This is a genomic window from Mesorhizobium sp. WSM4842 (assembly GCF_055901575.1).
Genome location: NZ_CM148372.1, coordinates 2,796,780 through 2,910,573, shown reverse-complemented (window position 1 = coordinate 2,910,573; position 113,794 = coordinate 2,796,780). Strand labels below are relative to the sequence as shown.

General features: G+C 61.1%; 101 protein-coding genes, 2 tRNA genes and 8 pseudogenes. 52 read left to right on the top strand and 59 right to left on the bottom strand.

Going from position 1 to position 113,794, the window contains the following annotated elements; genetic code table 11:
• Positions 1-325: 325 nt before the first annotated feature.
• The gene (locus AC0NIE_RS14120) at positions 326-1,189 is read left to right on the top strand and encodes a LuxR C-terminal-related transcriptional regulator (RefSeq protein ID WP_473489130.1); all 864 of its coding nucleotides are present in this window, start codon (positions 326-328) and stop codon (positions 1,187-1,189) included.
• A gap of 294 nt (positions 1,190-1,483) precedes the next feature.
• Here AC0NIE_RS14120 and AC0NIE_RS14115 read toward each other — a convergent pair.
• The 3 genes and pseudogenes from AC0NIE_RS14115 to AC0NIE_RS14105 form a co-directional block, all read right to left on the bottom strand.
• Positions 1,484-1,873: pseudogene (locus tag AC0NIE_RS14115) on the bottom strand (transposase); the annotation flags it as partial.
• Positions 1,872-2,182 (bottom strand): annotated as a pseudogene (locus AC0NIE_RS14110) (DegT/DnrJ/EryC1/StrS family aminotransferase); the annotation flags it as partial. The pseudogenes AC0NIE_RS14115 and AC0NIE_RS14110, both read right to left, overlap by 2 nt.
• Before the next feature lie 264 nt (positions 2,183-2,446).
• Positions 2,447-2,683, bottom strand: coding sequence for a hypothetical protein (locus tag AC0NIE_RS14105; protein WP_473489131.1), 237 nt, complete (start codon positions 2,681-2,683; stop codon positions 2,447-2,449).
• Here AC0NIE_RS14105 and AC0NIE_RS14100 point away from each other — a divergent pair.
• The 3 genes from AC0NIE_RS14100 (at position 2,664) to AC0NIE_RS14090 (ending at position 7,184) form a co-directional block, all read left to right on the top strand.
• Positions 2,664-3,650: a right-handed parallel beta-helix repeat-containing protein gene (locus AC0NIE_RS14100; protein ID WP_473489132.1), complete on the top strand. Its 987-nt coding sequence runs from the start codon at positions 2,664-2,666 to the stop codon at positions 3,648-3,650. The genes AC0NIE_RS14105 and AC0NIE_RS14100 overlap by 20 nt on opposite strands.
• Before the next feature lie 218 nt (positions 3,651-3,868).
• A complete protein-coding gene (locus AC0NIE_RS14095; protein ID WP_473489133.1) occupies positions 3,869-5,662 on the top strand; it encodes a type I secretion system permease/ATPase in 1,794 nt (597 codons plus the stop codon).
• A 160-nt stretch (positions 5,663-5,822) separates the two neighbouring features.
• On the top strand, positions 5,823-7,184 hold the full coding sequence (locus AC0NIE_RS14090; protein WP_473489134.1) for an HlyD family type I secretion periplasmic adaptor subunit: 1,362 nt from the start codon (positions 5,823-5,825) through the stop codon (positions 7,182-7,184).
• A gap of 181 nt (positions 7,185-7,365) precedes the next feature.
• Here the strand turns inward: AC0NIE_RS14090 and AC0NIE_RS14085 are convergent, their stop codons facing one another.
• From AC0NIE_RS14085 to AC0NIE_RS14060, 6 genes are all read right to left on the bottom strand, one after another.
• Entirely contained in the window at positions 7,366-7,596 is a 231-nt protein-coding gene (locus AC0NIE_RS14085) for a hypothetical protein (protein ID WP_473489135.1), read from the bottom strand.
• A gap of 113 nt (positions 7,597-7,709) precedes the next feature.
• Entirely contained in the window at positions 7,710-8,711 is a 1,002-nt protein-coding gene (locus AC0NIE_RS14080) for a nucleotidyltransferase family protein (RefSeq protein ID WP_473489136.1), read from the bottom strand.
• Positions 8,708-9,883, bottom strand: coding sequence for a PqqD family peptide modification chaperone (locus AC0NIE_RS14075; protein WP_473489137.1), 1,176 nt, complete (start codon positions 9,881-9,883; stop codon positions 8,708-8,710). Before AC0NIE_RS14075 ends, AC0NIE_RS14080 begins: the two co-directional genes overlap by 4 nt.
• Before the next feature lie 181 nt (positions 9,884-10,064).
• The gene (locus AC0NIE_RS14070) at positions 10,065-11,510 is read right to left on the bottom strand and encodes an exopolysaccharide biosynthesis polyprenyl glycosylphosphotransferase (protein WP_473489168.1); all 1,446 of its coding nucleotides are present in this window, start codon (positions 11,508-11,510) and stop codon (positions 10,065-10,067) included.
• Between the two features lie 443 nt (positions 11,511-11,953).
• Entirely contained in the window at positions 11,954-13,114 is a 1,161-nt protein-coding gene (locus tag AC0NIE_RS14065; protein ID WP_473489138.1) for a glycosyltransferase, read from the bottom strand.
• Positions 13,115-13,148: 34 nt separating this feature from the next.
• Positions 13,149-14,804: a GMC family oxidoreductase gene (locus AC0NIE_RS14060; RefSeq protein ID WP_473489139.1), complete on the bottom strand. Its 1,656-nt coding sequence runs from the start codon at positions 14,802-14,804 to the stop codon at positions 13,149-13,151.
• Positions 14,805-14,999: 195 nt separating this feature from the next.
• Here AC0NIE_RS14060 and AC0NIE_RS14055 point away from each other — a divergent pair, with 195 nt between their 5' ends.
• Positions 15,000-16,214, top strand: coding sequence for a hypothetical protein (locus tag AC0NIE_RS14055; RefSeq protein WP_473489140.1), 1,215 nt, complete (start codon positions 15,000-15,002; stop codon positions 16,212-16,214).
• 37 nt (positions 16,215-16,251) lie between these two features.
• On the opposite strand, the gene AC0NIE_RS14050 is transcribed toward AC0NIE_RS14055, so the two are convergent.
• The 9 genes and pseudogenes from AC0NIE_RS14050 to AC0NIE_RS14010 form a co-directional block, all read right to left on the bottom strand.
• Complete coding sequence (locus AC0NIE_RS14050; protein WP_473489142.1) at positions 16,252-16,656, bottom strand: recombinase family protein; 405 nt, start codon at positions 16,654-16,656, stop codon at positions 16,252-16,254.
• Entirely contained in the window at positions 16,653-17,846 is a 1,194-nt protein-coding gene (locus AC0NIE_RS14045; RefSeq protein WP_473489143.1) for a glycosyltransferase family 4 protein, read from the bottom strand. The genes AC0NIE_RS14050 and AC0NIE_RS14045 overlap by 4 nt, the downstream gene beginning before the upstream one ends.
• A 296-nt stretch (positions 17,847-18,142) precedes the next feature.
• Complete coding sequence (locus AC0NIE_RS14040) at positions 18,143-19,441, bottom strand: glycosyltransferase family 4 protein (RefSeq protein WP_473489144.1); 1,299 nt, start codon at positions 19,439-19,441, stop codon at positions 18,143-18,145.
• Positions 19,347-20,645, bottom strand: coding sequence for a polysaccharide biosynthesis/export family protein (locus AC0NIE_RS14035; RefSeq protein ID WP_473613743.1), 1,299 nt, complete (start codon positions 20,643-20,645; stop codon positions 19,347-19,349). The genes AC0NIE_RS14040 and AC0NIE_RS14035 overlap by 95 nt, the downstream gene beginning before the upstream one ends.
• A gap of 305 nt (positions 20,646-20,950) precedes the next feature.
• Positions 20,951-22,261: an O-antigen ligase family protein gene (locus AC0NIE_RS14030; RefSeq protein WP_473489146.1), complete on the bottom strand. Its 1,311-nt coding sequence runs from the start codon at positions 22,259-22,261 to the stop codon at positions 20,951-20,953.
• Complete coding sequence (locus tag AC0NIE_RS14025; RefSeq protein ID WP_473489147.1) at positions 22,258-23,982, bottom strand: Wzz/FepE/Etk N-terminal domain-containing protein; 1,725 nt, start codon at positions 23,980-23,982, stop codon at positions 22,258-22,260. The genes AC0NIE_RS14030 and AC0NIE_RS14025 overlap by 4 nt, the downstream gene beginning before the upstream one ends.
• A 10-nt stretch (positions 23,983-23,992) precedes the next feature.
• Complete coding sequence (locus AC0NIE_RS14020) at positions 23,993-25,312, bottom strand: oligosaccharide flippase family protein (RefSeq protein ID WP_473489148.1); 1,320 nt, start codon at positions 25,310-25,312, stop codon at positions 23,993-23,995.
• Between the two features lie 159 nt (positions 25,313-25,471).
• Positions 25,472-26,278: a WecB/TagA/CpsF family glycosyltransferase gene (locus AC0NIE_RS14015; RefSeq protein WP_473489149.1), complete on the bottom strand. Its 807-nt coding sequence runs from the start codon at positions 26,276-26,278 to the stop codon at positions 25,472-25,474.
• A gap of 170 nt (positions 26,279-26,448) precedes the next feature.
• Positions 26,449-26,571: pseudogene (locus tag AC0NIE_RS14010) on the bottom strand (bifunctional Delta(1)-pyrroline-2-carboxylate/Delta(1)-piperideine-2-carboxylate reductase); the annotation flags it as partial.
• A 178-nt stretch (positions 26,572-26,749) separates the two neighbouring features.
• Between AC0NIE_RS14010 and AC0NIE_RS14005 the strand changes: the two are divergent.
• The 16 genes and pseudogenes from AC0NIE_RS14005 (at position 26,750) to AC0NIE_RS13930 (ending at position 39,848) form a co-directional block, all read left to right on the top strand.
• On the top strand, positions 26,750-27,367 hold the full coding sequence (locus tag AC0NIE_RS14005) for an SIS domain-containing protein (RefSeq protein WP_473489150.1): 618 nt from the start codon (positions 26,750-26,752) through the stop codon (positions 27,365-27,367).
• Positions 27,364-28,632, top strand: a complete 1,269-nt coding sequence (locus AC0NIE_RS14000; protein ID WP_473489151.1) for an HAD-IIIA family hydrolase — start codon at positions 27,364-27,366, stop codon at positions 28,630-28,632. Before AC0NIE_RS14005 ends, AC0NIE_RS14000 begins: the two co-directional genes overlap by 4 nt.
• Positions 28,625-29,680 (top strand): NAD-dependent epimerase/dehydratase family protein, encoded by a 1,056-nt coding sequence (locus tag AC0NIE_RS13995; protein WP_473489152.1) that lies wholly within the window; start codon positions 28,625-28,627, stop codon positions 29,678-29,680. Before AC0NIE_RS14000 ends, AC0NIE_RS13995 begins: the two co-directional genes overlap by 8 nt.
• Positions 29,681-29,713: 33 nt before the next feature.
• Positions 29,714-30,796: a GHMP family kinase ATP-binding protein gene (locus tag AC0NIE_RS13990; protein WP_123147937.1), complete on the top strand. Its 1,083-nt coding sequence runs from the start codon at positions 29,714-29,716 to the stop codon at positions 30,794-30,796.
• Between the two features lie 103 nt (positions 30,797-30,899).
• Positions 30,900-31,433, top strand: a complete 534-nt coding sequence (gene rfbC, locus AC0NIE_RS13985; RefSeq protein WP_473489154.1) for a dTDP-4-dehydrorhamnose 3,5-epimerase — start codon at positions 30,900-30,902, stop codon at positions 31,431-31,433.
• Between the two features lie 46 nt (positions 31,434-31,479).
• Positions 31,480-32,817, top strand: a complete 1,338-nt coding sequence (locus tag AC0NIE_RS13980) for an NAD(P)H-dependent oxidoreductase (RefSeq protein ID WP_473489155.1) — start codon at positions 31,480-31,482, stop codon at positions 32,815-32,817.
• A gap of 41 nt (positions 32,818-32,858) precedes the next feature.
• Positions 32,859-33,647, top strand: coding sequence for a phosphatase PAP2 family protein (locus AC0NIE_RS13975; RefSeq protein ID WP_133254760.1), 789 nt, complete (start codon positions 32,859-32,861; stop codon positions 33,645-33,647).
• Positions 33,648-34,414: 767 nt separating this feature from the next.
• Positions 34,415-34,987 (top strand): FkbM family methyltransferase, encoded by a 573-nt coding sequence (locus AC0NIE_RS13970; protein WP_473489156.1) that lies wholly within the window; start codon positions 34,415-34,417, stop codon positions 34,985-34,987.
• A gap of 463 nt (positions 34,988-35,450) precedes the next feature.
• Positions 35,451-36,521, top strand: a complete 1,071-nt coding sequence (gmd, locus tag AC0NIE_RS13965; RefSeq protein WP_473489157.1) for a GDP-mannose 4,6-dehydratase — start codon at positions 35,451-35,453, stop codon at positions 36,519-36,521.
• Between the two features lie 15 nt (positions 36,522-36,536).
• Positions 36,537-36,791 (top strand): annotated as a pseudogene (locus tag AC0NIE_RS13960) (NAD-dependent epimerase/dehydratase family protein); the annotation flags it as partial.
• 398 nt (positions 36,792-37,189) lie between these two features.
• Positions 37,190-37,265, top strand: a tRNA-Arg gene (locus AC0NIE_RS13955).
• A 99-nt stretch (positions 37,266-37,364) separates the two neighbouring features.
• Positions 37,365-37,460, top strand: a tRNA-Glu gene (locus AC0NIE_RS13950).
• Positions 37,461-37,747: 287 nt separating this feature from the next.
• Positions 37,748-38,440: a hypothetical protein gene (locus AC0NIE_RS13945; protein WP_473489158.1), complete on the top strand. Its 693-nt coding sequence runs from the start codon at positions 37,748-37,750 to the stop codon at positions 38,438-38,440.
• A gap of 52 nt (positions 38,441-38,492) precedes the next feature.
• Positions 38,493-39,047, top strand: coding sequence for a hypothetical protein (locus AC0NIE_RS13940; RefSeq protein WP_473489159.1), 555 nt, complete (start codon positions 38,493-38,495; stop codon positions 39,045-39,047).
• The gene (locus tag AC0NIE_RS13935) at positions 39,044-39,394 is read left to right on the top strand and encodes an STAS-like domain-containing protein (protein ID WP_473489160.1); all 351 of its coding nucleotides are present in this window, start codon (positions 39,044-39,046) and stop codon (positions 39,392-39,394) included. Before AC0NIE_RS13940 ends, AC0NIE_RS13935 begins: the two co-directional genes overlap by 4 nt.
• Positions 39,378-39,848, top strand: coding sequence for a hypothetical protein (locus tag AC0NIE_RS13930; RefSeq protein ID WP_473489161.1), 471 nt, complete (start codon positions 39,378-39,380; stop codon positions 39,846-39,848). The genes AC0NIE_RS13935 and AC0NIE_RS13930 overlap by 17 nt, the downstream gene beginning before the upstream one ends.
• Before the next feature lie 316 nt (positions 39,849-40,164).
• Here the strand turns inward: AC0NIE_RS13930 and AC0NIE_RS13925 are convergent, their stop codons facing one another.
• The 6 genes from AC0NIE_RS13925 to AC0NIE_RS13900 all read right to left on the bottom strand — a co-directional run bounded on the left by AC0NIE_RS13925 (position 40,165) and on the right by AC0NIE_RS13900 (position 46,200).
• Complete coding sequence (locus AC0NIE_RS13925; RefSeq protein ID WP_473489162.1) at positions 40,165-41,298, bottom strand: OmpA family protein; 1,134 nt, start codon at positions 41,296-41,298, stop codon at positions 40,165-40,167.
• Positions 41,295-42,635 carry a hypothetical protein gene (locus AC0NIE_RS13920; RefSeq protein ID WP_473489163.1) on the bottom strand — a complete coding sequence of 447 codons (1,341 nt, stop codon included), beginning with the start codon at positions 42,633-42,635 and terminating at the stop codon, positions 41,295-41,297. Before AC0NIE_RS13920 ends, AC0NIE_RS13925 begins: the two co-directional genes overlap by 4 nt.
• Positions 42,632-43,468: a hypothetical protein gene (locus AC0NIE_RS13915; RefSeq protein WP_473489164.1), complete on the bottom strand. Its 837-nt coding sequence runs from the start codon at positions 43,466-43,468 to the stop codon at positions 42,632-42,634. The genes AC0NIE_RS13920 and AC0NIE_RS13915 overlap by 4 nt, the downstream gene beginning before the upstream one ends.
• The gene (locus tag AC0NIE_RS13910) at positions 43,461-44,900 is read right to left on the bottom strand and encodes a hypothetical protein (RefSeq protein ID WP_473489165.1); all 1,440 of its coding nucleotides are present in this window, start codon (positions 44,898-44,900) and stop codon (positions 43,461-43,463) included. Before AC0NIE_RS13910 ends, AC0NIE_RS13915 begins: the two co-directional genes overlap by 8 nt.
• A gap of 64 nt (positions 44,901-44,964) precedes the next feature.
• Positions 44,965-45,720 carry a thermonuclease family protein gene (locus AC0NIE_RS13905; protein ID WP_473489166.1) on the bottom strand — a complete coding sequence of 252 codons (756 nt, stop codon included), beginning with the start codon at positions 45,718-45,720 and terminating at the stop codon, positions 44,965-44,967.
• A 237-nt stretch (positions 45,721-45,957) separates the two neighbouring features.
• Positions 45,958-46,200 (bottom strand): hypothetical protein, encoded by a 243-nt coding sequence (locus AC0NIE_RS13900; protein ID WP_473489167.1) that lies wholly within the window; start codon positions 46,198-46,200, stop codon positions 45,958-45,960.
• Here AC0NIE_RS13900 and AC0NIE_RS13895 point away from each other — a divergent pair.
• A complete protein-coding gene (locus tag AC0NIE_RS13895) occupies positions 46,199-46,582 on the top strand; it encodes a hypothetical protein (protein WP_474047062.1) in 384 nt (127 codons plus the stop codon). The two genes, AC0NIE_RS13900 and AC0NIE_RS13895, sit on opposite strands and share 2 nt — an antisense overlap.
• Positions 46,583-46,666: 84 nt before the next feature.
• On the opposite strand, the gene AC0NIE_RS13890 is transcribed toward AC0NIE_RS13895, so the two are convergent.
• On the bottom strand, positions 46,667-47,080 hold the full coding sequence (locus AC0NIE_RS13890; protein WP_474047060.1) for a hypothetical protein: 414 nt from the start codon (positions 47,078-47,080) through the stop codon (positions 46,667-46,669).
• A gap of 869 nt (positions 47,081-47,949) precedes the next feature.
• On the opposite strand from AC0NIE_RS13890, the gene AC0NIE_RS13885 reads away from it, so the two are divergent.
• The 4 genes from AC0NIE_RS13885 (at position 47,950) to AC0NIE_RS13870 (ending at position 50,218) form a co-directional block, all read left to right on the top strand.
• Positions 47,950-48,114 (top strand): hypothetical protein, encoded by a 165-nt coding sequence (locus AC0NIE_RS13885; protein WP_167378858.1) that lies wholly within the window; start codon positions 47,950-47,952, stop codon positions 48,112-48,114.
• Positions 48,111-48,437 (top strand): DUF3102 domain-containing protein, encoded by a 327-nt coding sequence (locus AC0NIE_RS13880; RefSeq protein ID WP_473487099.1) that lies wholly within the window; start codon positions 48,111-48,113, stop codon positions 48,435-48,437. The genes AC0NIE_RS13885 and AC0NIE_RS13880 overlap by 4 nt, the downstream gene beginning before the upstream one ends.
• A gap of 72 nt (positions 48,438-48,509) precedes the next feature.
• Positions 48,510-49,892 (top strand): IS1380 family transposase, encoded by a 1,383-nt coding sequence (locus AC0NIE_RS13875; protein ID WP_473487100.1) that lies wholly within the window; start codon positions 48,510-48,512, stop codon positions 49,890-49,892.
• A gap of 194 nt (positions 49,893-50,086) precedes the next feature.
• A complete protein-coding gene (locus AC0NIE_RS13870) occupies positions 50,087-50,218 on the top strand; it encodes a hypothetical protein (protein WP_473487101.1) in 132 nt (43 codons plus the stop codon).
• Between the two features lie 683 nt (positions 50,219-50,901).
• Here the strand turns inward: AC0NIE_RS13870 and AC0NIE_RS13865 are convergent.
• Both AC0NIE_RS13865 and AC0NIE_RS13860 read right to left on the bottom strand, forming a co-directional pair.
• A complete protein-coding gene (locus AC0NIE_RS13865) occupies positions 50,902-51,741 on the bottom strand; it encodes an ATP-dependent DNA ligase (RefSeq protein WP_473487102.1) in 840 nt (279 codons plus the stop codon).
• A 478-nt stretch (positions 51,742-52,219) separates the two neighbouring features.
• On the bottom strand, positions 52,220-52,492 hold the full coding sequence (locus tag AC0NIE_RS13860; protein ID WP_473487103.1) for a hypothetical protein: 273 nt from the start codon (positions 52,490-52,492) through the stop codon (positions 52,220-52,222).
• 136 nt (positions 52,493-52,628) lie between these two features.
• Between AC0NIE_RS13860 and AC0NIE_RS13855 the strand changes: the two genes are divergently transcribed.
• From AC0NIE_RS13855 to AC0NIE_RS13840, 4 genes and pseudogenes are all read left to right on the top strand, one after another.
• Positions 52,629-53,573, top strand: coding sequence for a thermonuclease family protein (locus tag AC0NIE_RS13855; protein WP_473487104.1), 945 nt, complete (start codon positions 52,629-52,631; stop codon positions 53,571-53,573).
• Complete coding sequence (locus AC0NIE_RS13850; protein ID WP_473624648.1) at positions 53,573-53,899, top strand: excalibur calcium-binding domain-containing protein; 327 nt, start codon at positions 53,573-53,575, stop codon at positions 53,897-53,899. The genes AC0NIE_RS13855 and AC0NIE_RS13850 overlap by 1 nt, the downstream gene beginning before the upstream one ends.
• A 921-nt stretch (positions 53,900-54,820) precedes the next feature.
• Positions 54,821-56,274: pseudogene (ligD, locus tag AC0NIE_RS13845) on the top strand (non-homologous end-joining DNA ligase); the annotation flags it as partial.
• 100 nt (positions 56,275-56,374) lie between these two features.
• Positions 56,375-56,746, top strand: a complete 372-nt coding sequence (locus tag AC0NIE_RS13840; RefSeq protein WP_473487106.1) for a hypothetical protein — start codon at positions 56,375-56,377, stop codon at positions 56,744-56,746.
• A 53-nt stretch (positions 56,747-56,799) separates the two neighbouring features.
• Here AC0NIE_RS13840 and AC0NIE_RS13835 read toward each other — a convergent pair whose 3' ends face one another.
• Both AC0NIE_RS13835 and AC0NIE_RS13830 read right to left on the bottom strand, forming a co-directional pair.
• A complete protein-coding gene (locus tag AC0NIE_RS13835; protein WP_474047056.1) occupies positions 56,800-57,162 on the bottom strand; it encodes a sunset domain-containing protein in 363 nt (120 codons plus the stop codon).
• A gap of 497 nt (positions 57,163-57,659) precedes the next feature.
• A complete protein-coding gene (locus AC0NIE_RS13830; protein ID WP_254017894.1) occupies positions 57,660-57,956 on the bottom strand; it encodes a hypothetical protein in 297 nt (98 codons plus the stop codon).
• A gap of 173 nt (positions 57,957-58,129) precedes the next feature.
• On the opposite strand from AC0NIE_RS13830, the gene AC0NIE_RS13825 reads away from it, so the two are divergent.
• The gene (locus AC0NIE_RS13825; RefSeq protein WP_473487108.1) at positions 58,130-58,357 is read left to right on the top strand and encodes a helix-turn-helix domain-containing protein; all 228 of its coding nucleotides are present in this window, start codon (positions 58,130-58,132) and stop codon (positions 58,355-58,357) included.
• Positions 58,358-58,550, top strand: a pseudogene (locus AC0NIE_RS13820) (MucR family transcriptional regulator); the annotation flags it as partial.
• A gap of 78 nt (positions 58,551-58,628) precedes the next feature.
• On the opposite strand, the gene AC0NIE_RS13815 reads toward AC0NIE_RS13820, so the two are convergent.
• Together AC0NIE_RS13815 and AC0NIE_RS13810 are read right to left on the bottom strand one after the other, a co-directional pair.
• The gene (locus AC0NIE_RS13815; RefSeq protein ID WP_473487109.1) at positions 58,629-61,994 is read right to left on the bottom strand and encodes a hypothetical protein; all 3,366 of its coding nucleotides are present in this window, start codon (positions 61,992-61,994) and stop codon (positions 58,629-58,631) included.
• Positions 61,995-62,182: 188 nt separating this feature from the next.
• Positions 62,183-62,596 (bottom strand): hypothetical protein, encoded by a 414-nt coding sequence (locus AC0NIE_RS13810; RefSeq protein WP_473487110.1) that lies wholly within the window; start codon positions 62,594-62,596, stop codon positions 62,183-62,185.
• Between the two features lie 869 nt (positions 62,597-63,465).
• On the opposite strand from AC0NIE_RS13810, the gene tnpA (AC0NIE_RS13805) reads away from it, so the two are divergent.
• The 4 genes and pseudogenes from tnpA (AC0NIE_RS13805) to tnpC form a co-directional block, all read left to right on the top strand.
• Entirely contained in the window at positions 63,466-63,843 is a 378-nt protein-coding gene (gene tnpA / locus AC0NIE_RS13805) for an IS66 family insertion sequence element accessory protein TnpA (RefSeq protein WP_474047055.1), read from the top strand.
• An 88-nt stretch (positions 63,844-63,931) separates the two neighbouring features.
• On the top strand, positions 63,932-64,318 hold the full coding sequence (gene tnpA / locus AC0NIE_RS13800) for an IS66-like element accessory protein TnpA (protein ID WP_473487112.1): 387 nt from the start codon (positions 63,932-63,934) through the stop codon (positions 64,316-64,318).
• The gene (gene tnpB / locus AC0NIE_RS13795) at positions 64,315-64,671 is read left to right on the top strand and encodes an IS66 family insertion sequence element accessory protein TnpB (RefSeq protein WP_473487113.1); all 357 of its coding nucleotides are present in this window, start codon (positions 64,315-64,317) and stop codon (positions 64,669-64,671) included. Before tnpA (AC0NIE_RS13800) ends, tnpB begins: the two co-directional genes overlap by 4 nt.
• 70 nt (positions 64,672-64,741) lie before the next feature.
• Positions 64,742-65,753, top strand: a pseudogene (gene tnpC, locus AC0NIE_RS13790) (IS66 family transposase); the annotation flags it as partial.
• On the opposite strand, the gene AC0NIE_RS13785 reads toward tnpC, so the two are convergent.
• Together AC0NIE_RS13785 and AC0NIE_RS13780 are read right to left on the bottom strand one after the other, a co-directional pair.
• Positions 65,752-66,183 carry a hypothetical protein gene (locus AC0NIE_RS13785; protein WP_473487116.1) on the bottom strand — a complete coding sequence of 144 codons (432 nt, stop codon included), beginning with the start codon at positions 66,181-66,183 and terminating at the stop codon, positions 65,752-65,754. The pseudogene tnpC and the gene AC0NIE_RS13785 overlap by 2 nt on opposite strands.
• Entirely contained in the window at positions 66,180-66,326 is a 147-nt protein-coding gene (locus tag AC0NIE_RS13780) for a hypothetical protein (protein ID WP_473487117.1), read from the bottom strand. Before AC0NIE_RS13780 ends, AC0NIE_RS13785 begins: the two co-directional genes overlap by 4 nt.
• Positions 66,327-67,205: 879 nt before the next feature.
• Here AC0NIE_RS13780 and AC0NIE_RS13775 point away from each other — a divergent pair.
• Positions 67,206-67,574, top strand: a complete 369-nt coding sequence (locus AC0NIE_RS13775; RefSeq protein ID WP_474047054.1) for a helix-turn-helix transcriptional regulator — start codon at positions 67,206-67,208, stop codon at positions 67,572-67,574.
• Here the strand turns inward: AC0NIE_RS13775 and AC0NIE_RS13770 are convergent.
• The 6 genes from AC0NIE_RS13770 to katG all read right to left on the bottom strand — a co-directional run bounded on the left by AC0NIE_RS13770 (position 67,555) and on the right by katG (position 75,830).
• Positions 67,555-68,808 (bottom strand): tyrosine-type recombinase/integrase, encoded by a 1,254-nt coding sequence (locus AC0NIE_RS13770; RefSeq protein WP_473487118.1) that lies wholly within the window; start codon positions 68,806-68,808, stop codon positions 67,555-67,557. The two genes, AC0NIE_RS13775 and AC0NIE_RS13770, sit on opposite strands and share 20 nt — an antisense overlap.
• 317 nt (positions 68,809-69,125) lie before the next feature.
• Positions 69,126-70,688 (bottom strand): glutamine-hydrolyzing GMP synthase, encoded by a 1,563-nt coding sequence (gene guaA / locus AC0NIE_RS13765; RefSeq protein ID WP_473487119.1) that lies wholly within the window; start codon positions 70,686-70,688, stop codon positions 69,126-69,128.
• Positions 70,689-70,744: 56 nt separating this feature from the next.
• A complete protein-coding gene (locus AC0NIE_RS13760) occupies positions 70,745-71,407 on the bottom strand; it encodes a 5'-methylthioadenosine/S-adenosylhomocysteine nucleosidase (protein WP_473487197.1) in 663 nt (220 codons plus the stop codon).
• A 4-nt stretch (positions 71,408-71,411) separates the two neighbouring features.
• On the bottom strand, positions 71,412-71,870 hold the full coding sequence (locus tag AC0NIE_RS13755; RefSeq protein WP_128175186.1) for a PaaI family thioesterase: 459 nt from the start codon (positions 71,868-71,870) through the stop codon (positions 71,412-71,414).
• Positions 71,871-71,966: 96 nt separating this feature from the next.
• Positions 71,967-73,256: an RsmB/NOP family class I SAM-dependent RNA methyltransferase gene (locus tag AC0NIE_RS13750; RefSeq protein ID WP_473487120.1), complete on the bottom strand. Its 1,290-nt coding sequence runs from the start codon at positions 73,254-73,256 to the stop codon at positions 71,967-71,969.
• 378 nt (positions 73,257-73,634) lie between these two features.
• Entirely contained in the window at positions 73,635-75,830 is a 2,196-nt protein-coding gene (gene katG, locus AC0NIE_RS13745) for a catalase/peroxidase HPI (RefSeq protein ID WP_473487121.1), read from the bottom strand.
• 161 nt (positions 75,831-75,991) lie between these two features.
• Between katG and AC0NIE_RS13740 the strand changes: the two genes are divergently transcribed.
• The 3 genes and pseudogenes from AC0NIE_RS13740 to AC0NIE_RS13730 all read left to right on the top strand — a co-directional run.
• Complete coding sequence (locus AC0NIE_RS13740) at positions 75,992-76,900, top strand: hydrogen peroxide-inducible genes activator (protein WP_473487122.1); 909 nt, start codon at positions 75,992-75,994, stop codon at positions 76,898-76,900.
• 358 nt (positions 76,901-77,258) lie between these two features.
• Complete coding sequence (locus AC0NIE_RS13735; protein ID WP_473487123.1) at positions 77,259-77,783, top strand: hypothetical protein; 525 nt, start codon at positions 77,259-77,261, stop codon at positions 77,781-77,783.
• A gap of 10 nt (positions 77,784-77,793) precedes the next feature.
• Positions 77,794-77,922: pseudogene (locus AC0NIE_RS13730) on the top strand (hydrogen peroxide-inducible genes activator); the annotation flags it as partial.
• A gap of 229 nt (positions 77,923-78,151) precedes the next feature.
• On the opposite strand, the gene AC0NIE_RS13725 reads toward AC0NIE_RS13730, so the two are convergent.
• From AC0NIE_RS13725 to AC0NIE_RS13705, 5 genes are all read right to left on the bottom strand, one after another.
• Positions 78,152-79,903 carry a TRAP transporter large permease gene (locus tag AC0NIE_RS13725; protein ID WP_473487124.1) on the bottom strand — a complete coding sequence of 584 codons (1,752 nt, stop codon included), beginning with the start codon at positions 79,901-79,903 and terminating at the stop codon, positions 78,152-78,154.
• Complete coding sequence (locus tag AC0NIE_RS13720) at positions 79,900-80,568, bottom strand: TRAP transporter small permease subunit (protein WP_473487125.1); 669 nt, start codon at positions 80,566-80,568, stop codon at positions 79,900-79,902. Before AC0NIE_RS13720 ends, AC0NIE_RS13725 begins: the two co-directional genes overlap by 4 nt.
• A 75-nt stretch (positions 80,569-80,643) precedes the next feature.
• Complete coding sequence (locus AC0NIE_RS13715) at positions 80,644-81,783, bottom strand: TRAP transporter substrate-binding protein (protein WP_123146743.1); 1,140 nt, start codon at positions 81,781-81,783, stop codon at positions 80,644-80,646.
• 333 nt (positions 81,784-82,116) lie between these two features.
• Positions 82,117-82,590, bottom strand: coding sequence for a VOC family protein (locus tag AC0NIE_RS13710; RefSeq protein WP_473487126.1), 474 nt, complete (start codon positions 82,588-82,590; stop codon positions 82,117-82,119).
• 352 nt (positions 82,591-82,942) lie between these two features.
• Positions 82,943-83,164, bottom strand: a complete 222-nt coding sequence (locus AC0NIE_RS13705) for a cysteine rich repeat-containing protein (RefSeq protein WP_473487127.1) — start codon at positions 83,162-83,164, stop codon at positions 82,943-82,945.
• Between the two features lie 79 nt (positions 83,165-83,243).
• On the opposite strand from AC0NIE_RS13705, the gene AC0NIE_RS13700 reads away from it, so the two are divergent.
• Positions 83,244-84,410, top strand: coding sequence for an efflux RND transporter periplasmic adaptor subunit (locus tag AC0NIE_RS13700; protein ID WP_473487128.1), 1,167 nt, complete (start codon positions 83,244-83,246; stop codon positions 84,408-84,410).
• Positions 84,407-87,556 (top strand): efflux RND transporter permease subunit, encoded by a 3,150-nt coding sequence (locus tag AC0NIE_RS13695; protein WP_473487129.1) that lies wholly within the window; start codon positions 84,407-84,409, stop codon positions 87,554-87,556. Before AC0NIE_RS13700 ends, AC0NIE_RS13695 begins: the two co-directional genes overlap by 4 nt.
• Positions 87,557-87,851: 295 nt before the next feature.
• Here AC0NIE_RS13695 and AC0NIE_RS13690 read toward each other — a convergent pair whose 3' ends face one another.
• From AC0NIE_RS13690 to hisS, 5 genes are all read right to left on the bottom strand, one after another.
• Entirely contained in the window at positions 87,852-88,271 is a 420-nt protein-coding gene (locus AC0NIE_RS13690; RefSeq protein WP_473487130.1) for a VOC family protein, read from the bottom strand.
• Positions 88,272-88,391: 120 nt separating this feature from the next.
• Positions 88,392-90,164: an AMP-binding protein gene (locus AC0NIE_RS13685; protein ID WP_473487131.1), complete on the bottom strand. Its 1,773-nt coding sequence runs from the start codon at positions 90,162-90,164 to the stop codon at positions 88,392-88,394.
• A gap of 198 nt (positions 90,165-90,362) precedes the next feature.
• Positions 90,363-91,064 (bottom strand): ATP phosphoribosyltransferase, encoded by a 702-nt coding sequence (hisG, locus tag AC0NIE_RS13680; protein WP_473487132.1) that lies wholly within the window; start codon positions 91,062-91,064, stop codon positions 90,363-90,365.
• Positions 91,061-92,182 carry an ATP phosphoribosyltransferase regulatory subunit gene (locus tag AC0NIE_RS13675; protein ID WP_473487133.1) on the bottom strand — a complete coding sequence of 374 codons (1,122 nt, stop codon included), beginning with the start codon at positions 92,180-92,182 and terminating at the stop codon, positions 91,061-91,063. Before AC0NIE_RS13675 ends, hisG begins: the two co-directional genes overlap by 4 nt.
• A gap of 210 nt (positions 92,183-92,392) precedes the next feature.
• A complete protein-coding gene (hisS, locus tag AC0NIE_RS13670) occupies positions 92,393-93,922 on the bottom strand; it encodes a histidine--tRNA ligase (protein ID WP_473487134.1) in 1,530 nt (509 codons plus the stop codon).
• 362 nt (positions 93,923-94,284) lie between these two features.
• Here hisS and AC0NIE_RS13665 point away from each other — a divergent pair, with 362 nt between their 5' ends.
• Positions 94,285-94,536, top strand: coding sequence for a hypothetical protein (locus AC0NIE_RS13665; protein ID WP_473487135.1), 252 nt, complete (start codon positions 94,285-94,287; stop codon positions 94,534-94,536).
• A 52-nt stretch (positions 94,537-94,588) separates the two neighbouring features.
• Here the strand turns inward: AC0NIE_RS13665 and AC0NIE_RS13660 are convergent, their stop codons facing one another.
• Positions 94,589-95,224 carry a DNA-3-methyladenine glycosylase I gene (locus tag AC0NIE_RS13660; RefSeq protein ID WP_473487136.1) on the bottom strand — a complete coding sequence of 212 codons (636 nt, stop codon included), beginning with the start codon at positions 95,222-95,224 and terminating at the stop codon, positions 94,589-94,591.
• 211 nt (positions 95,225-95,435) lie between these two features.
• On the opposite strand from AC0NIE_RS13660, the gene AC0NIE_RS13655 reads away from it, so the two are divergent.
• Positions 95,436-96,182: a L,D-transpeptidase gene (locus AC0NIE_RS13655; RefSeq protein ID WP_473487137.1), complete on the top strand. Its 747-nt coding sequence runs from the start codon at positions 95,436-95,438 to the stop codon at positions 96,180-96,182.
• 272 nt (positions 96,183-96,454) lie between these two features.
• Positions 96,455-97,375: a bifunctional 5,10-methylenetetrahydrofolate dehydrogenase/5,10-methenyltetrahydrofolate cyclohydrolase gene (locus tag AC0NIE_RS13650; protein ID WP_473487138.1), complete on the top strand. Its 921-nt coding sequence runs from the start codon at positions 96,455-96,457 to the stop codon at positions 97,373-97,375.
• Between the two features lie 9 nt (positions 97,376-97,384).
• On the opposite strand, the gene AC0NIE_RS13645 is transcribed toward AC0NIE_RS13650, so the two are convergent.
• The 6 genes from AC0NIE_RS13645 to AC0NIE_RS13620 all read right to left on the bottom strand — a co-directional run bounded on the left by AC0NIE_RS13645 (position 97,385) and on the right by AC0NIE_RS13620 (position 104,929).
• On the bottom strand, positions 97,385-98,164 hold the full coding sequence (locus tag AC0NIE_RS13645; RefSeq protein ID WP_473487139.1) for a hypothetical protein: 780 nt from the start codon (positions 98,162-98,164) through the stop codon (positions 97,385-97,387).
• A gap of 256 nt (positions 98,165-98,420) precedes the next feature.
• Positions 98,421-99,722, bottom strand: coding sequence for a glycolate oxidase subunit GlcF (gene glcF, locus AC0NIE_RS13640; protein WP_473487140.1), 1,302 nt, complete (start codon positions 99,720-99,722; stop codon positions 98,421-98,423).
• Between the two features lie 68 nt (positions 99,723-99,790).
• Positions 99,791-100,207: a DUF4870 family protein gene (locus tag AC0NIE_RS13635; protein WP_473487141.1), complete on the bottom strand. Its 417-nt coding sequence runs from the start codon at positions 100,205-100,207 to the stop codon at positions 99,791-99,793.
• On the bottom strand, positions 100,204-101,460 hold the full coding sequence (locus AC0NIE_RS13630) for an FAD-binding protein (protein WP_473487142.1): 1,257 nt from the start codon (positions 101,458-101,460) through the stop codon (positions 100,204-100,206). The genes AC0NIE_RS13635 and AC0NIE_RS13630 overlap by 4 nt, the downstream gene beginning before the upstream one ends.
• A 239-nt stretch (positions 101,461-101,699) precedes the next feature.
• Positions 101,700-103,196, bottom strand: coding sequence for an FAD-linked oxidase C-terminal domain-containing protein (locus AC0NIE_RS13625; protein ID WP_473487143.1), 1,497 nt, complete (start codon positions 103,194-103,196; stop codon positions 101,700-101,702).
• Between the two features lie 410 nt (positions 103,197-103,606).
• Positions 103,607-104,929, bottom strand: coding sequence for a DUF3422 family protein (locus tag AC0NIE_RS13620; RefSeq protein WP_473487144.1), 1,323 nt, complete (start codon positions 104,927-104,929; stop codon positions 103,607-103,609).
• Between the two features lie 197 nt (positions 104,930-105,126).
• Here AC0NIE_RS13620 and AC0NIE_RS13615 point away from each other — a divergent pair, with 197 nt between their 5' ends.
• Genes AC0NIE_RS13615 through AC0NIE_RS13605 form a run of 3 tightly spaced genes read left to right on the top strand, consistent with a single transcriptional unit; the run spans position 105,127 to position 107,925 of the window.
• On the top strand, positions 105,127-105,930 hold the full coding sequence (locus AC0NIE_RS13615; protein WP_473487145.1) for a FadR/GntR family transcriptional regulator: 804 nt from the start codon (positions 105,127-105,129) through the stop codon (positions 105,928-105,930).
• A gap of 49 nt (positions 105,931-105,979) precedes the next feature.
• Positions 105,980-107,116 (top strand): alpha-hydroxy acid oxidase, encoded by a 1,137-nt coding sequence (locus tag AC0NIE_RS13610; protein WP_473487146.1) that lies wholly within the window; start codon positions 105,980-105,982, stop codon positions 107,114-107,116.
• A 35-nt stretch (positions 107,117-107,151) separates the two neighbouring features.
• Complete coding sequence (locus AC0NIE_RS13605; RefSeq protein WP_473487198.1) at positions 107,152-107,925, top strand: metallophosphoesterase; 774 nt, start codon at positions 107,152-107,154, stop codon at positions 107,923-107,925.
• A gap of 26 nt (positions 107,926-107,951) precedes the next feature.
• Here the strand turns inward: AC0NIE_RS13605 and AC0NIE_RS13600 are convergent, their stop codons facing one another.
• Together AC0NIE_RS13600 and AC0NIE_RS13595 are read right to left on the bottom strand one after the other, a co-directional pair.
• On the bottom strand, positions 107,952-108,083 hold the full coding sequence (locus AC0NIE_RS13600) for a hypothetical protein (RefSeq protein ID WP_258124092.1): 132 nt from the start codon (positions 108,081-108,083) through the stop codon (positions 107,952-107,954).
• A 284-nt stretch (positions 108,084-108,367) separates the two neighbouring features.
• Entirely contained in the window at positions 108,368-109,066 is a 699-nt protein-coding gene (locus tag AC0NIE_RS13595) for a type 1 glutamine amidotransferase (RefSeq protein WP_473487199.1), read from the bottom strand.
• 87 nt (positions 109,067-109,153) lie between these two features.
• On the opposite strand from AC0NIE_RS13595, the gene AC0NIE_RS13590 reads away from it, so the two are divergent.
• From AC0NIE_RS13590 to AC0NIE_RS13575, 4 genes are all read left to right on the top strand, one after another.
• Entirely contained in the window at positions 109,154-109,816 is a 663-nt protein-coding gene (locus tag AC0NIE_RS13590; protein WP_473487147.1) for a hypothetical protein, read from the top strand.
• Positions 109,817-109,847: 31 nt separating this feature from the next.
• A complete protein-coding gene (locus AC0NIE_RS13585) occupies positions 109,848-110,582 on the top strand; it encodes a 16S rRNA (uracil(1498)-N(3))-methyltransferase (protein WP_123146723.1) in 735 nt (244 codons plus the stop codon).
• Between the two features lie 203 nt (positions 110,583-110,785).
• Positions 110,786-112,159, top strand: a complete 1,374-nt coding sequence (locus AC0NIE_RS13580; RefSeq protein ID WP_473487148.1) for a glutamate--cysteine ligase — start codon at positions 110,786-110,788, stop codon at positions 112,157-112,159.
• Positions 112,160-112,323: 164 nt separating this feature from the next.
• Entirely contained in the window at positions 112,324-113,184 is an 861-nt protein-coding gene (locus tag AC0NIE_RS13575; protein ID WP_473487149.1) for a DUF937 domain-containing protein, read from the top strand.
• A gap of 166 nt (positions 113,185-113,350) precedes the next feature.
• On the opposite strand, the gene AC0NIE_RS13570 is transcribed toward AC0NIE_RS13575, so the two are convergent.
• Positions 113,351-113,641 carry a DUF1127 domain-containing protein gene (locus AC0NIE_RS13570; protein WP_095491361.1) on the bottom strand — a complete coding sequence of 97 codons (291 nt, stop codon included), beginning with the start codon at positions 113,639-113,641 and terminating at the stop codon, positions 113,351-113,353.
• Between the last annotated feature and the right edge of the window lie 153 nt (positions 113,642-113,794).

Below are 113,794 nucleotides of genomic sequence, written 5' to 3'. Positions count from 1 at the left end.
CTAGCAGGGATGGCAAATCGCGGGCTGGCGGCGGCTCGCTAGCTCAGGATCGTCGTTCGACTACCAGCGGTTTGAGATCGCTAAGCCGTGCCATCCCTGCGTCTTCAGGCAGATTGCCGCGCCCTGGGGTTCTAGCTTGACGTCGGTTTGCGGCGAAATTTACCGAAAAAGCAACCTATGTTAGAGACTGCTTATAAATAGACGTTACACTGCCCACCCTGTTCTCGCCAAGGAGGGAGTGAGGAAACCGAGGGCATCGAGTGCGGTTGGCGCGTGGAGTGCTCTACTCGACGCGTGTACCTCAATCGCGCCGGAGCGAGAGGCAATGATGACAAGACAATCGTTTGTAACAGTACTTGTCGGGCCGAGCGAGTTACTCCGAGAAGGCCTTAGTCGAATCCTGGATGCGGCAAAGTTTCGTGTCCTTTTCTCTGTGGCTTGTGTTCACGATCTTCTGCAGAAGCCGCTAGCCCAGCACCGGTCCATCTTGCTCATCATAGATGTCGGCGGTACTGATGCGGATGCTGAATTCGCACAAATTGCAGAATTCAAAGCGATTTATCCGACCAGCCATGCCGTCGCGCTAGCCGATCACTGTCGATCGACCGATATAGTTTCAGCTTTTCGTGCGGGGGCAGACGGGTATTTAACAAAAGTCGCTGCTTACGACACCTTCATCAAAGCTCTCGAATTGGTTATGCTAGGGCAGACGGTGTTGCCTGCCGAAACTTCAACGGCTATTCAAGAAATAAGGCATGATCTGAAACCTGACGCGGCAGCTGATGAGTTAACAAAGGTGGTTATTAACGTGGAGCATGAGGATCAAGAACCGTCAATTTTGTCAAATCGGGAAAACTGTATTCTACGCCGCTTAATCGAAGGGGAGTCTAACAAAGCCATCGCGCGCGAGATCAACATTGCCGAAGCTACGGTGAAGGTACACGTCAAGGCCATCCTCCGAAAGATCCGGGTCCGCAACCGTACACAGGCTGCAGTTTGGGCGATGAACCATGGCATGCTTACTCCCGCATCTGGCAATGCCCCGTCGGGGAGCGAAAAGATGGCAACTCAGCCGTTTCACAATATATCATCATTCGGGCTGGTGGATTCGCTCTTGCCAAAGCTTCGCCCTGATATGACGCTCCGCTATCAAGAACCATACGCTCAAATCATCCCCCGGCGATGGTAGCGAGCGGTGGAGACGGCATCGCAGGGGCGCATGAGGTGGACCCCGCCAGTGTTACTACCATTTTGAAGTTCAGGGCTTTATCAAAGTGGGCGAAGCAAAAATTACTTCTGGATTTTCGTTCAGCGAAGTGCGGATCGGAACGGTCGAGGGCGGAGAATCGGGGTTCTGGTGTGGAAATGCGACCAACTGGTGGCGGTCCTCACCCAGATCGACGAGGAAGCCTACTCGACGAAAGGCAAATGGTTTCTCGAGACGGGCTTCGGGCTGCTAAGCGGGCAGCACAACGAGCGGTGATCATGACCGATGCGCCCATTCGCGGAGTCCGATGGACATGATCTTCCACGGCTGGTCGACGAGCTTGTTCCTTGCGGCGCAGCAATGGATGACGATGTCGTCGTAGTCCTTGAAGATACGGTTGGAGAGCCAGTTGTCGCGCATGAACTGCCAGACGTTTTCGACTGGGTTCAGTTCCGGTGAGCGCGGCGGCAGGAACATCAGGGTGATGTTGTCCGGCACCTTCGGTTTCGGAGTCACATGCCATCCGGCCTGATCGAGGATGAGCACCGCATGCGCGCCGTCGTCGACGCTCCGGCTGATCTCGGCGAGGTGCTCCCGCATCGCCTCGGTATCGCAATAGGGCAGGACAAGGCCCGCGCCCTTTCCCTTCCGGGGGCAGATGGCCCCGCTGGTCGAACCAGTGGGGGAATTTCACACAATAGCTTTGCCAGTTGCTGCGAGTCCAGCAAGGCTCGGCAGGCGTTTCCAGTTCGGCGATGTCGCGAAGGCGCTCACCATATTGCGCCGCAAGCTGCCTCCGCCGCGTGAAGAGTGCGAGAAGCCGTTGCAGTTGCTCACGCCGATGGCAGCCTGCAGGTCAGTCAGGCGGTAATTGTAGCCGAGTTCAGGATAGCTCTCGTAGATCACCTGTTTCGAGCCATGCCGGACTGTGTCGGTAACGCTCATGCTGTGTTGGCCGACTAGCATGCATGACCTTGTCTCCTACTGCTCGGGGTAGGGTCACGCGTGATCCGAGTACTAGGCGACGTTTGCAATCCGACGTAGGCGCAGGCTTGAATGCAGTGCCGATCGCCCGGGAGAGTCTCAGTATAGCCCTATCCACGCCGTATTCTGGTCATGAAGGTTAGCATTATACCCCCAGATGAAATTTCTGGTTGTATAAGCGGAGTTTCATTAAGACGATAAATTATCGTTTATTGTCGATGGGTGTCCTTCGAGATACTTATAGTGATTAATATTTTAACTGGAGAAACACATGAAGTCGATGAATTCCGACAAGGGAATACTGAGGAAACACTCGGAAGGGTTGAACAACTCACGCGCGTCGACGGAGACAGCCGCGTCGAGCCCGACCTCGACCGTGACGACCGAGGCTCCCACTTCCACCGATTCCGCGTCGACGGCATCCACGGCTTCCACGTCGACGGAGACAGCCGCGTCGAGCCCGACCTCGACCGTGACGACCGAGGCTCCCACTTCCACCGCTTCCGCGTCGACGCCATCCACGCAGCCGGCGCAGGGTCTTACCCACACCACCACACCGATCCAATCGGAGTACGATGGCCAGGTGATTGAAAATCTTGACATCTACGTCACCAACGGGGACGCGGTCACGATTACGCACGACAATGTCATCCTGCGCAATTGTCGTATTCATCACGTCGAAGGCGACGGGGTGACGGTTTCGGGCGCAACCGGCGTCACGATCGAGAACACCGAGGTCATCAACGCCGACCCGCCGGCGGGAATCGACGCCGAGACGAGCCCGAACATCAACAACATCAACGCAGAAAACGCCGCGAACCTGACCGTTCAAAACACCACGGTGCGGGAAGGCTCGACCGGCATCTATCTCCTGAACTCGCCCGGCGCGGATCTTTCGAACGTCGATGGCTACAACTTCCATGGGCCCATGCCGCGCGGTCAGTTCGTCCAGTTCAACAACTCGGGCAATAGTTCGCTGACCGACTTCTATGCCGTCAACGAAGCCGGCAGTTCGCATCCTGAGGACATCGTCTCGGTCTATGGCAGCCCGAATACGACGATCTCTAACGGGGTGATCGACGGTAACAACTCCGTGACCGGCGTCGGCGTCATGTTCGAGAACGCATCAACCGGCGGCAGGGTGCAGAACGTTGACGCCATCCATCAGGGCAATGGCGCGTTCTCGTCCTACGCGAGCGATGTCACCTTCGATGACACGAGGTCGTTCGACGGTATCAACGAGGACCAGGGCCGCGGGCTGTCCTCGTCGAATGGACTGATCTGGAATGTCAGCTCCGGCGGGGTCAGTGTCCTGAACTCGAGCTACACCAACCCTGGCAATCCCAACAACATCATTTGGGACAAGTCAAAGGCGGTCGTAGCCGACGTGCACGAGGATGCCGCCGCCACCCCAATGGCACACATCGATAACCAGTTCGCCTGGGACTACGCAGTCTGAACGGGCGGCGCAACCGGCTGCTGCAGCCGGTTGCGCCCCACTTCAGCACGGTGAGATGGGGCAGCGCTCGCGCTCGGACCAACTCGGCGGGTGGTTCCGTCGGGGGATTTTTGCATGAGACCTCGCCCTGCCCTGCCGCCTTCCTCCCTCGTGAACAGAGACCTGAAGATGGCCAGGGTTAAAGCGCCCGCGACCGCTTCACTGGATTCGGATAATAGATGACAAATTCCTCCGTGCACGTGCCCTCGCCGCTCGCGGGAGCCTTGCGCGAGATCCGTCCGGGCCTCTTCGCGGCCGGCGGGCTCTCGCTCTTCATCAATCTTCTCATGTTCGTGTCTCCGCTCTACACGATGCAAATTTATGATCGCGTCCTAACGAGCCGTAATGCCGTCACGCTCGTCATTATTTCGGTGATCGTGGGCGTGTTGCTGATGACCTATGTTGCCCTCGAACATTATCGGGCTCGTATCCTCCAGCAGGCTGGCGTGCGGTTCGACCGGCTCTTGTCCGGTCCCGCCTTCGAGGCGGCGCTTTCCTCGGCGCTGCGTGTCCGCGGATCGAATCATGCACAGACCCTGCGCGATCTCGACCTCATGCGCGACATTCTTTCGGGCGGCGTCATCATGGCGCTGATGGACGCGCCCTGGGCTCCGATCTACATCGTGATCTGCTTCCTACTTCACCCGTTGATCGGCCTTGTGGCCCTCGTCGGCGCGGTGGCGATAGTGACGATCGCACTCGTAAATGAGCGAGCGACGAAGGGCTTGCTCTTGCGAGCCTCGCTCACGAACACTCGCGCGATCGACAGGCTCGGCTCCTCGCTGCGCAATGCAGAGGCAATTCGGGGGCTCGGGATGGGGCCTGCTATCCGGTCATGGTGCACCGGAATCCGCGAGGAAGCGCTAGGTTACTCCGTCAGCGCGGGCGAGCGCGGCGGCACCCTTCTTGCTTTGTCCAAGTTTCTGCGCATGGCCATTCAAACGGCCATGATGGGCGTCGGTGCGTACCTAGCTATTAACAAGGAAATCTCCGGGGGCGTCCTGTTTGCGGCGTCGCTTATCATGGGTCGGGCGCTTGCCCCGATTGAGATCATGGTGGCGCAATGGAAAAGTATCGTGTCCGCGCGCAGCGCCCACGCGCGCCTGGAACGCATATTCGAGGAGAACCCGCCCATTGCCGGACGCGTGCGTCTGCCTGACGTCAGGGGTACGGTTTCCGTCGAGAACCTTTTCGTCCTCGCCCCCGGTACGAACACGCCGGTCGTCATGGGCGCGACGTTCACGCTGAAGGCGGGAGAGGTCGTCGCCCTCGTCGGGTCATCGGGCTCGGGCAAATCCTCGCTCGCGCGTGCGCTTGTGGGTGCGTGGCCGCCGGCGCAAGGATGCGTGCGACTCGATGGCAACGATTTGCGCCATTACGATCCGGACCAACTCGGCACCGCGCTCGGCTACCTGCCCCAGGATATCGAGCTGTTTCCCGGTTGCGTGCGCGACAACATTGCACGCTTCCGAGCGGACGCGGCCGATGCGCAGGTGACCGAGGCGGCAACACACGCCTCTGCGCACGAGATGATCCAGCGCCTCCCCAACGGGTATATGACCGACCTCGGGGAGGATGGAGTCGGACTGTCGGGTGGGCAGCGGCAGCGGGTCGGTCTCGCGCGCGCCCTGTTTGGCAAGCCGAGCTTCGTCGTGCTCGATGAGCCTGATGCCAATTTGGACAGCGATGGCAATCGCGCACTGATCCGCTCCATCGAAGGGTTGCGGAGAGACGGAAAGACCGTTGTGATCGTGACCCACAGGCCGAACCTCCTGTCGGCGGTGGATCGAATGATCATCATGCAGGAAGGACGAATAGCGCAGATGGGCAGTCGTGACCAGTTGCTGCCGTCGCTCGTCGGCCCGAACGTAGCGCCGGCACCGCGGCGGCCCGTCTGGGATGGAGGGCGCGCCGGACCGCCGGCGTCAGATCCAGCGCACTCTCTCCTCCGCCGGACACGCGTCGATGCATAACGAGTCGAGACCAACGATGATGATGCCTGACACCTCGAAAAGGACTGCAGTCATAGCACGCGTTCGCGGGCTCCCGACGCGGACGGCCCGCTCGACCCCTGCCTCCGCTTGTACAAGCGCGGTGGGGCCGACACTTTCCGCGCTCTTGCGTGCAGGACGGGTGACTCGAGCCAGCTTCCCGCAGATTTTCGCGCCGTTAGATTTTGCCGGCCCAGACCACAAGCCGGCACACGCAAACCTCTCCGGCGACTGGCGCAAGCCCGCGCGGATGGGCTTTGGCATCGTCGTGCTGACCTTCGGCATCCTCGGCGGGTGGGCCTCTCTGGCCAGCCTCGACAGCGCGGTGGTCGCTTCGGGTACAGTTGTGGTCGAAACCGACCGCAAGGCGGTTCAGCACCTTGCGGGCGGTATCGTGCGTGACATTCTCGTCTCGCCCAACGCACATGTGACCGAGGGTCAGGTGCTCGTGCGCCTTGATCTCACCGAGGCGCAGGCGCAGGGCGAAATCGCGAGGTCCGCCGTCTTCTCGCTGCTTGCCGAGAAGGCACGGCTGCAGGCGGAACTGGACGGAGCCGAAATGGTCACTTTCCCGCGCGAACTCACGCTAGGGAGCGCCCCCCTGGCCCAGCGCGCGATGGAAGACCAGTTGCGACTGTTTAACAAGCGCCGCTTGGCCCGTACGAACGAGGTTCCCATTTTGCAGGAGCGCATCGCCCAGTCCGAACGGAAGATCGAGGCCGTACAATCCCAAAGCGAGGCTGTCCGTTTGCAGATCGAGAGTATCACAGAAGAGCACGACATGCTGGCGCCCTTAGCCCATAAAGGCATCATTCTGGGCACGCGGCTGACCGCGCTCAAACGGCAGCAGGCCGATCTCCAAGGTCAGCTTGGTGCCTTCCTTGCCGGAATAGCGGGCGAGCGCCACACTATCGGCGAGGCGCGACTCCAGATCGAGCAAGTCGGGCGCGAGGCCATCGAAGAGGTCTCGGCACAGTTTGCCGAGACCAGTGCCAAGCTCGCCGACGCCGGCGAAAAGCTGCACGTTGCAGATGACGTGCTCAACCGCACCGAAATACGCGCACCGCGGTCCGGGCGCGTTGTCGGCTTTAAGGTACACACGATAGGAGCCGTGGTTCGCCCCGGCGAAACCTTGATGGAGATCGTCCCTGATGACGACACTCTGATCGTCTCCGCGAAGATGTCGCCGGTCGACATCAACAATGTTGCCGAGGGCCTTCCTGCCGAGATCCGACTGCCTTCGTTCAAGGCTCGCTCGACGCCGGTCGCGATCGGCGAGGTGCAGACCGTTGCCGCGGACGCGCTCCATGACGAAGTGACGCGTGAGCCCTACTACGAGTTGAAAGTTTCCGTGCAGGTCTCTCAGTTCCCCGAACAGGTCCGCGAGAAACTTAGGCCCGGCATGCCGGCGGAGGTGATCGTTGCTACCGGCGAGCGGACCGTGCTGTCCTACTTGACGCAACCTCTAACGGACGCGTTCCGTCTCGGCATGCGCGAAAACTGAGCCCCCTTCCTTAGACAGGATCAGGGTAGACCGCAGAGGCGCGGCAATATGGCAGGATCGATGACTGCTGGGGCAAAGATCGGGCGAAGCGCGCTTCCGTTTCCACGGCCGCCTCCAACCGACTTAGGCGTTCCGGACTACACGTCATCTATGATCGGCCAGAACGACCAACGAAACCATTCTAAGGCTTGCGGCCAGAGTGGACGCGTTTCTTGCTGCCCCATCCATGTCCGGGACGTGCGCCATGCGATGCGGCAATAGCTTGCGAGTTCAAGCTCGTGCCAAGCAACAGAGCAATGGATGGAGGTGTTACAACAGCAAAACGCCCGGCATTCTTTAGAAATTCACGACGTGCCTGTTCTTCCGGGACAAGTTTATCTGTCTTTACTTTGGAATATTTCCCGCTCTTCATCAAATGTACTCCAGGCTTAGAATAACAACTCTAACCTCTAACCATATAAACTATCATATGCGACTCGTGAAGACAACGCGCCATCAAGATACAATTCAGGAAATTAAGTATTACTACACTTTTGACCCGAGATCGCCGTCAAGGAGGATGCTAGTGGCGCGGCGTCCAAAGTCGAGCGGACTCCGTCGGCCCAAGCCATCGCCATGTAGGAGTCGCCACATACCCCACAGCGAATTGCCGACCAGGCGCAATGGAACGCCGAGGACGGGATGGTACAAGGGGAAGACACGCCGCCAGTGTTGAAAGCGAACCAATGGGCGCCGCACATATTGCGCCGGTGCTCTGACGCCAAAGAAGTGACTCAATGCCAGGAGCTGAGTATCGAACGCGTTCCGCGCGCTCTGGTCGGGCAAGGATGTTCGGAGCACCGCCCAATCCAGCTTATGCTGTTCCGCCAGCCGCGCCAGATCATAAAGGTGGCGAAAGTCGGTCCTTCCGCGCCAGTAGTCCGCCTCCTTGATGAGATCATGCATGATCCAGTGGAGGGCCCGCGACTGTGGGGCGGGGATTTTCGCCCTAAGGCCGTGGCGGCGGGCAAGCCTCGGGGACTCGCGGTCAATCTCCCGGTACGGCCGGAGCTCCAGGAGACCGACGTCTTGCGGGCGCGCCATGCCACCATCGACCGTCACTTCGGCAAAGCCAAGCTTGGCAAGGCAAGCCCGGGCAGCCCCTTCTTTGGCCGTTTCCACAGCCAAGTCGAGATCGCTCATGATCCTGTCGGGAACCCTGCCGCTCGACGAAAGGAACAAGGGAACGGCCCCTTTGAGCAGGACCGGAACGACGCCCCCCTGATTGAGGGCAGCAACGGCTTCATTCAGCTGCCTGCGCAAGCGCAAATTGCGTTCCCGGTTGCAGCGGTAAATGAACTGAAGATACTGGCCCACGTCTTCGGGGAGCCGGTCAAGCTGGCCCGTGTGCGCAAGAGTGGCGAACAAGACGGGCGTAAGCAGAGTGTGGTTGGCGAGTGCAATTACCGCCTGCCAGTCGGCCGTTACCACCAGGCGGCCGCTAAGTCCCGCGATCAGGGCCTCGAGCGCATCCCTGGTGGGCTTCATCGGCACGCCGCCTTCAGCAGTTCCAACGCGTCATCCAATTTGGCATAGGTCAGGCAAAAGCCCTGTGCCGATCGGATGACTTGGCAAAGAACGTCGAACGCGGTGCTGCTTAGCTCTTTATTCCGCGCAAAGGCGCCGTTCAGCAAGCCACCCAGGATGTCGGTCGGGTCAATCACCCGCAGGGAAGGTTTGGCATCCTGCGTCCGACAGAGCAAGGCCACCCAGCCCACGGGCCGGGGAACGGGAGGGACATGATCCTTAGGCACAAGAAAGCGCACGCGCCTGCGATCGGGGCGCCGGTAAACCGGAGACCTGCCGAGTTCGGGGAAATATTGTCCGAGAATGGACCATGATCCCGATTTGACTGCAGGCGCAAAAGCAAGGCCGATACCCTGTCCGGCCGAGTCGAGAAGTGTCACATCGTCTGCCGCGAAGCCAAACCCCGCGTGGACCAGCGCCAAGGTCAGCGTCGTCTTGCCCGAGCCGGGGTTACCACAAAGGAGGAGCGTGCGGCCGTTCTTGAAAAGCGCCGCCGCATGGAGGGCGAGTTCATATTCACTGTGCCCAAGCACTTCGGCCAGCAGTTGCCCTTTGACCATAATGGGTATCTCGTCTCGACCACAGGAATCAGTCCAGTGGCCATCCCGGAACAGGTGGATCCGCTCCCTACGCTCAACCAGATGGAATAGAACGTCGACGGCCCTGTTTCGAACTTCGAGATGCTGAAATACGGTTGCGGCCGGAAAGGCGACGGCCGCCGGATACAGTATGCGCACACACACGCCTGGAACAGCAACGACCTGGCAGATATATTGATGAGCTGCGGTTGGGCACGGCGGTGGAGCAGGCTGGATTAGGCCGAGCCGTTCCCAGTCTTGAAGGGCAGCCTCGACATAGCCATAGGCCTCTTGCCTATCAATGCCACGGGCTGCCATCTCGCCCAAGATAGCCTCGACCTGCACGCCTTCTTCAAGCGAGCGCCAGATATCAGCCGCAGTGTCATTGAGCGCAAAAACTACCCCCTGCGTTGAACTGAGCAGGATATTTTGCCCTTTGATGCATGCAAGCCGCCCTTGGGGAACTAACCTCGCCGTAGCATACTCGACAAGGGGAGGCCCCGCAGTTCGGTCAGTGGTTCGGGTTTGTTGCGGACTCACAGAAGCCGTCATCATGGTGTCGAGCCTCACCCAAAGTCGTATTCAACTGATAGCGTCGAAGAAGAGGTTCGCTCTTTCCGAGTGAGGTGTCGCTTGGCAGTTAATTGATGGGGTCGTCTGCCAGCCGCCACTCCTTGCAAATCAACCACTTGCCACACAAAATCGCCTCCAGCGGCCTCGAATCGGCAAAGTTGGGCTAGAAGGCGTTTCGCCCCGTCCAGATGCGGGGGATGGTCAGAAGCAGGATCTTTACGTCGAGCCAGACCGACCAGTTGTTGACGTACCACATATCGTGTTCGACACGCTTGATCATCATGTAGACATGCGGCGTCGCGCCGCGGCAGCCATTTATTTGTGCCCAGCCGGTGATCCCCGGCTTCACCTTGTGCCGAGCCGGATAGAGAGAGATGATCTGGCTGTATTCGCTGTCATGCGCCAGCGCGTGCGGCCGCGGGCCTATCAACGACATGTCGCCCTTCAGCACGTTCCACAGCTGCGGAATCTCGTCGATACTGAACCTTCTCAATATGCGCCCAACGCGGGTGACGCGGGGATCGCCCCTGCAGGCTTGAGGGACAACAGGCCCGTCCTCCAGGATCGTCATCGTTCGGAACTTATAGATCTTGAACGTGCGGCCATTGAACCCGGCCCGACGCTGACAGAAGAGCACCGGCCTCCCGCATTCGAGCGCAATCAGCCCCGCTACAACGGCGAGAGGGGGCAGAAGAAATGGAAGGGCGGCAGTGGTCAGCACAAGGTCGAAGAGCCGCTTCGTAAGCAGCTGAGGCGTCGTTAGGGGCGCGCGTTGCAGTTCTATCGCCCTCGTCCCCCCCAGGTTGACGACAGGCCGCTTCAAGAGCGCGCTAACGACGTGGTCCGGAAGGAGCCTTACGGGTACCGGAACCACGCAAAGGTGAGCCGTGATTTTCTCAATCAGGGATATGTCAGCCCAACTGACAGCAAGGACTATCTCGTCGACAGAACGCCGACGCACATGTTCAATGAGCTTATCCATACACTCAAGGAGCGAGCCCTCGCTGGATGCCGCCGGCAATGTAATCGTTTGGCAGACCTCGCATCCGGAAGCCTCGATTGCCTGGACTACGCCACTTGGCACGCGCACGTCCGATTGCGTTACGATCACTACTTGCGGTTTGGCAAGCATGTCCGACCTGGTCAAGGAGGCAAACAGTCGTCCGGCGCCCAAGCGCACGAAGATGATGCCGCCAAGTCCCGTCACGAAGAACAGCATGACGGCTTGGCGCGAAAACATGTCTCCCACCTTGAGTGCAAGCGCCACAACCGACAGGCAAAGAAAGACCGCCGTCCAGATAAGCACGACCTCCTTGATCTGAGAGGCCAGCGACCGCGGCTCGGAACTCAGATATGGGCCGCGCGCATATGCGGAAGTCGAAAAAAGGGCGGCTACAACAACACCGAGCCCGAAGTTCCGGCCGTACTCGCCGAAATGTCCGAAACTCACAAGATCATATACCATTCCCGAGACGATGCTGAGCAGTACGACGGACATTGCCTCGAGAAGCGGAAACGACTGCAGAAGAACATTGCCGTTGAGGGGCACGTTCCACCGCGGTGCGTTTGACGTGGCGCCCGCACGGGGGCCTTCATGAAGAAGTGCCATGACGTTCACCTGCGTTCAAAGCCGCATCCATCCACCAATGTCGTGACGACCGCCCCCTCCACGGCTGAAAACCGCCGAAATGCCCAGCGTGACTGCGTCCACCGCCTGCGGTCATTGCCCCTTCACGCGAAGTTCGATTGCCGTGGCTGCGGTAGCACTCGGTTCTTGGAGTTGAGAGAATGGCAGCGACACTGTGCGAATCCAATTCGGCATAAGCTCTAACCCCAAAGGGTAGAGCCGGCGGACACACGACCTTCTCCTTGCCCGCTTCCGGCGCCTGTTGGCCCTTCGGAGTACGTCGAAATGAAATGCTCTCGCGCGCAGCACTGGAGCGGCGGACGCTCCGACGGAAGCAACCGGTTCGGAACTCCCGCTCTTTCTCTTGTTTGAGCACCGTTTGAGCACCGAACCCGAAACCGGTTCCCACTTTCGGGCCTGATCGTCTAGGCGAGCGCCATCGCATCGGCGGCGATCTGTCGCAGCAGGGACTTGCGAATGTGGAGTCGCGGGAACGGCTCCATTCCGATCGTGACAAGGATGTGCTCCCAACGGTAAACCCAATCGTGCATCTCTAGGCAACGGACCGCGTTTGTTCGGCGCAACAATTCCGTACGGCGGGGGTTTGCGTCGAGTTCGCCAATTACGTCTGCGATACTGCTCGAGTCTGGTGATACCTCGATCACCGCGTCTTGCCAGTCAAAGTGCTCGCCGAATTCGGCGCATTGCGGCGCGGTCCCAAGCATGACGGCGCCGCCCGCGGCCCCTTCGAAGAGACGGGCAGGCAGCACCTGCTCGCCGGCAACCGTGACGGACTTGGAGTTTGCAAGTGCCGCAGGACTGAAAGCCATGAAATAGCGCGTGCGCCTGATGATATTGGCGAGCAGCAACCGATGCTCATGCCAGTCCCTGACCCGGGAATCTGTGCTTGCGAGCGTGTCGTAGAGATAGAAGAAGTCCCGGTCTTGGGCCAGGTTCAGAAGCTGCCGGTGCATTTTCGCGGCTCGGTTGCCGAACGAGTATACGTCGACCACGCGTTTGACCGGCGACAAATACGGCGTTGAAATAAGGCCGTCGACACCCGTGGCAAGAAAGGAACAGGGCGTGCGGGTGTATTGAGGCAGGCGCGGTATGCACGCGCTGTGCAACAGGAACACGTGATCGAACTGGTCCAGGAGCTTCAGATATTGGCGGTCCTGTTCGAGCGTGCTCGACCAGAGTTCGAACAGATACGCGACAGCAACCTTGCAGCGGCCGCGCCAGTCGTGGATCCGAGACAATTCAACAAGACTTTGCGGGCTCCAAGCGACGAAGAAGAAAAGGTCATAGTCTTGGGTGAGCCGAACATGCTCCATGGTTGGTGCGTTCCTCAAGCCTAGCCCTTTGCGAATCGCGCTCGTCAGTCTGTTGAAGTCACGCTGGACGTTGTGAGGGTCGTGCTTTGGCAAGATGGCGTGAAAGTGTCTCGTCAGGTAGTTGTCGATGCCGGGGGCGATCAGATCGGCATCCTCGCATTCGGCAACGATGCGGCAAAACTCATACGCCAACGCAAAGTGAGCCCGGTCCTTCGCATTGAATTCAGAGGCAACCAGTGTACGTCTCTTCAAGGAATTCTCCCGGCACTTGTCGTTCGACTTTCAACTATTCGGCCGCCGCAGGTTGGACCGGCGCATGGTGCTCCAGTGCCGGGAGGGGTTGCCGACCCAGGATCATGTCTGCTGCCTTTTCCGCGATCATAAAGACAGCGGCCGACGTGTTGGCCGAGGGAACGGAGGGCATGATGGAAGCATCAACGACCCGCAGGCCCTTGAGGCCGTGGACCCGCAACTGGTCGTCCACGACAGATTCAGCACTGTCGGACGGGCCCATCCGGCACGATCCGCACAAATGATAGGCAGTCAGCCCGATTTCGCGGGCAAACTGCAGACGGTCGGCGTCGTCGGTTATTTTCGGGCCGGGAAGCTCTTCCGTGCAGTTGTAGCGCCTGAGCTCGGGGGCCCGAAACAGCTGCTGCACGGCCTTCATGCCGTCGACGACGACCTGTCGGTCCCGATCATCGGCGAGATAGTTGGGCTGGATGAGCGGAGCTTGAAACGGATCGGCCGAGATCGCCCGAACATGTCCGATGCTCTTCGGCCGCAACTGATAGTAGCCAAGCTTGATGACCGGAAACCGCCGCGCGCCGTGGTCGGTATAATTGCCCAGGGTAAGTTCAAGCTGGATATCGGGGGTGGACTGAAGGTCCCGCGAGTTGATGTACCCGTAGACGAGCGACGGGCTGACGGCGAGAAAGTTCGGGCGGCCCAGCATCCATTTGGCCGCCTCGCGCAGGAGGGCGACGCCGTGTCCGCTGACCGTTTCAATGCCCTCCACCCGGGCGATCAGGTGGACGGTGTAGTGATCCTGAACCTTTGTACCGACACCGGACAATTCGTGCACGACCGGAATTCCAAGCTCCGAGAGCATACCCGCAGCACCGACGCCTGACAGCTGCAGCAATTTTGGTGAGTTCGCGGCCCCAGCGGAGAGGATCACCTCGCTACGGGCCTTTACCTCGCTCATGGGATGACCCGGCCCCCGCGCATACCGAACGCCGACGGCCCGCTTTCCCCCGAAGAGGACGGCAGTGGCCTGCGCGTTCGTGCGGACATCCAAGTTCTTCTTTTTGGCGATCGGCCGTAGGAAAGCCCGCCCTGCGCTCACGCGCCATCCCTTTTCTATATAGCGCTGATAGTAACCCACGCCGGCTTGGTTTGCCGCATTGTAGTCGGGATTGCGCGGGACACCGGCATTTAGCGCGGCCTCGATGAATGCATCACAAAGCGGATGTCGCCAATCGCAGTCTGTAACCGGAAGCAGCCCGTCAGTCCCGCGGTAGAAGGGATCACATGCCCCAAGCCTGCGCTCGGTTCTCTTGAAATAGGGCAGCAGGTCGGCGTAGCCCCAGCCTCGATTGCCCTGGCGGGCCCACTCGTCGAAGTCCGCAGCGGCGCCACGGTTGTAGATCATCCCGTTAATTGCGGTCGACCCGCCTAGTGTCTTGCCCTGCACCATTGGAATGGAACGATTGGCCGTGCCCGGGCTCGGCTCCGTTTCGAATTGCCAGGCATATTTCGGATTCGAGCATGTCTTGTAGAGTCCCGCCGGAATGTGCAGAAGGATGCTGCTGTCGGACGGTCCCGCCTCGAGCAGGCACACCGAATTGGTCCCGTCAGCCGCCAGACGATTGGCCAAGACGCAGCCTGCCGCCCCGGCTCCGACGATCACATAGTCAAAGACATCCGCCTCGACCGACATCGGTTCGCGCTCCGCTTATCGCCAGCTTCAGAGAATGGCAGGAAATCCGGCAGATGGCACTTTGCCCATCGGTATTAAGACTTATGAAGGGCTTTCGCGGCGGGCTGAATGGAGAGATGCTGTGCGGGCACAAGCCTGCCGCCAATCTGCATTCTTGGGGAACCTGCGCCGGCCGGCGCACAGGGGAGATGGGGGATGCCTGACGACAATCTCGCCGAGGAAGCCGCCTTGCCGAGAGGACGGATGCGGCATGCCCATCCGCATCTCGTCGGCGACCTCGACGTCTCCGCACAAGCGGAGCCGACGTCTGACACCCGAACGGGTCGCGCGGCCAGCAATCTCTTGAAGTCCCGCCCTAATCGGCGCTGTCTCCTTGCCGGGCTGGCGCTGCCCGTCTCGGGCGTCGTCGGCGCAGCGCTGCATCTGGGCATAGGGCGATCGGGCGGCGGTAAATGGTTCGGGGGCGCGGCCACCTTTCTGCGTCCAAGCGGACCGGTGCTCTCGCGCGCAGATGGGCAGATCATTGAAAATCTTGACATCTATGCCCCCCATGGCAACGGGATCACGGCACTCCATCAGGGCGTCATCGTCCGCAGCTGCCGCATTCGTCATGCCATGGGCAGCGGGATATACGCCCGGGGAGCCGCCGGAATACGCTTGCAGGATCTCGAGATCGATCATGTCGGCGTTCCCCCCTCGGGGACCGGACCAAGCCAGAACCGCAACAACATAGAGCTGGAAAGCTGCCCCGATGCGATCATCATCCGTGTCAAGGCGTCCCGCGGCTCCTCCAATATCTATGTCGTCGACTGTCCGGGCACCCAGATGAGCTTCCTCGAACTGCACGACGCGCGCGGGCCGTTCCCGCGTGGACAGAATGTGCAGTTCAACCGCTCTTCGGATACGAGCCTCGAAGAATTCTCGGCCGAGAACGGTCCCACCTCCTGGACCGAGGACAATATTTCCGCCTTTCACTCGGATCGCTGTACAATTCGACGTGGACTCGTCTTCTACAACAACAGCCCCACGGGCGCTGGCGTCATGCTGGAGGGAAGCTTCAATTGCCGGGTCGATGACGTCGATGCCGTTCAACAGGGCAACGGCGCGTTCTCGGCCGTTCCGCAGGGTAAGGTCGGCAGTGGCGGTTGCTCGTTCAACCGCTGCCGGAGCCGGGACACCTACAATGAGCCACGGGACGGCAGGGACGCCCCGACATCCAACGGCCTGTCGTTCCATACCCGGATATCGGAAGGCGCTGAAAAGCACAGCGTTAGGGACTGCTGCGTCTGCGCGCTCGCCAATCCCGGCAACATCATCTGGGAAACGGCGGCCGTGCATGCCGGGTGGTCCATCGAGCGCAAGACATTTGATCCTAGGCCGCCATTGCGGCTTGCCTTCGACTGGCGGTGAGCGGAGGGTGCGCTGGCGCATCGCCTCCGACCATGCCCTACCGACGACGACGCCAAAAGAGAAACAGGTCTGCTAGCATTGACCGCGGCGGGGACATCCCAAGCGTCCACAGAGGCGCTGATGCAAGGATCATGCGTCCCGTCGTCGTGCTCGTATCGATAGGTGTGTCGACGATGCGAAGACCGACATCCTTGGTGCCAAGCCTTTCGATGAGCGCCAGCACTTCGCGGGTTGTGCGCGCAACACGGTACGGCTTCGTGACCGCAATCACGTCTCCCTTCCTGGCACATGCGATCGCCCTCTCCAGCTCCGGCGTCGAGCCGAACATACTGGCCTTCTCGCAGAAGAAGTTCTCGGCTCCCAACCGGGCAAGATAAAGCTTCTGCGCCTCCAGCCTGGCAGCGGGTTCGAAGGAGTTGATACGACAGTAGCCGATGATCATCGCATTCCCCAACCGTAAGAAGCTTTCAGGGAATGGGATGCAAGGGGCCCGACAAGCCGCTGACGATCTGCGAGCCGCGGTTCGTCAGTCCCTTTGTCTTCCTCCCCCTTCACCGAGATTCCGATGTTGGACCGCAATCCGGAGGGGTTCGCGAGCTCCAGATATTGCTTTGCAACACTGTGAGCATCGAACTGTCTAACCCTCTCGCGGGCACCCGCCGACAAACGCGACCAAAGGTCATCATCGTCCAGCACCGCCTTCAGCGCTGCGGCCATCGCCTCGGCCTGTGGTTCGACCACTGCCCCATTCACGCCATCCGCGAGCAGATCCCGGCTGAGCCTTGAAGACCCAACGATGGGCGTGCCGGTGGCGATCGCCTCCATCACCGTTGCCGAGGCGACAGGGACCGTATAGAGCGTGGGGAAAGCGGCGACGCGAACGCGGCTGTGTAGTTCGCGAACGCGTGCTCCCTCTGCCATGCCGAGAAGCACCACGTGCCCCCGTATCGCTTCAGGAAGAGCGTCGACCGCCTCCGTCACCGGTCGTGTGATGTCACCCGTCACGTAGAGCCGTACGGAAGGGTCGTTGAGGACGCCGAATGCACGGATCGTCGCCTCCGGCGCCTTGTAAGGCGAGGTGCCGGCATGGAGGATTGCCCGCTCGCGATCTGCCAGTCCACGCGACGCATATGACTGGCGATCGATGCATTCGGGAATTTTGAGGATTTGGTCCCTTGGCAGACCAAGATCTAGCACGAGTTCTTCCTGTAGCTCGGACGTAGTGGCGACGACGTGGTGGGAGCGCCGCGAACTTATCCGTCGAATGGCTCGCCAGACTGCCGCGAGCGTCCCTTTCCGCCTCTGAAGATCGTGGACGACCTGCACGATCGTGCCATGCAGCGGAAGCGGCACCGTCTCGCTGTGGATGATAACCTCCGGCCGGAAGCGATTGATGATGCCGATCGCCCGCAGCCACGCCGCGACTGAGGCCGGCCCGGTCAAAGGCACACGGCTCAATCCGATTATCGGCAGCTCGAGGCGAGGCGAAAGAAGTCGCTGGAATTTTGCGCGGCTTTCGAAGGTGCCGACCACGATCTGCACCTGGTGCCCCAGTTCGAGCAACGCCTGGGCAAGTGCCACAATGAAGATGCTCACACCGTCAGGCGAATCCAAAGGTTCGCGCCGGGTCAAGACAATGCGCATTCGATCAAACCCCTCGCATAGGTGCCTGCGAGCGGGCCGCAGCCTCCCGTCGCACTCGCGGCTGTTTCAGTAATGGAAACAAAAGAGGTAGTCATGGGCACGCGCTGAACCTCTCCGAAGTGCACGAGGCGGTAGGATCGATCCTCGGGGCAAATCGATCAGCGACTAATAGGGAGTACCCCGGCCCGCCGGCATGGCCGCACTGCGCTCGTTGACGCGTGAAGCTTGGTGTGCCCTTTGGGCAGTCCTGGCCGGTTCCTGCCGGCGCATGTTCCGGGCCCACCTCACGACACTGCCGCGAAGGCCCGGATTGGGCGCCTGACCAGGGGTTCATAGATGGCCATCAGCCGGTTGAAGTTTGCTTCGGGCGTGTACTGCTCCTGATAGGCGGCATAGGCCCGGCCTGCCAAGTCCTCCAAGGCAGATCGGTTTGAAAGCGCCCAGCGCACCTGATTGGCCAATGCGCCGGCATTGCCGACAGGAACGACAAGGCCGGTGACGTCTGGCTCCACGACCCCTTTGATCCACGGCAGCTCCGAGCAGATGACCGGCAGCCGGCTTGCGAAGGCCTCGATGACGGTCATGGGAAACAATTCATACCCTTTAGACGGAAAGAGCAGGAATGCTGCAGCCTGCATCTCCTTCAGCACCGTCTCGCGCGACTGACGCCCGAGATATTCCACGCGCTCGCCCGCAGATTGCTCGACGAGCGGAGCCAACGGCCCGTCGCCGATGATCCGCAGCGGATAGTCGATCTCCTTCCACGCCTCGAGCAGCGTGGCCACTCCCTTGTGGTGCTCATCCAGTCGTCCGACGAACAGCCCTCCATTGCGACGAAGGTCACCGAAGATCGGCGGCCTGGCAACTGCGTTCGGCTTGACGACAATGCGTTCAGCCGGCAGGCCGCCTTCCACAAGCTTACGCCTGGCCCAGTCGGTAAGGGCAATGAAGCGGTCGACCTTGCGGGACCAGGTGCCGGCTCTCTTGTGAAACTCGACCATTGCGGCAAGGGCGAGCGTGCCCGCCAGGGAATTCCTGTAGACCTTCTTCGGAATAGTCCACCAGCAGGCGTGGCGGAGACTTCGCTCCCGAAGCCTCTCATCGGGATAAAGCAAGGCGCTGGGACAGAGGATCCTGAAATTGTGCAAGGTCATTACTGATGGCACGCCGGCCTCGCGGCACGCATCCAGGATCGAGGGGCTCAGGAGAGGAAAGAAATTGTGGATATGGACGACATCCGGTGAAAATTCCGCCAATTTTCGGGACAGGGCCCGCCGTGAATGAGGGTTGTAGACAACCCCCAGGGCGGTAGAAATCTTGCGCGCGACCCGCACGATATCGTCATTCGTGGCAGAGAACAGCTCGACGTCGACCCCATTCTGCTTCAGGCACGCGAGCTCCTCCCGAACCACGCTGTCCTCTCCGGCCCGTATCTGGTAGAAATTATGAACCATTAAGACGCGCATCGCAGTCCGCCCCGTCCGAATCTCAATTCGGCATCCCGGACGCCCGTGGCGACGACGCGACGGCTCCGGAAAAGTCGGCCTTTGGCAAAACGACCTCCACAACGTCGCCAGGCGCAAGCCCGAGATCTTCGCTGCCGGGGAGCGTCTCGGCGCTCTGCTCTCGCTTTCTATGGACTGTTATCTCGGGCCGACCCGCGGCTATCAGCAAGGTGGATTGCGCTTGACCTGTAAGCGCCAGCTTCTGCGCGGTACCCTCAAGACGCGCCGAGATCTGGGCCAGATTCATATAGGCCTCCTGTAGCTCTCCCAAGGCCGCGATTTGTCGTTCACTGTCGATCTTATTCATCTGTCTGACATATTCACCGCGCTGGCGCTCGATGTTCGATGCCTGGACGATCGTGTCGAGCAGTTGGGTTGATGACATAAGCACCGCTCGACGGGCTTCAGATAGACGCGTGGTCGGCGCCAGGCCCTTCTGAAACAGCGTCCTGACGCTCTCGTATTCGTCGGCGTCGGCCTGGCTTCCCTCTTCGTCCTTCTTCTTCTTTTCAGACAGGAGCCCCAGTTGCAGGTTAGTCTCCTCGACAGCACGTCGCAGAAGCTCCTTGTCCTTTTCACTGTCTGACAGACGAGCTTCGATATGCGCTGATGCCGTTTGCTTCAATCGTTCGGCGAGCGCCTCAGGCACCGGCACGTTCTCGACATGTTTGACTTCTTCGCCGAGTTCGGTGCGAAGGCGCCAAATGCGAGCCTGTTCCATTGCGAATTGCGCCCATAGGGCTTTGTACTCGGAACGGAAATCGGCCGCTTCCATGAGCGGATTGGCGATGCGAACCTGGGCAGCGCTGTAGCCACCCGCAACCGCCACAGCCTGTCGGACGGTCATACCCGGCCGGAAGATGTACTCTCCCGGCTTGGCCACATCACCATAAACATAGATGGGCCGGTATTCGGCAAGCGAAACGAAGACCTGGTCGGTCTCGATCAGGTGCGTTATTTCACGGCCGTCCGCGGTCCCCTGCCGATACTGCTTGCTGGCGAGACTGCCAGCGATTATTTCCTGCGCTTGTTGAATGGAAAGGCCGCTGACTTGAACCGCTCCAACCAGCGCCAAGTTCACCTCGCCGTCCACTCCGATCAGCAATCGCTGCCTGAAATCCGGAATACCAGGGACCGATACTTCCAGCGTATCTCCGGGCTGTAGCGTGTAGTCGGCAAGTGCCGCTGTCGGAATCAGAGCGATGGCGCCAGCCAGCGAAGCGAGGCGGGTCGAAGCCATGGTCATCGACAGCGCCGACAACAAGGATCTCAACAGCTTCATGGGTCCCCCAACGGTTGCCCCCGTATCTCTACGGGCGACTTAGCACGGGTTTCTCCGGCGCGGCCGAACCTGCGCAGTGGATGGCCCTATACTACCAGAGGAGGCATAGCCAAGGCCGAGGCAAAATGGCTGGCTCGCTGGCTCTTTCGAGGCACTCCTCATGGAAGCGGCACGGCGCCGACGCATGAGCGGGCACATCAGCGGACGGCTCTCCTGCTCCTGCCGCGCCAAAATCGGTACAACGCGATCCCCTTCTACCGAGAACGATAGCCCGCCGATGTCGGGTGGGCCGCATCCATGTTCGGTCAGATGTATGAACAAGCGCAATGCTGCGTTCGACCCGCTTCAACTGGAGGGGGTTCCACAGCCAAGGCCGGAACGCTGGCGCGAAGTGCAATCAAATAGCCGTATGAGAAAGCAATTCCCACAATCTGTACAGGGCTCTCCAGGACTGGATTGACGAACATGGCGAGGAAAATCGTGATGAAGACTGTGGACGCATGATTGCTAACACCGCGTGGCAGTCGATTTGGCGGGAAGGCCACCAAAATGGCAGACACGATCAAAATGAAACCAATGACCCCCGTCCGCAATATGGCTTGAAAGAACGAATTGTGAATTCCTGTCGAGAGTATCTCAAGCATTTTGGCATGCGTAATATTCCTGGTGTCAGGAAGAAAGGTAATATCCTCGAACCCGGGAAACTCATATCGCCATCGGACCGATTCCTTCCCAAATCCGATGCCAAATCCGTATGTATCCGCAAGGGATGCGAGTGCGTCCGAAATGAACGCGAGTCGGATCCCGGAATTCGGGTCCAGAGCAAAGGTTTGAGGTATGAAGTTCAGCCCGACGGCATAGGCCGAAGTCAGTGCGGTCGCCAGAGCTGCGGCCATCAACCGGCCAGGCACGCCAATTAGAATGACGATCATCGTGACCGCGAGCACCTTGAACTGAGCCAAGGGGCTGGCGAGGGCTATTCCCAATAAGAGCAAAATGCCGCCGTATCGGCGCCAGTCGTTCGTCAGAAAAATACCGCCTGCAATGAAAAACGCGGCAATGACCATGTTATTGATCAGCGAACCATAAAGAATCGGTATCGTGGCTTGCGGAGATGCGCCCTGATATTGCACGTCCTGCTGAAACATCACCGCCGGAGCGACAACGAGAGACAGGAACAAGAAAACGGGTGCACCAAAAAAGGCATTGCCATTCATCAGCCTGCGGCGGAAATAAGCCTTGGATGCCCATGCGACGGCGAAGAATCCCACAATCGGGACGATTTGCCTTATGACTGCTTCTTGAAGGAAGTGAACCTGCCAGGAATCCGGCATCAGCCCGTATCTGGACAGCAGGGCAATGAAGAGGCAGAAGGCGGTGTAGACCGCCAGCAGACGAGGCGGCACCGTCTGCCGCAGCACGGCATAGGCCAGACAGACACCGACCGGGATCACTATGAAGAAAGGGCCAAGCAGGCGCAGGGATATTGCGAGGGCGCAGGCCAGCCAAATGCCGGAGAGAAAGAGGGTGTAGTCGAGCACGTCAGGGGAATGGCTGCAAACGAGGTCGACCGGCTCTGAACCCTTCCTGCGTGACAATGTCGCTGGCGAGGTCATGGCCTGTATTCCCGGTTAGGACTGAAAGCCGCACGGTTGATCCTGGTCAAAATTACTGCCGAGAGTTTCTCTGCAGGGATGATGCGCAGGATTCCCTCAAGGTGGTCCGCGAAAGTGCGGCGTGCCTTCAGCACCAGGAGGACCTCGCTGATGACGCCCATGGCCGCTTCCAGATCAGCGGTGCGGTCGGTGCTGTGAAAATCAACCACTATACAACTGTATTCTTGCTGCAGATGCTGGAGTGCAGCGGAGATGGAGAGCGAGGCATTCAAGTCGGAGATTGACCCCGTGGGCCTGAGAACCAGAACTTCCAGCCCTTCCTGATCCGCGGAAATGGTGGCAAACGCCCTGGCGAGCTTGCGACCTGGCTCCGCGTTCAGCATTGGGTGGTCCATTGATGGCTTTTGCCAATTGGCATCAACGAGCAGTGTCTTTTGCCCGGTCGCCGCAATGATCCTTGCGAGATGAACCGCCACCGTGGAGCTTCCGGACCTGCCGAGGGGTGAAGCAACGCCGATTACAAATCCGCTTTGGCGGCCCTGAACTCCGCGCATCCGGGTGGCAATCTTACTCAGCGAGCTGTGAAGCTCGGGAGCGTCCTTTGAGTAGACGGGCTGCAAAGACTGCTCGCATGGCCCCACAACATTCCACCTGCGGCGGGGAATTCTGGGGATGCCTACAATCCGATCAAGGCCGGTCGACCTGTGCACATCCTCGACCGTTATAAGGCGGTGGTTCATTGCTTGCCTGATCAATGCATGACCAACGCCGGCAACCCCACCGGCCATAACGGAGAGCGCTACCATCAGGACCGTTGGCGGCCAACTGCGTTGGCGAGGCGGTTCGGCCGCCGTGATAACCCTTGCGCTCGGGATCAGCGACGAGGCGCTAAAATCGGAGTGGGTCCGCTGCAGAAGGGCATTGTAAAGCGAGCGATAAACCTCGGCCGCGCTCTGCTGCTCGCGGAAAAGGACTCTTGCCCTCTCCGCAGATTCAGGGTCTGATGGGGGTTTCTTCAGTGGTTCGGTCACAAAAGCCTTTTCCCGAAGTTCCGCCAGCCGCTTGTGCAGATCAGAGGCTTCTTCCGCGCGAGCCGCCTGCCGGCTCTCGCGCTGACTTCCGATGTAACCGCCGGCGATCGCGTTCGCGAGCATGGCCGAGAACTGAGGATCGGAAGAGGTGGCCCCTATCTCGACGGCGCGGGAGGAACCCAGCTGATGAACGGAAAACGCGCGTCTCACAAGGACCATCGCCTCATGCCGAATATTTGGCTCCGCCGTCGGCAGTTCGGTGCCGAAGAGAGACGCCAATTGGCTCCGCACATAGCTGGAGATCCGCGCGCGCACGCTGTCATCCATCACAAACTCTTCGTCTTCCGCTAAGCCAGTGTGGTCAACAACGCGTCCGACGACCTCGTCCGACTGAATGACCTGTATCTGGCTCTCTACATAGACCCGCTCATCTGCCTCAGCTTCGCCCGGTTGCGAAGCGGGCGGAGATGAAAGGAGGATCGTCGCATAGGCGGTGTAATATCCAGGCGAAAGGACCGCATATGCGCCGCCGACACCAAGGCTCACAACCATCCAGAGGAGGCAAAGGCGCCAACTGCTTCGAACAAATCTCAAGATGTCTTTCGCGGTCAGCTCGTCGCGATCCTTGGGGGGGATCGGCTGGTGAGGCGACCCGGACGGCTGAACGACAAAGTGATCAGTGGCGAACATACATGCTCTCCTACGACCGGAAACGATCGGCCTCGTGCTCCAACGGCGCGGATTGGGACGCCGGCGGATATCCTCGCACCCGGCCTGCGTCGCAAGCCGCCGCCGTGCGAAGGACGGCCGCTCCGCCAATGAGGAAGAAGCCGGCTGAAACCACCAGCACGACGACTTCCTTCGCCACCATCGCATAAACAATGGCTTGCTCCGCCATGACGAAAGACAAAAAATATGCGGCCACCAGGAATACTAGCAGACCGGATGCGTTAAGGGCGGTCCATTCATTTTCATACCCGTAACTAAACATGAATATATTTGATGTGAATGTATTTATGTTCATCAGCAATGGTATAATTGCCATTGCGCGCACGATAGGTGTCGCTCCTGAAAATTCATCTCCAAAGAGGATCAATATTATATTTGGAGCAACAAAGAACATTCCAATACTCATCGCCGTTCCGCCTGCTATGGTGAATAGTGATCTCCTTATCAGTCGTATCCCGGCAGCAGGGTCGACATGAGCGTAGTATGAAACCCTCGGGAGGAAGGTATCCATAAGCAACTTGAAAAATACCCGCGCGGCTAATAGGAATTTTTCGGCGACAGAATATTGTCCGGCTGCGACATAACCTTCGAAATGCTCGACAAGGGCGACAGGGAGGGTGACGAGGGCAGCGTCCATGGCTACGAAGAGGCATCCGCTCCAGCCATTGCGCAGCTGCATTCCAATCGTCGAAAGCGTCACGGACCTGAAGCCGCCGAACCCAATCGGAAGGATGAAAGGTAAGCAGATGACGCCACTGACGACGGGAACTGCGCTTTGGATGGCAACGGCGAGCGCGACCTGGTCAGGTGATGCGACCAAGGCGACGAAACAGACTAGCGCCAGAACGCGAGCAACAACCACCGCGACGGCCGCCTGCCAGGCGCGTTCCAGGCCGACGAAGAGCCAGGCCGGAAAAATAATGCTGCCGGCGGCCGCGAGCATCGCGCACAGGAATGTCGGCCTACTGAGCGCCAGGACGTCGCCGGCCAGCACAAGGCCAACCAGGCATACGGCAACGAACAGCACTGCCTTGGTGGCCATGACCTGAGCAGCGAGTGACGCGATCGCCGCCGGCTCGTATCGAAGGGAAGCAACCCTGCGCTGCGCGGTCCAATGAAATCCATAGGCCACGACGACGGCAGCGAGTTGTCCGATGGCGAGCGCATATGCGTACTGCCCGAAACTCATGGGTCCGAGGACACGCCCGGCATAGGGCAAGATGATCAGCGGCTGCAGGACGTCGGTGACATGCAGGACAGCCAGACTGGCGGCCTGTTTGCTCAGAGTCATGGTAGCCTCCAGTCAGGTGCCTGTCGAGGCAATGCAGACCACACCGTCCAGACATGGGCAGCGCCGCCTCCCAGCAGCTCCAAAGAGCAGCGCCCGTGAAGGAGTTGGCGCAGATCAGCAACACGGCGGTCCGAGTGTGTTCACTGGTTCCGCCTCCCTCTAACCGTCACGAAGTCTGCGCCTGGGAAGCAGCGACGCCTGCAGCAAAGCCAGGATGAACAGGCTGTTCGTCACGAGATACCTGCTCGCCAGGCGGCGGGGATCCTGGAAGAGCCGGTGCAGCCATTCCAGCCCGCTCTTCTGCATCCATTGCGGCGCCCGCTTGACGTCTCCGGCGTGGAAATCGAAAGCTGCTCCTACCCCCAACATGACCGCATTGATCCGGCCGCGATGCGCCTGCATCCAGCTTTCCTGCTTGGGACATCCGAGCCCCACCCACACGATCCTCGCACCGGACTGATTGATCATTCTGACCACTGCCTCATCTTCCTCGGCCGACAGAGGGCGGCGCGGAGGTGAGTAAGAGCCCACGATGTTTATGCCGGCAAACTCGGTTCGAATGCACCCTCCGAGACGCTGGAGGGTGCCCGGGCTGCCGCCGTACAGGAACATTGGCGTGCCGAGTTCCGATGCCCTCCGGCAACAAATCCACATCAGGTCCGGTCCGCTGATGCGCGGCTGATCCGCGTGTCCCTGCCGCCTCAGCATCCAGGCCACCGGCGCTCCATCCGGCGCGACAAGGTCGGCGCTATCCATCGCTTCGGCATGGGCGCGATTGCGGCGGGCGGTGACGACACTGTGGACATTGCACAGGAAAACCGTTCGGCTCTCCCGCCGTAGGGCCCAGTCGAAGACGCAGTTGACTGCCTGCGCCAAGCCCAGGGCGTGCACGGGTACCCCAAGCACTTGCTCGCGCAACTGTCCCTGATCGATCGCGTGTCCCTGATCGATCGCGAGCTCTGTCATGCCACACCCTCGATTGCTGCAATAGGTGAGCCATCATCACAGCGTGCGAGCACTTCGAGTTCAATTGCTATTCCGAACGGGAAGCTGGCGGGCGGCGCGCTCACCGGAGGTAGCTAAAAGGAGTATCCCTTGTTCTCTCCGTGGTGCCGAAAGAGCGCATGAAATGCGCAGCCCGTCCCGCCGTCGAGCAGGAGGTAAAGCCCCATCACCGCGGGTTTGCCTACGGCATTGTTGTCGGGCGACACCGTGACGATCTTGACGCCGATATGGCCGCCTGCCGACGTGCCGGCCGCAACGGAGAGAACAAGGGATTTAGGTACCTCCGATGAGCGCCGCCCGCCAGCTTCCGTTCGGAATAGCATTCGGAATAGCAATTGAACTCGAAGTGCTCGCACGCTGTGATGATGGCTCACCTATTGCAGCCATCGACGGTGGCATAACAGAGCTCGCGATCGATCAGGGAGTGGTGGGATGTCGCAAATGTTCGCGTATGATGCCCTCTGGTTGCAGCCTAAAGAATTCACGCAGGATTATCTGGCATCGCTGTGCATCGCATTGGCGCAGATCGATACGGATGCCGTGCAGGAGGCGATACAGATGCTGCGCGCCGTACGCGATGCGGGCGGCACAGTCTTCGTCGCCGGCAACGGCGGCAGCGCAGCGACCGCCTCCCACTGGGTCAATGACCTCGGTAAGGCCACGAAGCGCTCGGGAAGGCAGCCAATCCGGGTCATGGGCCTGACAGACAACGTCTCCTGGATGACGGCGCTCGGCAATGACGAAGGCTACGAGCGTATCTTTGCCGGCCAGATGGAGAACTTCGCCAAGCCGGGTGACGTGCTCATAGTGATTTCAGCCAGCGGGAACTCGCTTAATCTCGTGCGGGCAGTCGAACTCGCTCGCGAAAGGAAGGTAGCCACCATCGGCATTGTCGGTTTTGACGGCGGCACGCTTAAAGAGCTCGTCGATCAGCCAGTATGGGTGCGGTCTGAAAAAGGCACCTACGAACTCGTCGAGGACGCCCACGCCGCGATCTGTCATGCCATCACGCGATACCTCGTCGCCGACCGACCGGAGCGCGGTCAATGAATATTGTCCTGCCGAGCTCTCCCTGCCTGCAAAAGGCAGATGTCGAGGGCCGCACCTACAGCCGGCCGCGCCAGGCGGTCATCCTGGCCGGCGGGCGTGGCACGCGCATGCGGCCGATCACACTCGACCGCCCGAAACCAATGGTGCCGGTGCTCGGCCGCCCTTTTTTGGAATACCAGATCGAACAGCTGCGGCAGGAGGGGTTCGAAAGGGTTCTTCTTCTACTCGGGTATTTGTCCCATGTGGTGATGGACCACTTCGGCGACGGCAGCAGGTTGGGCCTCAGTATCGAATATGCCGTCACCCGTCCCGACGACCTCACCAGCAGCCGGGTATCCAATGCCCGTCACCTCATAGATCCGTGCTTCCTGCTGCTGTATTGTGACAATTACTGGCCGATGCGCATGGAGCGGCTGTGGCAACGCTTCTGTGCGGCCGGCAAGCCTGGAATGATCACGGTCTACAGCAACAAGGACGGCTATTCACGCGGCAGCGTGATCCTTGATGCGGACGACAATGTGACCGTCTTCGACCGGCTCCGCACCACGCCTGGGCTGCAGGGAGTCGAGATCAGCTATGCCATACTGACCGATCTCGCCCTCGAACTCCTGCCCGACGAGGACACCCTCTTCGAGGAGGCCATCTACACGCCGCTCGCGACGCAGCATCGCCTCGCCGGCTTCGTGAGCGAGCACCGCTATTACAGCGTGGGCTCGATCGAGCGTCTACCCGCGACGGAGCGCTTTATGAGGCGCGAAAAAACCATGCTCGTAGATAGGGACGGCGTACTCAACTGCAGACCGCCACGGGCTCAATATGTGTGTTCATGGGACCAGTGGGAGTGGGTTCCGGGTGCAAAGCAGGCGTTGGCCCTTCTGAACGAGGCCGGCTACCGCATAGTCATCATCTCGAACCAGGCAGGGATAGCGCGCGGAGCGATGACCGCCGCTGATCTCGAGGCGCTTCACCAGCGCATGTGCGCCGAGTCCGAAGCCGTCGGCGGCAAGATCGCGGAGATCTACCACTGCCCACACGGCTGGGACGACGGCTGCGACTGCCGCAAGCCCAAACCCGGCATGCTGTATCAGGCACAGCGCGACTTTGATCTCGACCTCACACGCACACTCTTTGTCGGCGATGACGATCGTGACCGTCAAGCGGCCGAAGCCGCGGACTGCCTATATGCGCAAGTAAGCGAGCAATGCTCGCTTCTGGACCTCACCCGTCAACTCCTTTCGAAAGCGGAGCAGGGCAGACATGAATGAACCAACACGCGTTCTCGTCACCGGACACAATGGATATCTCGGTTCTGTCATGGTGCCCGTGTTGCAGGCGGCGGGCTATGAGGTGGTCGGGCTGGACATGGGATATTTTCGTGCGTGCACCCTGGGAGCCGACAATACCAGTGTGCCCGAGATCACAAAGGATCTGCGCGCCATCGAACCCCCGGATCTCCAGGGCTTTGACGCGGTGATCCATCTGGCGGCACTCTCGAACGACCCGATCGGAAATCTCAACGCGGATTGGACGAGGCAGATCAATGCGGAAGGGACAGTTCGTCTGGCCACGATGGCCAAGGCGGCCGGCATCCGGCGGTTCCTATTTTCCTCCTCCTGCATCATGTATGGCATGTCGAAAGCCGCCGTCGTCGACGAAACCGCCCCGCTGGCGCCGCAAACAGAGTACGCAAGATCGAAGGCTGTTGCCGAAGAAGCGCTGCGCGCGCTGGCGGACGATCGGTTCTCGCCCGTCTATTGCCGCAACGGCACCGTCTATGGTCTCTCGCCGCGAATGCGCTTCGACACCGTGCTGAACAATTTCATGGGCAGCGCCTTCACAACTGGACACGTCGAAGTCCATAGCGATGGCACGCCATGGCGGCCCGTGGTTCATGTCCAGGATGTCGCGCGCTATTTCAAATTGATGCTGGAGGCGCCGCTACAGGACATCCACAATGAGGCGTTCAACATGGGTGTTGAAAGCCTCAATCTTCAGGTGCGCGAGATAGCGGAGATCGCCGTTGACGCCGTCCCCGGCGCGCAGCTCACAATGACACCGAAGCCGGGCGCGGACCAAAGGACCTACAAGGCGGACTTCAGCAAGTTCTCACGGACTTTCCCGGATTTCGAGTTTCAGTCGACGGCGCGAAAGGGAGCGCAGGAGCTTTACGAGGCGTTCCGCTCGATCGCACTTAGATTTGAAGACTTTACCGACAAGCGCTTCACGCGGCTGCGCTGGCTCGATCATTTGCTCAAGGCGGGGATGCTCGATGATCAGCTGCGCTGGCGAACCGCACAGCCGCGTGTTGCCTAATTTTCATTCCGTTGATTTTCGAGAGGGCAAAATATGGAACAGCTAGACGATACCAAAGCCGTGGGGCGCCGCTCAGGACTGGACCTTCTGACCATCATCGATCGCGCTGCACAGCGTCTACCGTCTCTCGTCCTGACGCGCACTCCTTTGCGCGTCAGTTTTGCTGGCGGCGGTACCGACCTGCCCGATTTCTACAATCTCGATTGCGGCGCGGTCTTCAGCGCGGCAGTGGACAAGTACATCTATGTCACCGTCAAGCGTCACAGCGAGATCTTTAATGAACCCATCCGCTTGAACTATTCACAGACAGAGCAGGTAAACACCATAGGGGAGATCAAGAACAACATCGCTCGCGAATGCCTGCGTTTCCTGGAGATCGAACCGCCGATTTACATCTCGACGGTCGGAGACATGCCGGCCTCGACGGGCATGGGGGGGTCGAGCTCGTTCACGGTGGGACTGCTCAACGCCCTACATGCATTCCGGGGAGAACGTGTCACCCCTGGCCAACTCGCCGAAGAGGCATGTCACATCGAGATGGACATCCTCAAGGAGCCGATTGGCAAGCAGGACCAGTATGCCGCCGCGTTCGGGGGCATGAACCTGTTCCGCTTCCAGCCTGGCGGCGCGGTAACGGTCGAGCCGCAGCGGGTGCGCAATGGCGCCGTCGAACATCTCTTCAGCAACCTGATGATGTTCTGGACATCGCATCAGCGACCGGCCAGTTCCGTGCTGGCAGAGCAGAAGGCGAACACGTCAAGCAATCTCGATACGCTCAGGCGGATGCGGGACGATGCCTTCATGCTTCAGGAGATCTTTTCGGAGCCCGTCATCGACATAGAACGCTTCGGTGCCGTCCTTCACGCAGGGTGGGAGATGAAGCGGAGTTTGGCGTCCCGCGTGAGTAACGCGGCGATCAATGGCCACTACGACCTCGCCAGGGACGCAGGTGCGGAAGGCGGCAAGCTGTGCGGCGCCGGCGGCGGCGGATTCCTTATGTTCGCGGTCAAGCCGGAACGCCGGGAAAGCGTAAGACGCGCACTCTCACACCTAGCCTATGTGCCTATCGGCTATGAAGTCCACGGCTCGCGCCTCTTGCATCCGGCGCAAGTCTGATGCCGTCCCGCGATCGCACAAGCGGACCGCCGGCGCGAGCAACCCTCAGGAGAGCGTCGGAGATGCGACCCGACGTGACACTCATTTGATCAATCGATCTACGATGCTTTTCACAAAGACCGATATTCCCGGCGCCACCCTGGTGGAACTGCAGAAATTCGAAGACGAGCGGGGCTTTTTCGCACGCGGCTGGTGTTCGCGGGAATTTGCCGAGCAGGGGCTTCCGGATCATGTCGTGCAGATGAATATTTCATACAACAGGCACAAGCATACACTGCGCGGCTTCCACTACCAGCTGGCTCCCCATGGCGAGGACAAGATACTTCGCTGCATACGGGGCAGCCTGTACGACGTGCTGATCGACCTGCGGCCCGAGTCGCCCACCTATAAGCAGCACCTCACTGTGGAACTTTCCGCGGCGAACCAACGGATGCTGGTGATACCGAAGGGCTGCGCGAACGCCTTTCTCACCATTGAGGACCACACCGAGGCCACGTATCTCGTCTCCGAATTCTATGCACCTGCAGCCGAACGCGGTGTTCGTTGGAACGATTCTGCTTTCGCCGTGAAGTGGCCAGTGGATGAGCCGGCGGTGATCTCAGATAAGGACCGAACTTGGCCGGACTACGCCGAATGACCTTTCTCGGCGACGAACTTGCGGGAGCGCTACAGAGGAGACGCAAATGTTCATCGTCGACAGGGAGTTGGAGTTGCTCCAGGCTGAGGGGCGTCCAATTCGCGTGGGTATGGTGGGGGCCGGTTTTATGGCCCGAGGCATCGCGATGCAGATGCTGCGACATGTTCCGGGCATGAAACTCGCAGCCATTTCCAACAGACACGTGGAAAAGGCGCGAGAGGCCTATGCCGCTGCGGGCGCGGACGATGTGACGGAGGCGACCAGCACCAAAGCGCTTGAGGATCTCGTGGCCAGCGGCCGCCGCGCGATCACGGCGGACCCGATGCACATTTGCGAGGCCGAAGGCATCGACATCGTCGTCGAGGCGACAGGCGCGATCGAGTTCGCTGCCCACGTCACAATGCGCGCGATCCGGCACGGCAAGCATGTCGCCCTGATGAATGCCGAACTCGACGGCACGATCGGCCCAATCCTGAAAGTGTATGCCGACCAGGCAGGCGTGGTCCTCACCAATGTGGAGGGGGATCAGCCGGGCGTCATCATGAACCTCTACCGTTGGGTCAGGGGCCTGGGCATACGTCCCGTGCTTTGCGGGAACATCAAGGGCCTGCACGATCCCTACCGAAATCCGACGACCCAGGAGGGATTTGCCAAGAAATGGGGGATGAAGGCCCCGATGGTCACCTCCTTCGCGGACGGCACGAAGATCTCATTCGAGAATGCCATCGTCGCTAACGCCACAGGCATGCTGGTGGCCAAGCGCGGCATGTACGGGCCTGTGGTCGAGCCCGGGACCCCGATCCAGGAGGCGGTCGGCTGGTATCCGCTCAATCAGCTCCTCGAGGGGCCGGGGATAGTTGATTATTGTGTCGGCGCCACGCCCAACCCCGGCGTCTTCGTTCTTGGCACCACAGAGAATGCCGTCGAGAAACACTATCTGTCACTCTACAAGATGGGCCCCGGGCCGCTCTACTGTTTCTATTGGCCTTATCATCTGTGTCATTTCGAGGTGCCCTTCACGGTGGCGAGGGCCGCGATCTTCCGCGATGCTGCGATTGCGCCCCTGGGCGCGCCGACCGTTGACGTGCTGGCCGCCGCCAAGCGGGACCTTAGTGCCGGAGAGATCCTCGATGGCCTCGGACATTACATGACCTATGGCCTCTGCGAGAACGCGCCGACGGTGCACGCCGAGCGGCTTGTGCCGATCGGGCTCGCCGAGGGCTGCCGACTGCTGCGCGACGTCAAGCGCGACGAGGTGCTCGGCTATGACGACATCGAGCTTCCGGTAGGGCGGCTGTGCGACGCGCTGCGCCGGGCGCAGGATCTTGTCTTCTTCGGCAGCTCTGCCGCGTCACCGCAGCGCGAGGTTCTTACAACCGCTTAGTTAGCGGGATGTTCCGCAGACCGAGCCCGAGGAGGTTCGAGATGGCCGAACCGATGGCGCGAACGCTATCCGACTTCCATTACCTGAAGCATGCCGCCGCGCTTTGCCTCCTCTTTGTGGGTACGACTTTCCTGGCCCTTAACCCGGATTGGATCGACAGGCCCCTCGTAAAGGCCATTAACACCGTAGCGAGCAATCAGCCCTTCGCCAGCCGGCTCGCTTTCGGTGCCGTCTACCCAACAACCGAGGGCGCTATAGTTGTGTCCTTGCTTTGGTATTGCTGGTTCGCCCATGACAGGCCGGAATCGAGGGCAAGGCTGGTGAGCGGCGTCTGCGCAGCTGTCCTCGCGGCGCTCGTCGCGCATTTCCTGCAGGGCACTCTGCCGACGACGCCAAAGCCGATTTTTGACGCCGCACTTGGGCTTCATATCCCGGAGGTTCTGGGCGACGCTGCCGTTCTGCGCTCAGCGCCGTTCGCCGGCAGCCCCGGGTTCCCCAGCGAGCGAGCGGTTCTGTTCGCGGGTTTAGCGATCGCCATTCTTCTCGTTCGCTTCGAACTCGGACTCCTCGCCCTGGCCTGCACCTTGGTGATAGAGCTTGCGCGAGTCTACTTGGGGCTGCATTACCCGACCAATGCTCTGGGTAGTCTCGCCTTGGCCGCGACCCTGGCATGGCTAGCACAAACGCGCCCGAGCCTTGAACTCGGCGCCTTGTTTCTCCGGTGGGAGCGCGGCGCCGCACCAAGCTTCTATCTGTGCAGCTTTCTGGTCTCATACCTTGTTATTGCGTTTCAGGACTTGCGCGAACTTGCCAAAGGGCTTCTCCAGTAGGAACTGGTGTGAAGCCATGCTGAAGGGTTCGCAACAGCGGCGAATTACCACAATGCAACGGATCAAAAAATATGCATCCGGCAGCTGGATAAGGCCCCCCATACGGCTTCCACTGGCCCTATTACCTCTGCCATTTCGAGTACCCACTACGTCGCGCGGCCGCTGTTCAAAAAGCCCGATCGCTCCGCTCGGCGAAGCCCAAGGTCAATTTCGTTCGAACCGCGAAGGCCCGCCCTCCCCTGCGTTCAGCTCCGCAACGAACAGGATCACCACTCCTTCGGCTCCGCAAGTAGCCGGCACGCAGCCCTCGGACAGGGCATCGGCGTAGGGACTCGTGAGCCGGCGATCGCAGCGGGGCGGCTACTTCCTATGCAGCGGGGCGAAGACGTTGGCCGAGCCCAAGGCGACGCTCCCGCAGCATCTGTTACGAACGCCGAGCGATGGGGATTACCTCCTTTTGCTGGAGTGCCTGCCACAATGACACTCTGGTCGCGGGAGGAAATGATGTAGAATTCACAGGGCGATAGCCGCTCCGCGTTGGGCCAGACTGAACCCATCTGGCGCTCTTGTCCATTTTGGACATGGTGAGGAAGGCGCAGTCAAGCGGAACAGCTACTACAAATAAGCCAAAGGCACTATTGATGTACAATCCAGATTGGCTCCGGTATTGTAAGCGCGTTGTAAGAGCGGCCTTAGGCTTCGATCATCTTCTCCGGCCCGAATGCTCTGTTCCTACACAAAAACTCGGCTCCGTATATGGAGGTTGGGTGGTTGCGGTCGAGCCTCTTCTAGGTACTCCATCCCCTATTGTTCTTTCCTTTGGCTTAGGGGACGACATTTCATTTGATCAGGAAATCAGCAAAGTATTCGGCGCAAAGGTCTTTGGGTTTGATCCGACTCCGGCCAGTCTTGACTGGATTGCCGCTCAGGAATTACCCCCCACTGTGCGGATCTACCCCCTGGGAATATCTAATTTCGACGGGGAGCAGACGTTTGCTGTGTCCGAAGATGATACACGCAGCAATTTTTCCACGAAGATGGTTACGGGCAAGAGCATTATCTGCAACGTGAGGCGTTACTCTACTATCCTGGATATGCTCGGACTGGCAACTATCGATGTGCTGAAACTCGACGTTGAGGGGGCAGAGCACGACGTCCTTCCAGAGGTGCTTGGATCTGATGTCTTACCGAGACAGATTCTCGTCGAGTTTCACCACTGGTGGCACCGCACTCCGGTGGAGCAAACCTACCGAACAGTGGAAGCGATAAAGGGCCAGGGGTACACCCTGTTCCATGTTTCTCCTGCGGGCCACGAATTGTCATTTTTGCTGACGCGATAACAAGCCTTACGAGAACTTTCGACAAGCCGCCGTCGGTGGCGGGGATCGTCGGCAACAAGCGCCCCGACGCCACGCTTGCCAGGTGACCCGAGATGCAGGCTGGACGCGAACGTTTCTCAGCCGGCATGGCCCGCGCCGCACTGGTCAGACGACCCACATGTTCGGCATTGCCGACGGCAGCATGGGCGGCAAGCAGCTCGCGGAGAAGCGGTGGCGCAAGCGCTTGTGAACTGACGGCTCGCGGCAGGGCGGCTACGTCCGACGAGGCTAGCCAAGCAGAAAGGGGACGCACGGGAAGTAGCTGTGACGGGCATTGAGCGGTGGGGATTACCTCCTTTGCCGGCGTGCCTCCCACAATGACACTCTGGTCGAACAAAGCGCTTTCGCCTTTCATTTGAGGAGTGCGGGGGCGGACCGTCGGTCGACGGCGCCACCACGGCCCTCAACGATTGGATGGGGCACGATGACAGATCGCATTGCGCTCATAACTGGTGTGACCGGTCAGGACGGTGCCTACCTTGCCAGACTGCTGCTGGAGAAAGGCTATACTGTCCACGGACTGAAACGCAGATCCTCCTCCTTCAATACCGAACGCATCGACGACATCTACGTCGATCCGCACGAACCGGACGCACGCTTCTTTCTCCACTACGCCGACCTGACCGATGCGACTAATCTCATTCGCATCATTCAGGAGACGCGCCCTACCGAAATCTACAATCTTGCGGCCCAAAGCCATGTCCAGGTAAGCTTCGAGACGCCGGAATATACCGGCAACGCCGATGCCCTTGGCACACTCAGGCTGCTTGAAGCCATACGCATCCTGAAGATGGAAGAGCGGGTGCGCTTTTATCAAGCGTCAACCTCCGAGCTGTTCGGCAAAGTCCAAGAGGTGCCCCAGACGGAGAAGACGCCGTTCTACCCGCGCTCTCCCTATGCGGCGGCCAAACTCTATGCCTATTGGATCACGATCAATTACCGTGAAGCGTACGGAATGTTCGCTTCCAATGGCATACTATTTAATCATGAAGGCCCCACGCGCGGCGAGACGTTTGTGACCCGCAAGATCACACGTGCGGTTGCAGGTATCCAGCGAGGCTTTCAGTCCACCCTCTATCTTGGAAATCTGGACGCGAAACGCGACTGGGGGCATGCTCGCGACTATGTGGAGGGCATGTGGCGGATTCTTCTGCACGCCGAGCCTGACGACTTCGTCCTCGCCACGGGCGAAACCCATTCGGTGCGCGAGTTCGTGGAACGTGCCTTTCGGGCAGTCGGCCGCGTCATCGTCTGGGAAGGTAAGGGGGTGGACGAGATCGGCCGGGATGGCAAGACAGGAGAGATCCTCGTCCGAGTCGACCCACGCCATTTCCGTCCGACGGACGTCGATCTCCTGATGGGAAATCCGGCAAAAGCCCGCTCAAAGCTCGGCTGGTCGCCTAAGACGACGTTCAGCGACCTCGTGGCGGAAATGGTGGCCGCCGATCTCAAACGTCTGGAGCGAGAGAGCTGGCACATGGACAGTAGCGTCTAGAGAGGGCCACCGGTCATGGACTACACTTATCGGCTCGACGCAAAACGGATATTCGTGGCTGGCCACCGCGGCATGGTCGGCTCGACTGTGGCGCGGCGATTGGAGGAGGAAAACTGCGAGGTCCTAATGGCTCCGCGCGACGTTCTCGACCTTCGAAATCAGGACGCCGTGCATCGCTGGATGACAGAAACCAGGCCCGACGCCGTGGTCCTCGCAGCCGCAAAGGTCGGCGGGATTCTCGCCAACGATCGCTATCCGGCCGATTTCCTGCTGCCGCACGCCTGGACCAGCCAGGCTGCGCTCCTCGGCTTCTGACGCCCTCCCTCAAGCATCTAACTCGCAACGCCAACCATCGCTTTGGCAAACACTTGGCTACGGGATTCGCCTGACGGAGACGGATGGCCAAAAGCTAGGTGATTTCGGCGCTCACTGCGGCGTCTCAGCCAATTGTTGCCCACTACTCGGTGCTAACCTACGGAAATGTCGACGCCATTCTGAGACGGGTGAAAAACCCGGAGATCGAGCAGACTGTATGGTGGGCCCGGAGGGCGTCCTAGAAATGTTGATTTCATTGACTTTTTCGTGGGCCGAAATCAGAAGTCTTCCCGCATCGTTCCGTATGGTCCCATGACCTGCCCCTGCCGACGCGATTATGTGTCGGGCCGCTAGTTCCCGAGCCCAACGGGATAGAGTAGCAGATTCCTAATCTGTAGGTCACAGGTTCGATTCCTGTCGGGATCACCAACAAAATCAATAGCTTAAATGCCACCGCTGCTCTTGTCATGTCGCATCATGTTGCAAATGGCTACCGTTTATTTTCAATGACTTACAGAAGTTGTCGGCAGGTCCATGCGACATGGGTGCGACATGAAACACTTGCAAAAATCCGACTGCCCTCTCACGGCGGGAACAGGGGTTCGATTCCCCTTGGGCGTACCAGCAATTTCAAGCACTTAGATGCTCCCTTAGCCCAAACCATCGAACATTCGTCAAATAAACGTTGACGTATCTTGGCGAACACGACTTCCCCCAGCGCAGCGCGGATGGTGACGATTCGGCCTCGCCATGGCCCATTCTTGCCGCCGGCGTCGCCGAAAGCCTCCGCCCCACCGTCGACAACCCAACATTGGCTTGCCCCGGCCTGATCGCGCGCCAGCGGGCTGCTTTGGCCGGAATGCGGCGCGATTGCCAAGGTGCCAGCCGCGCGAACGTCGGGCGGGGTACGAATGGCGCAAAACAAAAGGACTAACCTGACCGAGACAGCGGCGCGCATTGACCGGCTGCACCGAAAGTTCCGCGGCGGCGAGCTCGGAATATTTCACGTGCACAGCGCGGACGGTGTAGAAGCAAACCATACGCTCGATTCTACTCACGGGATCTCCAACCGGGATAAGCTGCTTTTGAAGCGAAACACGTTCGATGTCAAAATGTGGCATGTGCTACGGGCCGCAAATGAAGCGCGGAGGAAAACCCGCTTTTTCCGCGACAAGCCTCCGGTTGTATTTGCCCCACCCGTCGAGCCGGCGAAATCGCGATTTTCGAAGCCGGATACTGACGTGCTGATGCCGAATGCCTTCATAGGCCGCGGAGCCCGCCGAAGACTGTTCGACTTCCTGCAGCCTCCTCGCATTTTCTCGCTGAGGTCGAACTTCGATTCGGTCGCAGGATTTTTTGCCCATTTGCGATATCAAATTTACCGCGATAGGGACCCCAGGTCAAATTCCGCCGGCGATCGATTTTGCAAATTTGAAATCTGTTTCGCCAGCTGCAGCCCTAATCCTAGCTGCGGAACTTTTTCGCTGGCAGAGATTTGTCGGCCGGCGGTTGACTGCTACACGGCAGCAGAAGTGGGAACCCAGCGTCGGTCACGTTCTTCGGAGCATGGGGCTTTTCGATTTCCTCCAGACACCAAATGTTGAAGCCTCCGACCCTGATGACACGCGATCAGAGGTAGCCATCCTTAAGTACCGAATGGATACGGACGTTGTAGGGACGAAATGCGACGATCTGCTTGAGCATCTGACCGAAATCTCTGGAGAAATTCACGCTCAAAATTTCATCTACGATGGACTCATAGAAGCACTTAAGAACTCCAAACAGCACGCATATACGGAACCAGATCAATGGTTTGGCGTGGAGCCGGGGACTTGGTTCATGTCGGGCTCGTTCAACCGTGTCACGAAAACTTTAACTGCCGCGGTGTTTGATCTTGGTGTGGGCATACCGCATACATTGCCACGGTCTGGGATTTGGGAAACGATCCGACCGGCGCTGAGGCTCGGATATGCAGATGACGCTGAAATGATCGCGGCTGCGATGGAGTTCGGGCGAAGCAGGACTGGCCTTCCCGAGCGTGGCAATGGCCTGCCAACGATGATGAGAATCCTCGACCACCACTCGAGTTATCTTCGGATTGTAAGCGGGACCGGCGAAGCCACATATGATAGTGTGACGAAATCGGTCAAAAAACATAACCATGCCCTCTCCATTGGCGGAACTTTGATCGAGTGGAGCATCACCCGATGAGCCAATCTGCTCTAGACACCAAAACGATTGACGTGGCGGAGGAATTTTCAAAAACACCCGGCGGCCGCTACTACACGGATGGCCCGGCGTCCGGTGAGCAGTTCCGGGAGGAGGTTTTAATTCCGGCACTGCGCGACTACCAACGCGTTGAGATTATTCTTGATGGTGCGAGAGGATATCCTTCATCCTTTTTGGAGGAGGCGTTTGGGGGCTTGGTAAGAAAGCTGAAGGTTCCGGCGACGGAACTTCTAGCGCGAATGACCTTCCAGGCAACTGGTGGTTTCAAGGTCTATGTAGACGACATACGCTTCCATATGCAGCGAGCGGCCAATGGCCGAAATCGCTGAGACCGTAGTCATCGCGGTACTTAGCGGCCTTGGGACAGGTGTCGTCGGCGTATTCGCGCTAGCCCTCCAAAATCGCTACACCGAGAATACCCAGCAGATCAGCCAAACACTCGTCGAGATGGAATCGATGATCGACCAATGTGTGGGGCATGCTGGCCGTGCGTGGTCAGCGGAAGGAAACCCGGATTCTGACGACGTCGCTGAAACGGTTTGCACACTTCATGATATTGGTTCGTTGTCGCGTTTTGTAACAGACCGGGTCAAGAATTCAGACCTTCGTCTCAACTCCGCGCTAGTCAATTTTCGAAACCAAGTCAGTGGGGACGATTTTGACGTGCGAGATCGGCCGGCCAACAAGGCTAGGATTCGCGATATCCGATCGTCGGCCTCCAGCCTAAAAATCGCATGCCGTGAGGTCAACTATGACCGTCGCCGTTTTTTCATGCCTTGGTAGTTCAAGTCATCTGGGCGCGGACCCAGATAGGCATTCATGTGCCGGCGACCGCCGTGGCGCAAATTCGCTCCACCCAAACCGTTTTTCTCAAGGCAGAAAAAAACTCCGCATGCCGGCCCGCCGGCGCGCGGACTCGGCAAGTTCTCAACCGCCCCTTGATGCTCAACTAACCTCGAGGGTGGAATGTTGCCATCCTTCCGACGGAAGGGTTTCAGTTCGTTCGCCGGTAACGGCCGCGGGCAGAAGAATTCGGACCGCTAAATGCCATGGCCAAAGAAACGAGGTAAGTTGTCGGGAGCCGAGAGCGGATTCAACGCTACCCGTCGCGAGTCTGCTGAACGACGGCCTTTGTCGCTTGTTGCTCCGATCTTTTGCGGACCCGGATTTCAATCCGCCGCCTGGCCTTCACGTCTCCTGACTGCGCACCGTCCGTAAGCTGGTCTCCGGGCAGGATCAGTTGGCCGCCCGACATTGGCAGGATGGTCAGGCCTTTGAGTTCGGGCATGCCTCCGAGCAGTTCGGCGACCGAAATGGCGCGTGCGAGGCCGAGACCTGCGTTGTCGGCGGGATGCAGGGAGCCGATGGGCTTCTGGCCGTCCAGAACGGGTTTTAATCCCCTGTCCAAGTTCGACGCGTATCCCGACATGGCCTGCTCGTCGGTATGTCCGATCACCTCGATGATGTCGACGCCGTATTCCTTCGCCCTCCCTGCGATCTCCGAGGCCTTTTGGCGTAGCTTGATCTTGAACGTGTCCGACAACTCCGCGCTGCCGACCTTGAAGTTGTAGCCCTCCAGCTCACTCATGCTGATGATGGGCGGCCATTTGTGCGGCCTTGAATTCCCTTCTTCGGCGGCCTTGTCCAGGGCAGCAGCGAGATCGGCCGCGGGATCGGCCTTCTCAGTGAAGCCCCTGTCGCGCAGCACCGCCATGGAAGACGCCATTTTCTCAGTCTGTTCGGCTGTTATCCCCTGCTCGGCCAGCGTTTTGACGGCGGGGACAAGCTCCCTTGCGGCTTTCTCGTCTACCGCGTGTTCCTTGATGACCTTGGTCACGGGGGCGTGCTTGATGGCTTCTTCGACTGTCAGGCCCGTTTCCTCGATCCTTTCGACATCCTGTTTCGCCTTGACCAGTTCGCGCCATTCCTCATCCGGTATCCTACCGCCAGTCGCCGATTCCATCATCTTGGCTACCCGTGAGAGAAGTGCTTCATTTTCCTTCTTGGCCTTGGCGGCCTGGGCTTCGGCAATCCGGGCTTTCTTCGTCGCCTCAATGGCCCAGCTCTCGGCCGCCGCGGCCTCCTTTTCCTTTTTTGCGATGATCGCCCCTGCCGCAAGCAGGAGGCAGAAGACCAGCAGCAGCATCGTCTCGGCCATGGTGAGGCCAAGGATCAGGCCGCGGCCGTAACCTTTGCGTTCGTAACTGACGGACGTGTCGCCCGGCGTGCTCATCGGCCAAACCACCCTTTGATGCGCGAGGCCTCTGCGGGAGCGGGCGGCAACACGCCATCCAGCGGTTGGAAAACCGCCACCGGTTCGGGAGCGGGCCTGGGCAAGGCGACACCAGGCACGATACTTGGACCGGCTGTGGTTGGGGCAAATGCTGCTGCGGGCTGGGTAGTGGGCCGTGTTTCGTAAGCGTTGGGCTGCCTGCCCGCCAGAAGTTTGGCGACCAGGTCGTTCGTGTCCTGGCTTTGTTTCTGAACCACCCTTGCGAGCACTTCAATCAGCTGCTGCTGGCTGTTGACCGCTTCGGCAGTTTTTTCCGCTGCAGCTGCCGCCCTTTCCGAATGCTCTCCCACTACATGGAGTGCTTTTGCCGTGGTGTTTGCCACCCCCTGCAAAACGTTGCCGATTTCCGCCATCCGCGACTGTTGCTCGACGGAGGCAGTTTCGGTCTTGACGGCGTACTGGGCGACGGCATTCCCCAACGCCTTCACCATGGGAGCGAGGTCGTTTTTCAGGACCTCTTCGGGCACGACAACGCGTTCGAGCTTGGCCGCTACGACATCCGCTTGCGTCCCAAGCCTGTCAACCGAGGTAGACATCGAGGAATTCGCCTTCTCAAGCAGGTCTCCCGCGGTTTCCACCCTCTTGGCGACGGCGGTGAACTGGCCCTCGATCTGGTCGAAATTGCTCTGCATTGCGCTGCCCAGCTTTCCTGCGGCTTCCTGAATCGGCTTGATGGCTTCCATGGCGAGCTTGTCGAGGATCGTCCTGATATGCTCTCCGTTGCGCTCGGCCTGCTTTGCGATCTCGTCGAAGCCTTCCTCCAGCATCTGGTTGCTCACCCGACGGAAGTCGGAGAACTCCCTGGTGACGTTTTCCATCTCCGCCCGGACCCGCCTTGTCATATTCGCCAGTTCGTGGCGTGCGGACCGTTCGATGTCGCCGGGGTCGCGTCTCATCTGATTGTAGAGAATGCGAAGTGCGATGCCCGTAATAGTTGAAGTGATGGCGATGCCGAAATTCTTGACGACCGCGTCGGTGGAGGCGTCGGAGCTGAACTGGTAGAGCGCCATGCCAAGGCTCGAGAGGGTGTAAAGAAACCCCATGTAATAAAGGTTGTCGCCCGTCTGCTCGTCATGCAGCCGCAGCTTCCCTGTAATCGTTGACAGTGCCAAGTAGGTCAGCATCAGGAGGATCGGGACGGACATGGACAGGAAGGGGTCGACCCGGAACCATTTCGAGACCGCAATGAAGAAGCATCCGCCGATCGTGAAGGCGGCAAAAACCCCCATCGGAAAGTAGGGATGGGACAAGAGACCTTGATGTTTCTTCGTCCTCATTGTTCGGCCCCCGCCATGTTGAGGCCCGCCAGCCTGATCACGTTTACGAAATTCCCGTCCTGCCGTTCGACCCACTGCTTCCAGAATTCGACATGGGCAAGGGACTCGAATTTCCGGTTGGGGCGCTCGACATAGAGGAGCGAGACATCCACCCCGCCGAGAGGCGTCCGGTACTCTTTCGCGGCAACGCTCCCGGCGTATTTTTCGTAGTCGGGACCTGCCTTGTATTGCGAATAGAGTTCCGTGTGCTCGATCATGTCGGAGGCAACGAACAGCCTGCTCGGCCGCCCTGCCCCGATCTCGCCGTCAAAGACTGTCAGCTTCACCTTCTGGATCGCCGCCATGATCGGCGACTGAATGGCCCCGGTTCCGTTCGCGATGACATCGGGCAGTTTGTCGAGCGGTTCGTCAAACGCCTTTTTCCATTTCTTGCGTGCCATTTCGGGGTTGCCTGTCCAATTGTCGATATCGGAACCGTCGCCGGGATTGCAGGCTTCGAACATGAGCGGGATGTCGCCGGGTTTACCTGACAGGCTGACCACCCTCAGGTAGCCGCCTTTCTCGACGCTGCCCACGATGTCCCTGAACTGGTTCTTCAGGTCGCTCAAGGTCGTTGGCGAGAGCTGGTCGGTCGCGTCGAAGATCACGACCGTTGCGCTGGTTGCGCCTGCCGCGGGGCAGTTGGTGCCCTCCACGGTCACGGTGTGATCCGTCCGCAACCACATCCACACGAAGCCGATGCCCATGGCAAGGGACAGCAGGCCAAGGGCACCCGCCCCCAGAACCGTACCGATGCTGGTTTTCTTCTTTTTCCTGCTGTAACGCCTAGCCATCGATCTTGTCCGGGTGAAGCCTGTCGAGTTCCTGATATGCCGCGATGCCGTTTTGGCACTCTTGCCCGATCAGGCGGACCTCCTCGTTGAGTTTCGCCTGCGCATCCCTGATCGAAGCGGACAATTCCTTGTCGCCCCATTCGCCGTCGGCCGTGACCTTCGGCTTCACTTTTTCGAGGTGGTACGGGTTCGAGAAGTATTTGGGAGGCGGTGTTCCCCTCGCCTGGACGTTTGCTTCGCGGTACTTGGAAAGAAGCTGGTTACACGCGCGTTCGAGATGGTTCTGGTGCTCTGCGAAAAGGGAGAGGAGCTTACCCCTGTGTTCGACGATTGCGCGGTGTTCCCGCTGCAGCAGTCCGAGGCCTTTGATGATTTCCTTGACCTTGTCATTGTGCTCGTCGCGGACGTCCTGAAGCCGCTCGATGAGTTCGCCCTTCCCGTCCTTGTAGTTTTCCCTCGCCGAGTTGCGCCTCTTTTCGACGCCCGCGTACCCGACATACGGGTCGAGCACGAACCACCCGTCGATGAACGCGATGATCGAGAAAAGCATTCCGATCATGAAGAGCAGCCATGATTTGATGTCGGTTAGCCCGGCCGGGTTGGCCCACATGTTGCTGACCACGAGGTTTCCCGCCCCGTCCGCGAGCGATCCTGTGACTTCCCTGTAGTGCGCCAATGCCAGGTTGATGGCGAGCGCAAGGACCACGTAGCCGGCAATTGCCGCGGCTCCGATGGCTTTGACGGGAAAGGATTTGTGGGTGACGAGCCGGGCGCAATAGATCGATGCCAGCAGGGCAATGCCGATGTTTACGAAGGAGAATGCCGCCGCCTCGATGATGCCGCCGAAAAAGCCCTGCTCGTTTCCCTTGGCCAGAAAGCTGCCGTTCATCCCGGTTTCGACAAGGAACAGGAACACCAGCAACGACACCCTGAGCAGGTGTGCGCCCCCTTCGGGAATGCGTGCGGCGCGGATTAGTTTATGCTTGTCCTTGAACCAGGTATGCTCCCGTTCCGCGTCGTTGAGCGCCTTTCTCAGGCCGTGGAGCTCGTCGACGCCAACGGCCACTTCGGCTTTGAAGTCGGAGACGCTGGACGAGTTCGCCAGGCTGATCAGGCTGAACTGGTCCTCGAAGTCGAGGCTGGCAAGCCGGCCCGCAAACAGTTGGAGGTCGGATTCGACGGCCTGCTGGGAGGTTTTCTTTTCCTCCTCCACCCTCTCGATGACGGTGTACTCGATGTCGTCGTAAGGTTTTGCTGTTTTCGGAGGCTGGTTCAGCGCGCCGCGTCTTTTGCCTTCATTTACAAGGTCGAGGTCCTTTGCCATCTTGTCGACGTTGAGGCTGGGGAATACCTGCGCCCCTGACCTGAAGTCATGATTTGCCTCAAGGACTTTGTCCCTGAGCTTGTTCAGGCTCTCAAATCGTATTGCCAAACGCTCACCCCCGCGAGACTATGTTTTGGGTTTTTTAATTGTCGCCGCGTCAACGGCGATGCTGCTATCGGGCGGCTGGACGCCATCCTGCATCGACGGCTTCGTCTACTGTGCAGAACCACCGTTCGCCCTGGTTTTCCGAAATCCTGGTCCGCTCATAATGCGCTTGCCCGGGAACATGGAAGATGCGTTCTCCCTTGGCACTGACGTTTCCCTTGATCTTGCAGCCTCCGCCGCCTTGGGTGGGCAATCCCGCGAGGGGTGCGGAAACCGCCGGGGCGCGCTTGTTGGCACGCCAGTCCCAAGGGTTCTCGAACGTGCCGGACCACAAGCCGAAATTCTGTTTGCGGGCATGTAGCTGCAGCTGGGCATAGGCTCCGCCGCTGTAGCGTACCCAGTCCAGAGCAAGGCCGTTTGCCACAAGCCATTCCTGAACGCTGGAACCGTCCGCGCGGTAGCAGTTGCCCACGAAGCGGCCGTAACGGTCGCGCTCGACGAACTCGCATGTCGTAGGTGAGGATTTGCTGAGGAAGTCATCGAGCGCCTTCGCCGAGATGGATCCGCAGCGGTATTTCTGACCTTTGTCGTTCAGGCACAGCTGTGAAGATTCCGGAGCGTCGACGCCGTTGAAGCGGATGCGTTCCCCGTGGATTTCGATTGTGTCTCCGTCGACGACGGATGCGCGGCCGGCAATCATTGCACCGTTTTGCGCCAAGGTGTCAGCGAGTGCGTTGAGAGAGCACGCTGCTGCCGCCAACAGCACAGCCAGAAAACAACATGCAATTCGATTGCGAGCCGAAATTGATTCGGCGAATTTCATTAAAGCCCCCCGCAGGACTTGACCACCGTTCCTCTTAGACGAGCATCGATGGTCTTACAATGCAATTATGCCGTTGGACTTCACTAGTACAGGTACTGAAGAGCATTGAGCTTCAAAAAACATCAGAGGCCGGCTGGCATTTGGCGTACAGCAGGCGCGGATGAGGTTCACCCAATTCCGGGCCGCGGCCAACTTGGTTGGACTGGGGCAATGGACGTATTGCGGCAGGGATCTCCCCTAGAAGGTTTCAGGGAAGGTGATCATATCGGCATGCATGGACTGCTCCAACGCGACACGCCTGCGGGAACCAGAACTGCTCCCCGGAGGAAGCCAGGAGTTGCAAGCACTAATAATGGCGGCCGCGATTTTCAGCATGTCTGTGCGACTTCCAACAATCTTTGACACCCCTGCATTTTCTGTGCCGCCGTCATAGGTTGAGCGCTGCAAGACATGCAGCGTCAGCCTGAGATTGTCGCCCATGAGCTGGAGCGGGCCGGCGGGCGTCGACTTCGATCCGTCGCCGATCCGCGTCGAGCGCATCGGTCTGACACGCGAGCAGATCGGCGACCTCGGCCTGCCTTGGATCGAGAACTTGGAGACCGGCAGCGGCAAGGACCTCGGCGATCCGGGTCACCCCGATCACCGCAAGCCCTACGTCCGGAACTACATCGCCAGTCAAGGTCGGCGAAAGGTTGAGGCCAATGCGCTGGTTCGCGATCTGCGTGGTTCGCGTGCGTTGGTCGAGGCGGCGATCAACCGCTACATCCCGGCAAGCTGGCCCGCTGAGCACGAAGCGCGGCTGGCTCCGCATCGACAGGCTGCCCGCGATGCGTTCGCGGCGCTGATCGCGGTCAGGTCATGACTCAGGCAATCTCGATCTCGTCGGCAGGACCTTCGCCACCGTTGCCGAATCCGGCGTTAACATTGCCGCTATTGCCCGCCGTTGTCAGCGCGCGACGCTGCCGCTGACGCTGCCGCTGCCGTCAATGCTGCCGCTGCCGCTGATGCTGCCGGTGCCGCTGCCGTCAATGCTGCCGCTGCCGCCGATGCTGCCGGTGCCGCTGCCGTCAATGCTGCCGCTGCCGCCGATGCTGCCGGTGCCGCTGCCGTCAATGCTGCCGCTGCCACCGATGCTGCCGGTGCCGCTGCCGTCAATGCTGCCGCTGCCACCGATGCTGCCGGTGCCGCTGCCGTCAATGCTGCCGCTGCCGCCGATGCTGCCGGTGCCGCTGCCGCTGATGCTGCCGGTGCCGCCGACGCTGCCGGTGCCGTGGTCGCCGACGCTGCCGCTGCCGGCGATGGTGTCCCTACTAGCTGTGCCTGTCGGATGGCCCTCGCCATTGGTGAGCGGCGGGCACAAGCGACATTGCTTCCCCGCCGAGATCTGGCGCTCAATCGCCTGCGCAAATGCTGGAACGGTCGCCGTTGAGCCGAAAAATGCACTTGAAATCAGCACCATACTTGCTCCCTAAGATTTTCACCTTGGGTTAACAATTGAAACTCAGAGCTTGTTAAATCGGTTCCCTGCCATGTCGTTCTTAGGCGGGCCGTGGCCGGAAACTGGCCGTTTGGCAAGCGCCTGGGGTTGAATTTTGAAACGCAGGCGAGCCGCTGGACGCGATCTCGCCCTTGGCTGGTCTTATGGACCGGGATGCGGCTCCCGCGCGTCCTGACGCGCCGTAGGACTCGCCAATCGCCCATCCTGCGCCAGTCTGGTCAGCCGCGCATCGTCTTCGATCCACTCGGCATGCGTCGGGTAGCACAACACCGCCCATGTTGGCGCGCCGTACCTCCGCTCAAGCTCATCGTCGCTCACGCTAAGATTGCCCCAGTACCTCGCACGCCATACTCGATCCGCCTCGGGCTCGGGCTCCGGATCGACCTGCACCGCTTCGGTTTCGCGCCCTTGAGCTCCAGCAGCATTGCATCGAGACTGGTTTTCGTCCGCGTAACTGGGATCGCGTCAGCGACAGACGGCGCCGCGGTCGCGTCGATGATCGTTGAAGCGGCAGCCAAGGCCGCCGCAGCGGCAGCGGCGGTTGAAGTAGCCGCGAGGCCAAGCAGAAGGCGGCGGCGGTTGATATCGGGCATACCTTCGGCGGCTGCCCGAACAGTGGTGTTCGGCATGATTGTAATCCTCTAGCATTGTGTTACAACGTTAGCAGATGTGGCACGGTGGCGGTTAACCGTCAACTAACTTATGCTAACAATCGCATACAAGGAGACGGCATGGCACGGACAGCGGCATTGGGACTTAGGATCGAGCCCATCGTGAAAGAGGCTCTGGAGAATGCCGCCAAGGCAGACCGGCGCACGGTCGCTGCGTATGTCGAGAAGCTGATAGTGGGCGACCTTGAGGCCAAGGGCTATCTGCCGAAGGGAGCAGCCGAATGAGCAACGGATCAAACATCGCCGCTGCGATCAACGCAGCCCACGCGTCAGTCGAGCAAGCGAAGCGGGAAGGCGTGAGACACGCGATCGAATGTGGACGGCTCCTGCATGAGGCAAAGGCGACCGTCACCCATGGTCAATGGGACGCTTGGGTTTCGGAGCAGTGTTCGTTTTCGATGCGAACTGCGCAGCTTTATATGCGGGTTGCCGCGCATGTTGGTGACGATCCAGCAAAAGCGCAACGCGTTGCGGATTTGAGCCTGCGGGAACTTGGCAAGGCGATATCGGACACTCGACCGGCTAACCCGGATATCTCACGAAGTTGAGGTGCATCGGGGCTCCGAATCAGGGAAAATGCTTCTGCTACAAAGACTTACCCGAGGCATAGGTGTTCCCCGATGCAAACAGAGTGTAGCGCGGAACGGTTTGGTTTTGGAGCTGTTGAAAAGCGCGCCGTGGTAGCCGGCTTTGACGGCGGGACGATCACTTCGGATGCCGGCGCGCTTTTGCTGGGGCTGACGGACCGGGCGATTGGACTGGTCGGCCGCTTTGCCCGTTGCTTCGTGGACGCTCGCAATCCGGACTTGATCGAGCACGAGGTCGAGACGCTGGTGGGCCAGCGAACATTGGCGCTGGCGCTCGGCTATGAAGACCTGAATGACCATGACGAATTGCGCCATGATCCGGTGATGGCGGTGCTGGTCGGCAAGCTCAAGGCGCGCCGTCACAAGAAATGTGCGGCGGTGGCCGGCAAGTCGACGCTCAACCGGCTCGAACTGAGCCGCCCGCAGCCTTCGCGCTATCACAAGATCAGCCATGATCCGGCGGCGATTGAGGCGCTGTTCGTCGAGCTGTTCGTGGGTGCACACGCGGCTGCGCCCGAGGAGATCGTGCTGGATCTGGACGCCACCGACGATCCCCTGCATGGCAACCAGGAGGGGCGTTTCTTCCACGGCTACTACGGCAACTACTGCTACCTGCCGCTCTACATCTTCTGCGGCGATCACCTGCTGTGCGCCAAGCTGCGGCCCGCCAACATCGATGCGTCGGCAGGCTCGGTTCAGGAGATCGAGCGGATCGTGCACCGGCTACGCCAGCGCTGGCCCAAGGTGCGCATCGTGCTGCGCGCCGATTCCGGCTTCGCCCGCGAGGAGCTGATGGCCTGGTGCGAGAGCAATGCCGTCGACTACCTGTTCGGCCTGGCTCGCAATGTCCGGCTGGTCCGGCACATCGGGGCTGAGTTGGAGGAGGCCAGAGCCGAGAGTGCCTTCACCAGCCGGCCCGCCCGCCGCTTCAAGGACTTCCAGTGGACCACCCGAAAGAGCTGGAGCTGCCGGCGCCGAGTCGTGGCCAAGGCCGAGTGGACACAAGGTGAGGCCAACCCACGCTTTGTCGTCACCTCGCTCGACGCCGAGGCTTGGCCGGCACAGGGCCTCTATGAGGACCTCTACTGCGCCCGCGGCGAGATGGAGAACCGCATCAAGGAATGCCAGCTCGACCTGTTCGCCGACCGCACTTCGGCCGCCACCATGCGCGCCAACCAGCTCAGGCTCTGGTTCGCCTCCATGGCCTATGTGCTGATCTGCGCGCTGCGCCGCATCGGCCTGGCCAACACCCGTCTCGCCAAGGCAAGCTGTGCCACCATTCGCCTCAAACTGTTCAAGATCGGCGCCCTGGTCAGCGTCTCGGTGCGCCGCGTCAAGCTGGCCATGAACTCGGCCTGCCCCTTCCAGCGCGAGTGGGCCCTGACCTACGCTCGATTATCGGCAGTCGCCGCCTGAGCGCCCCGATCCACCCCTCCCGTCAACAACAACGACAGCACCCAACCACCACAACCGCTCCGCGCGGCGCACAGCCCTTGTCCGCAACTCATCCCCTCACAAAATTGCCGCCGACTGATCTATGCCGCAAGACAGTGTGAGATATCCGGGCTAAGGCTCCTCTGTCGGATGCCGATCAGGCAGCGCTCCACGAGATGATGGCAATCTGGTATCGCGGCAAACCAGAATGGCGCGAACAATGGTTGGACCGCCTGCATCGCGAAGCTGAGAAGCAGGGCGTTTCGCCGAGCAAGGTCGTGTTCCCCGAGAGTGGCGGCGGCGGCTAAAGCGCTACCGCGCTACGCAATCGCAAATGACTCGCTATTCTGTGGATGAGGCGTAGGGTCCAGCGTGTCGTCCGCCCTTTCACGGCACGCGGACGCTTGGAAGCCAACTTCGGTGCTCCCGCCCCTATAGGGGAGAAATCCGATGGCAGAAGTTGCCTACGATTATCTCGACCAGCTCCTGGAATGCCTTACTGCCTAACCATACGGCTAAGGATTCCCGCTGATGCGACGCCCGATACTTCAATCGCTTGCGACGATTGCGGCAAGTACCTTGGCTCATGGGATGAGATGCAAACGGACTTTGAACAGCAAGGCGGAGGCAACGGCATCTTTAAGCTCGATAAGGGCAGGATTGAACGGATCAACGGAACTCACCGACCCGAGCACAATCGCTAGCGACTGCTCCGCGTTCAGCCGCTGTTGAGGGCGGCGGCCATTTTAGGCGCTATAGCGGAATATTCAGACCTACCGATCTGGAGTTGCTCCAGCGAGTGTTTGACCAGTTGTGCGCCGAGCGCCGCCTAGCCCGAAAAGACAAGGACCAACGGGAACATCTCGCCTGCGAAGTCATCGAGGCTTTCGAGAACGGGTTCAGCGACGAAGCGGAGTTGTGGCGGGCGCTTTCGAAGCGCCTCATGGCTCGGGGGTGAATAGAAAAGCCCGCCGCCTATTCGGAGCGCTGGCTAACTCTCTTCCCAAAAATCCTGCAGCGAGGCGTGCCTTAGGTCTTCCTCGCCCCTGAGGTGTTTCACACGGGCCTTGATACCCGGCTTGACCCACTGCGTTGCCGGCCGCTTTGGCATTTCCTTGGGTGGTGGCCCGGCATGTTCCTGGACCCGCTTCCACAGTCGTTCCCGCATCTCGCGGTTGACGCTCACGAACGCACTGCCGACATATTTCCGGGTGCCTGGGTCAGCCATGAGGGCGAAAGCCGGCTTGCCCCGCTCGCGTTCGACGCCGAGAAGTTCAAACTCGCTTTCGGTGAAGGATTTAGTCTTCAGCCAATTGGTAGTCGGGCCGCTGCGATATTTGCTGTCTCGACGCTTCGATACCATTCCTTCCAGGCCGGCCGCGTCGATCAGATGATAGATCGCATTAGCCTCGCCTGGCATTGTCTCACTGAACTGGATGCGGCTGTCAGACCCTATAAGGCCGGCCAGAATTTCCCGCCGGTCCTCCAGCGCCATGTCGCGCAGATCGTGGCCATTTAGGTGCAGGAGATCGAAGGCGACGAAATAGAGGTCGTGTTGGCGCCTGGTGATGGCCTTGCGAAGCGCGGCAAAATCCGAAAGGCCAGCCTCATTCAGGACGACGACTTCGCCGTCGATGATGGCGTTCTGTACGTTGAGACCTTTGGCTGCCTCGGCAAGATCACGGTACTTGGCAGTCCAATCAAGGCCTCTCCGGGTGAAAATGCGAATGCCACCGTCCTCGATGATAATTTGCGAGCGGTAGCCGTCGAATTTGGCTTCATGCATCCAGTCATCGCCTTGGGGCGGCTTGGCGACCAAGGTCGGCATCATCGGAGGAATAAATTGTAGCCGGCCGCCGGCACTCACTCGTTTAGGCACCAAATTGACTCTAGGCTCATCCGATTTGACAGCCAGGGGAACGGAACGTGACCATTTTACTAAATTAGCAATGATGAATGTAGAGCTTATGGTAGAACTAGCCGGCGGGGCCGCTCCCCCAGACCCCCGCCGGTTAGGCCCGGCGGTCGGTTGCCTACTCCGCAGCGGCTGTCGGGCCGACCATCTCAGCGAGGATGCAGTGGAAGCGCCAGAGACGATCCAAAACGCCTGGGCCGGCCTTAAGCTGATTCGCATGGCTATTGAACAGACCTGCCCGGCTGGCGTGTTACCTAGCGAGGAAGCCGTTTTACTACTCTACGGCCCAGAGCCCGTACACGAGGGCGAAGCCCTTGCCAAAGCCATCGTTGAAACGGTCAACCGGTTAACCCGATGAACGCCAACGGCGCGCCTAGAGCCGAAGCCACTGATATTAGGTTTTTGGCGCGCCGCATCGCCCTTTGAGAATTGCGATCTCGGTTTCGTGGTCGCCGCCCGACATCGAGGAAACCGGCACGCCTATGAGAAAAACGCCCAATGCGTCCCCGGTCACAGCCTTGTTTTGCTGATTTGATACGATGGCCAAACGCTCTCTGTCCGCCTGCGTGCAGGGGCCAGCGTTCGGAACGCCCGCGATCTTGTCGGGCGGGGTGGCGCACGCCACCAGTCCAGCTAGCATTGAAATCGTCAAAGCAAATCGCTTCACAGTCCCCACCCCTTTTACAGCCCGGCGGCAACATCGCGTAGTGGAAGACTGCGCGCAAGCCCGTTCGTCGGCAGATTCGACAACAAAGTGCAAAAGGCGCATGATCCCATCTGGTGTCGGGGGATACCTTCATGCATTGGCGTTTGTATTTCGCCGCCCTATCAGCGGTTCTTATTTCGGTGACGCTGCGTTCGGCCGAAAGCCGCGCAGGCGGCGCGATGTGATGATGGGCTTGGACAGGTCTCGTTACGATAATCGGTCCGACCAGTGGCGGAAGCGCAGCGGGCCAAAGCGGCATCGTCGGCGCTGGTTGTCGGGCGTGCCTATGCGGCTGGTTTTCGTGACCGTGGCCGCAGCTTCGGCTTTGGCAACGCAATTCGTCATGCAACACACAGGCTCGCTGCCTGAGATCAATCTACAGAATTTGACCAAGCCGGCTCCGGCCCCGATCTCTGGGGTGGCTTCGGTCATCGATGGCGACACAATTGAAATCCATGGGCAGCGCATCCGCTTCAATGGTATCGACGCGCCCGAGAGCCACCAATACTGCAACGACGCCAAGGGTTTCGAATATCCGTGCGGGCGCCGCTCTGCCGAAGCACTGGATGGCTTCCTGTCGGCGTCAAAGCCTGTCCAATGCACTTTCGTCACGTGGGATCGCTATGACCGCTATGTCGGCGACTGCGGACGCGCGGACGGCTCCAGTGTCGCCGCTTGGATGGTCGAGCATGGCCAAGCGCTCGATTGGCCGACATACAGCAATGGTGCGTATGCAGGGCAGCAAGCTGAGGCGAAGGCGTCGAAGGCCGGTCTTTGGGTAGGGACGTTTCAATTTCCGTGGGACTGGCGAGCACAGCACAGCGACGACCCGCAAGCGACGCCGGCACCGCTTTTTGCGATCGGCAACGGCAACTCAGGCTGCAACATCAAAGGCAACATTTCAGCGGGCGGCGAAAACATCTATCATGTGCCTGGCCAGAAATTCTACGACGTCACCCGAATTTCTGAATCGAAAGGTGAGAGGTGGTTTTGCTCGGAAGCAGATGCTCGATCTGCTGGTTGGAGACGATCGAATCGATAATGAGATTTGAGGGTCGGGCTGCGGTCAATGCGGCAGTCCGCGAAGGGGGAAATATGAAGCAATCAGCAATTGGGTTTATCGCGGCTCTATCCTTTTTGTCCGGCAGCAGCCCATCCCTGATTTGGGAGAGCGTTCATTTGTTGGGAGCGACTTCAAGCAAAGGAAGTTCGTTCTCACGAATTGCGCAAAGCTGGTCCTGCCAGCCGCGATTGACGTGTTCGCAAATCAGCTCATGCGATGAAGCAAATTGGTATTTGAACAGCTGCTCTTGGGGCGGGAAACTCGACCGGGACAGCGACGGCATTCCGTGTGAAAGCCTATGCTGAGCACCTTGTCGCACCGGGTTGGCCTTGCCATAATGCTCTCTTACTTCCCTCCCATGCGCTCGCTGGCCGAGCCTGTGACCTCTTATCGCGGCTATCGGAGGCGGATCGGCTTACCGCACTTCAATCAATTATCGTGAACGCCGATCCCTGCACGGGCGCTAGCAAGATGATCTACATGGGGGATTCCGTCGATTATGATGCTGGCATCTGGACGGTCCGCTGCAACGAGGGAGACTACCTGTTGGAGATCAAAAACTCTGGGGATCTCAAGACGAAGGTGCTCAATTGCTCGCTCGCTGAAGCGCTGGGCGTCCGTTGCTGGCAACCCTTCTAGCTCGGTGATTGCCATGCCGCAGAATCGATAGTGCTACGCGCTCTGCTTCTATTACAGCGGAAGTTGCGCCGTGGCTCCCGCCAGTATGGCCAGCGAACCCACCGCGATTTCATGCAAATTTGAGCATTTGCCGCCGAGCTAATGATATCCGTGGCGGCATGGGTGCGAAAGACAACTCCTTGCAAGTCGGCCAGACGTCCCGGTTCCACTGAGTGTCGGTTCAGCTTGATGCTCGCCGAAGTCGGGATTCAGGAGTTCACATTTTCGCTACGATTGCCCGCATCGGTATCAAAATCGGCGCCCGGGAACGACACACTAACGTACTACGGCGAGTGCATTAGTGGGCTTCAGCCTTGACTCCGCCTGGCATCGCGCACGGGTCAAAAAGTTCGCGTCCGCGATAGTCCGCTTTGCGCCAGAGTCTGTACACCGGAATGACTGGATTGGGCCGAAAGCAGCCTTCCTCAGTCCTCATCCCTCCACACCACCCGCCGCACCATTCTTATCTCAGCAAGCCGTCTCACTCGAATGCCCTGCCGTTCTCGTGGCGACGGGTCTGTGTCTCAACATGCATGCAGTCGTTCTTGCCGCACCTCTCGCAATTCATTTTGCTCCTGCTCCACCTCAACGGGCGCGATCTCAGGCAGCAGCCACTACTGAAACGCAAGGCCGCGCTACAGAAGCTGCTGAGGGACTCAGCCCCGACACTAACCTATGCCGAGCATCTGGAGCTAAGCGGTATGGACGTATTTGAACATGCCTGCCGGATGGGATTGGAGGGCATCGTGTCCAAGCGCACCGATGCCGTGTACCGCTCAGGCGTTCAGACCAGTTGGCTCAAGGTCAAATGCATCAAGAGCGACACTTTCCCTATCGTGGCGTTCCTCGAGAAGCTCGGCGCTCGACCGCGCCGCATTGCGTCACTCTACATAGGGCGCCGCGGGGGCGACCGATTACTCTATGCCGGGAAGGCTCGCAGCGGCTATACCCTCAAGATTGCGCAACTGCTTCGAGAGCGGCTTGACCCGCTGATAATCAGCAAATCACCTCTCTCAGAGCCTATCGTGAAGCCAAAAGCGACGTGGGTCAGACCAGATGTACTGGCCGAGGTGCAATTCAGTGGGGTGACGGACCGCGGCATCTTGCGTGAGGCAGTGTTAAAGGGCATCCGCGAGGACCTCGCAACGATACCGGCAAAACCTACCGCCCCTTCAAAGAGACGAAATGCTGCCCGAGAACATGGGATTCCTACGGAGAACATTTGCAACTGCTGCCGGACGCCGTCTCGCCTCCCAAAGATGAACTTGCGCGTTACTGGGAGAACGTCGCCGATCGAGCACTCGTCCATCTGGGCCGCCGACCGCTCAAGCTTGTCCGCCATAGTCGTGGGGTGACTTTCTATCACAGGTGCAAGCTGCCGGAGATCCCTGCTGCCGTACATCAGTTGCGGGTGCAGAAGCGGGAGGGTGGCGAAGGCGTCCGGGTGTGGGTTGACGATCTTGCTGGGTTGCTGGAGCTGGTTGAGATGGACGCTGTTGAGCTGCACCCTTGGAATGCCACCGTTGACGACATCGAACATGCTGACCGCATTGTTCTAGACCTCGATCCGGGCGAGAGTGTCGAATGGGATGAGGTCATCGGGACTGCGCTAGAGCTCCGCGACCTCATGGAGGCAGAAGGCCTAGAGAGCTGGCCGAAGGTGACGGGCGGGAAGGGTATTCACTTGATGGCACCGCTTGAGACGAAGATCACACACGATCATGCCCGGACCCTCGCTCGGTCGTTCGCCCAGCGGCTCGTTCAAACTCACCCGGATCGTTATCTCCTGTCCGCTGCACCGTCGGCCCGAAGGGGCCGTATCTTTATCGATTACTTTCGCAACGGACGAGGCAACACGGCGGTCGGAGCGTTCTCCCCACGAGCTCGGCCCGGCTTCCCAATTGCCCATCCTGTGACATGGAAACAGGTCGAGCGATGTATCCGCCCAGACGCCTTCGATATGGATCATCCGTTCAGGGTTGCTGCCCGAAGGGTAGCGTAGGCCCTTGCGTCTCTAAGAACTGACGTGCTCATGCCTCAAGGGTTTCCGGATTTCTTGCTTGGCTACGATCTAAAATGTTATCTCAGCAAAGGATGCTGGCATGTCCAACCTTCTCATTACAGGCGGGGTGTTGCTGCTCCTCACTGATCACGCGACTGCAAGTGAAGTCCTATGGGGCCGGTCTGCTATCGATAGCATAGTTGTTTGGTGTGATCAGAGGGCGTTTGCACAGGCGCGGCGCACCATTGAACTCGGGTGGCCTGATTTGCAGAACGATCGGCCAATTTCTGTTGTTGACGTGACACGCCTCCTCAACTTAGCGGCGTGTGTTGTTCCGGCTGGGACATTGATCAGCAAAAAGGGGATCGACAAAGGTGGTCTGGTCGAGGTCGAAATCGACCCTAATCAATCCGGCTTCGGCGATAGCCGCTGCAAGGGTGTGGTGGAGAAAGACGATACGCAGCAGCGCTAGCTTGGCTCAGACCGGAGGATTGAACCAATGGAGAGCCATAATTTGCGCCGCCATTAAACCTTGGTCTTTCGCAAACCCGCCCACCATGCTTTCGATTGCGAGCAGAACCAGCGCTCCCCCCCTCGAGCCGGATTTACACGAGTGGACAGATAATATTCTTGGCCGGGCATGTGATAGATATGCTCGCCACGTTCGTTGATGTTCCCCTTGATGTCACAGCCCACCTTGCGCGAGGTAATCCGGCTTGGTGAAGTGCCGTAGGAATGGACACGCGGAAGATCATGCCTAGCGTCTGTCGCGACGTAAGCGAGGGGCGTTGCTCCAAGTAGCCCTAAAACGATTGCAAGACGGCCGCTCAAGAACGGACGCCACCATGCCCTTTGCCGTCTAGCCCATGGCTGAACAATCTTGCCCATCGCCATCTCCCCAAGGGGGAGAATGCTTCCGTTGGGTTACGAGTCCAGAGAGCACAAGCAGCAGCCCGATTTCGGCGAGAGCGCTGAAACAAACGAGTTCCTCGCCACCAGCAATCATGAAGAACTTCTATTCTGAATCGTCCTCGTCGTTTTCGTGGGATGTGTCTTCTTCGTCGGCAAAGGCTGCTGCTCTTCCACAAACGCCTGACAGCCTTGGTTGAAGGATTCACTGTTGCCATCGCAGTCATTGGCCTCCGTTACGCCATTTCGCTCCGCCCAATCGTATCCTGCTTCATGGCCTGAACAGTAGGCAGTGCAGTCGTAACCTTCAAAGGTCTCCTGTGCTGATGCAGGATATGACATCAGTCCGAGCCATACAATTGCGCCCAGGCGCCACCGCGAGCGAGATCGCGGGATATCTCTTCACCGTAGCCACCGAGCACATGGGACTAACCGACTGCGGACGGCTAGCTAAGGGAAGCGATCAGGTCGCCAAGCTACTCTTCAGTCTCCGACCTGAGTTCAGTACCCACTGATGCAGCGATTCGAGGCTGCCGGAGTGCAGCGCGGCCCTGAAGCAGGCCGTGAAACGATCGCACTCGCGAATTGACGCTGCCCGGCGGTTGGCGAAGTTTGCTCATAGGGCCGTACTTGTTGAACCGATGCTGATCCAGATGTGCGAGCAGCGCATCGATTTGCCGCCCATCCAGCGCCTCGAAGGCTGTGCATATATCGATCCCGCACGCCTTCAGGATTTCGCGGGCGCGCTTCGCATTTTCATTCCGTTCATGCATCAGGGTAGTCTCCGATTATGGCGGCAGTCGCTTTGGTCAGCAGCATAATCGGTTTACCGCAGAGATGGCGAGACCGAAAAGCCAATCCAGGCGGCCTTGGCCGGATGGCTACCGCACAACCAAACTTTTGACAGTGCTAGTGCTTCTAGAAGGTGGCCGTCACCGGTGCTCAGATGCGGGCTGCGCGTGCGTTGGTGCGGTGGAGCGCGGAGGATTTAGCCGCCGCTGCTAGCGTAGGAGTAGCAACTGTCAGACGCGCGGAGTCCGAGGACGGCGTACCGTCTACTACTATCGCGAATCGAAAGGCGATCCGCACTGCGTTGGAAGTGGCGGCGGTGGAGTTCATTCCCGAAAATGGCGGGGCGCCGGCTAGGCTCTCACATCGATCTGATCGCGGGTAGCACTATGGCCTGACGCCCAATGAATATCGTGAGAAGTGGGGGGTCGAAGATTGATTACCCGATGGTGGCGCCGAACTACGCTGCCCAACGGTCGACGCTGTCTACTGAGTCGAGCGGGCTTGGGCGAAAGGTGCCAGCAAAAGAAACCAAGAAGACAGTCCGGAAGCCGGGTAACGCTCGGGCCAAACCGTAATTACCGCGATGGAGCCGGAGCACGAGGCTGAGAGCAGCAACACCGCCTGCAGAATTGCAGTGGAGTTCATCGCAGCGTTCACTTCGGCGAGATTCCAGCGATCTTCTCCAGCGTAGATCGCGCCTGTGGAATGAACCGTGTCGCCACTGCGGGCGCGAGCGTGAGAAGCAGCTCGGCGGCAGACGCGATCGTTCGCTCGGGTCGCGTAAGCACAGCCTCGACCGGCGGCACCGTGGTCGCCGGAAGGGAGAGACGGAAGCGGCCGTTGCTGACCAGATAGGCGCATCCGGCGAAAATCCACGCCACGAGGGGCTCTGCAACACCGACAGGGAGCCGCGAGGCATTGACATGGAACAGTAACCACGCGCCTGCCCAGCAGAATGCCACGGGGCGCGCCATTAGATCCTCGCGCAGCAGCCAAATCGTGCTGGCCGCGCCATCTCGATCGGTCGCGATTGCCGTGACTTCGCCGCTCATTCGTCGAAGCAAAGGGTGAATTGATCCGATCTCGGGCGAGGCCAATCCCTCTTGGACAACTGCGTCGATCGCGTCGAACGCGCCGGCGAGCGCCGCGGCCGTGGCGAAGCTCAGCAGATAGTCTTCAGCCGCACGGCGCAGATCCCCATCGACGTCTTCGCCGATCGTCGCCAACGGGATCATGCCGCGTCTGGGGTTCTTGAGCGCGTCGCCGACTTCGAGCCACTCACCGGAGGCGACCATCCGGGCGACCGAAGCATGGCGCCGCACTCGCTCGACGAAATGGGTTGGATCGTGGGCTGCGATGGTCCTTCGATCCTCGGCGATCGCCGCTGAAAGCTCCGACGAGACGATCGGGCCCTCGACGAGATAGTCGCGAAAATCGCGATAGAAGCCGGTGGGTTCAGCGAGTGCTTCGTCCGCATCGGCGAGCAAGTAGAAGGCGAGATCGAGGGCGGCGACTGGATGTTCGCGGATAGCTTCAAGCGGCTCGGTGTTGCTGGCGCAGCCCGGCGAATAGATCACTTCTTCCTGACCGCCGGCCTTGGTCCCCGTGATTTCGCGGTAAAGCCAGAGCAGGCCATGGCGCACGACACGGTGGCAATGGGCTTCGGCTAGCGTGCCCTCCGCGTCGATCCCAGGCAGGGCGGACAGGGCGTCGCGCATCTTGACGATTGCGATGTCCGGCCGGCCCGCGCAATAAGCGGCATGGGCGGTATCTGCGAGCAACCCGATCGCCATCGCGCGCACTGAAGGCATCTTGTCGAGCGTCGAAGCCTCCCCCTGAGCACGTTCGAACCATTGCTGCGCGGCTGCCCAGTCGTCGAGCGTTGCCGCGCTTATGCCAGCCTCCCGAGCGATATAGGCCCGTTCGATTGTGTCCTGGCCGCCTGCTTCGGCGGCTGCGGTTAGCAGCGGGAGCGCCGCCGCATGATCGCGTCTACGCCAGTGGATCTTCGCCCGCGCTCGCGAAAGCGCGATGTCAAAGCCGAACTTGTCCTCGGCTTGTGCCAGGCAGGCAAGTGCCCGTTCGGCATCGTCACCGTTCTCGTCGAGGCAAATGGCCTGCGCAATCGCACAGCGCGACGCGAGCACTGCATTGCCCCAGCGCATCGCGAGTTCTGCGCAGTCAGCATAGTCGCGGGCAGCAGCCTCCCAGTCGAAATTATCCGTTCGCGATTCCTTGAGCCAAGCATGATTGACCAGTATCGAAATATCGCCGCGCCCAAGCTGAAAGGATGAGAAAATCCGGTCGCGCGTCGCAGACGCCTCGCCGTCGAGCCGCTCCAGAATCTCCTTGAACCGGGCGACAGTCCGAATGTTGCCAAGCTGCGCCGCCAGCAACACGCCGCTAACATGCGGATCGCCGCCGGCCGGAGACTTGAAGTTACGGTTGACAATGGCGAGTGCAGGCGAGGTTCCGAGCAAGCGGTCAAACCGAAGCAGGATATCCAACCAATCGGCAAAAAGCTCGCCAGTGCGTGGATGGAGCAGAAGCTTGGAGAGCGCGAAGCCCTCGATCAGGTCGGGTCCCTTCACATGGACACGCTCGCGCTCGAACGCGTCCCAGACGGCGCGGGCTTTTTCGGGTGTCCCATAAGGGAGAAGAACTTGCAATTGGGCCAATCGCAGTACCGCCGACGCTGCGAGGTCCTGCAGGAAGATTGGCGTATCGGCTGGGAATATCAGGAGTTCGCCCAAGAAGGGAGCGAGGAGGTCCAGTGCACCGACTGGGCAGGTAATCACGCTTTGCGCGAAGGCGAAGACGAGACCACCCTCCTCGCTCTTGAGCGCGTGATGCATAGCAGCGGGCGCATCCAGCACGGAGATGTTCTCGGCTTGCATCATTGAGTCGGCTATGCAGCGATGAATGGCCCGACACTGTGCTGCGGTGAGCACATCCTCAGCGGCATCTTCGAGCAATGGCGAAACCCGCAGTCGCTTTGTCCGATAGGGCTCGATCCAAGGACCAACGAGTTGGTCGAGCAGAAGGCCGGGAAGCGGTACGATCGGTTCCAGCCCCGCGATCTCTAGGGCAAGGGCGCGGCCGAACCCGCCGCGGATCAGGCTAGCGCGCAGCAGCAGCGTCTGTGCGTCGGTCGGAAACGCCGCGATCAGGCGTTGTCGCGCTGCGCGCCGTTCCGCGCCCAGTTCGTCGGGGAGCTGCCTGCCCAGCACCGTGCCAATCGATGCCCGTGACCAATTTGCTGACTTGAGATGGAGCAGCGCCGCCATGGTGAGCTGAGGATGGCCGCGTGCCGCAGCGCGATAGACCGCACCGGCGTATTTGGTATCGCCGCCGGCCAACGCGACGAGTTCGGTAACTTCCTCCTCAGCCAGATACGCGACCTCGACTGCTGAGGGCGCCTCGGGTGCCAGTTGGTAAAGGGTAGCCTTGGTCGGTGCGCGATAGCTTGTGATTACCGCAGTACAATCGCGTCGCCGAAGGCTGGTGACGACGCGCAGCAGCGCATCACGTACGGCAGGATCGTCGATCTCGTTCACGTCATCCAGAATAAGGTGCGTTGCGGACGTGGCAGCCAGTTCCCCCTGCAGAAGCGACAACCGTGCGGCGGTCTCGGCGGGAGATAAGTTGCGGAAGTCGACGATCGACCACCGCCCTTCACAGCAGTCTGCCACGACGCGCGCGGCGAGCGACTTGCCCAATCCCGTCGCGCCGCTCGCGATCGCAACCCCTGCTGTGCGGCGTGCGGTGTCGAGCGCGGCGACTAGGTCTATTCGCGGAGCCCGGATCGCGGGAAGAGGTAAGTCGCTCGCCGGTACCAGCAAGGCCGGCCGCGTGAAGGTCGCGCCTGCGCCTCCGCCCTGGAACGCCGCCGTTAGTTGCTCCAGCGGAACTGGAACAATGGCTGTCTCGTCGATTAGTGCGAGGAGGTCGGCACGACGCAATTGTCGCGCATTGTCGGTAACCGCCGTCATCAGCAGGCGCTCGACAACCGCCGGCAAAACAGCCCTCCCCGTATGGCTCGAGAGCCGTCTTGCGGATGCGACATATTCGATAAGTCCAGCCTCAAGCTCGGCGCGCACGCCTGCAATGCCCAGTGCACCACAATCCCAGTGAATGCGTCGGAGGAAATCGCTCCGGAACGCATCGTCGTCCGGCAGTGCTTCGAGATGGGCTTTCGTGGACGGCTTCAGATCAAGCGCTGCCACCAGCGTGCGTAAGGGCCCGACATCGGCTCCCGCCGCAGCCCGGCGCCAATAATGAAGGACGTGGTCAGATAGTGAAACGAAACAGCGCGTTTGGGATTGCGGTGCACGAGATCGAAGAAGGAATCGATTGCGGCGCGAACATCCGCCGACTGGAGGGTGATGTTCGCGCTTCCGCCTGTGTCTTTTACCTGGGTTCCTGCGAGCGCGTCGCGCGTCGCGACTGCATAGTCTTCGGCCACCTCGAGGTGGAGGATCTCGCCATCTCCCAAACCCAGCCAGGCCAAGCCTGATGCGTAGAGCTGATAGCCGTAACCGCGCAGCGCAGCGGTTGCCTGGCGCGCGACATCACCCTTTGGTGCATCGAGGCTTGGCCCTGACCCGAAAACGCTCGTCAAAAAAGCTCCTCCAGCACTTGTGCGTCCGGCACACCCCCGGCTCATGCTCGGTCGTCATAAAATGGCTCGCAAACGCTGTGCTCAGACCTAGATCGCGAGTCTGCCTGATCATTGTCTAGAGCTCGAATCTGACCGTAGTTCGATAAAACGAATCTGCGCTATGGTCCCCTGTTTTGAGAAGCCGACGACTTCCTGAGCATCGATGCGAATCACCACCGAATTGAACCGGCGACTCCTACAACGGGGAGACGACGTTGCGCTACGAGGCAAGCTTTCCGCCTCACCGCAGTCGCTCACTTGGTTCTTTCGCGCGCTCGAATACCTGTTGAAAAAAGACCGAAAGCTGGCTGACGGCCTAGGGCCAACATTCTTCTCCTTCTCGGCCCAACACCGATGCCACCGGTAGGCCTCAGGTGATGCTGGCATCGCAAGCCATTGCGGACTACCCCATGCACAGCGCGAGAACCCGCCACCGCCGGTTATCGCTAAGCCTTAGCGATGAACGGCCGCGCCTGGCGCGCTCGTGTCTGGCGAATGGCCAGACCAAACGCAAATTCGCGACTATGCTGTGAACCGATCCCGCAATGTGCAAAACAGGGTTCGAAAACAATACTCTACATACTCTGCGCACATTAGGCCGAAGCGCCACAATGTGCGACCCGTGTCAAAAAATTTAGAAAAAAACAAACACCCAACCGACTCGCAATGTGCGCTCTTGTATCCTGTCATCGGTCTTCTGCCGGTAAGCGTCCGGTCTCTGCACCCAGATTGAGTAGTGCAATGGCGCGACATGTCGGGCTCCTTCGTTGCATGGAGGATCTCCGGTGAATTTGAGACATTTCGAGAACAGGGCGCGGCAGTCCTATTGGGTGGTTCACGTCGAGGCGTGGCAGCGCAGCGGTCTGACGCGGACGGAATATTGCCGTGTGCATCGCCTGACGAAGGACACGCTCGATCGCTGGCTGAAGTACTTCGCCGGTAACGACGCGGCGCGCAAACAGGCGGAATATCAGGCGGAATTGCGCCGTCAGAAGCGCCTGGAAGCGCGAGCGAAGCGGCAGAACAAGCGCGCTCGGCTGCGCTTTGCGGTGAGCACGGATGTGCGCAACCGCGCCGTCCAGGCGTTCTGGGCGATGCACGTCGAGGCGATGAACTGGAGCGGCATGGGCATCCGTGAATACCCCGCTGCGCTGCATCTTTCGCCAACGAGCCTGCGCACATGGCGTGACCGACTGGACGAGGGGTGAGGTCGAAATCGACTGGCGGGCGCATCTTCATCCCTCCGCCCGTCCGGTCGTTGGCACTAGTGCTAGCGGAACGCCGGCGGAATCGAGCTTGACGGCCTCATCGAAGGATGACCTTGGCGCGCCTCGGCAGCCTGCCCGGCGCTTCTTCAGCGACGCAGAAAAGCATGCCATCGCGCTGGAGAGCGACCAGCCTGGCGTCAGCGTCTCACAGGTCGCGCGCAAGCACGGGATCGTCACGGGCATGCTGTTCCGCTGGCGCGTGCAGTTCGGCGTGGCGCAGAAGAAGCGCGCCAAGCTTGCGCCCGTCGCGCTGACTGATGGCACGCCAGCGGCACTTCTGCTGCGTGACCTCGTGCAGCCGCCGGATGGAATGACGGCGATCGATTTGCCTGACGGCCGGCGCGTATTTGCACCAGCCGGCAGCAATCCGGATGCCGTTCGTGAGCATCTTGAAAGCGGAGGAACAGGAGGATGATGATCGTTCCCGCGGGCGTGAAGGTGCATCTGGCACTGGGCTATACCGACATGCGCAAAGGTCTCGACAGGCTCGCAATGTTGGTGCAGCAAACGCTGAAGCAGGACCCTTTCTCGGGCCATCTGTTTGCCTTCCGGGGCAAGAAGGCGTCGATGCTGAAGATCCTGTTTTGGGATGGAAACGGCCTGTGCCTGTTCACAAAACGGCTCGATCAGGGCAGCTTCGTGTGGCCGGTGATGGCCGGGTTCAATGGCTCGATCACGCTGGCGCCGGCGCAGCTTGCGATGCTGATCGAGGGTATCGACTGGCGCGCTCCCGAGCGTGTTTGGAGGCCTGCCCTGGCCGACGACTGAAATCGGCACTTCGACCGTTACGGAAAAGCCCGGAATCCTTGGTTTTGGACTGTTTGTGACAGATTCGATCATGCTGATCGATCTTGATAATTTGCCATCCGATCCGGCTCTCCTGCAGCGTCTCGTACGCGAGATGGCGGCTGCTGTCGAAAGCCGCGACGGAGAGATCGAGCGACTTCAGTCGATCATCAAAAAGCTTCAGCGGGCGCAGTTCGGCCGCCGTTCCGAGCAGCTCGATCCAGATCAACTGGCGCTCGCACTGGAAGATCTCGACGCCGATATCGCCCGCCTCCGGGAGAGCTGTCCCAGTCTCGAAAAAGAGCCGGCCGAGCGACCATCCCACTGCAAGCCGCTGCCCGATCATCTGCCGCGCGAGGACGTGCTGCTCGACATCGGCTGCGCGGTCTGCGCGTGCTGCGGCGACGCGCTCCATGCGATCGGCGAGAGCGTCAGCGAGATGCTCGATTGGGTTCCGGCACAGCTTCGCGTGCGTCCGCATCACCCGCCCTAAATACGCCTGCCGGACCTGCGAGACAGTAGCGCAAGCGCCGGCTCCGGAGCGGCTGATCGCTGGCGGCCTGCCAACGCCGGCGCTGCTGGCGCAGGTACTGGTCTCCAAATATTGCGACCACACGCCGCTCTACCGGCAGTCGCAGATCTTCGCCCGGCACGGCATCGATCTGGCGCGCTCGACGCTCGCCGGCTGGATCGGCGGCGCCTGCTGGTGGCTGGAAGCCTTGCACGAGCGGCTGGCGAGAAACGTGTTCGCATCCGACCATCTGTTCGCCGACGACACGCCGGTTCCGGTGCTCGATCCCGGTCGTGGCCGCACTAAGACCGGGCGGCTGTGGGTCTATGCGCGCGAGCAGCGGCCATGGGCCGGACCCGCGCCGCCGGCTGCGGTCTACCTGTCCGCGCCGGACCGAAAGGCCGAGCGACCGGTATCGCATCTTCAGCACTTCAAGGGCGTGCTGCATGTCGATGGCTATGCCGGCTTCGATCAACTCACGGCCAAGGGCGACGTCGTTCTCGCCGCCTGCTGGGCGCACACGAGGCGCAAGTTCTATGACGTCGCAGAGTCTATTTCTTCAGAGCAAAAAAATCCCTGATGTTAGCGAATGTATCTGGATCGTGGATTGCAGCCCTTAGATGCTCCCGTAGCGACTGATCATCTTGGAACAACTTCAACATGTCGTGAATGAGGAATTCGGCCAGCTTTCCAGTCCTACCGCTGAATTGGCTATCTAGGTAGGTGGCGCAAGCTACTTCCAGATCGTTTAGGAGGTCGCGAAAGGCACCGGTCCATTCAGGGTTGTCGCTATCGCCGAGAGTCGGTTCTAAGCGGGACAACATGTCGATCCGTATGCGAATATTCTCGTGTATTGTAGCCACGGCTCCTGCCGAGGCTGACAATTTGTCCGTTCTCATTTGGTACAAAACTAGTCCGACGCCCACCAAGCCAAGAGGAAAGCCGATCACTGTGAAGAGATCGGCCAAATTGCTGAGGCTCAAGACTTCTTCCCGCCGCCAGTTGGTTTCACGCCCAGCCGCGCTTTGTAGTGATCGGTACTCAGAGATTTTGTTTCGTTGGTTGCGCCATTGCGAGTCTTACCGTCACCGGCAGGCCTTTTAACAACTTCAATCTTCTTGACCATTTCGTCCCTCAATTGATCGTGAAACCGGCGGGCCGAAGCCCGCCGTCACTTTATTTTCCGTGTTTGGTCGGATCGACAAGCTTGTAAGTGGATCCTTTTGACGGAGTCGGCGGCAGTGGCTCATTGCGAGTCACTGTTCTTTCCGGTCCTTTGCCGCCACGTGGGCCAGTAATTTCGTACTGACCTGACCGTGGAGCGGGTTGACCAGGCCGAAGGGGAGGATTCTTCGCCATTAGTCTTTACTCCTGTGGCTTGCCAATGAAGCCTCAGGACGCTAGCTACCGACCTGCTAGGGAGCGGACTCGCGGTCTTTGTTCGTCCACTCGGCGCCACATTTACCGCGAGTACGCGTAGAGACAGAGGCAGGCTACCGAATCGGTCGCCTGCCTCTTTTTTATGCAGAACTTGATTGGCAAGTAAACAGAGATTCCCGTTCTGTTGACACGAGCAAATAAGTCAGTATTTCTGTCCTTCTAGTACGTCCTTCGACCTGGAAGAGCTAGAGGTACGGCACAACATTGTAGAAACTCGGGCGTGGGGTGGCTCGCCAGTTCGTATCGCGAAAGCACTTCCGAACGGAGTCATCCGGAGCGGACGGCCATTCAGGCCTGCCTGAAATTGCCCGTGTGCACTCGGCTTGTGGGCGCTACAAGCGGCGAGAGTTCGACGTGGACATTTTGCTGCCTAGTGCAGGGGGCTGTTGGCGTCCCTATGGTGCGGAGGATGAGCTGGCGAGATGGCGATAGAAGATTCCAGACCTTGCTGTCATGATGCCTCCAAAGCTCGCCTGCTGGTCAAAGGAGACGATGTGGTCGTAGTTGAGAGCTATACCCAGATTGGAGCAGATGCACGATCATTGGCCCGAAGGAGCCCTTCGGTATGCACATGGTCAGACGGCAGAAGGCAACTCAATGCGAAAGCTGCCAAGGCGTAGAGACCGCGCCAGCGGATCGCTCCCTTCCGGTTCTACCGCACATTGAGGCGCGACAGGTCGTGCGAACTGTCCGCCGACCGCAATTGCGAGAAATCGTCCCGTTATCGGACACGACCATTTATGAAATGGAACAACGAGGCGAGTTCCCCCGACGGTTCAATCTGACCCCCCGCTGCGTCGTTTGGGACTTGGGAGAAGTCGAAGCCTGGATTCAGGAACGGCGGAACGCGTCCTCTGCTGGTTCAATCGAACTGGCCCCGGGACCAGACGTGCGGTCACGGAAGACGAGGCCCATCAAATCGGATCGAGGATAACGGCTGCCCCGGAAATCGGCTGCAGTGTGGGTGCGTGTTTATTGCCAGCCGCCCACGCTTCAATCATGTCGGCCCATTCCTGCAGCATGTGGCGCCGCTGCGGTTCGTATTCAGCCTTGTTATAGACGCCGCGGGAGGAGCGACTGTCTTCGTGGGCAAGGCATTTTTCGATCCAGTCGCGATTAAATCCGATCTCGTTTAGGAGCGTGGAGCCGGTCCGCCGTAGATCGTGCACCGTAAAGGGAGCAAGTGGCAGATCTTGTTTTTTGGCGCGGTCCACAATCGCCGAGGTAATCCGATTGAAAGTCGCGCGCGACATGGGTTCGTCGGCGTCGTAGCGAGATGGAAGCACGTATCGAGAGTTCGCAGCGCAAGTCTTGAGCGCAATCATGATGTCGAGGGACTGGCGGGACAGGTAGACGTTATGTGGCTTCTTCCGCTTCATTCGCTCTTTGGGAATGCTCCATATCGCGTTCTCGAAGTCGACCTCATCCCACGTCGCGTCCAGAAGCTCACTTTTCCGAACCATCGTGAGCAGGATTAGCTTTAGGCCCAGCCGAATGGTCGGCAACGTCGGCACATTTTCCAACTCTTTCAGCATGATTCGAATTTCTACGGGTGACAACGCCCGGTCTTTCGCCTCGAAGGTTGCTATCGACGCCGGTCCCACCTCGTCCGCCGGATTGGCGATCTTCTCGCCGTGCAGAATGGCGTAACCATAGACCTGCTTAACGATATCCCGGACATGAATGGCCGTTGCTGGTGCGCCACGGTCCCTGACCTTTGCACAGAGCGCCCGCAAATCGTCCGATGTTATTTCTGTGAGGAGCCTTTTGTCCCAAATCGGCAAGATGTCTCGATCGAACACGGCTTTGCGCATGGAGCGCGTGCTGTCCGCCATCTTCGCCTCTTTAAACCATCTTCTGCCGGCATCGCCGAACGTGGCCGTCCCAGACAGGCGCCGCTTGTCACGCTGCTTTTCCTGGGCTGGCGATTTTCCGGCTGCCACCATTTTTCGTGCGGCAAGACAGCGGTCACGCGCCTCTGCTAGCGAGATGCCCCCCTCACCATAGCGGCCCAGCGTCACTGTCTCTCGCCGACCATTCACTCGGTAGTCGTATCGGAACGATATCTGCCCTGTGGGAGCTACGGTCGCGTACATACCGTCACGATCAGCGACTTTGTATATTTTATCTTTTGATTTCAGCTTCTTAAGTGCGATGTCGGTGAGCATAGGAGGAGACAGGTGAGGCGCATCTAGGATTGTTCAATGCCTAATTTTACCGTCATCCTTTTTACCGTCAAGGCTCTGTGAGAGCCCCTTGGATTCAATGCTTTATCTTGAAAGATGCCAAAATGCTTGAGTCCGGCGCAGTGACGGCATCAGTCTGCAGCGAGGATGACGCGAAAAGGAATGCCGTCAGATCTACCGCCAAATGATTCCGCTTAGGGGCGATAGTCAGCGATAGGCATAGAGACGAAAGAGCTTACAATTCAGACGCTTAATGAAGTGTCGCCGATAGTCGCCGAATGATGTCGAACGAGCCCACTTTATTCCCACTCGATTGTGCCCGGCGGCTTGCTCGTCACGTCGTAGACGACGCGGTTGATGCCGCGCACCTCGTTGATGATGCGGGTGGCGGCGGCGCCGAGGAACGCCATGTCGTAGTGGTAGAAATCCGCCGTCATGCCGTCGACCGAGGTGACGGCGCGCAGCGCACAGACGAATTCATAGGTGCGGCCATCGCCCATCACGCCGACGGTCTGCACCGGCAGCAGCACGGCGAAGGCCTGCCAGATGGCGTCGTAGAGGCCGGCCTTGCGGATCTCGTCGAGATAGATGGCATCGGCCTCGCGCAGGATCTCCAGCTTTTCGCGAGAGATGCCGCCCGGGCAGCGGATGGCGAGACCGGGGCCGGGAAACGGATGCCGGCCAATGAAGCTGTCGGGCAGGCCGAGTTCCTTGCCGAGCGCCCTCACCTCGTCCTTGAACAGTTCGCGCAGCGGCTCGACCAGCTGCATCTTCATGCGCTCGGGCAGGCCGCCGACATTGTGGTGCGACTTGATGGTAACCGACGGGCCGCCGGTGAAGGAGACGCTTTCGATGACGTCGGGATAGAGCGTGCCCTGCGCCAGGAAGTCGGCGCCGCCGAGCTTCTCGGCCTCTTCCTCGAACACCTCGATGAACAGCCGGCCGATGGTCTTGCGCTTCTTTTCCGGGTCCGTTTCGCCCTCGAGCGCGCCGATAAAACGGTCCGAAGCGTCGACCAGGATGAGCGGCAGATTGTAGTGCTGGCGAAACATCTCCACCACGCCTGATGCCTCGTCCTTGCGCATCAAACCGTGGTCGACAAGGATGCAGGTGAGTTGATCGCCAACCGCCTCGTGGATCAGCAGTGCGGCGACCGACGAATCGACGCCGCCCGAAAGCGCGCAGATGACCTTGCCCTTGCCGACCTGCTTGCGGATCGTCTCGACCGCGTGTTCGCGGTAGGCGCGCATCGTCCAGTCGCCTTCGATGCCGGCGATCTTGTGGACGAAGTTCTGCAGCAGCCTGGCGCCGTCCGGCGTGTGCACCACTTCGGGGTGGAACATGATGCCGTACATCTTGCGCTCGACATTGCCGAAGATGGCGAAGGGCGAGCCTTCCGATTTTCCGAACACCTCGAACCCCTTGGGCAGGGAGATGACGCGGTCGCCGTGGCTCATCCACACCTGGTGGCGCTGGCCGGGCGCCCACAGGCCCTCGAACAGCGGGCTGTCCTTCTGGATCTCGACGAAGGCGCGGCCGAATTCGCGATGGTCGGAGCTTTCGGCGATGCCGCCCATCTGCACGCACATGGCCATCTGGCCATAGCAGATGCCGAGCACCGGCACACCGGCGTCAAAGACGATCTGCGGCGCGCGCGGGCTGCCGATGTCGCCGGTCGAGGCCGGGCCGCCGGAGAGGATCACCGCCTTCGGCTTGATGCGCTTGAACGCCGCTTCGGCCGACTGGAACGGAACGATCTCGGAAAACACGCCGGCCTCGCGGATACGGCGTGCGATGAGCTGCGTGAACTGGCTGCCGAAATCGACAATCAGGACGGTGTCGGGGTGATTGGCTATCTTCATGGCGAGCGTTTAGAGAAAGAAACGAGTCGGCGCAATGGGTTGCGAAGGCGTCTCTCTCACTCCGTTTCCGCGTCATGCGATGGTCCAAACTGCAGTGCACCGGAGCCGATCGCCTGTTCCAGCCGTGTCACCGCATCCGCCAGCTTCTCGTCGATGACATGGAGATACTCCTTCCAGTCGCCGACATGCCTGAGATCGGCAGCCCCGTCGGAAATGCCGCGCAGGCCGACGAGCGGCACGCCGAACAGTTGGCAGGCTCGCAGGCAGGCGAAGGTCTCCATATCGACCATGTCCTCGGTAATCGCATCATAGGCGCTGCCGGAAATGATCGCCGCGCCGGTCGACAGCGTCGCCTCTCTTATGCCTGGAATCCTGAACGGCAGCGGCACGGTCACCGGTAGGTCGAGAAACGGCGTCGCCCCCTTCTCGAAGCCCAGAGGCGAGGCATCGATGTCGCGGTAGGCGACCGAAACGGCCTGGTAGATTTCCGTCTGTTCCAGTGTCCGGCTGCCGGCCGAACCGAGCGAGACGACGAGGTCCGGCAGCGCCTTTTCAGTCTTCAGCCATGACAGTTCCGCGCCCAGCCTGACACCCGCCTCGACCGGCCCGACGCCGGTCATGACAGGGGTGAACAGCCGCTGCAGATGCGGGCCGTACTCGGCCTGCGCCGCCATCACGAAGAGGACGTCCCTGCCCGCAATTGTGACCGCCTTGCGCATCGGATCAGCCTTCAATGCCATCGCGGCCGACCACTGTCATCATCGTTCCGGTCATGGTGGCGATCAGCTTGGCCTCGCCGTCGACGGCGAAGGCATAGGCCTGGCCGTCGGCGACGACGATGGTACGGCCGGGCTTCGTCACCGAGCCGCGAAACAGGAAGCGCTCGCCCCGGCCCGGGGCCAGCAGATTGACCTTGAACTCGATGGTCAGCACACTGGAGCTTTCCGGCATCAGCGAGAACGCCGCATATCCGCAGGCTGAGTCCAGCGCCGTCGAAATGACGCCGGCATGAAGAAAGCCATGCTGCTGGGTCAGCGCCGCCGAATAGGGCATCTCGATCTCGATGATGCCGGGCGTCACCAGCGTCAGCTCGGCGCCGATGGTGGTCATGGCGTTCTGGCGTGCGAAGGACGTCCTGACGCGATCCTCATAGTTGGGGGCGGGTACGATCTCTGCTGCCATGGCTTGTCACGCTCCTGTCAGAAAAGCTTATTGCAGAGGCATGAGCGGCAGGCAATCGCTATTGCTGCACTGCAGCAATAGGCCCGCCGGCAAGGTTCAGCCGCCCTTGCGCTGTGCGCAGACATAAAACCCATCGGTACCGCTCAGCGCCGGCGACAGCGAAATGCCGCCTGCTGCGCCGATGCGCGCGGCCGTCTCGTGGCCCGGAAAGCGGCTGTCCCAGAGCTGGCGATGATCGACCGGGGCAAAGCTGCTGTTACGATCCAGGAAGGCAGCGACCTGCTCGCCATTCTCCTCGTCGAACACCGAGCAGGTGATGTAGACCAGCAGCCCGCCGGGTTTGACGAAGGCTTTGGCCGCGTCGAGGATCGCCGATTGCTCGCCCTTGCGTGCATCGAGCTGCTTCTGCGTCAGCCGCCATTTGGCATCGGGCCGGCGCCGCCAGGTGCCGCTGCCGGTGCAGGGCGCGTCGACCAGGACGATATCCATGTGGCCCGAGAGGGGGCTGAGTTCCGCCGGCTTGGTGACGATTTGCACGTTGCGGTTTTCCGAGCGGCGGATGCGGTCGAAGATCGGCGCCAACCGCGCTTTTTCGGCATCATGGGCAAACACCTGGCCGCGATTGTCCATCGCCGCCGACAGGGCCAGCGTCTTGCCGCCGGCTCCGGCGCAAAAGTCGAGGACCTGCATCCCGGCCTCCGCGCCGGCCAGCGTGGCGGCGATCTGCGAGCCTTCGTCCTGAACCTCGAACCAGCCTTTCTGGAAGGCCGGTTCGGCCTGCACGTTCGGGTGCCTGCCGTCGCCCGCGATCGGCGGGATGCGGATGCCGTGCGGCGCAATCCGTGCAGCCCTGGCGCCGGTCTCGGCCAGTTCGGCGAGCACCTTGCCGCGATCGGCCTGCAGCGTGTTGACCCTGAGATCCAGCGGTGGGCGGGTCGCTAACGCAGCACCTTCGTCGACCCAGCTGGCGCCGAAGGCCTGCTCGAAAAGCGGTTCGCACCAATCCGGAATATCGGCCCGTAGCGCCGGCGGCGCATCGTCGAGCCGGCGATCGGCGATCGCTTTCAACTCGTCGTCGCTCAGCAGCGGCGGCGCGAACTTGTCGCCGTCGAGCACTTCGTTCAGCGACTGCGCCGTCTGGTTCCATTCGAGCAGCAGCGCACCGAAAGCGACGGCGCGCGGCGTATCGTCGCCCAGCAAAAAGCCGGCCGAGCGCTTGCGGCGCAGCCCGTCATAGACGATGTTGCCGATCGCGGCGCGATCGCCGCCGCCGGCGAAGCGGTGCGACAGGCCCCAATCCTTCAGCGCATCAGCGACCGGCCGGTGCCGCCGGCCGATATCCTCCAGCACTTCGATGGCCGCCGCCAGCCGTCCGCCCAGTCGCATCTTGTTATTCCGTTGCTCAGCAAATTATTTCCGGCCCTGCTCTAAAGCGCGCGACTGGCGCACACAAGCGGGGAGAGTCTTGGAGGCAGAGGGCAATCGCTTCAGGTTTGCGCTGCCCTCACCCTTACCCTCTCCCCGTGAGCAACGGGGAGAGGGGGGCGCCAGCGTTGCGGCCAAGCCACGCATTTTCGAGAAGGACTGACGGCCGAAGGAAACCCCAATACAAAAAGGCGCGGGGCCAAGCCCGCGCCTTTTTGTTGCCAGAGCGCCTTGGCGCTAGAATCCCATCCCGATGGAATCGGGATGGGACTCTGTCTTTTTATTGAGCATGATCTTTTCCGAAAACCGGATTCCACTTTTCGGGATCATGCTCCTAGATCAGGCGAGTTCGAAGCGATCGGCGTTCATCACCTTGTTCCACGCCGCCACGAAGTCGTTGGCGAATTTCTCCGTGGCGTCCGCGGTCGCATAAACTTCCGCTAGGGCGCGCAGCTGCGAGTGCGAGCCGAAGATCAGGTCGACGCGAGTGCCGCTCCACTTGAGCTCGCCTGTTGCCCGGTCGCGTCCTTCGAACACATCCTTGGCGTCCGATGTCGACTTCCACACCGTGCCCATGTCGAGCAGGTTGACGAAGAAGTCATTCGTCAGCGTCTCAGGCCGTTTGGTGAAGACGCCGTGCGTTGACTGGTCGGTATTTGCGCCGAGCACACGCAGGCCGCCGACGAGGACCGTCATCTCCGGCGCCGTCAGCGTCAGCAATTGCGCCCGATCGACCAGCGCCTCCTCGGGCGACAAACGCTGCGGGCCGCGCAGATAGTTGCGGAAAGCGTCGGCAGTCGGTTCGAGCGGGGCGAAAGAGTCGACGTCGGTCTGCTCCTGCGAGGCATCCATGCGACCCGGCGTGAACGGAACCTTCACGTCGTTGCCGGCGTCCTTCGCGGCCTTTTCGATTGCGGCGCCGCCGCCAATGACGATCAGGTCGGCAAGCGAGACTTTCTTGTCGCCGGACTGCGAAGTATTGAACTCCTTCTGGATTGCTTCGAGCTTCTCCAGCACCTTGGCCAGCTGAGCCGGCTGGTTGACGTCCCAATCCTTCTGCGGCGCAAGGCGAATACGCGCGCCGTTGGCGCCACCGCGCTTGTCGGAGCCACGGAAGGTCGAGGCGGACGCCCAGGCCGTCGAGACCAGCTGCGGCACCGAAAGGCCGGAGGCGAGGATCTTCGCCTTCAGGGCGGCCACATCCAGCTCATCGACCAGAACATGATCGACTGCAGGGATAGGATCCTGCCACGGCAGCTCTTCCTTGGGGACGAGCGGGCCGAGATAGCGCACGATCGGGCCCATGTCGCGGTGGGTCAGTTTGTACCACGCGCGGGCGAAGGCATCGGCGAACTGGTCCGGATTCTGATGGAAGCGCCGCGATATCTTTTCGTAGGCAGGATCGAACCGCAAAGCGAGGTCGGTGGTCAGCATCGATGGCGCGTGACGCTTGGCTGCATCGTGCGCATCCGGCACGGTGCCGGCGCCGGCGCCGCCCTTTGGCGTCCACTGGTGCGCGCCAGCCGGGCTCTTGGTCAGCTCCCATTCGAAGCCGAACAAATTGTCGAAGAAGTTGTTGCCCCACTTCGTCGGCGTCGTCGTCCAGGTCACTTCCAGGCCGCTGCCGATCGCGTCACCGCCTTTGCCGCTGCCAAACGTGCTCGCCCAGCCGAGGCCCTGCTCTTCAATGCCGGCGGCCTCCGGCTCCGGGCCGACCAGCGTCGCATCGCCGGCGCCGTGGGTCTTGCCGAAGGTGTGGCCGCCGGCGATGAGTGCGACGGTCTCCTCGTCGTTCATGGCCATGCGCGCGAAGGTCTCGCGAATGTCGCGCGCCGCGGCCAACGGATCCGGGTTGCCGTTCGGCCCTTCCGGATTGACGTAGATCAGGCCCATCTGCACGGCGGCGAGAGGGTTCTGGAGATCGCGGTCGCCGCTGTAGCGCTCGTCGGCCAGCCATTTGCCTTCCGGGCCCCAGTAGATGTCCTGTTCGGGCTCCCAGACATCGGCGCGCCCGCCGGCAAAACCGAAGGTCTTGAAGCCCATCGATTCCAGGGCGACGTTGCCGGTGAGAATCATCAGGTCGGCCCAGGAGATCTTGCGGCCGTATTTCTGCTTGATCGGCCACAGCAGCCGGCGGGCCTTGTCGAGATTGACGTTGTCCGGCCAGCTGTTGAGCGGCGCGAAGCGCTGCTGGCCGGCTCCGGCACCGCCACGGCCGTCGCCGATACGGTAGGTGCCGGCGCTGTGCCAGGCCATGCGGATGAACAGCGGCCCGTAATGGCCAAAATCGGCCGGCCACCACTCCTGCGAGTCCGTCATCAGGGCATGCAGGTCCTTGATCACGGCGTTCAGGTCGAGACTCTTGAATTCCTTGGCGTAGTCGAACGCCTCGCCCATTGGATCGGACAGTGCGGATTGCTGGTGGAGTACCTGCACATTCAGCTGGTTCGGCCACCAGTCACGGTTGGCCCTGGCGATAGTTCTGTGCACGACCGGGCATTTTCCCGCGCTGGTGTCATCGGTCTTTGCGTCCATCGTTCTCTCCGATTTGTCGTTTTCCGGGATTGGTGATTTTCCGGGATCTGTTGATTTTCCGGGCGGGCCTTGAGCCACGCCATTCTGGAATGGTTCCAGACTAGGCTGCATTGTCGATAAAAACAAATTGCCTTTCCTGTTTGTTGCGATAGGTTTTCCTTATGATAGGTCTCACCGTCCGGCAGATGCAATATTTCGAGGCGCTGGCGCAGACGCTGCATTTCGGCCGCGCCGCGAAGCTCGCCGGCGTCAGCCAGCCGGCGCTGTCCTCGCAGATCGCGGAGATGGAGCTGCGGCTCAACTGCCGGCTGTTCGAGCGCGGCGGCAAGTCAGTTCGGATGACCGACGAGGCACTGGCCATGCTGCCGCGTATCGAGCGTATTCTTGCCGACATCCGCGAGATCGAGACCACGGCCCGGCGTGGCCGTCCCGCCATGGAAGGGCGCTTCCGGCTCGGCATCATCCCGACGGTGGCGCCCTATCTCCTGCCGCATGTGCTGCCGGAGCTGAAACGGCATTTTCCGGCCTTGCAGCTCGAATTGCGCGAAGCGGTAACCGCGTCGCTGGTCGAGGACACCGCCCTGGGAAAGCTCGACGCCTTCATCGCGGCCCTTCCGCTCGATCAGCCTGGGCTGATCACCGAGCCGCTTTTCTCCGACCGGTTTTTCCTTGCCGTGCCGGCCGGCGACCCCGCCTTCGCCTCGCCGCCGGTTCCGCCGGAAAGCCCGGCATTGGAAAGGCTGATGCTGCTGGAGGAAGGACATTGCCTGCGCGAACAGGCGCTTGCCGTCTGCGGCAGTGTGCGACCGGTGGCAATGGCAAGCTATGGCGCGACCAGCCTGACGACGTTGCTGCAGATGGTGGCGCACGGGCTCGGCGTCACGCTCATCCCGGAAATGGCCGCAGGACCGGCCAGCGCCATGCGCGATCTGAAGATCGTGCCGTTCCAGGAGCCGATGCCGCAGCGCACGATCTGCCTCGCCTGGCGACGCAACAAGGCCCGGCACGACGAATGCGTCGAACTGGCCAAGATCATCCGCGGGTTGGATGAGGCGGTGCTGGCGGCGTGAGGCGCGTCGCACCATCCAATGGAAAGTCTGCTATGACCCAAAGCAAATGTTCAAATCATCGCACTGAGAGTCAGGAATACGCCAAGGGGACGAAAGCAGCTGCACCTCCTGAAGGATGGCGTTCGGGATCTCAGGCATTCCAGGTGGAGCGTCTCCGCTGATCCTGCAACGGGTGCGGAGAGAGTTAGGGAGCGCAGTCAGTGTATGCTACGGGGACGTATCATTCCCCGTCCGCTCGGCCTGAGAAACATCAACTTCAATCAAATCTCCGTGAATTGTACCGAACGCCCGGAACCGCCGACGCATTCCCGGCATTGATTTTACGGAGGAATCTGCGTCCAGAACAGGGAGCAGTATTATGGCTTACCGTGATTATATCCATACGCCAGTGACGCCGCGCGACATCCGATGGGGACTTCAGCAGGGGGCCGTTGCGGGCGTTGTCGCAGGCCTCGTCTTTGCGGCGTTCGAAATGACGGCGAGTGCGTTCATGATGGGGGCGGAGGCGTTCTTCATGCCCCTGCGCATGATCGGCGCCATCGCGCTTGGACCGGAAGCTCTCGATCCCGGCTACCCGCTCCTGACGGCCAGCATCGCTGGTGTGATCGTGCATTTGATCCTGGCCATCGCCTATGGGATCGTGTTCGGGGAGATTGCCGCGATGCTGCGAGGGCGAGCAGCCTTCATTGGTCTCGGCAGCGTCTTTGGCCTCGCCTTGTGGCTCGTCAATTTCTATGTGATCGCGCCGATCGCATTCCCCTGGTTTTTGCAGGCAAGCCCGGTCGTGCAGTTCATTGCCCACACATTCTTCTTCGGTACCGTCCTCGGCTGGTTCCTGTGGAAATCGCACGAGAGAAGCGGGCTCGAAGGACCGGCGGTTTAGCCTTGCCAACATGCGCGATCTGAAGATCGTGCCGTTCCAGGAACCGAAGCCGCAGCGGCGCAACAAGGTCCGGCACGACGAGTTTGTTGAGATGGCCAAGATCATCCGCGGACTGGATGAGGCGGTGCTGGCGGCGTGAGGCGCGTCGTACGATCCAACGGAAAGTCTGTTATGAGCCTTTTGCCGAAGCTCGTTCGCCCCCGGCCGAGTTCACGCCCATACCCTAAGCCGTCATTCGCTCGCGCCGATGTAGACCTTCCGATCGCCTGTATCTCCGAGATCCTGCTTTAGCGTTCAAAAGGACATCCCGTGGGTCGAAGCGGCCGAAAACGCGCGGTCGCGGAAGGCGTCCGAGAACGGAGTCTTTCTCAGCCGCCGTAAAGATAGTTCGGAAGCCAGAGCGCCATGCCGGGCCAGATATACATGAGGATCATGCAAAGGATGACGATCAGCATGTAGGGCATCATCCCGGCGAATATCTGGTTGAGCGTGACATGCGGAGGCGAAACGCCTTTGAGATAGTAGGCCGACATCGCGACCGGGGGTGACAGGAACGCCGCCTGCAGATTGACGAAAACGAGAACGCCCCAGAGAACCGGATCGATGTCGAAGTGGCTCAGCATCGGTAGGAAGATCGGCACGAAGATGATGATGATCTCGGTCCATTCGAGCGGCCAGCCGAGAATGAAGATGATCGCCTGCGACAGGATCATGAACTGCACGGGCGTCAGGTCGAGCGCAAGCACCCATTGCTCGAGAAGTGCCTGGCCGCCGAGGATCGCAAAAACGGCGGAGAACAGCGCCGAGCCGACAAAGAGCCAGCAAACCATGGCTGTGGTCTTGGCCGTCAGGAACACTGCTTCCTTGATGCGCTTCCAGTCGAGCGTTCGCGCCTGTAACGCCAGCAGAAAGGCACCAGCGGCGCCGACTGCCGCGGACTCGGTCGCCGTCGTGATTCCGAATAGGATGACGCCGAGCACGACGACAGTAAGTATGGCCAGCGGCATGACCGACGAGACCAGGAGCTTTACGACCTCGAGCCGTTCGGCAGTCATGTTCCGGTAGTAACGGACGAGCACCACTGCAGCGAGTGCTGCGATGATGCCGAAGGTGGCGTAGAAGCTGGTTGCCGGCCCTGCGTCCACTGCGGGTGCGCCGAGTTCCTCCACTGCCGGAGCGCCGAGCTGCTCCAATCCCTCTGGAGCTTCGACGTCGGCCGATGCCTGCGGATGGATGACGACATACCACCACACCAGCAGGAGAGTGAGTGCTGTCAAGGCGAGGGGTACCAGCGCAGCGCAGAAATTCTTGAACAGCACCCAATATGTGAGGCGTCCGTTCTCCGTCTCGAGCGCCATCGCCCTGGACGGCGAGAACAATGCGCAAAGAAGTCCAACAAGCATGTTGCGCGAGTAAACTGTCTGAAGGCTTCGCATCCACGCAGGCACGGGAACCTTTGTTTGATTCTCCGGCAAAGGCGGGGCGATCTTCGGACTGATTGTCGCCCAGCCAAGAATGTAGACGAGATAGAGGAAGGCGAGGAAAAAACCGGGGAACATCGCCGCAGCGTAGAGCTTCACGACGGACTGGCCTGCAACTGCCGCATAGACGATGATCATGACTGACGGCGGGATCAGGATGCCCAGCGTGCCGCCCGCGGTGATCACGCCGGAAGCGAGCTTCACATCGTATCCGGCGCGCAGCATCGGATTGAAGGCAATCACCCCCATCAAAACCACAACGGCGCCGACGAGGCCACTGGCGATGCCCCAGAAGGTGCAGACGATGAGCGTAGCGATGGCCAGCGACGCCGGTACTCGTCGGAACGAAAGCTGGATGCTGTAGAACATCTTGTCGACCAGCGCCCCGCGTTCCATCACATATCCCATGAGCACGAAAAGCGGGATGGAGATCAGAACGTCATTGGTCATTGCCCCATAGGTGCGCTGGACCATCAGATCGAAGACGCGGTTGTCGATCCAGTGCTCCGCCGGGTTGTAGAACGCGTAGAACCCGAAAAATATGCCAAGGCCCATCAGCGTGAAGGCTGTCGGGAAACCCATGACTATGACGACCACGATGAGCATAAGCATCGTGAGTCCGAGGGCTGGATCGCTCAACTCTGCAGGTCTCCACCCATTCCGCGCTGGCGCGCTTGCTCGTCTATCTTTTGTGCGCGCTCGATCGCGGTCTTGCGCGTCTCTTCATCCACATATTCGCTGAGCGCGAGCTGTTCCTCCACGACGTCGATCTCCGCAACGTCCTTGCGCCGGCTGGGCCATTGCCCGGCCCTGAGACAGACGATGCAGCGCGCGATCTCGGCCACACCCTGGAGCATCACCAAGGCGCCGGCCAGTGGAATGACCGACTTGAAATGGTAGATCGGCGGACCCTCCGCTGTCACGGTCGAATGCTCCCCGATCCGCCAAGAAATCGCGGCATAGTCGTAGCCTGCATAGACGAGGGCCGCGATCCCCGGCAGGAAGAAAACCACATACAACAACAGATCGAGCGCGGCTTGAGTCCGGGGCTGCATCGAGCTGTATAGAAAGTCGCCGCGCACATGGGCATTCTGCGCCAGCGCATAGGCTCCGGCGAGCATGAACAGCGAGCCGTAGAACATGTTGCTGGCGTCGAATATCCATGCCGTGGGCATGTTCAGGATGTAGCGCTTGAAGACCTCGACGCAGACCAGCGTCATCAGCCCGATGATAAGCCACGCCGCGGCCTTGCCGACCCACGTGCTGATTGCATCGACTGTATCCAGGAAATGCTGGACGTTCATGAGCGCCCCCGGATGACGGGTACCTTGGTCAGAAGCATCACCGGGCCGCTGCCCGGTGATGCCCGAACTCTCGGGTCAGAACTCCTTCGCCACGCCGCCCTGTCCGAAGTAGTGATCGAACGCCAGCCGCCGGCCGACGACGGTGTCCTGCTCCCACCGCGTTGCCCGCTCGGCAAAGGCGATCTGGGAGAGGATGATTTCCTTGAAAGCCGGGTTTTCCGCCGCCTTCTTCTTCACGACCTCGTCGTAGACCTCCAATTGTTTCTTGAGGATCGCCTCCGGCGTCTTGTAGAATTTGACCTTATCGGTCGTCTGCATCTCCACATAGTCTTTCGAATAGCGGTCGATCGCCTTCCAGTGCATGTCCTGCGAGGCCGCCTCGACCGCATTGGTGATGATGGCCTTCATCTGGTCAGGCAAGGCGTCGTATTTCGCCCTGTTGAACAAGATCTCGAACTGCTCGGCATTCTGATGATAGCTTTGCAGCATGCAGATCTTGGAGACGTCCGGGAAGCCGAGGACCCGATCGGACGAGGCGTTGTTGAACTCGGCCGCGTCGATCAGGCCGCGATCCAGAGCCGCGACGATCTCGCCGGCCGGCAGCGCGTTGACTGCGGCACCGAGCGCGGTGAAGACGTCGATCGAGATGCCGACGGTGCGGAATTTCAGGCCCTGGAGATCCTCGGCCTTCGCCACCGGCTTCTTGAACCAGCCGAGCGGCTGCGTCGGCATCGGCCCGTAGAGGAACGAAACGACATTGGCGCCGATCGATTCATAGAGCTTTGCGAGCAGCTCCTTGCCGCCGCCATATTTGTGCCAGGCGAGCAGCATGTTGGCATCCATGGCGAAGCCCGGACCGGAACCCCACAGCGCCAGCGCCGACTGTTTGCCATAGTGATAGACGACCACGCCGTGGCCGCCGTCGAGCGTTCCCTGCGACACCGCGTCGAGCAGGCCGAAGGCCGGCACCACGGCGCCCGCCGGCAGCACCTCGATCTTCAGGTCGCCGCCGGTCATGTCATTGACCTTCTTGGCGAAATCGAGCGCGAATTCGTGAAAGATATCCTTGGAAGGCCATGTGCTCTGCCAGCGCATGTTGACCGGCCCCTGTGCCTTGACGACGCTCGGCGCGGCAACGATCGCCGCAGCTGCCACGGCCGCCTCGCCAAGGAACTTGCGGCGCGACCTCATATTCTGGATCCTTGCTTTGGTCATCGGTTCCTCCCAAAGGTGTCGGGCTTTTCAAACCCACGTCCGACAAGACTAGTCAAAGACGGCCCAGCAAAAATTGCAGCGCACGTCCTATCGCCTAAACTAGGGCGGTTCTCTCTTAAGGACAGGTGCCGGGACTTTCCCAAGCAATGGGCGAGTAGCAGTTACGCATCGCGCCACTGAATGACCGCTCTCGCCAAGGACACAAAGGTCCGCATTTGGCGCTACCCAGTCGTAAGTGACTGATCGTCGCCGCAACGCAAGCTGGCGACGGCCGCACTGGGCGGCGAGCTGACACGCTCTGGCAGCAATTTGGCCGCAAGACGCGATGGAGCGTCAACCGCGCCGCGCTGTCTCGATCGCGGCGACGTCGATTTTCACCATGGTCATCATGGCATCAAACGCGCGCTTTGCCTCGTCGCCGCCAGCCGCCATCGCGTCAGTCAGCACGCGCGGCGTGATTTGCCAGGAAATCCCCCATTTGTCTTTGCACCAGCCGCACACGCTCTCCTGGCCGCCGTTGCCGACGATGGCATTCCAATAGCGGTCGGTCTCCTCCTGATCGTCGGTGGCGATCTGGAACGAGAAGGCTTCGTTGTGCTTGAACTCGGGACCCCCGTTGAGGCCGATACAAGGAAGGCCCGCAACTGTGAATTCGACCGTCAACACGTCGCCCTCTTTGCCGGCCGGGTAGTCACTGGGTGCACGGTGCACGGCACCCACCACGCTGTCGGGAAAGACCTCGGGGTAGAAGCGGGCGGCAGCCTCGGCGTCCTTATCGTACCAGAGGCAAATCGTATTCTTTGCCATTGCATGTTCCTTTCACTTTGAAGCCAGGATTTCGGCCTTGCTTCCCCATCCGCCCCCTTCCGAAATAGGTAGCCAGCCGCTTTTCTCCACCCCGGAAGTGTCCGTCTCGCGCGGGCGATCGCAAAGGGCAGCTTACCTTAACGTCGCTGTCCGCTTGGGGCCGGGTTCCGGACGATGAGCGAAGGTCTGCTCCTGAAATGCGTCGGGAATGTTCGGAGCGTCCGCAAGGCGGACCAACATTGCGACCCCTGACCAGGCGACAGGGCCACGATCCGGCGCCCGCATACCTCGCCAACCGGCGTTCCAGTCCGATACGTCATGTTCCCCTGCGGCTCGGCAAGGCACAGTGGTGCTATCCAGGCGTGTTCGCCTTGACGACCTTTTGGCATTCGGGCGTCAGCTCGCTCATGTGATCGGCCAGGCATTTGATGACGTGGCCGCCGCCCGGCAACACGCCCTTGCAGAACTTCTGGTAATCTGCCTGGCAGGCCTCACGCTCGGCCGCTGTCTGCGCCAGCGCCACGGTGGTTGCTATCTGAGTTGCCAAGAAAAGCACGCTCAACGCAATCCGCATGACAAACTCCCCTCAAACATGTAGATTAGCTCACTTTTATATAGTGCGATATACACCGGGAAGTATATAGAGGGGAGAAATGCTTTTCCTATCGGGTAGAATCGCGCAGGCGGCAGGCTTGTTCGCCGTTACACTACTATTGTCCGCTTGTAGCGAGGAAAACACATACGTACCGCCACCTCCGCCCAAGGTCGACGTGGCGCTCCCGATGAAGCAGAGCGTGACCCCTTATCTCGAGGCCACCGGCATTGCCGCGGCGGTGAACACGACGCCCCTGGTTGCGCGCGTCTCGGGCTTCATCCAGGAAATCGATTACAAGGACGGCGACGAGGTCAAGGCCGGCGCCCGGCTGTTCCTGATCGAGCCCGATTCCTACCAGCTGGCGCTTGAGCAAGCCGAGGCCGGGCAGGGTTCATCTGATGCCGCCGCCAAGCAGTCCGGTGCTGACCTAAAGCGGCAGCAGGAGCTGTTGTCCCAGAAAATCATCTCGCAATCGACCGCCGACCAGGCCGCCGCGGCAGCAGACGTCGACATCGCCAAGCAGAAGCAGAGCGCGGTCGACGTCAAACAGGCTCAACTCAATCTGAGCTATACGGAGGTCAAAGCGCCGTTCGCGGGCATCGTCACCTCACGCCAGGTGTCGACGGGGCAGCTCGTCGGCGCCGGCAGCGCCACCACGCTGGCGACCATCGTTCAGACCGCCCCCATTTACGTCAATTTCAACATCTCGGAGCAGGATGTGCTGCGCATTCGCACCGCCATGGCGAAGCGTGGAATGACCGCGCAGGATCTCAAGAAAATACCGGTCGAGGTCGGCTTGCAGAGCGAGACGGGTTATCCCCACGCGGGAACACTGGACTACGCCGCGCCAGAGGTTACCGCTGCCACCGGCACGCTAGCGGTCCGCGCAGTGTTCCCCAATGAAGGCCGGGAACTGCTGCCTGGCTATTTCGTGCGTGTGCGCGTGCCGTTGGGCGTAGAGCCGGACATGCTGCTCGTTCCCGACCGGGCGATCGGTAGCGACCAGAAGGGTCGCTACGTGCTCGTCGCGGGAAAGGACGACGTGGTCGAACAGCGTCCGGTTGAGATCGGCCAACTCGTCGGCGCGTTGCGAGTGATTACCAAGGGTATCGCGGCGGACGACCATGTCCTTGTCTCCGGCCTGCTGACGGCCGTGCCCGGCCAGAAGATCGAGCCGCAAGAAACGAAGCTGGAAGCAGTCGCCACGGACGGCGCAGCGCAATGATCTCCAAATTCTTCATCGAGCGGCCGGTCCTGGCGAACGTAATCGCCATCCTCATGGTCGTCATAGGCGTCATCTCGCTCTTTGCCCTGCCGGTGGCGCAGTATCCCGACGTGGTGCCGCCTACCGTTTCGGTGACGACGCGCTATCCGGGAGCGAGCGCGCGTGCGGTGATCGACACGGTGGCGTTGCCGATCGAGCAGCAGGTTAACGGCGTCGAGGGCATGATCTACATGCAGTCATTTGCTGCATCGGATGGCACCTATAACCTGACCGTCACGTTCGCGATCGGCACCGATCTCGACCAGGCGCAAGTGCGTGTGCAGAACCGTGTGTCCTCCGCGCTCGCGGGACTACCGCAAGCGGTTCAAGTGCAAGGTGTCACCGTTCAGAAGAAGTCGACCTCGATCCTCGAAATCGTCACACTGACTTCGCCGAACGGAGAATATGACAGCCTTTATCTCGCCAACTACGCCACCATCCGGCTGAAGGATGAGCTCTCCCGGCTACCCGGGGCCGGCAATGTCAATGTCTTTGGCGCCGGTCAGTATTCCATGCGCGTTTGGCTCGATCCCGAGAAGATGCAGGCGCGCGGCCTTACCACGCAGGACGTCGTCCAGGCGCTGGGGGAGCAGAGCGAACAGGTCACCGCAGGCCAGATTGGCGCGCCCCCGACGCCCGAGAGCCAGTCCTTCCAGTACACGATCGAGGTGTCCAGCCGCCTTGACGATCCCGATCAGTTCGGCGCCGTGATCGTCAAGACTGGCGCCAATGGCGACATGACGCGCGTGCGCGACGTCGGCCGGGTCGAGCTCGGCGCCCAGACCTATGGGCAGCTCTTCAATCTCGATGGCCAGGAGGCGGCGGGTCTGGCTGTTTTCCTGTCGCCGGGCGCCAACGCGCTCGATGTGGCCGGCAAGGTCGAGACAAGGATGAAGGAGCTGTCGCGCGAGTTCCCGCAAGACCTGGCGTACTCGATCCCCTTTAACACCACGATTTTCGTCAGCCAGGCCATCCACGAGGTCTACAAGACGCTGATCGAAGCTGCCGTCCTCGTGCTCATCGTCATCCTCCTCTTCCTGCAGGATTGGCGGGCGATGCTGGTGCCGGCCACGACTGTGCCGGTGACGATCATCGGGGCGTTTGCGGCGATGGCGGCGCTCGGCTTCACGGTGAATCTGTCGACCCTGTTCGCCATCGTGCTTGCCATCGGCATCGTCGTCGACGACGCCATCGTCGTGGTCGAGGGAGCCGCTCACAATATGGAGCGCGGCATGTCGGGCCACGACGCGGCGATTGCCGCCATGAACGCGCTCTTCGGACCGATCATCGGCATCACCTTGGTGCTGATGGCGGTGTTCCTCCCGGCTGCGTTCCTGCCCGGGCTCACGGGGCAAATGTACGCGCAATTCGCACTTGTGATTGCGGCAACTGCCATAATCAGCGCCATCAACGCGGCCACGCTCAAGCCGACGCAGTGCGCGACCTGGCTGAGGCGTCCGGTGCCGCCGGACCAGCGCAATGTCTTCTTCCGCGGCTTCAACACGATCTACCAGCGCATGGAGAACCGTTATGCCGACCTGATCGGCTCCATGGTGCGTCACAGTGCGGTGATGGGCGTCATTGCGCTGCTGATCATCGGTGCGGCGGGCTATGGCATATCGCGCGTGGCCACCGGGTTCATTCCAATCGAGGATCAGGGTTACCTGCTCGCCGCGGTTCAGCTGCCCGATGGCGCGGCACTGGGCCGTACGCAGGAGACGCTGCAACAGGTTTCGAAGATCGCCAAGGCCACGCCTGGCGTCGATCAGGTCGTGACCATCGCCGGCATCTCGGCACTCGACAATAACTCGACGCTGGCGAACGCCGGCGTTGCCTACATCATCCTCAAGGACTGGAGCTTGCGCGGCAAGAGCGAGGATCTTGCGTCGCTATATGCGACGCTCAACAAAGGTCTGTCCGACATGGATGACGGACGTGTGCTGGTGCTGCCGCCGCCGCCGATCCAGGGCATCGGCAACGCGGCCGGGTTCACCATGCAGGTCGAACTGCGTGACAGCAGTTTTGACCTCCCCAAGCTGCAAGGCGTGGTCGAGGCGGTGACCAGGACCGCGGGGACGCAGTCGGGCATACAGCGCGCGTCGGCACCGTTCCGGGCCAACGTCCCGCAATACGCGGTCGAACTCGATCGCGAGAAGGTGCAAACCCTTGGGCTGACCACGGACCAGGTCTTCCAGACGCTGGCCGGCTATCTCGGCTCGACCTATGTCAGTCAGTTCAACAAGTTCGGGCGGGTGTTCCAGATTTACGTGCAGGGCGATTCACAATTCCGCCTGACGCCGGAGAATATCGGCCGTCTGACTGTGCGCAACCAGAACGGCGACATGATTCCGCTCGGAACGCTGCTGACGGTCACACCAAGCGTCGGCCCGTCGCTGATCAGTCTCTACAATCTTTATCCCTCGGCATCGATCATTGGCGTGCAGGCGCAAGGTTTCTCGTCGGGCGACGCGATCAAGCTGATGGAGGACGTCGCGGCCGACACTCTGCCGCCCGGCGCCGGCTTTGAGTGGACGGCCTTGTCCTTCCAGGAGAAGCTCGTCGGTAACCAGATCTATCTGGTGTTCGGCCTGGCGCTGCTGCTGGTCTATCTGGTGCTGGCAGGCCAGTACGAGAGCTGGCTGGCGCCGATCTCTGTCTTGCTCGCCGCGCCGCTGTCGCTGGTGGGTCCGGTCCTGGTCCTCACCATCGTAGGCGTCGACAACAATCTCTACGTGCAGATCGGCCTGATCCTGCTGATTGCGCTTTCGGCCAAGAACGCCATCCTGATAGTCGAGGTCGCTCGCGAGTTGCGCGCCGCCGGCAGACCGATCGTCGAAGCGGCGATCGAGGCAGCACGAGCGCGCTTCCGGCCCATCCTGATGACGTCCTTCGCGTTTATCCTTGGTGTCGCGCCGCTGGTGGTGGCGACAGGCGCCGGGGCCAGCGCGCGCAAGTCAATCGGCATCACGGTCTTTTCCGGCATGATCGCCTCGACCTGCCTCGCCATTCTCTTCGTGCCTTCCTTCTTCGTCATTCTGCAGCGATTCGAGGAGTGGCGCGCCGCGCGAAAGAGGAGGCGTGAGTACACACCTACACTTCCGGGGTAGCAGTACGACATTATCGCTGCCTGTCACTGGTGCTGGCTCAGGGTCCGTCGTCGCAGATCTCAGCGGGGACGCCGCGTTCGACCGGGTCATTGTCGCCCGACATTGAGACAACGCCTCTGTTCTTGAAACGCGTACGGGAGCCCGTTGCCCGCTCAGGCGGTCTTCGGCGTCACCAGCCCCAGTTCGTCAACCATCGCCTCGCGCATCGAGGGTGCTCATATGAGAACGGAGTTTCTGGGCAACATGTTGCTCAACTCTTCATTGCATCGGGTCGTTGGGGGCCTGCAGGCGCAGTTTAAACCTCATGCATCCAGGGTGCATAGGACATGCCGACGATCGCTCCTTCAATCGTCAGGACTCGGGCGACGGTCTGGCCCCAGGGCTCGGTGCGTGCACCATGGAGCAGGTCATACCCTTTTTCCTGAAGCTCCTGTGCGGCGGCAGCAACGCTGTCTGGGGTTTCGACTTCGAACTCGATACAGGCTTGCGGTATCGGCCGATCCGCCGGCCACTCGCGTGTGCCAAAGCACGCTTCGGCAGCCTGCGAGAGCGGCCATACGCCAAAATGCTTACTGCCGCCGATGCTCTCGCTGAAGTAGTACTCATCGCCCTCGTGGCGCTTGAGCGGCAAGCCCAGCACGTCAATGAAGAGCTTGCGGCTCTCGGCTGGATCCGGCGCAATGATGGCCATACTCGAAATGAACAAGACCTTCATTTTTGGACACTCCATTCTGACGGCAATTCTATTGCTGATTTGGCCAGATCGCGGTGACCGAATCCCGCCTTGGAATCGTGGGAGCGTAACGGCCGCGTGGCGCGACGCGGACACCCCGCTTCAGGCGGTCCTCGGCGTCACCAGCCCCAGTTCGTCAACCATCGCCTCGCGCATGAGAAACTTCTGCGGCTTACCGGTCACCGTCATCGGCAATTCGGTGCGGAAGCGGATGTGGCGCGGGATCTTGTAATGGGCGATCTGGCCGGCGCAAAAGGCCTTGATCTCCTGCTCGGTGGCGATCTGGCCCGGCTTGAGCACGATCCACGCACAAAGCTCCTCGCCGTATTTCGGGTCGGGAATGCCGAAAACCTGCACTTCCCTGACCTTGGGGTGGCGGTAGAGAAACTCCTCGACCTCGCGCGGATAGACGTTCTCGCCGCCGCGTATGACCATATCCTTGACCCGGCCGACAATGTTGCAATAGCCCTCGGCATCGATGGTGGCGAGGTCGCCGGTGTGCATCCAGCCGTCGGCGTCGATCGCCTCGCGGGTTTTTTCCTCGTCGTCCCAATAGCCCTTCATCACCGAATAGCCGCGTGTGCACAGTTCGCCCGGCACGCCGACCGCAACGGTGGCGCCGTCGGCATCGATCGCCTTGACCTCGACATGGGGATGGACGCGGCCGACGGTCGAGACGCGCTTTTCCAGCGGGTCGTCGACGCTGCTCTGGAACGACACCGGGCTGGTCTCGGTCATGCCATAGGCGATGGTCACCTCTGCCATGTGCATCAGCGACACCACCTTCTTCATCACTTCGATCGGACACGGCGAGCCGGCCATGATGCCGGTGCGCAGGCTTGTGAGATCGAAGGACTGGAAATCCGGATGGTCGAGCAGGCCGACGAACATGGTCGGCACGCCGTAAAGGCCGGTGCAGTGCTCGCCCGCCACCGCCTTCAGCGTGGCGCCGGCATCGAACCCCTCGCCTGGGAAGACCATGGTTGCGCCCTTGGTGACGCAGCCGATCGTGCCCATCGACATGCCGAAGCAGTGATAGAGCGGCACCGGGATGCACAGCCGGTCATCGACGGTGAGCCTGATCGCCGAGGTGACGAAATTGCCGTTGTTGACGATGTTGTTGTGGGTCAGCGTCGCGCCCTTTGGCGCGCCTGTCGTGCCTGAGGTGAACTGGATGTTGATGGCATCGCCGGGCTTCAGCCCCTCGGAAATCCGGTCGAGGCTGTCATGTTCGTCGCGCCCGGCCATCGCCAGCACGTCGGCGAAATTGAACATGCCGGGCGAATTCTCCTCGCCCATGCGGATGACGATCTTCAGCGCCGGCAGTTTCTTCGCGTCGAGCTTGCCCGGTGTCGCCGTTGCGATCTCCGGCGCCAGCGTCTCGATCATGCCGAGATAGTCGGAGCTCTTGAATTTGACGGCCGTGACCAGCGCTCGGCAGCCGACCTTGTTCAGCGCATAATCCAGCTCGGTCAGCCGGTAGGCCGGGTTGATGTTGACCAGGATCAGGCCGATGCGTGCGGTGGCGAATTGCGTCACCAGCCATTCCCAGCGGTTGGGCGACCAGATGCCGACGCGGTCGCCTTTTGCCAGGCCAAGCGCCAGGAAGCCTGCGGCCAGGGCGTCCACCGTGTCTGAAAGTTCGCTCCAGGTGAAGCGCTTGTCCTGGTCGACAAAGACGGCGGCATCGAGCGTACCGTATTTGCTGACGGTATCGGAAAGCAGTGCCGGGATGGTCTGCTGCAGCAGCGGCGTGGTGCGCTCGCCCGACACATGCGCCCGGCCGTCGACCGGCGCGACAAACGAGGCGCCATTGCGCGGGCGGCGGCCACGCAGGTTGGTGGCATTCTTCAACTCGTCGAGATTGATCGGCATCGCCGTCTCCTCCGCAGACGAGGCCGAGTCTATCAGCCTGCCGGGGTGGTGGAAATCCCGTTGATGGTTAAGGAGCGCCATCCCTCCCCCTCGAGGGGAGGGTGGACAGCCGCCGAAGGCGGATGGACGGGTGGGGTCGTTGCGGCAGTGCTCGACGTGAGACGACCCACCCGCCTCGCTTCGCGAGGCACCCTCCCCTCAGGAGGGAGGGAAGGCACCCATCTTCGCCGTTATATCTCGCAGGACTGCCTCGTCGGCCGCCGCTCGCGTCTTCCGCGACGCGACAAGGCAGGCCTGCGAGCGCAGGATGACGCCGTCGGCCAGCACCTTCAGATGATTGGCGCGCAGCGTCGAGCCTGACGTGGTTATGTCGACGACGACATCGGCCAACCCCGCCGCCGGCGCGCCCTCAGTGGCGCCCAGGCTCTCGACGATGCGATAGACCTGGATGCCGTGCTTTTGCGAAAAGAACTGCTGCGTCAGCCGCCAGTATTTGGTGGCGATCCTGAGCCGCCTGCCGTGGCGCTGGCGGAAATCGGCGGCGACATCGTCGAGATCGGCCATCGTATCGACGTCGAGCCAGATGTCGGGCACCGCCACCACGACATCGGCATTGCCGAAACCGAGGCGGGCGACAATCTCCGCATGCGCCTCCCAGTCGGCGAGGCTTTCGCGCAACAGATCCTCGCCGGTGATGCCGAGGTCGACCGAGCCCTGGCCGATCTCACCTGATATTTCGGACGCCGACAGGAACGCCACCTCGACGGCTTCGACGCCTTCGATGCGGGCGCGGTATTTGCGCTCGTCGCCGGGCAGGCTGACGGCAAGCCCGGCCTTGGCCATCACCTCCAGCGCCTGCTCCTTGAGCCGGCCCTTCGACGGGATCGCCAGCGTGATCATTGCGCCTTCTCCCGCAGCGCTTCGATACGGTCGAGCCAGACGGAAAAGCCGACGCCGGGGATCGGCGTTTTCGCGCCGAGCAGCGTCAGCAAGCGGTCGTAGCGGCCGCCGCCGGCCAGCGGCCGGTCGCCGTTTTCCGCCGCGATCTCGAAGACCAGGCCGGTGTAGTAGTCGAGCGGACGGCCGAAGGCGGCATCGTAGCGGATTTTTGCCGCGGGCAGGCCAAGAGATTCGATCGATTTTGCACGTGCAGAAAAATTGTCCAGCGCCGCGCCAAGCGAAAGACCGACGCCGGCCGCAAAGGATTCGAGCGCCAGTGCGGCGCCGTCAAGCGCCACGTCGATCGCCAGAAAATCCTTCAGCGCCGAAAACGCCTCGTTCGATAGCCTGACGCTGCGCAATTCGGCCTTCTCGATCAAGCGTCGCGCAATGTCGGTCGGCGAGCGCCCGGCAGACGCCGACAGACCCGCTTGCTCCATGCCGCCGGCGATATGCGATGAGAGCGCTTCCAGATCGCCGTCGAGGACAAGGGCAGCGACCGGGCCGGCGAGTTGGCCATTGCGCGGCGGGTTGGCGAGGTCGGCAAGCGCTGCCTCCAGCATCGCCGCCGAACCGAAGGCGCGCGCCAGTCGCATACGCCAACCGCGCGGCAGGCCGAGCGCAGCGAGTACGGCCTCGAATATGGTCTGGTCGCCGAGCGTGATCGCCAGTGCCTGGTCCGGCAGCACCAGCGAAAGCAGCGCATGCGCATCGGCCAGCGAACGGGCATCGGCGGCGGCCGTGTCGCGATCGCCGAGATCCTCGATGCCGGCCTGGAAAAACTCATTGCCGCCCTCGCGGCGCTGGCGAAACACCTCGCCGAGATAGGAATAGCGGCGCGGCGTGCCGGCCTGGCTGGCAATGTGGTCGAGGCAGACCGGAATGGTGAATTCGGGCCGCAGGCAAAGCGTCTGGCCCGTCTCGCTTTCGGTGAGGAAAATGCGGCGGCGCAGATCCTCTCCCGCCATGTCGAGGAACGGGTCGGCCGGCTGCAGCACCGCGACTTCCACCGCATGGGTGTTGCGCGCGGCGAAGAGCTTGGCGATGTCTGATGCGATGGCGGGATATCGGGAGGTCATGAAACGCCACCTTCCCTTCTCCCCTTGTGGGAGAAGGTGGATTGGCGCGTAGCGCCAAGACGGATGAGGGGTGCTGGAAGAAATGAGGCGTCGGCGCTCCCTGGAACACCCCTCATCCGACCGAGCGGAGCCTGTCCTCGGGCTTGCCGGAGGCAAGACCCGTGGGCTCGGCCACCTTCTCCCACAAGGGGAGAAGGGAAGACTGGCGTCCTACTTGCCACGCGCCCGCTCCTCCGCCTGCGCCGCAAGTATCTTCCTCACCTCGGCGACCAGCTCGCTTTCCGCCGCCGTCACCTGCGCCGGCCGTGCAGCGCGCCATTCGGCGTTGTCGGCGATTTCAGCCGACATGCGGGCGCCTTCGATCAGATCCTTGATCTGCACCTCGCCTTTGGCGCGCTCGTCGCCACCCTGGATGATGGCGACCGGGCTGCCGCGGCGGTCGGCATATTTGAGCTGCGCCTTCATGCCGGCGCCGCCGAGATACATTTCGGAGCGGATGCCGGCGGCACGCAGTTCGGCCACCATCTTCTGGTAGCGGCCGAGGCTGTCCGTATCCTTGTCCATGGTGAGCACGACGACCGGTGCGATCACATCTGACGTATCGAGCTTGCCGAGGTTCTTCAGCGCCGTCATCAGCCTGGAGACGCCGATGGAAAAGCCGGTCGCCGGCACCGGCTCGCCGCGGAAGCGCGAGACAAGGCCGTCATAACGGCCACCACCGCCGACCGAACCGAAGCGCACGATTCTTCCCTCTTCGTTGGGGATTTCCGCCAGCAGCTCGGCTTCGTAGACCGGACCGGTGTAATATTCGAGGCCACGAACGACCGAGGGGTCGATGCGAATGCGGTCCGGACCATAGCCGGCAGCTAGGACAAGCGCCTCAATCTCTTTGAGTTCAGCAAATCCCGCTTCGGCCGTGGGGTTGGCCTCAAGTGCCCCGCTCCATTTCCCTACATGGTTTTTGAGCCCAGCCTCAACGTGTTGGCTATGAAGAATGACGGCGACAACGAACTCTGCTTGAACCTCGTCCAGTCCAGCACCCTTGGTGAAATCCCCCTCGCCTTCCTTACCGCCGTCCCAACGACCTTCGCCCAGCAAAAGCTTGACGCCTTCCGGACCAAACTTATCCAGCTTGTCGATAGCCCTCAGCACCTGCAGCCGGCGGCCGACGTTCTCGTCGCCACCGAGGCCGATCGCCTCGAGCACGCCGTCGAGCACCTTGCGGTTGTTGACCCGGATGACGTAGTCGCCGCGCTTGATGCCGAGCGCTTCCATCACGTCGGCCATCATCATAGCCATCTCGGCGTCGGCGGCAACGCCCGGCGTGCCCACAGTATCGGCGTCGAACTGCATGAACTGGCGGAAGCGACCGGGGCCGGGCTTCTCGTTGCGAAACACCCAGCCGGAGCGGTAGCTGCGATAGGGTTTCGGCAGACGCTCAAAGTTTTCAGCGACAAAACGGGCCATCGGCGCAGTCAAATCGTAGCGCAGCGACAGCCACTGGTCGTCGTCGTCCTGGAACGAGAATACGCCCTCGTTCGGCCGATCCTGATCGGGCAGGAATTTGCCCAGCGCATCGGTGTATTCGATCAGCGGCTGGTCGACCGGCTCGAAGCCGTAAAGCTCATAGACCGCGCGAATCGTCGCCATCATCTTCTCGACGGCACGGATGTCGTCGGCGCCGCGGTCGACAAGCCCGCGCGGCAGCCGCGCTTTCATCTTTTCCGATTTGTCGGCCATGGCATGGGTCTTTTTGCTAAGTAAAAACTGACTTATTTCGAGTGGGCGTGTCCTAACCGATGGGGCTTGGCGCGGCAAGGGTTTGCTCCCTGCCTTCTCCCCGTGTGGGAGAAGGTGGCCGAGCCCACGGGTCTTGCCTCCGGCAAGCCCGAGGACAGGCTCCGCTCGGACGGATTAGGGGTGCTCCAGCTTGGCATCGACCGCGCTCCGTCCAACACCCCTCAACCGTCTCGGCGCTACGCGCCGATCCACCTTCTCCCACAAGGGGAGGAGGAAAAAGCTGAAACAATTCCGCCATAAGCGCGGCATCGTGCCGACACAATCGCAGCCGATAAAGCGCGCCGAAACAAAGGGTTCGGGCCATGACCACGGCACGGAAATTCGACATTATCGACAGCGGCGCCCGCGAGCTGCCCCGGCTGCGGCCGACCGATCATCATGCACCGAGAACTGCAGCCCAAATGGCGGGACCATTCGAGGTTGCCGCAGACAAGCGTACGGGACCGACCATGCGCGATGCGCTGATAACTGGCCTGCTGGTCATCTATCCGGCCTTCGCCACGTTGGCAGCCATCGTCGCCGGGCTCTTTCTGGCCGGCGCCGGCGGCGTTTGAGTTTTTGAGCGCCCCTTGCCTTCTCCCCGTGTGGGAGAAGGCAAGAAGGATGCTACTTCGGCCGCTTGAACGCCTTGCGCTCCGCCTCGACCTGCTCGCGGCAGACGCAGCCCTCCAGATGGTCGTTGACCAGCCCCATGGCCTGCATGAAGGCGTAGACGGTGGTCGGGCCGACAAAGCTCCAGCCGCGCTTTTTCAATTCCTTCGAAATCCGCACCGAGACCGCCGTGGTCGGGTTGGCGCGCAGATGGGCGAGATCGACGATTTCGGGCCGTTCGTCCGGGCCGGGTTCGAATTTCCAGAACCAGACCGCCAGCGAACCGGCCTCGTCGGCCAGTTCACGGGCGCGCTTGGCGTTGTTGATGGTCGAGACGATCTTGCCGCGGTGGCGGATGATGCCGGCATTGCCGAGCAGGCGCTCGACATCCTCGTCGGTAAAGGCGGCGATCTTGTCGACATCGAAGCCGGCGAACGCCTCGCGGAAGTTCTCGCGCTTGCGCAATATGGTCAGCCAGGACAGGCCCGATTGAAAGCCTTCGAGACAGATCTTTTCGAACAGCCTGCGGTCGTCGGTGACCGGCCGGCCCCATTCATGATCGTGGTAGTGCAGATAATCCGGCAGATTGCCGTGCCAGAAGCAGCGCGCGATACCATCGGGGCCGGCGAGCAGGCCTGTCTTCTCATCCATGGCGGAATTCCATTCGTTAATGCGCCTCAGCGCTGCCTTTACCGCGGCTTTACCAGATTCCTGAACCGGCCGGTAACCACACCGAAAGCTTTACTGACAATGGAGCATTTTACGCATTCCGATTCATGTTTCGGTTGCTGCTCCGCGCCCAATGTCCGCGAACCGGGGACGCTTTTGCGCCCGGCGTGTTCGACGATCAAGGTGCGTTCCGATGAAGACATTTTTGTTCCCGCTGCTCGGCGCCGCAGCCGTGCTGGCCACTGCCGCTACATCCTCCAGCGCCAACGACCGCTATGCTGACAGGCCGCCGGTGATGGTGAGCCCCGACCTTTCGGCGCCCTGGGTGCTGCAGCTTGGCCGCGCGCCGGGCATCGTCCGCCAGAACCGGCAAGAGATGCAAAAGCCGCAGCGCCGTTCTCAACGGCAGGCGCAACCGGCTCAGCTGCACACGGCGGCGATGCAGGCGCCGGCCAAGAAGCGCCTGGTGGCGCGCCCGCAGATCAACCCGATCTACCTGCCGCAGGAAGTCGCCTATGACGGTCCGGAGAAGCCGGGCACGATCGTCATCGATACGAGGGAGAATTTTCTCTACCTGGTCGAGAACAACGGCAAGGCGCGGCGCTATGGCGTCGGCACCGGCAAGCCGGGCTTCGAATGGGCCGGCACTCACAAGATCAGCAACAAGCGCGTGTGGCCGGACTGGCGCCCGCCAGCGGTGATGATCGCCCGCGAGGCCGCCAAGGGCCGCTATCTGCCGACCTATCTTGCCGGCGGCATGGAAAACCCGCTCGGCGCGCGCGCGCTTTATCTCGGCTCGACGGAATACCGCATCCACGGCACCAACCAACCCTGGACGATCGGCGGCGCGGTGTCGTCCGGCTGCATTCGCATGCGCAACGAGGACGTCGTCGACCTCTATGAGCGGGTCGATGTTGGCACGACGGTTGTGGTGATGTAATCTGCAGTTGATTTTATCGTCGAGTCTGTCCAGAAGACTCTGGATCATCGGATACGGGGGACGGGCCGTGTGGGGATGCGGTCAGTCACGAAAGGGCAGCGCGGTTTGCCGCGCTGCCCTTTTTGTTTCTGGGAAACGATAGGATCAGGCTTGGCGGGATCAGGCTTGGCCGGTACGTCGCGCCAGAGGTATGGCGGTTCGCATTCTCGCTGCCATTCTTCTCGTTATTTTGCTATGTCGGCTGCAACGCTTCCAGACAAAGGCCTATCTCCATGTCCCTGTCCGATGACAGCCGCTATCTCAAAGGCGGCCCGGTCGCCCAACGCATCATCGCCTCCGTGCGCGAGGATGCGGCGATCGCCACCGCCGAGGGTTTTCCGCCCAAACTGATATCGATTACCGTCGGCGACACGGCTGCGGTCGATGTCTATGTGCGCAACCAGCGCGCCAAGGCGGCATTGGCCGGCATCGATTTCGAGGAAAGACGGTTTGCCGCCGATATCACCGCCGGCGAACTGGAAGCAGCGATCCATGGCCTGAATGCCGATCCGCGCGTCACCGGTATCATCATCCAGCGGCCGGTGCCGGCGCATATCCCGATCAAGATCCTTCAGGCGGCGGTGCATCCGCTCAAGGATGTCGAGGGCATGCATCCGGCTTCGATCGGCAACATCGTCTACAACCAGCTCGACCTCGCGCCGTGCACGGCGGCCGCCTCGGTCGAACTGCTCAAGGAAACCGGTCTCGATCTCAAGGGGCTCGAGGTCGTCATCGTCGGCCACTCCGAGATCGTCGGCAAGCCGATCGCCTTCCTGCTGATGAGCGAGGGCGCGACAGTGACGGTCTGCCATCACATGACGCGCTCGGTGGCTGCTCATGCGCGCCGCGCCGATGCGCTGTTCGTCGCGGTCGGCAGGCCGCGGCTGATCAAGGCCGACATGGTCAAGCCGGGTGCAGCCGTCATCGACATCGGCATCAATGCCGAGACAGGACCGGACGGGGAGAGCCGCATCGTCGGCGACGTCGACGCCGAGAGCGTCAAGGAGGTGGCGTCATGGATCACGCCGGTGCCAGGCGGCGTCGGCCCCATCACAGTGGCGATCCTTTTGCGCAACACGATGGTAGCGCTCAGCCGGCAACGCGCGCGCTACCAGGCGACCTACGGGACGGCGGAGAGGCTCGCGGCGGAGTAGCTGGTGGCGTCACGTGTATTGCGGCAGATGGCATGTGATCCGGCTATCCTCATCCCAAAAGACGTAAAGCATCCCACCGCTGCCCCAGCACAAGCCGGCGAGTGAATCGAACTGAAGAAGAAATTTCATTTTCCGGTCCGTTCCGGGAACGACTGGAAACTGGGGCCCCTGAATCCATGAGGGCAGCCCGCCAAGCCGAAACAGGTTTTGCCTTGAATTGCTTATCCCGTACGACTGCCTGAGCCATCGCTGCGGCGTCGGCGCCAGACGGGCGATGCTCTCCTTGGTCGCTCGTTCGGAAGCGAAGTCATCGGAGGAATGGAACGGCGCGATCGGTGTCGGCACCCCGGCGGCGTTATGGGAATAGTAGGTCGGCTCGAGAGACCCCTCGCAAGTTTCAAGGCGGAGCCGAGGAAATGCGCCTCTTTGCCCTCCAAGATCGTTCAAGGTGACGAGATGCACCAGCCTGTTGCCGCAAGCCGGACAGGTGGCCATCCCCTCGCCGCCAACCGCAAATGACGGTCCTGCCTCCGGCAGGTGCCAGGTGGGATGGTTGCGATGCGTCGGAAACGACATGTCGCTCGGAGCGCCCTCCTCAAAGATGAAGTGATGGCACGCGGGCGGCGAATGAGGATCATCATGCGTCAGCCAGTCTGCGAAATCGGGAATGTCGCCCAAGGTGCTGGCTGGCAACAATTCCGGCGCCTGCAAGGCGACGTGAGCAACCAGATCCTCGACGTCTATTTCGCGTTTCACTTTTCCTTGCAGAAAAAATGCCAGGCGGGCCAAATGCGTGTCGTCGAGAAACGAAATCACGTCGTCAATCAGATTGGTCTGGTGAACGTCGGCTTCGACTGCTGCCTTTATCAGCTCAAATAGGAATTCGGACCCGTCCTTGAGATGCAGAGCGATGATTGTCTGGCATTCGCTATAGCGGGCCTGGATCGTCGTGCGCGACCCGTCCGATAGCAACCGAACGATGGTTTCAATCTCTTCGGACTCTGAATCGAGCACTTCTGCATTCTCATTAGTAGGTGGGCCGCAGTCAACTCATTCTTGGTGGTTCGCCACCATAGGCCCAGTCGAGCAGTTTTATCGTGTGCACCACCGGCAGCTTCGCAGCCGAGGCGATCTGGGTGATGCAGCCGATGTTGCCGGTGGCGACGATTTCTGCACCCGTCGCCTCGATATTCCTGACCTTGCGGTCACGCAGCTGAGCCGAAATCTCGGATTGCAGGATGTTGTAGGTGCCGGCCGAGCCGCAGCACAAATGCCCCTCGCGCGGTTCGCGCACGATGAAGCCGGCTTTGGCCAGAAGCTCCTTCGGCTGGCGGGTGATTTTTTGGCCGTGCTGCATCGAGCAGGCGGAGTGATAGGCGACGATCGTGCCGGGCTTGCGCACCGGCTCGGGCAGGTCGAGGCTCACGAGATATTCGGTGATGTCCTTGGCCAGCGCCGACACCCGCGCCGCCTTTTCGGCATAGGCCGGATCGAGGCGCAGCATGAAGCCGTAGTCCTTGATCGTGGTGCCGCAGCCGGACGCGGTGATGACGATGGCATCCAGCCCGCCCTGGTCGATCGCGCGTGTCCAGGCGTCGACATTGCGCCTGGCCGAGGCAAGGGCTGCCTCCTCGCGCCCCATGTGATGGACCAGCGCGCCGCAGCAGCCCTCGCCCTCAGGAACCACGACATCGACGCCGAGCCGCGTCAGCAGCGCGATCGTCGTGTCGTTGATGGCGGGATCCAGCACGGATTGTGCGCAGCCGGTGAGAATGGCGACGCGGCCGTTTTTTGTTGCGCCCTGCCCGGCATGGATGCCCGGCGAAGCCATTGGCGAGGCCGCGGGAATCGACGCCGGGGCGAGCTTGAGCATCGCGCCCAGCGGCATCAGCGCCTGGATCTTTTCGAACAGACCGGCGAATGGCTGCGCGAGCCTCGCCAGCTTGAGCGCAGCGCGAAAGCGCGAGGGATAAGGCAGGACCAAGGCCAGCATGGCGCGCGTCAGCCGATCGGGCAGCGGGCGCTTGTACGTCTCCTCGATATGGGCGCGGGCATGGTCGACCAGATGCATGTAGTTGACGCCTGACGGGCAGGTTGTCATGCAGGCGAGGCAGGACAGGCAGCGGTCGATATGGGTGACGATCTCCTTATCGGCGGGGCGGCCGTTCTCCAGCATATCCTTGATCAGGTAGATCCGCCCGCGCGGCGAATCCAGCTCGTTGCCAAGCGTCACATAGGTCGGACAGGTGGCCGTGCAGAAGCCGCAATGCACGCATTTGCGCAGGATCTTTTCCGATTCCGCGACATGCGGATCGGCAAGCTGGGCAGCTGAGAAATTGGTCTGCACGCAAAAAGTCCTTACCGTTTGAGCATGATCTTTTCCGAAAACCGGTTCCCACTTTTCGGGATCATGCTCTACAATCCGAGGAACCAACTTTCCGGGTCTTTGACCGCCTCGCCACGCTGCAGCGCCTGCAGGCCGAGAATGCAGCGGGCGATGAACCAGACGACGACGGCGAAAATCAGCACGACGCCTATCGCCACCATCATCAGCACAACCGAAATCAGCGCATAAAGCAGGCCGATCCAGAAAGTGCGGATCAGGAATGTGTAGTGGCTCTCGACGAAGCCGCCAGCCTTGCCGCGGTTGATATAGGTCAGGACGATGCCGACAATACCGGTGACGCCGATGACGAGGCTGGCGAGATAAAGGATGTAGATGACCAGTGCGTTGGTCGAACCCGGCTCCAGCCAGCGGTCGGTCTGGCGCGGTGCGGGCTTTTTTGAATCAGCCGGGCCTGAATCAGCCGGGCCTGGATTGATGTCGCTCATGATGCTGCTCCCTCGGTTGCCGGGCCAAGAGTAGCAGAGCTTGCCGCCGCCGCCATACGGCCGGGATTGAGGATATTCTTGGGATCGAATTCGGCTTTGAGCCTGGCCGACAACGCTGCCAGTTGCGGCGCCTGCGGCTCGAACACCGGCACAGCGGCGCGATGCGAAGGGGCGGCGCGCACCAGCGTCGCATGGCCGCCGCCATACTGCCTCAGCAGTCCGCGCAGAAGATCGGCTTCGGGATCGCCATGCTCCATGCGCAGCCAGATCAGTCCGCCCTGCCAGTCATAAAAGGCATCGACGGCCGCCTGCATGCGCAGCGCCAGCACCATCTGGTGGCCTTGCGCCGGCGCCATCGACACGCGCCACACCGGCTTTTCGCTGCCGTCGGCAAACGGCGCACAATCGCGGATATCGAGCCAGACGGAGCGCGAGATCTCGCCCGAAATTTCCTTGAACGGCCCGGCTTTTCCGAGCAGGTCTTTCAGCGCGGCGATGCGGTAGGCAACAGACGGACCGAAGCCCTCGACGCGCAGCAATGTCGCCGCGGCGCTGCCGAGACTGCCGCCGGCGACCCGTGCGGCAACGCGTTCGGGAAGATGGGCAGCGCTCGACACTTCGGCGCTGGAGCCGAGCGCCAGCGCCATGGCGGCAGCGGCATGATCGTCAAGCAGGCCGCGCAAAGCGAGCGTGACTTCGGTCTCGGCTGATGGCAGCACCTTGAAGGTGACGTCGGTGAGGACGGCAAGCGTGCCCCAGCTGTTGGCCATGAACTTGGAGAGGTCGTAGCCGGTGACGTTCTTGACCACGCGACCGCCCGACTTGAACGCCTCGCCCCGACCCGAAACCGCTGCTATGCCAAGAATATGGTCGCGCGCCGACCCCGCCTTCAGCCGGCGCGGGCCGCAAAGGTTCGCAGCCAGCACGCCGCCGATCGTGCCTTTTCCCTTTTCGCCGCCGAGCAGCGGGCCATAGTCCAGCGGCTCGAAGGCCAGCTGCTGGCCGTTTTCGGCGAGCAGTCTTTCGATCTCGGCCAGCGGCGTGCCGGCCTTGGCCGACAGCACCAGTTCGGCCGGCTGGTAGAGCATGACACCGGAAAGTTTCGACAGATCGAGCGTGTGTTCGGTCTGCAGCGGACGGCCGATGCCGCGCTTGGAGCCATGGCCGATGATTTCGAGCGGCGATTCTTCCGCGGCAGCCCAGGCGACGGTGGCGAGGGTTTCGGCGGCGCTGGACGGGGTGAAGGTGGTCATGGGACCGACGCGCCATTTGCAAATTCGGGAACGCCGCGTTCCTTCGCGCCCCCCTCTGTCCTGCCCTCTTTGCCAAAACTTGGCATCTCCCCCTCAAGGGGGGAGATCAGATGTCGCGACTGGCTTCGCCAATCTTCAACGTTGAAAGAAGGGTGAGGCGCGCGAGCTGCCAATCTCCCCCCTTGAGGGGGAGATGTCCGGCAGGACAGAGGGGGGTGTTCAAGCGCCAACGTACCCACTCAAAACCTCGGAATGTCCGGAAACGCCGTCTGGCCGCGATGCACGTGCATGCGTCCGAGCTCGGCGCAGCGCCGCAGCTGCGGAAACACCTTGCCCGGATTGAGCAGATGGTTGGGGTCGAAAGCGCATTTGACCCGCATCTGCTGGTCGAGGTCGATCTGGTTGAACATTTCCGGCATCAGGTCACGCTTCTCCACCCCCACGCCGTGCTCGCCGGTCAGCACGCCGCCGACCTTGACGCAGAGCCGCAAAATGTCGGCGCCGAAACTTTCCGCCTTGTCGAGCTCGCCCGGCACATTGGCGTCATAGAGGATGAGCGGATGCAGATTGCCGTCGCCGGCATGGAAAACATTGGCGACGCCGAGCCCGTATTTTTCGGAGAGTTCGCGCATGCCGTGCAGCACCCGCGGCAGTTCCTTGCGCGGGATGGTGCCGTCCATGCAGTAATAGTCTGGCGAAATGCGGCCGACCGCCGGAAAGGCAGCCTTGCGGCCGGCCCAGAAGCTCAGCCGCTCCTGCTCCGATTGCGAGATGCGGCATGTGGTCGAGCCGTTCCTATAGGCGATCGCCTCAACCAGGCCGATCAAATGATCGACCTCGACGCCCGGCCCGTCGAGTTCGACGATCAGCAGCGCCTCGACATCCATGGGATAGCCGACATGGACGAAATCCTCGGCCGCGTGGATCGCCGGGCGGTCCATCATCTCCATGCCGCCCGGGATGATGCCGGCGCCGATGATGTCGGCGACGCATTGGCCGCCCTGCTCGCTGGTCGGGAAGCCGATCAGCAGCGCGCGCGCCGTCTCCGGCTTCTTCAGTATGCGCACGGTGACCTCGGTGACGACGCCGAGCAGCCCTTCGGAACCGGTCATCACCCCGAGCAGGTCGTAGCCTTCCGCATCGAGATGCTTGCCGCCGAGCCGCACCACCTCGCCGTTCATCAGCACCATCTCGATGCCGAGCACATTATTGGCGGTGAGGCCGTATTTCAGGCAATGCACGCCGCCGGAATTCTCCGCGACATTGCCGCCGATCGAGCAGGCGATCTGGGAGGATGGATCGGGGGCGTAATAAAAGCCCTCCTGCTCGACGGCGGTGGTGATGCCGAGATTGGTGACGCCCGGCTGGGCGACGACGATGCGGTTGGGAAAATCGATCTCGAGAATGCGGTTGAACCTGCTCATCACCAGCAGCACGGCGTCTTCCAGCGGCAGCGCGCCGCCGGACAGAGAGGTGCCGGAACCGCGCGGCACAACGCGGATGTTGCGGTCGTTGCAATATTTCAGCACGCGCGAGACCTGCGCCACCGTTTCGGGCAGCACCACGACCAGCGGCAATTGCCGATAGGCGGTGAGGCCGTCGCTCTCGAAGGCGCGCATCGAATTGGTCGCTTCGACGACGCCCTCGCCGGGCACGATAATGCGCATATCGGCGACGATCTCGTCGCGCCGGCGCATCGTGGCGTCGTCTGGCTTCGGCATCAGCAGGCCGGACATCAACAGTCTCCTTCGATCGACTGGTAAAAATCTTTTACCAGCGGCAGGCGCCTGTTGCAAATCCTGCTTTGGCCGAAATCGGAGCCGACACCTGCACCGCCTTCCGCGGCGACAATCTGCCGCTGCAGTTTTACCCTCTCCCTTGTTTGGACCGGGACATCGCGAACAGGTGTGCGAGGACATCGCGAACAGTTTGGCGCGCTTTGCGCCGGGAGGTTCGAGATGCCATTCGAGGACACGAGCGCGATGTCCCGGTCCAAACACCCCCTTGTGGGGAGGGTCGCGAACGAAGTGAGCGGGTGGGGGTCGGCGAGAGGGACGCGCTTTATGAGCATCCCCACCCCGTTTCGCAAACTTCGCTTCGCTCAGCTTGCTCGCCGACCCTCCCCACAAGGGGGAGGGTAAGGCTTTTACTCCGCTGCCTGCTTGGCGGGTTCGGAGTGCAGGCGGCGCACACGGCGCACGCCCCACCAGACCAGCAGGATGGCGAGCGGCACCGAGGCGGCGGTGACGACCTCGGGCGCGAAGGCATGGCCGAAGATCGAGGCACCCTTGGCGACGTAGCCGATCAGGCCGACGACATAATAGGAGACGGCGGCGACCGAGAGCCCTTCCACCGTCTGCTGCAGCCGCAATTGCAGGCGGGCGCGATTGTTCATCGACGCCAGCAGATCGCGGTTCTGCTTCTCGACCTCGACGTCGACCCAGGTGCGCAGCAGCGTGGTGGCGCGGGTGAGCTTCGTCGACAGATTGGCCTGACGCTCCTCGACCGAACGGCAGGTGCGCATGGCTGGGGCGACGCGGCGCTGCAGGAATCCGCCCCAGGTGTCGTAACCGGGCACCGCCTCTTCTTCCAGCGCCTCCAGCCGTTCGCGGACGATGCCGTCATAGGCGCGGCTGGCGCCGAAGCGATAGAGGCTGGAGGCTGCATCGGCCTCCAGTTCGGCGGCAAGCTCGGTCAGGTCGGCAAGCAGCGTCTGGTTGTCGCGGGTTTCGGCGACTTTCATTTCCAGTGTGGTCTGTGCCAGCCTGTCCTCAATGCGGCGCGCGCGACCGGACAGCATCAGCGCCAGCGGCAGGCCAAGCATGGCCAGCGTGCGGTAGGTTTCGATATCGATCAGCCGTTGCGCCAGCGCGCCGGTGCGTGCCGGCGTCAGGCCGCGGTCGAGCACCAGCACGCGGGTCATGCCGTCACCGTCCTGGCGGAAATCGGTGACGATGGCGGCGTTGCCGCGCTCGACCAGCGAATAGCACAGGCTGGTCGGGTCGAAGCCGGCGATCAGCCTTTCGCTCGCCTGCGTCCATTTGCGGATTTCGAGTCTGATGCCGGAAATCACCGTTCCCGGCGGCGAAAACCCGTTGCCGAAAGGCGAACCTTCCTGGCGCTGGCCGCTCTCCGAGAGCGGTCCTTCCCACAGATAGGTGGAGAATTCCGTGTGCCGTTCCCAGCGCAGCGAGCCCTTGCCCCACTTCATCGCGTGGTGGCGGGCATGAGGGTCAGGCACGGCGATGCCGAGGCGCCGCGACAATTCGGAAAGCACGGCTTGGTCGACGCCGGACCCAGCTTCGGTCATGAACGAAAGCTGCACCAGCACGCGCGGTTTCTCGACCAGCGGATGCGGACGGGCGTGAACCTCGCCGAGCGCGCCAGGCCGTCCCTCATGCGCGGGAAAGCCCATGACGCTGCCCTCGACGCGCGGCTGAAATTCGAGATTGGACGGGTCATCTGCCACGGCTGGTCCCCCGGGCTCGGTGCACTCGCGTCCCTCTAGAGCCAATTGCCGGGGGACGCAAACGACAAGTTAGCCGAAAGCGATATGCCTCGACGGGGCTGGACCCGGCCAAGCGGGCGAATTGGATAAATAATTTGACCAGTTGCTGACGCTGGCTTTATCTTGCGCGTCACCGGTTCAATCCCCAGGCATCCTCGTTGAGCGACATTTTCTCCAGGATCGAGCATTCCCGCACCGCCGACGAGGTGGTGCAGCAGATCGAGAGTCTGATCCTCGAAGGCGTTCTGCGCACCGGCGACAGGCTGCCGGGAGAACGCGAGCTGGCGCGCCGGTTCGAGGTGTCGCGGCCGATCCTGCGCGATGCGCTGAAGGCGCTGGAGGGGCGCGGGCTTTTGACCACGCGGCCAGGCGGCGGCACCCATGTCGCCGACGTCATCGGCCAATTGTTCACCAAGCCGGTGACGGACCTGATATCCATGCACCGCAAGGCGGCGACCGACTATCTGGAATACCGCCGCGAGATCGAGGCGGTGGCGGCCGAGTATGCGGCGCGGCGCGTCACATCAGACGACCTGGCGCTGCTCGACCGCATCATGGCGCGCATGGACGAGGCGCACCGGACCGGCAATTTCGACGACGAGGCGGAAGTCGACGTCGAGTTCCACCACGCGATCTGCGAATGCGCGCACAACATCATCCTGTTGCACACGCTGCGCTCGTGCTACCGGCTGCTGTCGGAGGGCGTCTTCCAGAACCGGCTCCTGGTGTTCAACGTGCCGGGCGCGCGCGAAGCGCTGCTCTCGCAGCACCGGGCGATCTACGCGGCGGTGAAGGCCGGCGATCCGGCGGCCGCGCGGCAAGCGGCGATGGACCACATCACCCATGTCGAACGCACCATGGCCGAGGCCGAGCGCAGCGGCGACTGGCAACGTGTGTCGCGGCTGAGGCTGATGCAGCGCTCCGAAGCCGCCGACAGCGAGCCGGCAAGAAAACGCTCGTGAGAGCCGGCTAAGAATTACGACGAATTAACGAACAATCAGCGGGAAGCCCATGAGCATGATCCTTACCATCGCCGATCTCAAGGACCTGGCGCGCCGCCGCGTGCCGAAGATGTTCTTCGACTATGCCGATTCCGGTGGATGGACCGAAAGCACCTACCGGGCCAACGAGGAGGATTTCCAAAAGATCAAGTTCCGCCAGCGCGTGATGGTCGACATGAGCAACCGCTCGCTGGAATCGACCATGATCGGCGAGAAGGTGGCGATGCCGGTGGCGCTGGCGCCGACCGGCATGACCGGCATGCAGCACCCCGACGGCGAGATGCTGGCGGCGCAGGCGGCGGAGGAATTCGGCGTGCCGTTCACGCTGTCGACGATGAGCATCTGCTCGATCGAGGATGTTGCATCAGTGACCAAGAAGCCGTTCTGGTTCCAGCTCTATGTGCTGCGCGACAAGGATTTCGTCCTCAGTCTCATCGACAGGGCGAAGGCGGCGAAGTGCTCGGCGCTGGTGCTGACGCTCGACCTGCAGATCCTCGGCCAGCGCCATAAGGATATCCGCAACGGGCTTTCGGCGCCGCCGCGCTTCACGCCGAAACACATCTGGCAGATGGCGACCAGGCCGGGCTGGTGCATCGGCATGGTGGGGACCAAGCGCCGGACCTTCCGCAACATCGTCGGCCACGCCAAGGGCGTCGGCGACCTCACCTCGCTGTCGTCATGGACGACGGAGCAATTCGATCCGCATCTGTCGTGGAAGGACGTTGCCTGGATCAAGGAGCGCTGGGGCGGCAAGCTGATCCTGAAGGGCATCCTCGACAAGGAAGACGCGCTGATGGCAGCCAAGACCGGCGCCGACGCGATCATCGTCTCCAATCATGGCGGACGCCAGCTCGACGGTGCGCCGTCGTCGATCGAGGTGCTGGAAGAGATCGCCGACGCGGTCGGCGACACGATCGAGGTGCATATGGATGGCGGCATCCGCTCGGGCCAGGACGTTCTGAAGGCGCTGTGCCTCGGCGCCAAGGGCACCTATATCGGCCGGCCTTTCCTTTACGGCCTCGGCGCGCTAGGCAAGGAAGGGGTCACAAAAGCCTTGGAAATCATCCGCAAGGAGATGGACATAACGCTGGCACTGTGCGGAAAGCGTCTGGTAACCGACATGGGCAAGGATCAGCTTCGGCGTTAGACGCCCGTGACGGCATGATCACGGAGATGGACGCATTGACCACCCCCGGCATCCACTTTCTCGACGCGCGCGGACCGGAAGGCATGCGCATCTATGCGGTCGGCGACGTGCATGGCCGGCTCGACCTGCTCGCCGCCATGTACCGACGGATTGCGGTCGAGATCCGCCAGGCGCGGCCGGCCGACTGGCGTGTCATCCATCTCGGCGACTATGTCGACCGCGGCCCGGACTCCAAGGGCGTCATCGATTTCCTGATCGAAGTGCGAAAACGCGACCCGCGCCACCTGATGCTCGCCGGCAACCACGATATCGGCTTTCTCGACTTTCTCGATAGCCCTGATCCGGACGGGCTTTTCATACGCTATGGCGGCATCCAGACCGCGCAATCCTATGGCGTGGCGATCAATGAAGGCGGCGGCGCGTGGTTTGGCAGGTCCGAGGCGGCACTGCGGCAAGGCCATGCCGCGCTGGTCGAGGCCGTGCCGAAAAGCCATGTCGACTTCCTGCAGTCGCTGCCGTTTTCACTGACGTTCGGCGACTTCTTCTTCTGCCATGCCGGCATCCGGCCAGGCATTGCGCTGGAAAGTCAGAGCACGCAGGACCTGATCTGGATCCGCGATGTCTTCCACAACCATTCCGGCCTGCATCCGAAGATCGTGGTGCATGGCCACACGCCGGTGCCCGAGGCAGAAGTGATGGTCAACCGCGTCAATATCGACACGCTCGCCTACCAGACAGGGAACCTCAGCGCGCTCGTTGTCGACGGCGCCGACAAGCGTATCCTGGTGGTGTCAGGCGAGAAGGCTTAAAGCGCGTGGCGCTTCAAGGCTTTGTTTTAGCGAAGCGCGGCGGTGACGCCGTAGCCGTCGACGGCGTTGTGGTTGTTGGCTGCGTCGCCGGCGTAGGTGCCGAAGCCGCACAACACTATGGCCGACAACATGACAAAGGACAGAAGCGCTGCTTTCACGGACGTCATCTCTTGTTGAGCTTTCTGCATCTGTGCACGAGGCGGGTTACGAATGGGTTGAAACGGAAAATGCGTCTCAAGGTTTCGACGATTTCGCGCTTCTAGGCAGCTTCTGTATCGGCGGTGTGTCGCGCGAGTGACACAAAAGGTTCATCGCGTTGCACGGAAGATGCAGAGCGCGTGCCTTCTAAGGTGGCGGGCGGCCACAAGCCAAGGAGGAAACAAGCTGTCCACAGCGGATTTTTGCCGGCGTGCCAAATATGCAACGTCGGCACCGACAGCCGTCAGATCGTCGCCACCCAGGCGCGGGCGATGGCCAGCCCGGCGGCATCGGCATCCGCTCCGTTGCGGGCCATTTCGTCGTCGAGCCGGTCGCTCCAGTCTGGATGCCGTTCGGCAATGAGCGATGCGAAGGATGTGCTCCAGTCGCGGACCATCGGCCGGTCCGCCTCGAAATGGAACTGAAAGCCGTAGACGGCGCGGCCGATGCGAAACGCCTGGTTCTCGGCGATTTCGTTGCCGGCGAGCCGCACGGCATCTTCTGGCAGCACAAAGGTGTCGTCGTGCCACTCGAAGATGGGGAAATTTTCGGGCAGCGCGGCGAGCACCGGATCGGCCTTCGCCGCCTCAGTGAGCGAGACCTTGTGCCAGCCGAATTCCGAGGCGCCGCCGATCCGGTTCTCGCCGCCGAAGGCGCGAGCCACCAGCTGGCTGCCAAGGCAGATACCGAGCACGGCGCGATCCTTGCCGGCAAAATCGCGCGTCAGGTCGAGCAGTTCAGGAAAATACGGGCAAATCTCGTCGTCCAGCGCATTCTGGGCGCCGCCGAGCACGACCATGGCGTCGTGCCCAGTGCTGTCGTGCGGCAGCGCCTCGCCACAATAGGGCCGGCGCAGGTCGATATCGGCGCCCGCCTCGACAAGAGCTGCGCCGATCTGGCCAAGGCCCTCACTGTCGAAATTCTGGACCACCAGCACCCGCATCGACAAACCTGCTGACATGAAAATGATGCGACGAGCGATATCATGCTGCCGTCATTCCGGCCAAGATGCGTATTCGGGGAGAAAGCTATGCCACTGCAGAATCGGGTCGACCCGTTCGGCGTCATCCACGCCGTGCCGGAGCGCGGCCTGTTCATGGGCAATCGCGGCATCATCCATGACCCCGAAACGAAGACGCTGCTGAAAAAGCGCTGGGCGCTGCAGGCCTGGATCATCTGCGTCTGCGAATTCCGCGATGTACGGCGCGAGCCGATGGGCCGCAACAGGAATGGTGGCAAGGCCGGCTGGACCGAGCTGTTTTTCCTGGACGAGGTGACCGCGCTCTCGGCCGGGCATCGGCCTTGCTTCTTCTGCCGGCGCGACCGGGCCAGCGATTTCGTCCAGCGCTTCGGCATGGCCTTCGGCATTGCCGAGCCGCGTGCGCCGCAAGTCGACAAGCGCCTGCATAAGGAGCGGCTGGCGTCGGGTGGGCCGGCACCGGTCGTATCTGCAGAAGAGCTTGCCGGGTTGCCGGACGGCGCCATGGTTGCGGACGGCGGCAACGCCTACGCGATGCGCGGCGGCAAGGCACTGCGCTGGTCGTTCGCAGGCTATGGTGATCGCGTGGGGGGCGAACCGGTAGCGTTCGGCGGCTTCGCCGACCGCCCAATCCGCCTGCTCACGCCGACAACCACCGTTTCCGTGCTGAGGCAAGGCTACGAACCGGTCTGGCACGCGAGCGCTGAGGCTTGACGTCAAGGTTTGGCTCGCCCATTCCTCGGCGATGCGCGCCAATTACAAGATGCAGCGGCTGTTCGTGCCGGACGACCTCGGACCGGATATCGAGTTCGAGGCGAGCCCGCAGCATAGCCACTACCTGATGCATGTGCTGCGGCTCGGCGAAGGTGCCGAAGTCCTGTTGTTCAACGGCCGCGACGGCGAATGGTCGGCGGCGATCGCCGCCAAATCAAAAAAGGCGGTACGCCTGAAGGTGCTGGCCTTGCAGCGGCCGCAGCCGCCGCTGCCAGATCTCGTCTACTGCTTTGCGCCGATAAAGCAGGGTCGGCTCGATTATCTGGTGCAGAAGGCGGTCGAGATGGGCGCCGGCGTCCTGCAACCGGTCATCACCCAGCACACGCAAGTGGCAAAGCCCGGCATCGAACGCGTGCGTGCCAATGTCGTCGAGGCCGCCGAACAATGCGGCATCCTGGCGGTGCCGGACGTGCGCGAAGCGGAAAAATTCGAACGCCTGCTGGCCGGCTGGGACAAGGAGCGGCGGTTGATCTTCTGCGACGAGGATGCCTCCACCAACAATCCGCTGCCGGCGCTGCAAGCGCTACGGGAGAAGAAGTTCGGGCTGCTGGTCGGGCCCGAGGGCGGGTTTTCCGACGAGGAACGGAGGATGCTGAGGGCGCTGCCTTTCGTCACGGCCATTCCGCTCGGTCCGCGCATCCTGCGCGCCGACACGGCTGCGGTGGCGGCACTGGCGGTGATACAGGCGACGGTCGGGGATTGGTGATCAATTCCAATTACCCTGTGGCTCAGGATTTTTCGCTTGATCGCCTACTGACATTTCGTCCATCTAGCGCCGGCGGTCGTCCGGCCGCCTACAGCGCCGCGTGTCCTTTCGGACGCGCATAGGACGTTGTAGCACTTGGTTTGGCGCATGATCCCCAGCGAAAATCGATGCCGATTTTCGGGTCATGCGTCGGAGGGCTGTTCATGGCGCGCGACACAACCGATTTCCGGCCGATCGAAGGCGTCGACGAGCTTGTCGAGCATGTGGCTGAAGGCAACAAGCCGCGCGACAAATGGCGCATCGGCACCGAACACGAGAAATTCCCATTCTATGTCGACGGCAATGCGCCAGTGCCCTATGGCGGCGATCACGGCATCCGCGCCATTCTCGAAGGCATGCAGGAAAAACTCGGCTGGGATCCGATCATGGATGCCGGACGCATTATCGGCCTGGTCGAGCCGACCGGCCAGGGCGCGATCTCGCTGGAGCCCGGCGGCCAGTTCGAATTGTCCGGCGCGCCGCTGGAGACGATCCACCAGACCTGCCGCGAGGGCAATGCGCATCTGGCGCAGGTGCGCGAGATCGCCGAGCCGATGGGCATCCGTTTCCTCGGCCTCGGCGGCAGCCCGAAATGGTCGCTGGCCGAGACGCCGAAAATGCCGAAATCGCGCTACGAGATCATGACGCGCTACATGCCCAAGGTCGGCACCAAAGGCCTCGACATGATGTACCGCACCTGCACCATCCAGGTGAATCTCGACTTCGAGAGCGAGGCCGACATGCGCCGCAAGATGCAGGTGTCGCTGAAGCTGCAGCCGCTGTCGACGGCGCTGTTCGCCAACTCGCCGTTCACCGAGGGCCGGCCCAACGGATTTCAGAGCTGGCGCGGCGACATCTGGCGCGACACCGACAACCAGCGCTCGGGCCTGCTCGACTTCTGCTTCTCGCCCGATTTCGGCTTCGCCGACTATGTCGAATGGGCGCTCGACGTGCCCATGTACTTCGTCATCCGCGACAGCCAGTACCACGACATGACGCACGTCACCTTCCGCCAGTTCATGGCAGGTGCGGCCCTCAACGAGATCCCCGACGGGCTGCCGACGATGGGCGATTGGGCGAACCATCTGTCGACGCTGTTTCCCGACGTGCGATTGAAGCGCTTCCTTGAAATGCGCGGCGCCGATGGCGGACCGTGGCGGCGCATCTGCGCGCTGCCGGCCTTCTGGGTCGGGCTGCTCTATGACGCGGCGGCGCTCGACGCGGCCGAGGCGCTGACCTCGAGCTGGACCTATGAAGAAGTGCTGGCGATGCGCAACGCCGTGCCGGAACAGGGCATTTCGGCGCCGTTCCGCAACACGACGCTGCGCGAGATCGCCCGCGACGTGCTCGTCATCTCGCGCATGGGGCTGAAGAACCGCGGCCGCAAGAACCGCGACGGCTACGACGAAACGTCGTTCCTCAGCACGCTGGACGAAGTCGTCGCACGCGGCACCACCAGCGCCGAGGAGCTGCTCTCCGCCTATCATACCCGCTGGGGCGGCTCGATCGAGCCGGTGTTCATGGAATATGCGTATTAACCGTTATGGAAGCGAATAAGGGCGCCGCGCGTCCGTTTGGACCCGCGAAGGACGCTCTAGGTCTCTTTGAGCCTACGCATCGGTGCTTTTCCGAAAATCGATTCCGATTTTCGGGCCGATGCGATAGGCTCGCTCCTACGAGAATTTCCCCGAGGAGAAAACCAATGCCTTCCTTGTTCGACATTCTGGCGCAGGCGCAGAACGGCAATGGCATGCTGGCCCTGGCCCAACAGTTCGGGCTTTCGCAGCAGCAAGCGCAATCGGCGGTCGAGGCGCTGCTGCCGGCCTTTTCACAGGGGCTGAAGCGCAGCACCTCCGATCCTTACGGGCTCGGCGCGTTCATGACGGCAATGGCCAGCGGCCAGCACGCCAAATATTTCGAGGACGCAAGCCGGGCCTTCTCGCCGCAGGGCGTCGATGAAGGCAACGGCATTCTTGGCCATCTGTTCGGCTCAAAAGAGCTGTCCCGCGCCGTTGCCAGCCAGGCTGCGCAGGCGAGCGGCGTCAGCCAGCAGGTCCTGCAGCAGATGCTGCCGGCCGTGGCTTCGATGATGATGGGCGGACTGTTCAAGCAGACCACAAATCAGATGCAGGCAGCAGGCGGATTCGGCGGCGGCGGCAATCCGCTCGGCGAGATCATCGAGCAGATGATGCGGCAAGCTGGCGGCGGCGCACAGGCGCCGGCACCACAGCAGCGCCAGGGGCCGCAGCCCGGCCCGATGGACAATCCGTTCGGCAAGGTGCTGCAGGACATGTTCGGCGGCGCGCAGCAGCCGCAGCAGGCACCCAATCCCCATGGCGACAATCCGCTCGGCAAGGTGCTGCAGGATATGTTCGGCGGCGGCGCGCAACAGCCGCAGCGCGAAGCGCCGCAGCCACAGGCCAATCCGAGCGGCAGGCCACGCAATCCGTTCGATGATTTGTTCGGCAAGATGTTCGAGGCGGGCGCGCAGCAGCGTGACGATTACCAGAAGGGCATGGAATCGATCTTCGATCAGTTCAAGCGAGGCATGGATCGGCGCTAAACCGACGAGGCGGCCGCAATCTGATCTTGAGCGTCGCCCAAAGAAAAATGCCCGATCCTTGGGAGGACCGGGCAGTGTGCAGGCGGGCCGGCGGGGAACCGGCAGGGAGTGGGAGCCTGCGAAATCCTATAGCGCCGCGCACCCCAAGGGCACGCAACCAACGCGATCAGGTCACTTTGCGGGCAAGATCCTCGATCGTGTCTACGCGATCGGCCGCGATGACGCGAAGCCTCTCGGTTGGATCGCGGCCGAACGGCACCTCGATGGCGACGTGGAGATCGGCGCGCGTCAAGCCGATGTCGGCAAGTTCGGCATCCGACATCTCGCCAAGGCGATAGAAGGCGCGGCGGTTTTTCCAGGCGCGGTAGACGTTGGAGATGGTGTTGACCACGCGCGTCGCAATAGCCGGACGCGACGTGATGCGCGAGGTCTCGGTGGCGAAATCAAACGTAGCCATGTCAGTCTCCTTCAGTCGAACGGACGAAGACGGGCGATCGGCGCTGGTAAGCGGCCGTTCCGGTCCCGATTCACATGCCGTCATGTGGACAGTCGTAAATTTGCCATCGTTCGATTGATTAATCCAACGAATGTTTCTAATCTTTAGCATCAA

What these genes read in the sequence shown, in the direction of transcription:
- AC0NIE_RS14120 (WP_473489130.1), top strand. Translation starts at nt 326, where the DNA reads ATGATGACAAGACAATCGTTTGTAACAGTACTTGTCGGGCCGAGCGAG.
- AC0NIE_RS14095 (WP_473489133.1), top strand. Translation starts at nt 3,869, where the DNA reads ATGACAAATTCCTCCGTGCACGTGCCCTCGCCGCTCGCGGGAGCCTTG.
- AC0NIE_RS14085 (WP_473489135.1), bottom strand. Translation starts at nt 7,596, where the DNA reads ATGAAGAGCGGGAAATATTCCAAAGTAAAGACAGATAAACTTGTCCCG.
- AC0NIE_RS14080 (WP_473489136.1), bottom strand. Translation starts at nt 8,711, where the DNA reads ATGAAGCCCACCAGGGATGCGCTCGAGGCCCTGATCGCGGGACTTAGC.
- AC0NIE_RS14075 (WP_473489137.1), bottom strand. Translation starts at nt 9,883, where the DNA reads ATGATGACGGCTTCTGTGAGTCCGCAACAAACCCGAACCACTGACCGA.
- AC0NIE_RS14070 (WP_473489168.1), bottom strand. Translation starts at nt 11,510, where the DNA reads ATGGCACTTCTTCATGAAGGCCCCCGTGCGGGCGCCACGTCAAACGCA.
- AC0NIE_RS14060 (WP_473489139.1), bottom strand. Translation starts at nt 14,804, where the DNA reads ATGTCGGTCGAGGCGGATGTCTTTGACTATGTGATCGTCGGAGCCGGG.
- AC0NIE_RS14055 (WP_473489140.1), top strand. Translation starts at nt 15,000, where the DNA reads ATGCCTGACGACAATCTCGCCGAGGAAGCCGCCTTGCCGAGAGGACGG.
- AC0NIE_RS14050 (WP_473489142.1), bottom strand. Translation starts at nt 16,656, where the DNA reads ATGATCATCGGCTACTGTCGTATCAACTCCTTCGAACCCGCTGCCAGG.
- AC0NIE_RS14035 (WP_473613743.1), bottom strand. Translation starts at nt 20,645, where the DNA reads ATGAAGCTGTTGAGATCCTTGTTGTCGGCGCTGTCGATGACCATGGCT.
- AC0NIE_RS14030 (WP_473489146.1), bottom strand. Translation starts at nt 22,261, where the DNA reads ATGACCTCGCCAGCGACATTGTCACGCAGGAAGGGTTCAGAGCCGGTC.
- AC0NIE_RS14025 (WP_473489147.1), bottom strand. Translation starts at nt 23,982, where the DNA reads ATGTTCGCCACTGATCACTTTGTCGTTCAGCCGTCCGGGTCGCCTCAC.
- AC0NIE_RS14020 (WP_473489148.1), bottom strand. Translation starts at nt 25,312, where the DNA reads ATGACTCTGAGCAAACAGGCCGCCAGTCTGGCTGTCCTGCATGTCACC.
- AC0NIE_RS14015 (WP_473489149.1), bottom strand. Translation starts at nt 26,278, where the DNA reads ATGACAGAGCTCGCGATCGATCAGGGACACGCGATCGATCAGGGACAG.
- AC0NIE_RS14005 (WP_473489150.1), top strand. Translation starts at nt 26,750, where the DNA reads ATGTCGCAAATGTTCGCGTATGATGCCCTCTGGTTGCAGCCTAAAGAA.
- AC0NIE_RS14000 (WP_473489151.1), top strand. Translation starts at nt 27,364, where the DNA reads ATGAATATTGTCCTGCCGAGCTCTCCCTGCCTGCAAAAGGCAGATGTC.
- AC0NIE_RS13995 (WP_473489152.1), top strand. Translation starts at nt 28,625, where the DNA reads ATGAATGAACCAACACGCGTTCTCGTCACCGGACACAATGGATATCTC.
- AC0NIE_RS13990 (WP_123147937.1), top strand. Translation starts at nt 29,714, where the DNA reads ATGGAACAGCTAGACGATACCAAAGCCGTGGGGCGCCGCTCAGGACTG.
- rfbC (WP_473489154.1), top strand. Translation starts at nt 30,900, where the DNA reads ATGCTTTTCACAAAGACCGATATTCCCGGCGCCACCCTGGTGGAACTG.
- AC0NIE_RS13980 (WP_473489155.1), top strand. Translation starts at nt 31,480, where the DNA reads ATGTTCATCGTCGACAGGGAGTTGGAGTTGCTCCAGGCTGAGGGGCGT.
- AC0NIE_RS13975 (WP_133254760.1), top strand. Translation starts at nt 32,859, where the DNA reads ATGGCCGAACCGATGGCGCGAACGCTATCCGACTTCCATTACCTGAAG.
- gmd (WP_473489157.1), top strand. Translation starts at nt 35,451, where the DNA reads ATGACAGATCGCATTGCGCTCATAACTGGTGTGACCGGTCAGGACGGT.
- AC0NIE_RS13945 (WP_473489158.1), top strand. Translation starts at nt 37,748, where the DNA reads ATGGCGCAAAACAAAAGGACTAACCTGACCGAGACAGCGGCGCGCATT.
- AC0NIE_RS13940 (WP_473489159.1), top strand. Translation starts at nt 38,493, where the DNA reads ATGGATACGGACGTTGTAGGGACGAAATGCGACGATCTGCTTGAGCAT.
- AC0NIE_RS13935 (WP_473489160.1), top strand. Translation starts at nt 39,044, where the DNA reads ATGAGCCAATCTGCTCTAGACACCAAAACGATTGACGTGGCGGAGGAA.
- AC0NIE_RS13930 (WP_473489161.1), top strand. Translation starts at nt 39,378, where the DNA reads ATGGCCGAAATCGCTGAGACCGTAGTCATCGCGGTACTTAGCGGCCTT.
- AC0NIE_RS13925 (WP_473489162.1), bottom strand. Translation starts at nt 41,298, where the DNA reads ATGAGCACGCCGGGCGACACGTCCGTCAGTTACGAACGCAAAGGTTAC.
- AC0NIE_RS13920 (WP_473489163.1), bottom strand. Translation starts at nt 42,635, where the DNA reads ATGAGGACGAAGAAACATCAAGGTCTCTTGTCCCATCCCTACTTTCCG.
- AC0NIE_RS13915 (WP_473489164.1), bottom strand. Translation starts at nt 43,468, where the DNA reads ATGGCTAGGCGTTACAGCAGGAAAAAGAAGAAAACCAGCATCGGTACG.
- AC0NIE_RS13905 (WP_473489166.1), bottom strand. Translation starts at nt 45,720, where the DNA reads ATGAAATTCGCCGAATCAATTTCGGCTCGCAATCGAATTGCATGTTGT.
- AC0NIE_RS13895 (WP_474047062.1), top strand. Translation starts at nt 46,199, where the DNA reads ATGAGCTGGAGCGGGCCGGCGGGCGTCGACTTCGATCCGTCGCCGATC.
- AC0NIE_RS13900 (WP_473489167.1), bottom strand. Translation starts at nt 46,200, where the DNA reads ATGGGCGACAATCTCAGGCTGACGCTGCATGTCTTGCAGCGCTCAACC.
- AC0NIE_RS13885 (WP_167378858.1), top strand. Translation starts at nt 47,950, where the DNA reads ATGGCACGGACAGCGGCATTGGGACTTAGGATCGAGCCCATCGTGAAA.
- AC0NIE_RS13880 (WP_473487099.1), top strand. Translation starts at nt 48,111, where the DNA reads ATGAGCAACGGATCAAACATCGCCGCTGCGATCAACGCAGCCCACGCG.
- AC0NIE_RS13875 (WP_473487100.1), top strand. Translation starts at nt 48,510, where the DNA reads ATGCAAACAGAGTGTAGCGCGGAACGGTTTGGTTTTGGAGCTGTTGAA.
- AC0NIE_RS13870 (WP_473487101.1), top strand. Translation starts at nt 50,087, where the DNA reads ATGATGGCAATCTGGTATCGCGGCAAACCAGAATGGCGCGAACAATGG.
- AC0NIE_RS13865 (WP_473487102.1), bottom strand. Translation starts at nt 51,741, where the DNA reads ATGATGCCGACCTTGGTCGCCAAGCCGCCCCAAGGCGATGACTGGATG.
- AC0NIE_RS13850 (WP_473624648.1), top strand. Translation starts at nt 53,573, where the DNA reads ATGAGATTTGAGGGTCGGGCTGCGGTCAATGCGGCAGTCCGCGAAGGG.
- AC0NIE_RS13840 (WP_473487106.1), top strand. Translation starts at nt 56,375, where the DNA reads ATGTCCAACCTTCTCATTACAGGCGGGGTGTTGCTGCTCCTCACTGAT.
- AC0NIE_RS13835 (WP_474047056.1), bottom strand. Translation starts at nt 57,162, where the DNA reads ATGGGCAAGATTGTTCAGCCATGGGCTAGACGGCAAAGGGCATGGTGG.
- AC0NIE_RS13830 (WP_254017894.1), bottom strand. Translation starts at nt 57,956, where the DNA reads ATGCATGAACGGAATGAAAATGCGAAGCGCGCCCGCGAAATCCTGAAG.
- AC0NIE_RS13825 (WP_473487108.1), top strand. Translation starts at nt 58,130, where the DNA reads ATGCGGGCTGCGCGTGCGTTGGTGCGGTGGAGCGCGGAGGATTTAGCC.
- tnpB (WP_473487113.1), top strand. Translation starts at nt 64,315, where the DNA reads ATGATGATCGTTCCCGCGGGCGTGAAGGTGCATCTGGCACTGGGCTAT.
- AC0NIE_RS13780 (WP_473487117.1), bottom strand. Translation starts at nt 66,326, where the DNA reads ATGGTCAAGAAGATTGAAGTTGTTAAAAGGCCTGCCGGTGACGGTAAG.
- AC0NIE_RS13775 (WP_474047054.1), top strand. Translation starts at nt 67,206, where the DNA reads ATGCACATGGTCAGACGGCAGAAGGCAACTCAATGCGAAAGCTGCCAA.
- AC0NIE_RS13770 (WP_473487118.1), bottom strand. Translation starts at nt 68,808, where the DNA reads ATGCTCACCGACATCGCACTTAAGAAGCTGAAATCAAAAGATAAAATA.
- guaA (WP_473487119.1), bottom strand. Translation starts at nt 70,688, where the DNA reads ATGAAGATAGCCAATCACCCCGACACCGTCCTGATTGTCGATTTCGGC.
- AC0NIE_RS13760 (WP_473487197.1), bottom strand. Translation starts at nt 71,407, where the DNA reads ATGCGCAAGGCGGTCACAATTGCGGGCAGGGACGTCCTCTTCGTGATG.
- AC0NIE_RS13755 (WP_128175186.1), bottom strand. Translation starts at nt 71,870, where the DNA reads ATGGCAGCAGAGATCGTACCCGCCCCCAACTATGAGGATCGCGTCAGG.
- AC0NIE_RS13750 (WP_473487120.1), bottom strand. Translation starts at nt 73,256, where the DNA reads ATGCGACTGGGCGGACGGCTGGCGGCGGCCATCGAAGTGCTGGAGGAT.
- katG (WP_473487121.1), bottom strand. Translation starts at nt 75,830, where the DNA reads ATGGACGCAAAGACCGATGACACCAGCGCGGGAAAATGCCCGGTCGTG.
- AC0NIE_RS13740 (WP_473487122.1), top strand. Translation starts at nt 75,992, where the DNA reads ATGATAGGTCTCACCGTCCGGCAGATGCAATATTTCGAGGCGCTGGCG.
- AC0NIE_RS13735 (WP_473487123.1), top strand. Translation starts at nt 77,259, where the DNA reads ATGGCTTACCGTGATTATATCCATACGCCAGTGACGCCGCGCGACATC.
- AC0NIE_RS13720 (WP_473487125.1), bottom strand. Translation starts at nt 80,568, where the DNA reads ATGAACGTCCAGCATTTCCTGGATACAGTCGATGCAATCAGCACGTGG.
- AC0NIE_RS13715 (WP_123146743.1), bottom strand. Translation starts at nt 81,783, where the DNA reads ATGACCAAAGCAAGGATCCAGAATATGAGGTCGCGCCGCAAGTTCCTT.
- AC0NIE_RS13710 (WP_473487126.1), bottom strand. Translation starts at nt 82,590, where the DNA reads ATGGCAAAGAATACGATTTGCCTCTGGTACGATAAGGACGCCGAGGCT.
- AC0NIE_RS13705 (WP_473487127.1), bottom strand. Translation starts at nt 83,164, where the DNA reads ATGCGGATTGCGTTGAGCGTGCTTTTCTTGGCAACTCAGATAGCAACC.
- AC0NIE_RS13700 (WP_473487128.1), top strand. Translation starts at nt 83,244, where the DNA reads ATGCTTTTCCTATCGGGTAGAATCGCGCAGGCGGCAGGCTTGTTCGCC.
- AC0NIE_RS13695 (WP_473487129.1), top strand. Translation starts at nt 84,407, where the DNA reads ATGATCTCCAAATTCTTCATCGAGCGGCCGGTCCTGGCGAACGTAATC.
- AC0NIE_RS13690 (WP_473487130.1), bottom strand. Translation starts at nt 88,271, where the DNA reads ATGAAGGTCTTGTTCATTTCGAGTATGGCCATCATTGCGCCGGATCCA.
- AC0NIE_RS13685 (WP_473487131.1), bottom strand. Translation starts at nt 90,164, where the DNA reads ATGCCGATCAATCTCGACGAGTTGAAGAATGCCACCAACCTGCGTGGC.
- hisG (WP_473487132.1), bottom strand. Translation starts at nt 91,064, where the DNA reads ATGATCACGCTGGCGATCCCGTCGAAGGGCCGGCTCAAGGAGCAGGCG.
- AC0NIE_RS13675 (WP_473487133.1), bottom strand. Translation starts at nt 92,182, where the DNA reads ATGACCTCCCGATATCCCGCCATCGCATCAGACATCGCCAAGCTCTTC.
- hisS (WP_473487134.1), bottom strand. Translation starts at nt 93,922, where the DNA reads ATGGCCGACAAATCGGAAAAGATGAAAGCGCGGCTGCCGCGCGGGCTT.
- AC0NIE_RS13665 (WP_473487135.1), top strand. Translation starts at nt 94,285, where the DNA reads ATGACCACGGCACGGAAATTCGACATTATCGACAGCGGCGCCCGCGAG.
- AC0NIE_RS13660 (WP_473487136.1), bottom strand. Translation starts at nt 95,224, where the DNA reads ATGGATGAGAAGACAGGCCTGCTCGCCGGCCCCGATGGTATCGCGCGC.
- AC0NIE_RS13655 (WP_473487137.1), top strand. Translation starts at nt 95,436, where the DNA reads ATGAAGACATTTTTGTTCCCGCTGCTCGGCGCCGCAGCCGTGCTGGCC.
- AC0NIE_RS13650 (WP_473487138.1), top strand. Translation starts at nt 96,455, where the DNA reads ATGTCCCTGTCCGATGACAGCCGCTATCTCAAAGGCGGCCCGGTCGCC.
- AC0NIE_RS13635 (WP_473487141.1), bottom strand. Translation starts at nt 100,207, where the DNA reads ATGAGCGACATCAATCCAGGCCCGGCTGATTCAGGCCCGGCTGATTCA.
- AC0NIE_RS13630 (WP_473487142.1), bottom strand. Translation starts at nt 101,460, where the DNA reads ATGACCACCTTCACCCCGTCCAGCGCCGCCGAAACCCTCGCCACCGTC.
- AC0NIE_RS13625 (WP_473487143.1), bottom strand. Translation starts at nt 103,196, where the DNA reads ATGTCCGGCCTGCTGATGCCGAAGCCAGACGACGCCACGATGCGCCGG.
- AC0NIE_RS13610 (WP_473487146.1), top strand. Translation starts at nt 105,980, where the DNA reads ATGAGCATGATCCTTACCATCGCCGATCTCAAGGACCTGGCGCGCCGC.
- AC0NIE_RS13595 (WP_473487199.1), bottom strand. Translation starts at nt 109,066, where the DNA reads ATGCGGGTGCTGGTGGTCCAGAATTTCGACAGTGAGGGCCTTGGCCAG.
- AC0NIE_RS13590 (WP_473487147.1), top strand. Translation starts at nt 109,154, where the DNA reads ATGCCACTGCAGAATCGGGTCGACCCGTTCGGCGTCATCCACGCCGTG.
- AC0NIE_RS13585 (WP_123146723.1), top strand. Translation starts at nt 109,848, where the DNA reads ATGCGCGCCAATTACAAGATGCAGCGGCTGTTCGTGCCGGACGACCTC.
- AC0NIE_RS13580 (WP_473487148.1), top strand. Translation starts at nt 110,786, where the DNA reads ATGGCGCGCGACACAACCGATTTCCGGCCGATCGAAGGCGTCGACGAG.
- AC0NIE_RS13575 (WP_473487149.1), top strand. Translation starts at nt 112,324, where the DNA reads ATGCCTTCCTTGTTCGACATTCTGGCGCAGGCGCAGAACGGCAATGGC.
- AC0NIE_RS13570 (WP_095491361.1), bottom strand. Translation starts at nt 113,641, where the DNA reads ATGGCTACGTTTGATTTCGCCACCGAGACCTCGCGCATCACGTCGCGT.